The organism is Kribbella sp. NPDC048837, assembly GCF_055586945.1.
Genome location: NZ_JBVJHF010000002.1, coordinates 878,431 through 990,731, shown reverse-complemented (window position 1 = coordinate 990,731; position 112,301 = coordinate 878,431). Strand labels below are relative to the sequence as shown.

Sequence of the window (112,301 nt, the reverse complement as noted above, 5' to 3'; positions counted from 1 at the left end):
GCGCCAGGCAACCACCACCGAGCAACATCGACGCCGGACGTACACCGCAATCCGCAGGCAGAGCAGATACCAGGACGCGCAGCGGCGGCTGCCCTTCCGGCCGCCTCCGGCGGCGGGCGCGGATCCGCGACACGAGCTGGCGTGATCGGCGCCAGGTAACCGGCACCGGGTAACAACGCCGGTCTCCGCGCCCGACAGCACCCGCCAACCAGCGCGGCAACATCGTCGCCGCGCGGGCATCCGTGTCGCCCAGGCAGAGCAACTGCCGGCCACCCTTGGCGGCGGCAGTTCCTCCGGCCACCTTCGGCGGCGTGCGCGGATCCGGGGCACGAGTCACGGGAATCGGCGAGGGAACTGCCCGTCCATGCGGACCTATGCGACTCACCAAGCTGACCGCCAGGGCGTCGCTGTCCCGCCACTGAGCGGTGCGCGCGCAGGTGCCGCGCACTTGCTGAATGGCGCACGTCCGGATCGCGGGGCCACGCGGACCGCCCCGGCCCACGTCCTCGATGTCCGTGGTCCGCGGCATGTTCGGCGTGCTCAGCCGGACGACCTCGTCGTACGCGACTGCTTGGGTTGGCGTTCATGGTGGCGACAGGTGGTGTTCACCGCTTCCGACGAATGTCGCGATGGACGTCCGGTGGAGGGGAGAACGTACATGTCTCGTGGCACGTGGATGGTGGCGACCTCGGTGGTCGCGGTGTCGGCGCTGGCGGCTTCGGCGTTGTCGGCTTCGGCTGCATCGGCGAGAGGTGCGGCGCACGAAGGGCCGCGGGTGGTTGGGACGGCAACGCTGCCGGACATCCCGCTGGGCAAGTTCTCCAACGCGCTGCTGCCTGGCTCGGTCGCGAACGACCGGCGCGTCGACCTCGGCGGGATCGGGAGCGACATTTATCCGGCCGAGCGCCCGGGTGAGTTCTGGACCGTGACCGACCGCGGGCCGAATGGGCAGATCAAGGTCGACGGTGTGAACCGTCGTACGTTCCCGGTGCCCGGCTTCGACCCCGCGATCGTCAAGGTCAAGGTCGACGGGAAGACGCTGAAGGTCCTGCAGGCGATCCCGATCACCACGCGGCATGGCAAGCCGGTGACGGGGCTGTCCAACCAGGAGAGCCGCGACGAGATCCCGTACACGTACGACGCCTCCACCCAACTCCCGCTCAACCTGAACGGGCTCGACACCGAGGGCATCGTCAGGGCGCACGACGGGACGTTCTGGCTGGTTGATGAGTACAGCCCGTCGCTGGTGCACGTGTCCGGCCGGGGTAAGGTTCTGGCTCGGTACGTGCCGAAGGGGCTGGCGCTGACCGGTGCGGACTACCCGGTGATCGAGGCGCTCCCGTCGATCTTCCTGACGCGCAAGGGGAACCGCGGTTTCGAAGGTCTCGCTCAGCTGCCGGGTGGCGACCTGGTGCTGGCACTGCAGAGCCCGCTCCTCAACCCCAGCAAGAAGGTCGGCGAGGCGTCCCGCACCACCCGCCTGCTGCGCTTCTCGCCGCACCGCCGGAAGGTCACTGCTGAGTACGCCTACCAGTTCGACCCGGTCGGCGTTGTCGACCCTGGTGAGGACGACACCAGCGAACTCAAGATCTCGTCAATCGTTGCCACCGGCCCCGAAACGCTTCTGGTCCAGGAGCGCACGGACAACGCCGCTCGCCTGCACCGCGTCGTACTCCGTTCTTCGAACAACTTCCTCGGCACACCTTGGGACTCGACCGCCACCACGCCGTCCCTCGAGTCGCTGGCCGACCCGACGGCGGCCGGCGTACCGGTATTGGCGAAGAAGCTCTTCATCGACCTCAACACCGTCCCCGGCGCCCCGAAGAAGATCGAGGGCATTGCACTCCTCCCCCACAACACCCTCGTCGTCATCAACGACAACGACTTCGGCATGACCGACGGCCCCGCCGCGTTCGACGCCGCCGGCAACCTGGTCGACAGCAAGATCGAAACCACCCTGGTAACCATCCGCCTCCGCTAGCCAGGAGGAACCGGGCACCGACGATCAACAGCGTCACGACGGACGCCGCCCGGAACTGATGAGGCCGCCCCGGCCAACTCCGCGAGGTCGACCCCGGCGAAATCCGTGAGGTCGACCCCGGCGATCTGGCGGCTGGTCGACGGTCGGCCCGGCTGGACGGCGGTTCGCCAGCTGGTCGGCGGTGGGCTCGGCTAGGCGGCGGGTGGGCCAGCTGGTCCGGCGGTGGGCCGGGCTGGACGGCGGTTGGCCCGCTGGTCGGCGGTGGGCTCGGCTAGGCGGCGGGTGGGCCGGGCTGGTCGGCTGAGAGCCACCGCCACGCCCCGGCGTAACTCCCCGGCGCGGCGCCCCGGCGTAATTGCCTGGCGCGGCGACCCGGCGCGGCGCCCCGGACGGACACCTGCCACGGTGCTCGCAGACACCGGTGCACCTGACGGCTGAACACCCGCGCGTCGGCCGGCCAGCTTCATCTCAGTTGGTGCCGGTGACGTCCAGGATGAAGTGTTGGGCGGGGGTTAGGCGTTTGTAGGTTTCTACGCGGAGGTAGGTCTGTTGGTCGAGTTGCTGGGGCAGGTGGCGTAGGGCGAAGTAGGAGTGCATCGCGCGGCGGGGTTTGTCGGTGTGGTTCTGGGTGCCGCCGTGCCAGAGGTGGCTGTTGAAGATGACGACGGTGCCGGCTTTACCGGTGAGCTGGATCTGGTCGGGGTGGTCGGCGCCCGGGTTGGGCATCTCGTCGCCGGGCATGGTTCCGCGGCGGTGGGAGCCGGGGACGACGCGGGTGGCGCCGTTCTCGGGGGTGAAGTCGTCGAGGAGCCAAATCGAATTGCAGACCTCGTACGCGCCGGGGTCGACGGGGTGGCCGGAGTCGGCGTGCAGGGCCTGGTGGCCCTGACCCGGGAGGGCCGCGCGGCTGTTGAGGGACGAGAGTTTGAACTCGCCGAGGACGTGCTGCATCGCGGCCAGGACTCGTGGGTGGCTGAAGCACACCTCGAACCGCGGATCCTTGTTGACCAGGTCCGCTAGGCGGTCGGTCCCCTGCTCCTGATGCACCTCGAGACCGGCGCGGTCGCCCTCGGCCGCGGTGAGCTCGGCCAGCCGCTTGTTCAGCCTGGACACCTCCTCGGGCGTGAGGATTCCCTCGAGAGGCAGGTAGCCGTCGCGGTCGAGCTGGTCCTTCTCGGCTTGCGTGAGTACGTCGTCCGTCACGCCGAGGTCGCGAAGTGCGGTCGCCATGTCCATAAGCGCTCCTTTACAGGTTGCACGAATCGATGTCAGCATCGATCCGACCTGCCTGGAAGACAATGCAGAAGGCGACAGCGGTTATGCACAAATCGCTTCGACTGCTCGGCGCCGGCGTCCACACCGCCGGTCCGGGCAAGGACTATCCGTCGCACGCGCACACCTCATGGGAGCTCGTGTACTACGTACGCGGCCGGATCACGTGCCCGGTCGGTGACGAGACGTACGCCGCGACGCCGGGGACCGTGCTCCTCACCCCACCGCGGACATGGCACGCCGAGCTCAGCCGCACCGGGTACGTCAACCGCTTCCTGCAGGTCGATGCCTCGGCCAGCTGGCCCTGGCCACGCGTCTGCTTCGACGACGGCGAGCGGAGTCTCGGCCGGGTGTTCGACGCGCTCGTCCGCGAGAGCGCACAACCCGTCGAGGACGGCGATCGAATGTGCTCGCTGCTGCTCGGCGAACTGGACGTACTGCTGCGCCGAGCGGCCGCCGCGGCGCCGGTCACCGCGGCGGAACAACTGGTCGCGCAGGCAGAACGAATCTTCGAGGAACGCTTCGCCGCGGGGATCCGGATCGCCGAGGTCGCAGCCGAGCTCGGCATCTCGCCATCCGGCCTGCGGACGTACTTCGCGCGGCTCCGCGGCACCAGCCCGCGTACGGCGCTGCAGAACGTACGACTGCGCCACGCACTAGGCCATATCCGCAACTCCACGCTGCCACTCCAGGCGATCGCAGAACTGACCGGCTACGACTCAGTCAGCCACCTCAGCCGGCACGTCAAAGCCGCCACCGGCTCACCCCCAGGCGCCCTGCGCACCCCAGACTGAGTAGCCCAGAGGTTCAGGAGGTCTTCTCGGCGGACTGGTGGCGGAGTTGGTTGAGGATCACTGGGTCGAGTTTGCCGGGGACCAGGCGTTCCTCGAAGTTCTCTGTGCCGGCCCAGGTGTCGAGGGCCTCGGCCAGGCCGGCTCCGTCGTTGGTGGGGTAGCCGAGGGTTTCCAGGCTGGCGGCGACCTCCGCGGCCAGCGTTCCTGCCAGCGGGAGGAGGCTCTCCGGATCCGGCTTGCCGAAGTACAGCTCGTGGAGGTCGAGCAGGCGGGACAGTTCGTCGATCGGCGTACTGTGGTCGTCCACGCGGAGGTCGATGGCGATGTCGAGCACACCGCCGTACGCCGCCCCTTCGCGCCACACGCGGAGCGCCGCACTCTGGCGCCCGCGGCGGTCTCCACCAGCCTGGTCGCCCGCGGCCAGCGCCGCCAGCAGCCGCCGCTCGAACGGCACATCGGCGCGGTCCCTCCAAGTGGCGGCCATGGACGCCACCACCTGCGGACCGGCCAGGATGTTGCCCTGGATCGCGAACCCTTCACCAGCCTCGCCGCCGGCCCAGTCCAGGCAGGATGCACCCGTGAAGGTCGCGCCCCGCCCGTGGGCGTCGACCACGCCGAGCTGGCGGTGTTCGCGCTCGTCGTCGGGGTCTGTCAGTTGTGCCACCACCTGGTCGGCGGAGACATCGTCGGCGAGCAGATCGAGGCCGTCAGGCCCGAACGAGAGATTGGCCATCGCCTGGGTGGCGACCGCGCCGGCGCCGGCCCGTCCCCAGGGCACCACCGCGCCCACCGCCAGGAACTTCGATGCGACGGCGATCCCCCACGAACCGGAATCCGGATCGAACGCCACGATCGAGAACGTCATCGCACTCTCCAGCCTGCCGACATCGGGTCAGCGCAGCAGTGTAGATCCTCAATGGACGCAGAACAGAACCCCGCGCGCTGCTGATCTGGGCCGACCCTGGTGAGTCAGGACTCGCCGAGACCTGACGCGAGATCTGACACGAGCTCTGGCGCACCGATTCACCGCTGGCCCGGATTGCCGGGAGGATGTGGGCATGGACGAGGACGAGGAGTTCCCGGCTGAGCAGGCGCGACTTGCGGAGGCCGAGGCCGAGGCCATTCGGCAGGAGGCTCAGGACGCCGTCGCCGACCCGGCGGCGCAGGAGGAGTCGATCCGGCAGTCCAACCTGATCTACGGCGGGCTGGCGGCCGCCGGGCTGGTGGTGGTGCAACCGTTCCTGACCGACGACTCGCTCGACCTGTCGGCGACGATCTGCGTGATCGCGTTCGCCGTCTCGATACCGCTGCTCGCCGCGCTCCTGGTGCTGAACCGGCAGGAGGCGTTTCGCCGGCGGACGACCAGATCATGGTTCGTCGGGCTGGCCAAGGCGGTCGCCCAGGGCTCGGCGTTCGCCGGGATCACGGCGGCGTTCTGGCACATCTCCCTGGTGGCGGGGATCGTGTTCCTGGCCGCGGGGTGCTTCGCGGTCGGCGTGCACTCCTCGGGCTACGTGCAGTTGGAGTACGACTCGAAGTTCCGCAGAAGGTTCCGTTCCCGCACCTCGGAAGGTCAGCTTCCCACCGACGGGACGCCGTAGAGCACGAGGTTGTGGGTGTAGCGGTGGGCTGAGTGGTCGTACGCGCCGACGCAGGTCACCAGCGCCAACCGGGGCTTCGCGGCACCGCGGAACAGGTCCTTGGGCAAGTCTTCTTGCAGGTAGGTCCGGCGAGCCACGATCCGGTACCGATGAACGCGTCCGTCCCCGCCGGTCACCGTCACCTTGGCGCCGACCGGTACGTTCCACAGCGACGCGAACACCCCGCGCCCCTGGCGGGCCGTGTCCACGTGGCCGACGAGCAGTACGGTGCCACCGGCCGAGCCCGGCGCCGCACCCGTAGCCCACCAGCCCACGCTGGCCGTCGACTTCGGCACCTGCAGCTGGCCGTCGCCGCCGGTCCCGACCGGCACCACAGGCGCGGCCATGAACCCGGACACCGCCAGTCGGGTCGGCGGAATGGCGGCTTCCCGCTCCTCAGCCGAAGGAGCCGCCTTCGGAACCTCTCCGGCGTCACCGGGCGTCCCTCCGAACACCAGGGCGATCCCGATCACCGACGCCGCGACGCCGACGAGGCGTCGGCGCACCGGGGCCGTCTTGCCGGCGAGGAGGAGTACGCCGATGCCGACCAGGACCAGCCCTGTCCGCGAGCGGATCCGCTGCGCGTCCGCCATCTGCCCGCCGTCGCCGGTAGGCACCGTCGGAGTTTCGGTTCCGACGGTGCAGGAACCTCCCACCAGGTGCAGATGCATCTGGACCACGGTCTGCGCGCCTTGGGCCACGGACTTGACCGCAGGCTCGGTGCCTTTCGTGAGCTCGACCTCGGTCAGCGTCAGGTACTGCTGGTGCTGCTGCCGCTGCAACGCCAGCCAGGCGGCGTCGTACGCGGAGGTCCCGACTTTGGTCGCAAGGACTCTGAGCTGCTCTCGCTGCGCCAGCGAAGGGATGGTGACCAGCCCGATGCCGAGTTGGCTGGCGGCCTCGAGCTCCTGCGCGGCCAGCCTGCGATGGTCACTCTCCAGCTGGGCGCCCACGCGCCGTACGCACGAACTCCGGCCATGGACCTTCGCATCCGCCGCGGCCTGAATGATCGTCAGATTGATCTGGTGGGCAGTGTTCAGGTAGCTGACATCCTGTGGCGTCGGCGCCGCGTAGCTCGCCTGCGCCGTGCCCAGCACCCCCGCCACGACAAGCAGCAGGAACGCCGACAGACGGCCGATCGCCGCGTGCCGGGGAGCCGTCCCCTTGTCCTGTCGCCGAGGCACCTGACCTCCCACCGCTCGGACGCCGGCGCCCTGGTTCGGCGGAGGCCGACGCCTCGAGCAACATTCGTCGTACCGACGACATTAAGGACCGTTGCGCCGTACGACTAGTCCGTGATCAGGAGGCGGGCGGCGAGGACGAACAGTTGCCTGGTCACGTCGCCTGCTGCCGGATCCACGAACTGAGGCAGGAAGACCAGGTAGAACACGACGACCACGGCGGCAAGTCCGAGCGCCGTCGCGGTCGTGTGGACCAGCATCCCCGGCCCGGGGACCAGTTGAACGGCCAGCGCGGCGACGAGAAGGCCCCCGAACATCGCGTCAGGGCTTGCCGACTCGGTACCGCAGGTGGGTGGCGGCCCCGGCGACCGGCTTTCCCTCCGGGATCAGCTCGGCCTGGTCCCCCTCGAACAGCCGCGTGCCCGACCCCATCAGCCGGGGGACGAGATGGATCCACACCTCGTCGAGCAGACCCGCCCTGAGCAGATTCCGGGCGACGTCCGCACCGAGCACGATCACGTCCTTGTCCCCCGCCGCCGCCTTGGCCCGCCGGGTCGCGGCCTCCAGGCCGTCGAAGGCGAACGTCCCGCCGTTGTCGCCGAGGAGGTCCTCCCTGGTCCGGTGCGTGACCACGAAACTCGGTACGCCGGGCCACGGCGTACCGCCCCACGGGCGCAGACCGAGCTCGAACGTGTGCCGCCCGATGATCGTGGCCCCCACCGACGCGTCCAGCTCCCGCCGTACGTCGGTGTCGACCTCGCCGTCCGGTCCCTTCCCGGCAACCCAGTCGTGCAACTCCTCGCCGCCGTCTCCCATCGGCTCGTCCGGCCGCACGTTCGGTCCGGCCGAGAATCCGTCCAGGGAGATCGAGACATCCAGTACTACCTTGCTCATCGCGGGCGTCCTTTCGCGTCGATCGGACCGCTGTCCGGCCCTGTCGTCAGTGGTCGAAGCCGATGTCATCGACTCTGGCCGGGGCGCCGGTCGACGGCGATACTTTTAGCCTCAGCTAAATGTTCGGTGGAGGGGGCTCGGGTGATCGAGTGGCGGCTGCGACCCGAGGACGTGGCCCGGATCAGGTTCGCCTTCTCGCCACTGATGGAACTGGTGTTCAGCACGGTCACGCTGCGTTCGCCCGCCGAGCACGCGTTGCACCTGCCCTGGGTGCGTGCGACCCGGCCCTTGGTCGGCGAGCTCGATCTGTCCGAGGTGTTCGCGCTCGCGCCGGTCCGCGGGTTCATCGCCGACTTCATCTCGTTCACGCCGACCGAGCCCGAGCCCGACATCGCCGGGGAGTTCGACCGAATCCGGCGTACCGATCCGCAGCGAGTCCTCACCGATATCGCCGAAGAAGTGCCGAACATGCCCGCAGCGGTGGCGGAGCGGATCCGCGCGGACCCCGCAGCCGCCACCATCCGCATCGCCGGCGCGCTCCAGGCGTACTGGGAGATGGCGCTGGCCGAGCATTGGCCCCGCATTCTGCGGCTTCTCGAAGCCGACGTCCTGTGGCGGTCGCAACGACTGGCCACCGGCGGCCTGCAGGCGCTGTTCGACGATCTGCACGACACCGTCACCCTCGACGGGGACCGCCTGCTCGTCGAGGATCCCTTCGACTGGTCCGGCGAACTCTCGGGGACCGGGCTCACCCTCGTGCCGTACGCGATGGGCTGGCCGTGGGTACGCACGATGACCGGCCGGGTGAAGTCGGGTTTCCCTCGTGAGCGCTACCAGCCGATGATCGCCTACCCGGTCCGCGGCGTCGCCACCCTGTGGGAAACCAGTCCACCACCCCCACCCGACGCCCTCGCCGCCCTCATCGGCCGAACCCGCGCCGCCATTCTCACCACCCTCACCGAGCCCGCCACCACCACGACTCTGGCCCGCCGCCTGCGACTAACCCCAGGAGCCATCAGCCAACACCTGTCCATCCTCAACGCCAGCGGCCTGGTCACCCGCACCCGAGTCGCCGGCACAGTCCTCTATCGCAGAACTCCCCGAGCCGACACCCTCACTGAATAGTGCGGCGCTTGTTGACGCAGATGATGGTCAGCCAGGTCCAGGCCAGGGTGACGGCGAGGTCGAACGCGATGATGGTGGGACGGCTGCCGGCGCCGGCGCTGAGGCCAGCGAAGGCGGCGAAGAAGAGGATGCCGGTGGTGGTGGAGAAGCGGCTGAGGGCCCGGTTGCCGATGCTGCGGTAGTGGGCGGCGACGATCAGGCAGGCCGCGATCAGGCCGCTGAATCCGATGCCTCCGGCAACGAAGTGGCCCATGCCGCGAGTGCTGATCTCGGCGTAGTCGGCCGGCGTACCGACCGGGAAGCCTGCCGCGGGGTCGGCGGGGAAGGCGGCCGCGAGCAGCATGCCCACGCCGTACGCCGCGACCAGTCGAGGCGCCCAGGTCCGGCCGCGGCCGACGAGCGTACGACGTAGGCCGACGGCGGCCGCGATCGACAGGAGGCCGGCGACGATGAAGTTCGTGGCCTGGATCCAGCCGGGGCCACCGTTCGCGAGCAGGCTGGCCGGGTGGCGGGTGATGTCGAAACCGTCGCGGGTGAACGCCTGCCCGAGCCACACCGCGACGTACAGCGGCCCGGCGACCACGCCGGCGGTGAGCAGAGCACGAGTAGAGACGCCGGCGGCCGGGATCGTCACGTCATTGGTAGTCATGGTGCGGTCCTTCCAGGTAGCTGAGGTGTTCCGTCACCCCTGCGTCGATCACCCCCACCCAAAATCGACACCCTCGAACTAGCTCAGCCGCCGGCCATTGGGCTATGCCAGTTCGGATTTGAAGCCTTCGCGCCAGGTGGGGTGGCGGAGGGTCCAGCCGAGGGCTTGTTTGGCTTTGGTGTTGGAGAAGCCTCGGCCTTCGGTCATCACGGTTACCGCGACCTGTCCCGCGAGGGGCTTCGCCAGCCAGACGGGGACGTGCATCGGGCGCTTCGCGCCGGCAACTGAGGCCAGGTAGGGGAGCCACTCGGACGCCGGCGCCGGTTCGTCGTCGACGATGGCGAAGATGCCTGACGCGTCCTGCTCGACCGCGAGCACCGTCGCGCTCGCGGCGTCGTCCAGGTGGATCCACGAGCAGTGGCCGGCACCACTCCCGACCACCGGGAACTGCCGCTTCCGCACGGGCTCGACCAGGTCGTCCATCGCCCCCGGCCCGTAGAACCAGCCGTACCGCAGCACCGCCCCACCGGCCTTCACGACCACATCCTCGACGTGCCGCAGCGCGGCCATCCCAGGCTCTGCCGGCGTACCCGTCATCGGATCCACCGGATCCTGCTCGGTCTTGATCCAGTCGCCCGTACGAAGGCCGTTCCAAGCCCCGTATCCCTGCGCAACGAAGTTCGTCACACCGTACGCCGAGGCAGCCGCGAGCAAATGGTCCGTGCCCTCGGTCCGCAGCCGGTTGGTGCCCGCGAACCACCGATCCATGTGCTTCATATCGGGCTTGCCAGCGTGCCCCTCGGCAATCGCAGTCATCTGGTGCACGATCGCGTCCGGCCGAGCCTTGCCCACGGCCGCGTCGACCGACGCCGCATCGAGCCCGTCCATCACAACCGCCTGAGCGCCCAACTGCTCCACCAACCCCACCTTGGCCGAGCTGGTCGTCGACGCCGTCACCTGATGTCCCCGAGCCACCAACTGCGGCACCAGCCGCCGCCCCAGCACCCCGGTCCCACCAGCCACGAACACGCGCATAGCCATCACCTTTCCGATCTCGTCGTCATCACCCAGACACGCGGTACGGGCGCCGTGTGACATCGAGCCGGTATGGCGCAGGTCACGAAATCCCGTTGTCACAAGAAGCGCGCGGCCGGCATCTCGTGTTCGTTCACCGGAATCCCCTGTGGAAGGAACACCATGAGTTCAGCACTCGAAAACCTCCGCCGTGACTTCAGCGGCGACATCATCGAGCCCGGCGCGGCGGAGTACGAAGCGGCCAGCCGCTCGGTTCTGGCCTTCGGTACGCCGGCCTATGTACTGCGCCCCACGAACGTCGCCGACGTCCGGGCAGCGGTCGCCTTCGCCGCCGACATCGGTCTCCCGCTGGCCGTCCGCGGCGGCGGCCACGCCTTCCAAGGGTTCGGTACGAACGACGACGGCATCGTCATCGACCTCGGTCAACTAGCGGACATTCTGATTGTCGACAAAGAACGCCACCTCGTCCGGATCCGCGGCGGCGCCACCTGGGGACAGGTCACGGCCGCCCTCGGCCCGCACGGCCTGGCGATCTCGTCGGGTGACACCAGGAGCGTCGGCGTCGGCGGGCTGACGCTGTCCGGCGGCATCGGCTGGAAGGTCCGCAAGTACGGCCTGGCGCTGGACAACCTGGCCGCGGCGGAGCTGGTCACCGCCGACGGAGACGTCGTACGCGCGAGTGCCGAAGAGAACCCGGAGTTGTTCTGGGCGTTGCGCGGTGGTGGCGGCAACTTCGGGATCGTGACCGCGTTCGAGTTCGCGGCCCACCCGACGACGGACGTGTTCTTCGGCAAGGTCAGGTTCCCGGCGGCGGAGGCGGCGACCGTACTCCAGGGCTGGGCGGAGTACTTCCGGACCGCGCCCGAGGAGCTCACTTCGATCGCGGCCCTCGCCAACCCGTTCGCGGGCGGGCACGAGGCGCCGGTCGAGATCCACGTCGCGTACGACGGCGACGACGCCGTACTCGCGGCGCAGGCGATCGACCCTATCCGCAAGCTCGGCACGGTGATCGACGACGACATCGCGCTGAAGCCGTACGCCGACATCCTCGTGGACGGCGCGGTCCCGCCGCCCGGCATCCAGCTCGTCACCCGAAACGCCTTTGCGGACAAGGAATCCGTGCCCGACGTGCTGCGGATCCTGACCGAGATCGCGTCGTCGGAACGGTCGCCGGTCATCGCCATCCGCAGCATCGGCGGCGCGGTGTCACGAGTCGCCGACGACGCCACGGCGTACGCGCATCGCCAGGCGGAGTTGATGTTCGCGATCACCGCGATCGGGCCGGAGCCCGTGATCGCGGCCGGACGGCCGGGTCTGGACGCGATCTGGGCGAGGCTCGCGCCGCACGTCAACGGCGCGTACGCGAACTTCCTCTCCACGGCGACCGATGAGGATCTGGCGGCGATCTACCCGACCGAGACGTATCAGCGGCTCGCCGCGGTCAAGCGTCAGTACGACCCCGGCAACCTGTTCGCCGGCAACCACAACGTCCGGCCCGCGGCCTAGAACGGAGAACATTGTGAGCAAGGTTTGGTTCGTCACCGGTTCGTCGCGCGGCCTGGGGCGGAGCTTCGTCGAGGCCGCCCTCGCCCGCGGCGACCGGGTGGCCGCCACCGCCCGGAGCACCGCGGGCCTCGGGGATCTGATCGGCACATACGGCGACGCCGTACTGCCACTCGCGCTGGACGTGACCGACAAGGCCGCCGTCTTCGGCAGCGTGGAGCAGGCCAAGGAGTACTTCGGCCGGCTCGACGTGATCGTGAACAACGCGGGCTACGGCCTGTCCGGCGCGGTCGAGGAGCTGACCGAGCAAGATCTGCGCGACCAACTGGAGACGAACTTCTTCGGCCCGGTGTGGGTCGTCCAGGCCGCGCTCCCCCACCTGCGCGACCAGGGCGGCGGCCACATCATCCAGATCTCCTCGGTCGCCGGCCTCACCGGCTTCCCGACCGGTGGCGCCTACTGCGCGTCCAAGTGGGCCCTCGAAGGACTGAGCGAGGCTCTGGCCCAGGAGGTCGCCGGTTTCGGCGTCAAGGTCACCGTCGTCGAACCCGGCGGCTACGCGACCGAAGGCGCCACCGGCGCCGTCCTCTCCGGCCCCGACCCGCGGTACGACGAACTCCGCGAGATCTTCATGGCCTACGCCAAAACCCTCGACTACGGCGACCCAGCCGCCGCCGGCCGAGCCCTCCTGACCCTCGCCGACTCCGACAACCCACCCCTCCGAGTCTTCTTCGGCTCCCAGGGCTTCCCCATCGTCCACCAGGCCTACACCGACCGCCTCAAAACCTGGTCCGACTGGCAAGACCTAGCCTTGGAGGCCCACGGCCACTAACCCCCGGCCGGGTCGGTGATCCTGCCGACAGACGAGTGGGTGAGGTCAAGCGCTGCCATCCAACATCCACCACGGCGCCAGGCTGGTTGGCGTCAACGGATTGCCGGCGCTTGTCCTCATCCCTGACCACAGTTCACCCGCCCACCACGCCACCCCGTGACCCCCGATCCGCGGCCGCCGCCGGAGGTGGTGTCGTTTGGGCGGCGGCGGTGTCGTTTGGTTAGGCGGTTAGGTGTTTGGCGTAGGTGTCTGGGGACCAGCTGGCTGTGGTTTTGGTGGTGAGGTGGGCGCCTAGGCGGTCGTAGAAGCGGTAGCCGGCCTTGTTCTCCAGGCGGAGGCCCCAGCTGATGACCAGGCGGTCGGGGAGGGCGTGGCGGGCTAGTTCGAGCATGAGTTCGCGGCCGACGCCCGCGTCGCGGAAGGGTTCGCGGACGTAGAGGTCGTCGAGGGCGAGCTGGTCTCCGCCGACCCACAGGTACGGGCGGCGGAGGGACGAGACGTACCCCGCCGGCGTCCCGTCGATCTCGGCGACGAGGACGATCACGTCGTCCCGGCCGAGGAACCCTTGCCAGTCGTCGACAGTCGCCGTCACATACGCGAGCTGATCCTGGTACAACGCCAGCTCCTGCAGCATGGTCAGCACGACCTCGGCGTCCGAGGGCCGAGCGCGACGGATCTCAGTGGGCATGGACCGCTCCTGTCGAAGTCTTGAAGGTGGGTACGACGACCAACGCAAGGGCAGCCGCAAGAGCCCCAGTGATCGCCGCGAACGTGAACCCTCGAGTGAACCCAGTGCTCACCGTCCCGGCCAGACTGGCCGCCGCAACGCTGGACACCACAGCAACACCCAGCGACGCACCGAACTCATGGAACGTCGACAGCAGCCCGGACGCCAGCCCCGCCTCCCGGTAGTCGATCTGCGCGAACGTCGTCGTCGACGCGGCAACGAAGGCCGCACCGAGCCCGACGGTCCCGACAGTCATCCCGATGACGACCACGGCAGCGCCCTCCCAGATCGCGGGGAGAACCATCCCCACCGCGGCGATCACGAATCCGACCAACGCGACAGTACGAGCGCCGACGTGCCCCACGAGCTTCCCGGCCGTCTGAGCCCCGATGATCGCGGCCAGCGCGACCGGCAGGAACAACAGTCCGGTGCGTAGAGCGCCGTACCCCTTGAAGTGCTGCAGGTAGAACGACCCGAGGAAGAACGTCGAGATCATCAGCGCGGTCGCGACCAGGATCATGAAGATGCCTGCGGCAACGGGTCGGCGGGTCAGGATCCGCAGATCCATCAGCGGCGACCGAACGGTCCGCTGCACCAGCGCGAACACGCCGTACAGGGCAACCGCACCGACCAGCGTGCCGAGCGTCGCCACCGAGAGCCAGCCGCGGTCACCGGCGTTGATCAGCGCGTAGATCGCCGTACCGGTGCCGAGCGTGACCAGAAGAGCGCCCAGTACATCGAGCCGCCCCTGGCTCTCGGCCGGACGGTCGGCCGGCAGCATCCGGAGCAGGATCCCGAACACGATCAGGCCGATCGGCACGTTCACGTAGAACACCCATTGCCAGCCCGGACCGGCCGTCAGCAGACCACCGAGCAGTACGCCGATCGCCGAACCGCCGCCACCCATCGCGGACCAGATGCCGAGCGCCTTGTTCCGCTCGTCACCGTCGAAGGTCTTGGTCACCACCGACAGCGCGGCCGGGGACAGCATCGCGGCGCCGATGCCCTGCGCGACCCGACCGCCGAGCAGGAGCTCCGGACCGTTCGCCAACCCGGTCGCGAGCGAGGCCAACGTGAACACCATCAGGCCGGTCAGCACGACCCGACGGGAGCCGAACAGGTCGGCAGCCCGGCCGCCGAGCAGCATCAGGCCGCCGAACATCAGCGTGTACGCGCTGACCACCCAGGTCAGCGTCTCGCGCTGCAGCCCGAGGTCGGTCTCGATGTTCGGCAGCGCGATCGCCACCACGGTCACATCCAGGATCAGCATGAACTGCGCGACGGCGAGCAGCCCCAGCAGCCGCCACCGCTGAGGGTTTCGTTCTTCCATGATCGAATCCTTAAGTCGAACACTATTGTTCAGGTTATCTCAGCTACCATAACTCGTACAGCGGTGTTCGACAAGAGGAGTCATGGATGCCCGGAACGACCACCAAGGCCGGCAAAGCGGGCGGCAAACGGGCGGACGCGCAGCGCAACATCGCCGCGATCGTGGACGCGGCGACCGAGTGCCTGACCCGCGATCCAGCCGCGAGTACGAGCGAGATCGCGAAAGCAGCCGGCGTCGGACGGGTCACGCTCTACGGGCACTTCCCGTCCCGGGCCGACCTCGTCGACGCGGTCTTCGTGCACGCCATCGAGAGCGGTGAGGAGACGCTCGGTCAGGTCGATCTGAGCGGTGACCCGCGCGAGGCGCTGGCCCGGCTGATCGAGTCGAGCTGGCACCTGGTCGACCGGTACCGGTCACTCCTGATCGCGGCCCAGGACGCGCTCCCGCCCGGCCGTGTGCGGGAGCTGCACGCGGACCCGATGGCGCGGGTCGAGCGACTGCTCGAGCGCGGCCGGAAGGACAAGGTGTTCCGGACCGACCTGCCCACGTCGTGGCTGGTCAGCGTGATGCACAACGTGATGCACGGCGCGGCCGGCGAGATCCTCGGCGGCCGCCTCACCCCCGACAAGGCCGCCGGCTACATCACCGCGACTCTCCTGGCCGCTTTCACCCCACCGGGCGAGCCGGTGCGCTAGCGGCTACTCCAGCCAGATGGTTTCGAAGGTCGGGTTGGCGTGGATGTGCACGGCCTCGTAGCCACCGGGGCCGGTGCGGAACTTGTGCGGGGTGTCGGCGGGGACGACGAGGATCTGGCCGGCCTTGCCGACGATCTCCTCGGTGCCGACCGTGAACGTCGCCGTACCGCGCCGGATGATGAAGGTCTCGGCGTACGGATGCTTGTGGAGGCGTGGGCCGACGCCCTCCTGCGTGGTGGACTCGAGGATCAGCGAGACGCCCGCACCACCCGGGAGCTCGGTGTAGTTCTCGGTCCACTCCTCGCCGTCGTCCCGCCCGTCGGCCCGGTTGATCACCGCGGCGCCGGAGTTCGCGATCTCGGTCATGAGCACCCTCCCTCGGTCTGCCTGTCACGGTAGCCTCGCAAAGGGTCCTTTCACATTCCTTTCATTCGCCCGGCGATCGGGGCGAGCACGGCGACGACGACAGCGAGTACGGCGACGCTGCCGAGCGCGACCGGCAACGACCAGGCCGAGGACGCGGCCCCGACCGCGGGCGGACCGAGCAGGAATCCCAGGTAGGCGAGCGCGCACAATCGCAGGGAGGATTGCGCCCCAGGATCCCCGGAACAGTCCGAACGCACCGAACCCCGCAAGCATGCGCTCAAGCCTAGGAGCGCTTGCGGTCCAGGGGGTTGTGGTTCAGGGGCAGGCGCATGCCGAGGCGCCAGAGGAGGGCCGCGCGGGAGTTGGGGCGTTCGGTGGACTCGCGGCGCATCGCGGTCGCGAAGCAGGCGGGGAATCCGGCGCGCGGATACCTGTCGACGACCTCGCGGATCGTCCGCCGCGGCAGGTCGCCTGATCGAGTCCCGGCGACGTCGAGATGGGCGCCGGCCTGGAGGAGGCGGGCCTCGGGTCCGCCGCTGGGGTGGATGTTCATGTGGAGCGCGATCGCTGTGGCGACCTCGTCGGCGTACTGTGCCGCGCCGAGCCCGACGAGCGTCGTACGCGCGACTTCGCCGCCGTGAACCGCGAAACAGCCGGCCGACTCGTCCGGGCGGAAGCGGTCGGTCAGTGCGATGTCGTGCAGGAGGGACGCGAGGTAGAGGAGTTCGCCGTCCGGCGTGATGCCGTCGCGGGTGCCGAGCAGGTCGGCCCACAACCACGTCCGAAGGCAGTGGCCGAGGAGCGGTTGCGGGTACGACGAAGTGGTGAGCTCGAGCACGTCCCGGGTGAGCGGGGTGTCCGGCGGCTCGCGGTCGGTCAGGAGTACCGGCGTACGCGGGCCGTCCGTCAGGGTCGCGCGGATCAGGCTGGGCAGGCCGGTGAGTTGGGCCAGGACCGCCTGCCGCGCGAAGTGCAGTTTGGCGCGGCGATCGAGCTCGCCGGGTTTCATCCGACCTGTTCGACCGAGGCCGCGTGGCGTTCGGCGAGGTTGTGGTAGACGGCGGCGTTGTGGTCGACGAACAGCTTGGCGGTGCCTTCGAGCGGGACGATCTTCTTGGCCGGGCTGCCCATCGCGACCGACTCCGGCGGAATCACCGCGCCGGGCGTCACGGTCGACCCGGCGGCAACCAGCGCGCGCTTCCCGACCACGGCACCGTCGAGCACGATCGCGCCGTTCCCCACCAGCGCCTGCTCGCCGATCGTGCAGTCGTGCACCAGGCACTGATGGCCGACGGTCGCGTTCGGCCCGATCTCACACCCGTTGTGGCCGACGTGGATGACGGTGTTGTCCTGGATGTTCGCCCCGGCCCGGATCGTGATCGTGCCGAGGTCGGCCCGGATCACCGCGCCGTACCAGATCGACACCCCCGCCTCGACGACCACATCCCCCACCAACGTCGCAGTCGGCGCCACCCAAGCATCCGGATGCACCGAAGGACTCTTCCCCTCAAACGAAAACAACGGCATACCGGGCACCCTATTCGCGGACGCCCACCCCTCACCAACCCCACGCAGCCGGATCCGCTCACGTTCAGAGGCCCACCACCGACGATCCACGGGAGTTGATGAGTGGCACAGGTCCGCGACCGACGGCGGGCGCCAACCCCGGCCCCGCGGACGGGTGCCCTATTGGGTCCGCCTCACAACAGGTGCCCCGCCGGACAGCAGCCGCCGGATCCCCGGCCGCATGCGACGAAGGAGCACGCAAACGCGGGCGGCAGCCCGCAGAACGCCGGGCGGTAGCCCGGCTGGGCGCGAGCGGCAGCCCGCAAGGAAGCCTCGGGTGGGTGGGAGCGCGCGACGAAGGAGTGGCCGCGTAGCGCGCGTGGGGAGGACACGCGTGGGAAGGAACTACGTTCGCCAGTGGTAGCGGCGTTCGGGGCGGCCGGTGGTGCCGTAGCGGAGGGCTACGGAGGCTTGTCCCCGGGTGCAGAAGAATTCGAGGTAGCGGCGGGCGCTGACGCGGGAGATGCCGACCTTCTCGGCGCACTCGGCGGCGGACAGGTTGCGTTCGGCGGCGCGGAGGGCCGCGGCCACCAGGTCCGCGGTCTCCTGGCTCAGCCCCTTCGGCAACCGGCTCACAGCAGAAGACCCGGTCGGACCGAGCACGCGGTCGACGTCGGCCTGGCTGGTGACCTGATCGGGCACGCTCGCCCGCCGTCGCGCGTACTCCTGCAACCGCGAGCGCAGATCCTCGAACCCGAAGGGCTTCAGCAGATAATTCACGACTCCTTGCCGGACAGCACCCCGCACGGCGTCCGCCTCGCGCGCGGCCGTGATCACGAGGATGTCGCAGTCCGGCTGCTCGGCCCGCATCCGCGCGATCAGGTCCAGTCCGAACACATCCGGCAGGTAGAGATCGAGCAGCACCAGATCCGGTCGCAGGTCCCGGATCGCATCCAGCGCCTGCGACCCGGAGTTCGCCGTACCGACGACTTCGAACCCGTCGACCCGGTCGACGAACCCGCGGTGGATGCGCGCGACCATGAAGTCGTCGTCGACGACCAGGACCGTGATCATCGGGCTCCCTCGGGCAGGCGCTGGACGGACATCCGGGCGACGAACGCGGCGCCGCCGTCCTCGAGGTTGGTGACGGCGACCTCGCCGCCGCGCCGGCGGCAGACCAGGCGGGTCATCGCCAGCCCGATCCCGCGTTCGCCCTCGGCCGCGGCCTTGGTGGTGAACCCGTGCGCGAACACCTCCTGCGCGAGCTCGGGCGCGACGCCGGGACCGGAGTCGCGGACCACGATCTCGACGCTGGTAGCGTCCTGCCGCAGTTCGACCTCGACCCAGGCGGGCGACAGCGGCGTCCCGGACTGGGCGGCGGCGTCGATCGCGTTGTCGACGAGGTTGCCGACCACGGTCGCGACGTCGGCGGACAGCGACGGGTCGAGCCGGAGCAGCGTGGTGCGTTCGGACACCCGGAGCTCGACGCGGCGTTCGGCCGCGACCGAGGATTTCGCCATCAGCAGGGCGGCGACCGCGGTGTCGTGGACCCGCCGGGTCACGGTCAGGTCGAGCGACTCACGGTACCGATTCAGGGCGCCGACGTACGTGACGACCTCGTCGTACTCCCCGATCTGGATCAGCCCGGAGATCGTGTGCAACTGGTTCGCGAACTCGTGGGTCTGCGCCCGCAACAACTCCGTCGAACTCCGGAACGACCCCAGCTCCCGCTCGAGCTGCGCCAGCTCGGTCCGGTCCCGGAGCGTGGTCACGGATCCGAGCGACCGCCCGTCCTTCAGCACATCCATCCGGTTCATCACCAGCACCCGACCACGCCGTACGACGACCGCGTCGCGGGCCTCGTCCTCCCCGGCCAGCACCTCCCGCAGGCGGCCTTCGATCCCGAGCTCGCGCAGGCTCTTGCCGACCGCGTCCTCCGGCAGGTCGAGCAACCGCCGGCCGACGTCGTTCACCAGCGTCACCCGCAGATGCGGGTCCAAGGCAACAACTCCTTCCGCGAGCCCGTACAGCATCGCCTCGCGGTGCTCGGCCAGCCCGGCGATCTCCCGCGGCTCGAGCCCGAGCGTCTGCCGTTTGATCCGCCGGGCGAGCAGCCACGACCCGAGCAGCCCGAGTACGCACGCGATCCCGAGATAGATCGCCAGGTACGACGATGCGCCGCGAAGCCGCTGCCAGACCGACGGAGCCCGCTCGCCGACCATCACCGTGCCGATCTGGTTGCCGAGCGACCCGTTCGGCCGGTTGTTCCCGTCCGTGCCCTGGCTCAGCACCGGGACCTGCGAGACCAGCTCCTTCGCGCCGTCCACCCGCAGCTCGCCGGACCAGCCGCGCCCCTGCGCGACGCGCGGATCCCCGAGCGTGAGAGCGCTCCCGATCAGCGTCGGGTTGGTTGCCGCGATCACCCGTCCGCCGGCGTCGGCGACCGTGATCGAGGTGACGCCGGACTGGGCCAGGCTGGTCTGCAGCGAGGGGGCCAGCATCTCCGCGGGTGCCGGGTTCTGGATGCCGAACCGCAGCGCCGGGCTGCTGGAGAGCTGCTCGGCCAGCAGGGTCACCCGGCGGCCCTCGACCCGGTTGAAGGTGGCGGCGGACTGGGCGAGCGAGACCGCGGCGACGGCGACCAGCACCACCACCACGATCGCCAGCTGCAGCACCAGCAGCTGACCGGCCAGGGTCGGCCGCCTACCCAGTTTCAACGCCATGCCGCATGATCACCGGGTTGTGGGCCCGAGGGCCACCCTTCGCCCGCATTCCGCCGTGACCACAATGAACTCAACCTCCGCTGCGGCCACAACGCAGACGCCTCACCCGAGACAGGGCCACGATCGTCGCCACCTGAACCCCTGTCTCCGAAAGGACTCCGCCGATGAGGTCTAGGCCGATGCTCTTGGTCACCACGGCGATACTCGCCCTGGTCAGTGCGACCGCCTGCGGCGCGACCGCGGACAAGAAGGACGCCACCGGTACGGGCGACAGCGGCAAGCCGGCCACCGGCCTGCGGCTGATGGTGCCGAACACGGCCGGCGGCGGGTACGACACCACCGCCCGGGTCGCCGCGAAGGTGATGGACGACGCCAAGATCGCGACCGGCGTGCAGGTCTTCAACCTGCCCGGCGCCGGTGGCACGGTCGGCCTGCAGCGGACCGTGAACGAGAAGGGCAACGGCAAGCTCGCCCTGCAGATGGGCCTCGGCGTGGTCGGGGCGACGTACACCTCGAAGTCGAAGGCGACGCTGACCCAGACGACCCCGCTGGCCAAGCTGATCGAGGAGGCCGGGGCGATCGTCGTACCGAAGGACTCGCCGTACAAGACGATCGGCGACCTGGTCACGGCCTGGAAGGCGAACCCGAAGGGGCTCGCGGTCGGCGGCGGCTCGTCGCCCGGTGGCCCGGACCACCTGCTGCCGATGCAGCTCGCGCAGGCGGTCGGCATCAACCCGAAGGACGTCAACTTCGTCTCGTACGACGGCGGCGGCGAACTGCTGCCCGCGCTGCTCGGCAGCAAGATCGCCTTCGGGGCCAGCGGGTTCGGCGAGTTCCTGGACCAGGTGCAGAGTGGCCAGGTCCGGGTTCTCGCGGTGACCAGCGAGCAGCCGGTCGAGGCGCTGAAGGACGTGCCGACGCTGAAGTCGTCCGGGATCGACCTGGTCTTCACCAACTGGCGGGGGATCGTCGCGCCGCCGGAGATCAGCGCCGAGGACAAGAAGGTCTGGATCGACGCGCTGACCAAGATGCACGACTCGGCGGAGTGGAAGGCCGAGCTGACCAAGCACGGCTGGACCGACGCGTTCGTCACCGGTGACGAGTTCGGGACGTTCCTGACCGACCAGGACAAGGCGGTCGCGGACATCCTGACCAAGCTGGGGCTGGCGGCATGAGCGAGCGGAGCGAGCTCATCATCAAGCACAGCGCATCTCGCGTCTCATCCGCGCCCGGAGCGAAGCGAGGACGTGGATGAGCACCGCCGAGGCTCGGGTCGAGACTCGGCGGGATCGGGCGCAGTACGGCGTGTGTGCGTTCCTGGCGGTCGTCGGTGTTCTGGTGATCACCGACGCCGCCCGGCTCCGGCACATTGCCAACAGCAACGACCCGATCGGGCCGAAGCCGGTCCCGATCGTGCTCGGCGCGCTCCTGCTGCTGATCGCGATCCTGTACGCCCTCGACGTCGCCCGCGGTGGCACCGGAGAGGCCGAGGGCGGTGAGGACATCGACCCGACCTCACCGGTGGACTGGCGCACGGTGCTGCTGCTGATCGGCGCGTTCGTGGTCAACCTGGCGCTGATCGAGCCGCTGGGCTGGGTGATCAGCGGCGGCCTGCTGTTCTGGGGTTCGGCGTACGCACTCGGCAGCCGGCACCACATCCGTAATCTGTTCATCGCGGCCGCGCTGTCGTTGACGACGTTCTACGCGTTCGCGATCGGCCTCGGTGTGAATCTCCCGGCCGGCGTACTGCAAGGGATCTTGTGATGGACCTCCTGAACGGCTTCGCCGATGTCCTGACCCCACTCAACCTGCTCCTCGCCCTGCTGGGTGTCACCGTCGGTACGGCGGTCGGCGTCCTGCCCGGCATCGGCCCGGCGATGACGGTCGCGCTGCTGCTGCCGATCACCTACGGGCTGGAGCCCGTGCAGGCGTTCATCATGTTCGCCGGCATCTTCTACGGCGGCATGTACGGCGGCTCCACGACGTCGATCCTGCTCAACACACCAGGCGAATCGTCGTCGGTGGTGACGGCGATCGAGGGCAACAAGATGGCCCGGGCCGGCCGAGCCGCCCAGGCACTGGCGACCGCCGCGATCGGGTCCTTCGTGGCCGGCACGATCGGGACCCTGCTGCTGGTGCTGGTGGCGCCGCAGGTGGTGAAGTTCGCGATCAGCCTGGGCGCGCCGGACTACCTGGCGATCATGTTGCTCGCGTTCGCCGGCGCGACGTCCGTACTCGGCTCGTCCCGGATCCGCGGGTTCGCCGCGCTGCTGCTCGGGCTGGTGATCGGCCTGGTCGGGATCGACAAGGTCACCGGTCAGGAACGGCTCACCTTCGGCATCCCGCAGCTTGCCGACGGCATCGATGTCGTCGTGGTTGCCGTTGGCATCTTCGCGGTCGGCGAGGCGCTCTGGGTGGCCGCGCATCTGCGCCGCAACCCGGGCACGGTGATCCCGGTCGGCCGGCCGTGGATGGGGCGCTCGGACTGGCGTCGCTCGTGGAAACCGTGGCTGCGCGGGACGGCGTACGGGTTCCCGATCGGGGCGTTGCCGGCCGGCGGCGCGGAGATCCCGACGTTCCTCTCCTACGCGACGGAGAAGAAGCTCTCCAAGCACCCGGAGGAGTTCGGGCACGGCGCGATCGAGGGCGTCGCGGGGCCGGAGGCGGCCAACAATGCCTCGGCCGCAGGGACTTTGGTGCCGATGCTGGCCCTCGGGCTGCCGACCAACGCGACGGCGGCGGTGATGCTCGCGGCGTTCACGTCGTACGGGATCCAGCCCGGTCCGCTGCTGTTCCAGCGCGAGCCGAAGTTGGTCTGGGCGCTGATCGCCAGCCTGTTCATCGGCAACCTGATGCTGCTCCTGCTCAACCTGCCGCTCGCGCCGGCCTGGGCGAAGCTCCTGCAGATCCCTCGTCCGTACCTGTACGCCGGGATCATCTTCTTCGCCTCGATGGGCGCGTACGCCGTCAACGCGCAGCCGCTCGATCTCCTGCTGCTCCTGCTGCTGGGCCTGCTCGGGTTCGCGATGCGCCGGTTCGGCCTGCCGGTGCTGCCGCTGATCATCGGCGTCATCCTCGGCCCGATCGCCGAACGCCAGGCCCGGATGTCGCTGCAGCTGTCCAACGGCGACGCGTCCGGCCTGATCGGCGGTCCGGTCGCCTACGTCATCTACGCCGTGATCCTGGCCATGCTGGCCTGGCCGCTGGTGCGGAAATATATGACGAAAGATGTCGTACATAGCGTCGCACAGTAGAACGGTGACTACTCGACCCGAACGTGCCTGGCTCGGTGTCGTGTCGGCGGAACACGCCCGGCGCGCCTCCGACGGCGGCTTCATCCAGCTCAACCACGGCAAGCGGTACGGCGTCGCCCGGCTCCGGGCCGGCGACGGGTTCGCGATCTACTCCCCGACCGACCGGCTCGGCGAGAAGGCACCGCTCCGGGCGTTCACCGCGCTCGGAGTGGTCGCCGACGCCGAGCCCTACCAGGCCGAGCCGATGTCGATGGGTGCCCACGGCATCGTTCGACCGTGGCGGCGCCGGGTCGAGTTCGACGCCGTACAGCCGGTTCCGCTCGCCGAGATCACCGCCGAACTGGAGCTGACCCGGCAGCCCAACTGGGGTTATCAGCTCCGCCGGGGGCTGGTGTCACTGAGTGCCCAAGATTTCCTGCTGCTGCGAACCGCGATGGCTCAGCGCTGACGATAGCCGTCCAGGAACGTCGCGATCCGGGTGACCGCTTCGTGCAACTGGTCCTTGTGCGGGAGCGTGACGATGCGGACGTGGTCCGGCTCCGGCCAGTTGAAGCCGGTGCCCTGGACGATCATGATCTTCTCGGCGCGGAGCAGGTCCAGCACGAACTGCCGGTCGTCGGTAATGCCGAAGACTTTCGGGTCGAGCCGCGGGAACACGTACAGCGCGCCCTTCGGCTTCACGCACGTCACCCCGGGGATCTGGGTCAGCAGGTCGTACGCCGTGTCGCGCTGAGCCATCAGCCGCCCGCCGGGCAGGACGAGATCCTTGATCGACTGGCGGCCGCCGAGCGCGGTGGCGACGGCGTGCTGCGCGGGCATGTTGGCGCACAACCGCATGTTCGACAGGATCGTCAGGCCTTCGAGATAGCTGGCCGCCTGATGCTTGGGACCGCTGACCGCGAGCCAGCCACAGCGGTAGCCGGCCACCCGGTACGCCTTGGACAGTCCGTTGAAGGTGAGCGTGAGTACGTCGGGGGCCAGTGAGGCGAGCGGGGTGTGCACGGCGTCGTCGTACAGGATCTTGTCGTAGATCTCGTCGGCGTAGATCAGCAGACCGTGCCGGCGGGCGATGTCGACCAGCGTCACCAGCAGGTCGTGGTCGTACACGGCGCCGGTCGGGTTGTTGGGGTTGATGACCACCAGCGCCTTGGTGCGATCGGTGATCTTCGCTTCGATATCGGCCGGGTCGGGCATCCAGTCGGACTGCTCGTCACAGCGGTAGTGCACCGGCGTACCCCCGGCGAGCGCGACGGCCGCGGTCCACAGCGGGTAGTCGGGCGCCGGGATCAGGACCTCGTCGCCGTCCTCGAGCAGCGCCTGCACGGCCATCTGGATCAGCTCGGAGACGCCGTTGCCGATGTAGATGTCGTCGATGTCGAGGTGCACGCCCGCGGGCTGGTAGTGCTGCACGATCGCCCGCCGCGCCGCCGGGAGGCCCTTCGCATCACCGTAACCGTGCGCGTCGGCGAGATTACGCACGATGTCCTCGAGGATCTCCGGCGGACACTCGAACCCGAACGGCGCCGGGTTGCCCGTGTTCAGCTTGAGGATCCGATGCCCCGCCGCCTCCAGCCGCTGCGCCTCCTCCAGCACCGGCCCCCGGATCTCGTAACAAACATTCGCAAGCTTCGAAGACTGCATCACCGACATGCCCGAAACCCTAACCTCGCAGGCTCACCCGTGCGCTTCGAGGACCGGCAGGTAGACCTCGTCGACGATCCCGGCGAGCCCCTGCGCGGTAGGTTCGGGCCATGGCGGCTGCTGGGGATGAGATCTCGGTGGAGGTTGCGCGGCGGATCGCGCTGACTGCGCAGGGGTTCGGGGAGCCGCGGCCGCGGCGGGCCGACGTACGGCAGGTGCGGAAGGCGATCGGGGCGGCGGGGGTGTTGCAGCTGGATTCGGTGAATGTGTTGTGCCGGTCGCACTACCTGCCGGTGTACGCACGGGTCGGGGACTACGCGCGGACGACGCTCGACCGGATGAGCTGGGGTGATGGGCGGGAGCTGTTCGAGTACTTCTGGGGACACAAGGCGGCCCTGCTGCCGTTGAGCTACTACCCGTTGCTGCGCTGGCGGATGCGGGCGGCGGAGCAGCAGGTCTGGGACCAGGAGCTCAGTCCGGACGTGACCGCGCCGTGGTCGGTCGTCGCGGGGATGCGGCGGCTGAGCGCCGAGAAACCCGGGTACGTCGACCAGGTGCTCGAGATGATCGCCGACCAGGGTCCGCTCACGGCGGGCGAGGCGAGTCCGGACGGCGTACGGCGGAAGCGGACCGATCCGGACCCGGATCCGAGCACCGGGCGGATGTGGAACTGGCAGGACGCGAAGATCGCGATCGAGTACCTGTTCTGTGCGGGCCGCGTGATGATCGCGGGACGCCGGAACTTCGAGCGGGTGTACGACCTCACCGAGCGCGTCCTGCCGCCCGACGTACTGTCCGCACCTGAGCTACCCGCCGACGAGGCCCGCCGCGAGCTGGTCCGCATCGCCGCTCGCGGTCTGGGCGTCGCCACCGCCCGCGAGCTCTGCGGCGCCGGCCAGGGCCACTTCTCGTTGCCCACAGCAACCGCCCGCCAGGTGATCGCCGAACTGGGCGAGGCCGGCGACCTCATCCCCGTCCGCGTCGAAGGCGTCTCCCAGCAGAGCTACCGCTGGCACGAGGCCAAGGACCGCCCCGTCGACGCCCGCACGCTCCTCTCCCCCTTCGACCCCCTGATCTGGAACCGCGACCGGACCCACCACCTGTTCGACTTCTTCTACCGCATCAGCATCTACACCCCCGCCCCGCAACGCATCCACGGCTACTACGTCCTCCCCTTCCTCCTCGGCGACCGCCTGGTAGCCCGAGTAGACCTCAAGTCCAACCGCCAATCCGCCACCCTCGAAGTCCCCACCCTCACCCCCGAACCCGACACCCCCGACTTCACCCAACCGCTAGCCACCGAACTCCAACTCCTAGCCGGTTGGCTCGGCCTCAACCACATCCAGATCACCGCCACAGGCCCAGCCGCGAAGGCACTCGTCAAGCAACTGACCTGATCTGGCGGACGAGGAGGCCGGCCAGGGCGGTGACGGCGGCGGCGAGGAGGTAGAGGACGGGGTAGCCGCCGGCGTGTTTGACGATGGGGGCGGCGATGGCGGGGGCGAGGACCTGGGGGAGGGAATTGGCGATGTTGATGACGCCGAGGTCCTTGGCGCGGTCGCGGGCGCTGGGGAGGACTTCGGTGAGCAGGGCGAAGTCGACGGACAGGTAGACGCCGAAGCCGGTGCCGAGGACGATCGCGCCGAGGACGGCGCCGGGCCAGGTCGGCCAGAGGGCGAGGATGACGCCGGCGACGGCCATCACCAGGCCGGAGCAGGTGACGAAGATCTTCCGCCGCGCGCTCCGGTCCGACCACCGGCCGAAGCCGATCGCGGTGCCCAGCACGCACACGCTGTAGATCGCGGTCAGGATCAGTACGCCGGTGTCCGCGTCCGCGATCCCGACCTCGTCCTGCAGGTAGTAGAAGAGGTACAGCGTGCCGAGCGCGTTCCCGACGTTGAACAGGAACCGTGTCAGCCACGCCCACCCGAAGTCCGGATACCGCCGCGGACTGATCCAGAACCCCCGCAGGAACGCCCGCACCACCAACGGAGGCGGCGGCGTCACCAGCGGAGCGTCGTGACTCCGCAGCAGATACGGTACGACGGACAGCAGCAGGAACCCGGCACACGCGACGTACCCGAGTCCGATGCCACCGGCAACAGTCGCCAGCGCGGTGCCGACCAGCGCACCCAGCACCTGCGAGATCGCGACCCATCCACCGACGACTCCACGCTGGTCGACCGGGACCCGGTCCGGCACCGTCGCCGTGATCGCGGCCAGCAACGCGTTGCCGAACAGCTGCATCAGACACCAGCCGACGATCATCAACGCGACCGCGCTCGCGCCGGCCAGGATCAGCAGCCCGACCGCGCCACCGACCGCGCCCGCCAGCACCCAGGGCGCCCGGCGTCCGCGCCGGGACGTGGTCCGGTCCGAGATCGCCCCGAACGCCGGGTTCGCGACCACCGAGACCGCCGCGCCGACACCCGTGACCAGACCGTAGATGAACTCCTTGTTGCCGGGGGCCACCGCCTCGGACTGTTTCGCGAGCACCACCTGGATCGGTCCGAGCCAGGCGGCGAACACCCCGACGTTCGCCAGTACGACGGCCGCGGTCCAGCCCGCGCGGACCCGGACCGTCGGCTCGGCGAACGCGGCCGGCACCACGCCCGGCTCGGGGATCATCCGCGGCTCTGCGCGATCAGGCCACGGAACCAGTGGTACGACGCTTTCGGCGTCCGCTCGAGCGTGCCGAAGTCGACGTGCACCAACCCGAACCGCTGCGAGTACCCGGCAGCCCACTCGAAGTTGTCCAGCAACGACCACTGGAAGTACCCGCGGACGTCGATGCCGTCATCCATCGCCGAACGCAACGACCGCAGATACCCGTCCAGGTAGTCGATCCGCCGCTGATCGGACACCACCCCATCGACCGGTTCGTCGTTGATCGCGCACCCGTTCTCGGTGATGTAGATCGGTGGCAGCCGATCGCCGTACCGATCCTTGAAGATGCGCAGGATCTCGCCGAAGGCGTCCGGCACCACCGGCCAACCGAAGTCAGTGGTCGGGAAGCCGGCGAGCTGACGGGGTTCAAAAGGTAGACCGGGAGGCAGCTGGATGCCGTCAGTCGCGGCGGTGTCGGCCTGGCCGGTGGCGGCGCCGACCGAGACCGGCGCGTAGTGGTTGATGCCGAAGAAGTCGAGCGGTGCCGAGATGATCGCCAGGTCGTCCTCGACGGGGCCGGGCATCGCGGCCTCGAAACCCGACGGATAGCTGCCGAGCAGCACAGGATCAGCGAACAACCAGTTGATCAGGTTGTCGTAGAGCGCGGCCGCTTCCTTGTCCTCCACGCTGTCGCTGGCCGGCCAGGTCGGCGCGTGGTTCGACGCGATACCAATGGATCCTGCCCCACCCGCCCGGAGAGCCTGAACCGCCCGGCCGTGGGCGAGCAGTTGGTGGTGCGCAACCGGCAGGGCATCGAAGAGCAACTGCTTTCCCGGAGCGTGCGCGCCGAGGGAGTAGCCCATCAACGTCAGGACCATCGGCTCGTTGATCGTGATCCACAGCGGCACGCGGTCGGCGAAGCGGGCGGCGAGCAACGAGGCGTAGTCCGCGAAGCGGTCCGCAATGGAGCGATCCAGCCACCCGCCCGCATCTTCGAGCGGCTGCGGGGTGTCCCAGTGGTACAGCGTCGGCGCCGGCTGGATCCCGGCGCCGAGCAGCGTGTCGATCAACCGGTCGTAGAAATCCAGGCCGGCCGCGTTCCCCGGCCCGGTCCCCGACGGCTGGATCCGCGGCCAGGAGAACGAGAACCGGTAGGTGTCCACTCCCAGCTCACGCATCAGCGCGACGTCCTCGGCGTACCGGTGGTAGTGGTCGCACGCGACCGCGCCGGTGTCGCCGTTCAGGATCCGGCCCGGCTCGCCGCAGAACGTGTCCCAGGTGGAGGGGCCGCGGCCGCCCTCGGCCACGGCGCCCTCGATCTGGTACGCCGACGTCGAGACCCCCCACCGGAACCCGGGCGGAAACGAGAGCTCAGCTGTCATGCGCATCATCCTCATCGGGTTTGGAATCCTGGACCAGCGGCGGCTCGACCTTCCGGACGATCACGGCCGTGCCGTACGCCGCCACCTCGCTCATCGTCTGCGCGATCTCGTTGCAGTCGAACCGCATCGCGAGGATCGCGTTGGCGCCCATCTGCTGCGCCATCTGGCACATCCGCATCACCGCGACGTGCCGTGACTCGGCCAGCATCTGGGTGTACTCCGGCACCTCACCGCCACCCAGCGAGCGGAAACTCGCGGTGAAGTTCGACCCGAAGTCGCGGCTCCGCACGGTCAGCCCGAAGACCTCGCCGAACACCTTCTCCGCCGTGTACCCGGGCAGGTCGTTCATCGTCGACACGAGCACCGGGTACGGCGAACCCTGCGGAGCGACATGCGGCGCGTAGCCCGGCGGCGGGCCCTGCTGGTACCCCTGCGGCGGCGCGTAGCCCGGCGGCGGACCCTGCTGGTAGCCCTGCTGCGGCGGGTACGGCTGGTTCGGGTTCGGAGGATAGTTCTGCGTCATGCCCTAATCATTGCCTCAGGACTTCGAGTTCGTAGAGGGAGTACCCGTACGACGTAGCCCGGGCAGTCCCCGTGACCCGCACATACCGGGCCGCGACGGCCCCGAACCGGACCACATCCTCGCCCCCGTCGCCGGTCGTCGTCGCGAACACCTGTTGCCAGTTCGTCCCGTCCCGCGAGACCTCCACGCGGTACGCCTTCCCGTACGCCGCCTCCCACCGCAGCACCACCCGCCGGATCGTCTGCTCGTTGCCGAGGTCAACCTTCAGCCACTGCGGATCGGACCAGTCGCTGGCCCACCGGGTGTCCAGCTTCCCGTCGACCGCCTGGGCCGGCGGCGAGTTGTACCAGCCCCGCTCGTAGCTGCTCGCGGTCGCCGTCTTCCCCACCGCGAGGTTGCTGACGTCGTCGCCCCGCCGCGCCGGGAACTCGACCACCTGCTGGTACGTCGGCCGGTTGACCCAGGCGATCCGGTCCTGCGTGATCCCGCCCATCGGCTGGTGCGCGATCTGGTCCGCGCAGAACTGGTTGCCTGCCGCACAGTCCGCGGTCGCCGGGTACGTCGTCGCCGCCGGCACTTTGGTTGCCGCCAGCAAAGAGTCGGTGAGGATCGACCGGCACGCGGCCAGCGCGCCACCGCCGCAGAACGTGACCGGCTGCGGCGTCTGCACCGGATCCCCGAGCACCTTGCGCAGGTCGCGCTGGACGAAACCCCACCACCCGCTCTGGAACGCGGAGCCCTGCGCACTCGGCCGCTCGTCGATCTTCAGGTTCGCCACCAGAGCGGCGTACAGGTCGGGACCGAGGTCCTTGAACTCGGCGGGGACCAGCAGCGGCCACCAGGCGTCGAGGATGCGGATCGCGTCAGCATGGTCGTACGTCGTCGACGACGCGTTCGGCGTCTTCCGGTGGCCACCGGCCTGCTGCCAGGCGGTCAGCTGGGCCACGGCGTCGGCGGCGGCCGGGTCCGTGATCGGCGCACTCTTCAGCACCCGGAGCAGGTACGGCAGCACCTGGTCGGCCCGGAGGTCGACCGTGGCCGCGTCCTCCATCGCCTCGACCAGCTTGCCACGGGTGAACTTCTGCCCGCTGCTGATGACCGCCTTGATCCGGTCGTCGAGCGGCTGACTGCGATAGACAGAGTTGTAGCCGAACTGGCCGTCCGACGCGGAGAATCCGGGCGCCTGCTTGTTGTTCCAGCTGGTGAGGTAGTCCTGGTTGACTACCTGCGGGTGTTGTGCGGGCGGCGTGTAGGTGGCCCGGTTGGTGTCGGTGTTCCAGCCCTGCCACTCGTACGAGCTCCAGGTCGGCAGGTTCGGGTCGGCGCCGGCCGCCCGGACCGGGTTGTCACCGGAGTTGAAGTACGCGATCGACGACTTGTCCGTGTAGAACCAGTTGAACGTGTAGCCGATGTTGGCGGCCGCCTTCTGGAAGTCCGCCGCCGAGTGGATCTTGTCGGGGTCGTTGAACTGCATGAACCCGAGCGCGGACCCGGCCTCGTTCCCGTACGTCGACCGGTTCTTGGTGAACAGCACCGGCTTGCCGCCGACCGTGCCGCGATGCGTGACGATCCCGTACTTGGTGCGCAGGGCAACCAGCGTGTACGACCCGGCCGGCTCGGACGAGCCGAGGCTGGCGTACCACTCGTTGTGCCGCTCGAGCCGCTCGATCGGGACACACTGGCCGCGGAACTCGTAGTACTGCGAGTTCTTCGTCGGCGTCCCGCCGCCCGGCTCGCACAGCGGTACGGCGAAGGTGTCGGTGATGTCCTGCCCGGCCGAGGTCGCGCTCCACGAGTAGTCGGGGCCGCGGCCGATCAAGGTGTAGAAGTTGAGCCCGGCGAAGGCGATCCCGCGCGAGCTGACGCCGGGTCCTTGGAGCTCTTGACGCATCAGCAGTTGGGGAGCGAAGTACCCGGTCTGCGGACCGTAGACGGCGACCGGGTTGCCGCTGACGGTGTGTGCGCCGGAGACGAGCAGCGCGTTCGACATGCCCTTCTTGCCGAAGCCCTCGGGGAACAGACCGTCGTCGAAGATCCCGCGCAGCCCTTCCGAGCCCTTCGGCGCAGGTTTCGCGGCGGCCTTCGCGTTGACGGTCTGGTTGATGACCTCGGGCTCGGGTGTGACCGATCCACGGTCCGGCAACGCGCGGCCGGCCGGGTTCGGACCGGTCGTGCCGTACGGGAACGTCGTGCCGTTGTGCACCGTCGTACTGGCTTCCGGGTCGTTCTGCGAGCGGAACGACTCCCACACCTTGGTGCCCTGGGCAACGCCGTACTTCGCCTGGGCCTCGAGCAACGCCAATGCCGACTGGACCTCCTGGCCGCCGCCGGTGCCGAAGATGCCGGCGACCACAGCCGCCGTGGCGACCACGTCGGTCACCTTCCACGGTTGTGTCGGCCAGTCCAGACCGAGAGCGACGTACTCACCGGGATAGGCGATGCCGACGGTGTTGATGTAGTTGTTGACGCCATCCACCCAGGCCTGGATGTCCTGCTGCATCTTCACGCCGTCGGCGCCGTACAACTCGTCGGCGTCGTCGTACTGCCGCTGCAGATCGGCCTCCGTGTACGGCGCGGTCCGCCAGAACTCCTGCTCGAACGCACGATTGGCCGGCGCACCGCCCGCGAACGGGGTCAGCCGGCCACGCCCGAGGTGCCGGAACACGTCCATCACGAACAGCCGGTCCTGCGCTCCGGCGTACCCGGCGCCGAACATGACGCCCTGCCGGGTGGTGCCGGTGATGTGCGGGATGCCGCGCGACTTGTCCCGCACGATCGTCACGTCCGCGCGCGGGTGGATCGTGCTCGCGACGTCGGCCGCCTTCACCCCGAACGACGAGTCGTCGTAGTACGGCGCGAGGCCGTCGTCGGTGATGCCCTGGGAGCTCCAGACCAGGTCCTGGTACGGCTTCACGGTGTCGCTGAAGTGCGCCGGTCTGATCCCGAACGCCTTGAAAGCAAGGAGATCCGTGAAGGTCGCGTTGCCGTTCTGCCCGGGCGGCAGGATGTCCCGGCACTGCCCGACGCAGTAGTCGGCCGGCGTCGCGAGTGCCGCTTGCGGCGCTGCCTGGGTGGGTGCCGGCAGGGCGGCCAGTAGGGCGGTGACGGCAACGGCGGCGAGGGTGGTCCGAAGGCGGGATCGGGGTGCGGGGCGGGGCACGGATTCCTCCCTTGGTCGGGTGAAAATGAGAATGACTCACCAGTAGCTTCGGGTCAAGACTTCGGATCGGCCCAGGTACTGTCCAAGTACTGACAGTGACTACTACTGTGAGCAGCACCATGAGCATCCATGAGCGTTACCGGTTGAGTGTGGTGATCAACGCCAGGGGGACGTCTACCCCGCTGGGGGTGTCCCGCAGTTCCGACGGGGTGGCGGCGGCTGTCGCACAGGCACTACCCGAGTTCTTCGTGATGGACGAGCTGGGCGATCGCGCCAGCGAGGCCATCGCCCAAGTGACCGGCGCGCAGGCGGGCGCCGTCGTGCACTGCACCGCGGCCGGGATCACCCTCGCCGTCGCGGCCACCATGACCGGCGGCGACCCGCGCCGGATCGCGGCGTTGCCGGACGCAACGGACATGCACCACCGGGTCGTGATGCCGGCCTGCCACGTGGTCGACTACGGCCACTCCAACCTGCAGGGCATCCGGCTGGCCGGCGCCCGGGTCGACCTGGCCGGCGACGAAACCCGTTGTGGTGTTGACGATCTGGAGGAGGAGCTCGACGGCCCGGACGTCAGTTGCCTCTTCCTCGTATCCTCCCGGCTGACGCAGGGCGAGCCGCTCGACCTCGTCGCCGCCGTACGGGCCGCGCACCGCCGCGGGGTCCCGGCGATCATCGACGCCGCCGCCCAGTTCCCGCGGATCGCGGACCTGGTGGCGACCGGCGCGGACCTGGTGCTGGTCAGCGGGCAGAAGTACCTCGGCTCCCCCACCGCCGGCCTGATCGCGGGCTCCTGGCCGCTGGTCCAGGCCGTCCGCGCGCAGGAGAAGGGCATCGGCCGGGTGATGAAGCCGACCAAGGAGGCGATCATCGGCGTCATCGCGGCCCTGGAGGAGTGGCAGGCCTTCGACCGGATGAAGTGGGAGGCCGACGAGCTGTCCAAGGTGGTCGCGTTCGCCGCCGCGGCCGAGCGCATCCCCGAGGTCTCGGCCGAGGTGGTCCCGGATCCGACCGGCTTGCAGGTGTCGCGCGTACTGCTGAAGGTTCCGGACGCGAAGCGCGTCGCCACCGAGCTCGAAGCCGGGTCGCCGCCGATCTACGTGATGACCGACCGGGTCGCCGACGACGAACTGATGCTCGAGCTCGTCCCGCTGGACGCGGACGAGATCGCCACCGTCGTGGCCAGGCTCTGGGCGGTCCTTACCTAAGCGAAAGGCCCGGTTTCCCTTGTTTTGCGGGAAACCGGGCCTTCGCGTTACTCAGTGCTGGTAGGACTTCCGGTCGGTACGACGGGGTCCGTTGCTGCCGCGGTTGCCGGGACGGCTGCTGCCGTACCGCTTGCCGCCGCCCTTGTTGAAGCGCTGCGGCTTCGGAGCCGGCAGCTTCACCGGGTACCCGGACGGCTTGGTGCCGCCGGTCAGCTCGGTGACGAGCTCGTCACCCGGACGGGCACGAACCGGCTCGGCCTTGACGCCGGCGGTCTCGGCCATCCGCATCATCCCGCGCCGCTGGTGCGGCAGAACGAGCGTGACGACGGCGCCCTTGCCACCGGCCCGCGCCGTACGACCGGCGCGGTGCAGGTAGTCCTTGTGCTCGGCCGGCGGGTCGGCCTGAACCACCAGGCCGACGTCGTCGACGTGGATGCCACGGGCGGCGACATCCGTTGCCACGAGCACCGGCACGGAACCGTCCTTGAACTGGTCCAGCGTCCGGTTGCGGACACCCTGGGTCAGACCGCCGTGCAGCGCCGCGGCCATCACGCCACGGTCGCGCAGCTGGGTGGCGATGCGGTCCGCGCCCAGCTTGGTGCGGACGAACACGATGGTCCGGCCGTCCCGGCTGGCGAGCTCGGCGGTGAGGCTCTGCTTGTGGCCCGGCTCGATCACCAGCAGGTGGTGCTCCATCGTGCTCACCGAGGCCTGGCCGGACTCGGTCGAGTGCTGCACCGGGTCCTTCAGGTAGGTCCTCACGATCTTGTCGACGTCGTTGTCCAGCGTCGCCGAGAACAGCAGTCGCTGACCCTCCGGCGGCGTCATGTCCAGCAGCGTGGTGACGGCCGGCATGAAGCCCATGTCGCACATGTGGTCGGCCTCGTCGAGGACCGCGATCTCCACGGCACCCAGGTCGGCCGCGCCCTGCTCGCACAGGTCGATCAACCGGCCGGGGGTGGCGATCAGCAGGTCGACGCCGCGGCGCAGCGACTCGATCTGCTTCGGGTACGGCAGGCCGCCGGCGATCAGCTTGAGCGACACGTTCATCACGTGCGCCAGCGGCTCGAGCGCGTCGTGCACCTGCATCGCGAGCTCACGCGTCGGGACCAGGACCACGCCCCGCGGACGGCGGGACTCGGTGTGGCCGCCGGCCAGCCGCATCAGCGTCGGCAGGCCGAAGCCCAGGGTCTTGCCGGAACCGGTCTGACCGCGGCCGAGGACGTCCCGGCCGGCCAGCGCGTCCGGGATGGTCGCCGCCTGGATCGGGAACGGGGTGGTGATCCCGTCCCGCGCCAGCCGCTGCACCAGCCGCGGCGCCAGCCCGAGGGCGGCGAACTGGTTGTCCTCAGCAACAGTCCCCAGGTCCACCGGCTCGTCCCGCCGGGTCTCCTGGGACGACGGCCGCTCGCGGCGCTCGTACTGCTTGTCGTCCCGGTTGAAGCGCGGACGCTCCTCCCGCTCGAACCGCGGGCGGTCGTCCCGACGGAACGACGGCCGGTCGCCCCGGTCGTCACGCTTGTACTGCGGCCGGTCGCCCCGGTCGTCGCGGTTGTACTGCGGCCGGTCGCCCCGGTCGTCGCGGTTGTACTGCGGGCGGTCGTCCCGACGGAACTGCGGCCGGTCCCCGCGGTCGTCACGGTTGAACTGCGGCCGGTCGCCACGGTCGTCACGGTTGTACTGCGGGCGGTCGTCGCGACGGAACGACGGGCGGTCGCCACGGTCATCGCGGCGGTCGGTCCGGTCGTAGCCGCGGTCGGTGCGGTCGTCGCGGTTGTACTGGGGGCGGTCGTCGCGGCGGGGCTGGTTCGTGCGCTCGGCGCGGTAGCCCTTCACCGGAGGCTTGGTGCGGGAGCCACGGTCGGAGTACTGGCTGGGGCCGCCGCGGCGCTCACCGCGGGCGGCGTCGTTGCGGACCTCACCGGTCGGCGCGGTCGACTCGGCGGCCATCCGCTCGCCGTACGACTGGGTCTGGAACTTCTTGTGCCGCGGCTTCTTGACCCGGCCGTCGGCCTGCTCGCCGCCGGAGTCGGGGTGGTCCTGGTGGTGCTGGGTCACGAATCTCTCTCTCAACGTCACGGACGATTGGCCGGATCGCAGCCGCACGCGAGCGCCGGTCATGAAAATGACCGGACGGAACGTGCTGAGCAGGAGACGGGCATCGACCTGCGGGTGCTATCGCGTTGCACCCATGTCGCCGGGGAACTTCAGCCGGATGCTGAAACCGACGGGTCGGAGCGCCTGGGAAAAACTCTGGTGACGCGACGCGCGCACCGACGCCGAAAAGTATACCCGACCGGGCGGCCGCTCCTGACCACTCGGCCGGCGGGCAGACCAGTTGCCCGACTGGTGTGCCCGGGCACCCGTGTCCAGCAGTTAAAGTTAGCTTGAGTTTCTGGTCCCCCGGCCTAGGGTGGCGGTATGGGAGAGGAGAACGTCCCCAGCAAGGAGCATTGGCTCTCGATCGGGGAGATCGCACATCGGTCCGGGGTGGCGGCATCGGCGTTGCGGTTCTACGAGGACCAGGGTCTGATCGACTCGCGGCGGACGGCCGGGAACCAGCGGCAGTACCAGCGCAGCACGTTGCGGCGGATCGCGTTCGTCCAGGCGGCCCAGCGGGTCGGCCTCGCGCTCGCCGAGATCAAGAACGCGCTCGACTCGCTGCCCGACGACCGGACACCGACCCGCGCGGACTGGAGCCGGTTGTCGAAGACGTGGCGAAGCCGGCTCGACGAGCGGATCTCCGAACTCGAGCGACTCCGCGACGACCTCGACAGCTGCATCGGCTGCGGCTGCCTCAGCCTCCAGCGCTGCAACCTCTACAACAAAGCCGACCGCCTGGCCGACCGAGGCCCCGGCGCCCGCCTCCTCAACGTAGGCATCCCCGGCGAGTAGCCCCCACCTGGTCATATCTGTGTGGTTATGGCAGGCATAGAACCGCCCGTGGGGTTCGCGGGTTATCCCCTGGGTTTTGGGTGATCCGGTGCGGAAGAGGCGGACTCTTGGCAGAGTCCGGAGGTAGCGAACGGTGATCCGCCCGTCGCTATCCGCCACCGATCCGGAGTGAGGCCCTCCATGTCGCATCGCCGTATCCTGAGTTCGCTCGCGGGGCTTGCCGCCGCGGCCCTGGCCGTTCCCGCGTTCGCCGCCGCGTCCCCCACCGCCTCGGCACCGGCCACCGACTCGTCCGTCTCGACCGCCGCCACGCGTGCGGCGTACATCGGTTCCCCGCAGGACGAGGCCGCCACCAAGGCGTTCTACGACGCCGTGATGAAGTCCGCCCGCGCGAAGCTGGCGCAGCAGGCCAAGTCCGGCCGGAAGGCCGCCGCCGTCACCGTGACGTACGCCGTCGACGCGCCGAGCTTCCAGTCCCAGATCAACTCGAGCACCCAGATCTGGAACTCCTCGGTCAGCAACGTCCGCCTGGTCGAGGGCAGCAACTACGACTTCTACTACACCGAGGGCAACGACCCGCGCGGCTCGTACGCGTCCACCGACGGCCATGGCAGCGGGTACATCTTCCTCGACTACGCCCAAGCGCAGCAGTACGACCCGACCCGGATCACCGCCCACGAGACCGGCCACGTGCTCGGCCTACCGGACCACTACTCCGGCCCCTGCTCCGAGCTGATGTCCGGCGGCGGCCCCGGCCCGTCCTGCACCAACCCGTACCCGGACGCCACCGAGCGCTCCAAGGTGAACGCCCTCTGGGCCAACGGCAAGACCAGCCTGCCGTCGGCGGCCTTCCACCTCTCCAAGTAACCCCCAGGCCTCCGGCCCGGTACCCGCCCGGCAGGGGACGGGTTTCCGGGCCGGAGCTCGTACTCTGACCGCATGCGGAGACGGCTGGGGATCTGGGGCGGCGCGGCAGTCTGCTGTGCGGGCCTCACCAGCTGCACCGTCCCACCGGGCGGAGTCGTCGGCGTGACAGTGGACGCTCGGGGCGCGGCGGTGATCGTGATCCAGATGTGCGAGGGGCACATCGACGGCGCGACGCTGTACCGGGATGACAAGACGTTCGGCAAGTGGGAGGTCAGCTCCCCGGTGACCGGGTTCTCGCAGTTCGCCCTGGACACGGGCGGCAACGGCTGGACCGTGGTCGGGGAGCTCGAGGGACGGGACCCGGAGCAGCAGTACACGATCTACGGGTGGTCGATCGACAACAGCTGGTCGGCGACCCACCTCGACTTCAGTGACCGGGACCTGTCCGGCCTGAAGCCCGGCACCGTGCTCGTGCCGGAGCGCGAGCAGGAGGGAAACAGGTCCGAGTCCCTCGAGGACTTCAAGACGAAGACCTGCGAAGACTGGAGCTAGCGCGCCGGCCCGGTGGAGCCCCGTACGACGAGTTCCGGGCGGAAGAGGAACTCGGTGTGGGGGGTGGCGTGGCCGCGGACTTCTTCCAGGAGGGACTGGACGGCCGCCAGGGCCATGGACTGGACCGGCTGGCGGATCGTGGTCATGGGCGGGTCGGTGAACTCCATCATCGGGGCGTCGTCGTAGCCGACCACGGACACGTCGCCGGGGACGGAGAAGCCGCGCTGCCGGGCCGCGCGGATCACGCCGAGCGCCATCATGTCGGAGCCGCAGATGACCGCGCTGACCTGTGCGTCGAGCAATTGCTGGGCCGCCGCGGCGCCACCCTCGACGCCGAACATGCTGAGCGCGACCAGCGGGTCCAGCTCCTCGTCGGACACCCCGAGCTGCGCCTTCATCGAGATCCGGTACCCGGCCAGCTTGCGCTGCACCACGATGAACCGCTCCGGCCCGGACGCGAACCCGATCCGGCGGTGGCCGAGGGCAACCAAGTGCGAGACCGCCAGCTCCATCGCGGCGTACTCGTCCGACGACACGAACGGCGCCTCCACCTCGGGCAGCCAGCCGTTCACGAACACCACCGGCAACCGGCGCTCCACCAGCGCCTGGTACCGGGCGTGGTCGGCTCCGGTGTCCGCGTGCAGGCCGGAGACGAAGATGATCCCGGAGACGCCGCGCTCGAGCAGCATCTCGACGTACTCCTCCTCCGTCGCGCCCGACGGGGACTGTGTGCAGAGCACCGGCGTGAAGCCGCGCTGCGACAGCGCCGACTCGATCACCTGGGCGAAGGCCGGGAAGATCGGGTTGATCAGCTCCGGCATCACCAGCCCGATCAGCCCCGCGGACCGCCGCCGCAACCGTGTCGGCCGTTCGAACCCGAGTACGTCGAGCGCCGTCAGGACGGACTGTTTGGTGTCGTCGGCCACCCCCGGCTTGCCGTTCAATACCCGCGAGACCGTCGCCTCACTGACCCCCGCCTTGGCCGCGATGTCCGCCAGCCGCGCTCTGCTGCTCACGCCCGGCACTGTACCCAGCGGACCGTTGACTTTGCAGCAAGATCCTGCAAGAACTTGCAGGCTGCGTGGATCTGTCCACAACGTGAACAGTACGGACACATCACACGCCGTACACCTTGTCAGGACGAGCGGGGCGGGCGAGGATGACTGCACCCCCGCCCGGGGGCCTTTACTCGGATCGTCCGGCACGTTCCTGCCGGTGAAGGAAGGTAATCGTCATGGCCACTGTGTCTTTCAAGTCGGCAACCCGGATCTACCCCGGTGGTGACACCCCCGCCGTCGACAAGCTCAACCTCGAGATCGAGGACGGCGAGTTCATGGTTCTCGTCGGCCCGTCGGGCTGCGGCAAGTCGACCTCGCTCCGGATGCTCGCCGGCCTCGAAGAGGTCAACGAGGGTTCCATCTACATCGGCGACCGCGACGTCACGCACCGTCCGCCGAAGGAGCGGGACATCGCGATGGTGTTCCAGAACTACGCGCTCTACCCGCACATGTCGGTCGCGGACAACATGGGCTTCGCCCTGAAGATGCAGGGTGTCTCCAAGGAGGACCGCGCCAAGCGGGTCATGGAGGCGGCCAAGCTGCTGGGCCTGGAGGAGTACCTCGAGCGCAAGCCGAAGGCGCTGTCCGGTGGTCAGCGTCAGCGTGTCGCCATGGGTCGCGCGATCGTGCGTAACCCGCAGGTCTTCCTGATGGACGAGCCGCTGTCGAACCTCGACGCCAAGCTGCGCGTGCAGACGCGTACCCAGATCGCCGAGCTGCAGCAGCGTCTCGGTGTCACCACGGTCTACGTCACGCACGACCAGGTCGAGGCCATGACGATGGGCGACCGGGTCGCCGTACTGAAGGACGGCCTGCTGCAGCAGGTCGACACCCCGCTGAACCTGTACGACCACCCGAAGAACAAGTTCGTCGCGGGCTTCATCGGTTCGCCGGCGATGAACCTGCTGACCGCGGACATCACCGAGGGCGGCGCGAAGCTGGGCGACTACGTCGTCCCGCTCGAGCGCAGCCTGCTGGCCAAGGCCGGCAGCGACAAGACGCTGACCCTGGGCGTCCGGCCGGAGGCCTTCAAGGTCGCCGACCAGGGCCTGCCGGTGCACGTCGCCGTGGTCGAGGAGCTCGGTGCCGACGCGTACCTGTACGGCACCGCCGAGCACAACAACGAGCACCAGCAGATCGTCGCCCGGATCGACGCCCGGATGCCGGTCGAGAAGGGTTCGACCATCCACCTGGCGGCGCTGCCGGACAAGCTGCACCTGTTCTCCACCTCCACCGAAGAGCGGCTGACCGCCTGATTCGGCAGTAGCAGTCCTACCGGCCCCGGGTGGTTCGTCCGCCCGGGGCCGGTCTGTCGTTCAGCCGGTCCGCGGGATCCATGTTGCTCTGCTTGAGCAGGTAGTGCGGGCGCTTCTTGGTCTCGTAGTAGATCCGGCCGATGTACTCGCCGATCACCCCGAGCATGACCATCTGCAGGCCGCCGAGGCCGGTGATCGCCGCGATCAGCGTGACGTAGCCCGGCATCTCCACGCCGTGCAGGACCGCGACCGCGATCACCCAGACGGCGTACCCGGCGGCGACCGCGGTGAGCAGCAGGCCGACCCAGATCGCCAGCCGCAGCGGCCGGTTGTTGAACGACAGCAGCCCGTCCAGCCCGTACTCCAGCAGCCGCCGGAACGTCCACCGGCTCTTGCGATCCGGCTGCTTCACGTTCTCGTACTCGAACAGGATCGACTCGAACCCGATCCAGGCGAACAGCCCCTTGGAGAACCGGTTGTACTCACCCAGCTCCAGCAGACCGTCCACCGCCCGCCGCGACAGCAGCCGGAAGTCGCCGACCCCGTCGACCAGTTCGACGTCGGCCCAGCGGTTGATCAGCCAGTAGTACGTCCGCGCGAACAGCGTCCGGGTGGCCGGGTCGCCGGTCCGGGACCGGCGGGCGATCACCTGGTCGAAGCCGCGCTCGTACTGCTCGAGCATCCGGCCGATCAGCTCCGGCGGGTGCTGCAGGTCGGCGTCCATGATCACCACCGCGTCGCCGCCGGCGTACCGCAGGCCGGCCAGCATCGCGGCCTCCTTGCCGAAGTTCCGGCTGAACGAGAGATAGCGGACCGAGTCGTCGGTGGCCGCCAACCCCACGAGGGCGTCGAGCGTCCCATCAGTGCTGCCGTCGTCGACGTACACGATCTCGTACGGCCGGCCGGTGGCGGCCAACTCACGGCTGAGCGCCTCGTGGAACCGGGAGACCACCTCGACCTCGTTGTAACAGGGCACCACTAGGCTCAGGCGCATCGTTGTGCTCATACGCACCATCCAGGGCGGGCAGAGAGGCGGACAGTGACTTCGGACGACAGCGCGGTACGACGGCGCCCGGCAGCGCTCCCCGCGCTCGTGGCCGGCGTGCTGGTGGCGGCGGTGTTCACCGCCTCCGGAATCATCCGCGGTACCTTTCCCTTCGGTTCACTGTCCCGCAGTACCAACGATCTTGGCACGCAGTACATCCCCTTCTTCGCCCATCTGTGGGACATCCTGCACGGTCAGGCCCAGGGCGACCTGTTGTTCAACTGGCAGAGCGCGTTCGGTGTCGGCTTCCTGGCCGACTACGGAGTCGTCCTCGGCAGTCCATTGTCTCTGCTGGTGGGTCTCTTCCCGCGCGACCAGATCGATCTGGCCGTCTACGTCATCACCGTCCTCAAACTCGCACTGGCCGCCGCGGCGATGGCGGTCCTCCTGGTCAAGATGCATCCGGGCCCCCGGTGGGTCGCGGCGATGCTCGGTGTGTCGTACGGCGTCTGCGGCTGGGCGATCGACGACGGCGCGTACGTACCGATGTGGCTGGACGGCCTGATCGCGCTGCCGATGTTCTTCCTGGTGGCCGAGTGGTCACTGCGCCGGACCAACCGGCTGCTCAGTGTGCTGGTGGTCGCGGTCTTCTGGCTGTCCAACTTCTACACCGCCTACATGGCAACGATCGCGGCCGGCATCTACCTGCTCGCGCGGGTGCTGACCAGTGACCTGAGCTGGCTGTCGCGGCTGCGCGCGGTACTGCGGCACGGGATCTCGTTCGCGCTGGGCATGGCCCTGGTCGCGCCCGTCCTGCTCCCGATCCTGACCGCCAACGACGCCGCGACGCCGTCGCCGACGGGTGTCTTCCAGCCGTCGCCGATCGACCTGTTCCTGTCGCGCCTGCTCCCGCTGTCGGAGGGCGTCGGCCGGACCGCCAGTCTGTACGTCGGGACCGTCGCGCTCCTGCTCGCGTGTGTGATGCCGTTCAACCGCTTCGTGCCCTGGCGGACCAAGCTGGTCTGGGTGGTGACGACCGTCCTGCTCACCTGGTCGTTCCGCTGGGCGCCGACACAGGAGATGTGGCACGGCTTCGACACCCCGAACGGCAGCCAGTACCGCGAGGCGTTCGTGCTGTGTGGCGTCATCGTCGTGCTCGCCTGGATCGCGGTCGCGTATCGCCTGCCCGGGCCGATCGCGTTGCTGTGCGGCAGCGTCCTGCTGGCCGTGATCGCCTGGATGTCCGACGGCAGCCCGCTGCTGACCCAGCATGCGCTGACCGTGCTGATCGCCTCCGGAGCCGTGACCCTGGTTGTGTTCGGCACTATCTGGGTGTTGCGCCGGTTCATCCCGGTCCGGCGGACCAAGTGGCCGGTGGCGGCCGCGTTCGCGATTCTGCTGGCGGTCGTCGCGGTGGAGACCACGTGGACCGCGGTGATCACCGACGAGCAGCGGTCGAAGGTGCTCGGCGCGTCGGCGGCGGCCTGGGACGAGGCACAGACCCAACGGCGCGACGCGATCCTGGACGCCGGTGACTGGCCGAACTTCCGGGCCGACCCCGGGACGTCGGTGACGCCGAACGATCCGCTGCTGCTCGGCGGGCAGGGCGCCGGCCTCTACAGCAGCCTGCTGCCGTACTCGCTCAACCAGACACTGACCGGTCTCGGCTTCGGCTGGTCCGGCTACGGCCGCGCGTCGCACGACCTCGACAACCCGGTCACCGACGCGATCTTCTCGATCGGCGCCAAGATGCACCTGGGGCGGGGCGGCCCGATCATCACCCGGTCCACCGTCCCGCCGCTCGTCACGGTCCGCCGGCGGCTCGGAGCCACCGCCGCCTCGAACGCGTACGTCGCGCAGGAGCGGCTGCTCGGGACCCCGGTGTACGAAGTCCCGGAGTACAAGGGCACCAGGTTCGCCACCGGTGACGTGAAGCTGGTCGCCCAGTGCACACCGGGTACGACGGCCTTCCTCTACCTTCCCCGGGTGGGCGGGCGGGCCCGGCTCGCCGACGGTCGGTGGCGCGAGCTGTCCGCGACCCGCCGGCCGGGGATCAACACGAGCAGCGCGATGATCCAGCTGGGCGCCGTGCCGAAGTCCGGGATCGTGCTGATCGAGATCAACTTCGGCGAGGATCCGCAGGGCATCGCTCCGACCGGCGCGGTCGGTTGCCTCGATCAACAAGCATTGGCGAAGGCCGTGCGCAGACTGCGGGCGAGCGGCGCCACAGCCGTGGACGCCGGCGGTCACTCGATCCGCGCCTCGCTGCCAGCGGGCAGCACGGGGTACGCCGTCGTCGCCGTACCGAAGCTGGACGGGTGGAAGTGCTCGGCCGGGGACGGGAAGGCCCAGACCCCGCGGGATTACGGGGGCCTGGTCGCCGTACCCCTGACCGGGACCGCCGATCGGATCGCCTGCACCTTCACGCCGCCGGGGCTGCGCCGCGGTCTGGCGATCGGCGGGGCCGCCGCCGTGATCACGCTCGGGATCGTGCTGCTCGGATGGCGGCGGCGACGCGTCAGGAGTTGATGTCGCGGCGGTGGAACACCCCGGCGCCGAGCAGCACGAGGGCCACAAGCAGGATCGTGAGGTACCAGGCGCCGTGCTCGAACGACAGCGTCTTCTCGATGCTCTCGCACAGGTAGCTGCCGTCGCCGCCGGTCCTGCACTGGTTCAGGTAGTACGTCGCGTCGTGCCGGACGAACGCGTCGAAGTTCAGCTTGATCAGCCACGGCTGCGCCTGGTTCAGGAAGCCGCCGAAGACCCCCTCGATCAGGACCAGGTACCCCATCACCACCCCGATCGCGGCTGCCGTGTGCCGCAGCAGCAGCCCGACGATGCCGCCGATCACGGCCCCCAAAGCCGTCATCAGCACGGCCCGGCCCCCGGTGGCGACCAGATCACCCCACACCTTGCCGGTCGTGGTGGTCGTGTCGCCGAGCTGGTCGACGATCAGGTACGTACCGAGCATCAGGATCGCGAGTACGCCGGCCCCGACCGGAACGAACCCGATGCCCGCCGCGAGTAGTTTGCTGCCGTAGACCCGGAGCCGGCGCGGTTCGAACGTCAGCCAGTTGCCGATGGCACCGGTACTGAACTCGGCCCCGACGAAACTCGCCCCGATCAGGAACGCCGCGAAGACGAGCAGGTACGACGATCCGAGCAGCAGCTCCGGCATCAACTGGGCGAACACCGTCGGTGGTTTGCCGAAGTCCTCCAGCTTCGGCTCCGGGTAGGCGCACATGTCCTCGAGCTTCGGCTTCGGATCCGGCTGGTTCTGCCAGTCCGCCTCGCACATCTGCTTGTTCTCGGCGGCGTGCTCGACCCAGTCCTTGTGCGCGAACTCGTACTGCCGCTGCGCACCGGCCTGGTCCAGCGCGGACTGCGGCCGCGCGTCGAGCCAGGTGGCGAACAGCAGGAACGCGGTGATCAGCAGCACCCCGGCCACGCCGATCACGGTCAGCCGGCGGGCCGTCAGCCGGCGCAGCTCGACTCCGGTCAGACGGAGCATCACAACCCCTCGCCTTCGGTCAGCTCGAGGAACACCGACTCGAGGTCGGCCCGGACCGGGACCAGCTCGGACACGTACAGCTCCTGGTGGGCGAGGCGGCGGGTCACGTCGGCGGGGTGCTCGGCGCCGTCGACGAGCAGGTAGTTGCCGTCGGCCCGGACCGTCATCCCGGCCGCGGTCAGGACCCGGGTCGCGGCCTCGTGGTTGTCCACGGCCACCTTGACGGTGGTCGCCGTACCGCCGCCGATCACCTCGGCGACCGTGCCGGAGGCGAGCAGACGGCCGTGGCCGATGATCGAGACGGTGTCGGCGACCTGCTCGACCTCGGCCAGGATGTGACTGCTGACCAGCACGGTCTTGCCCTGGTCGCCGAGCGCCCGCATGGTCTCGCGGATCTCCCGGATGCCGGCCGGGTCGAGGCCGTTCGTCGGCTCGTCGAAGATCAGCAGGTCCGGCTCCTTGAGCAGCGTGGCCGCGATCGCCAGCCGCTGCTTCATGCCGAGCGAGTACGTGCGGAACCGGTCCTTGCCGCGGTCCCCGAGCGACGTCCGCTCCAGGACCTCACCCACGCGCGTCCGTGGTGCGCCGATCGCCTCGGCCAGCAGCTCGAGGTTCATCCGGCCGGTGAAGGCCGGGAAGAACTTCGGCGACTCGACGATCGCGCCGACCCGGCCGACGACCTCCGGCAGCTGCGCCGGCACCGGCTTGCCGAACACCGCCATCGTCCCGGCGTCGGCCCGGATCAGCCCGAGCAGCATCCGGATCGATGTGGTCTTGCCGGACCCGTTCGGGCCCAGGAAGCCGTGGACTCCCCCGGCCGGCACCTCGAGGTCGAGCCCCTGGACCGCCACCACCTTGCGGCCCCGGCGGGTCCGGTACGTCTTGCGCAGTCCGCGCGTACTGATCGCCGCCTCCGGCATCCGCGCCCCCTCTCGTCGGTGAGCAGACGCACAGAGTGACAGGTTTGTTGGCGCGGCGCATGTCCCGGAAGTCTGGTCCAATATTGAACGGATACTGTCAACCGAAGGAGTTGGTCGTGAACGCTCGACCCCCGCTGCCCCCGTTCACCGAGGAGACGGCGATCCAGAAGGTGCGCGCCGCGGAGAACGCCTGGAACAAGCAGGACCCGGAGGCCGTCTCGCTCGCCTACACCCCGGACACCTACTGGCGGAACCGGGACGTCTTCGTCAACGGCCGGGCCGAGGTGGTCGCGTTCCTGACCCAGAAGTGGGCCCGCGAGCTGGACTACCGCCTGATCAAGGAACTGTGGGCGTACACCGGCAACCGGATCGCCGTCCGGTTCGTGTACGAGTGCCACGACGCGGCCGGCCAGTGGTTCCGCTGCCACGGCAACGAGAACTGGGAGTTCGACGAGAACGGGCTGATGCGGGTCCGGCGGGCCAGCATCAACGACCAGGCGATCGCGGAGTCCGACCGGCTGTTCCACTGGGCGGCCCCCGGCCCGCGTCCGGACGACCACCCGGGGCTCACCGACCTCGGTCTCTGACCCCGCTCGACAAGTACCCCCTACGGGTATTGGCGCAGGACTTGCGCTGGATACCCATAGGGGGTACTTTCGTGTCGTCGACATACCCCCGAGGGGTAGCCAGAGGAGCGAGAGATGACCGACGCCGAAGCCCATGTCCACGGGTACACCGCCGAGAAGACCAGCCACCTGAAGCGGCTGCGGCGGATCGAGGGCCAGATCCGCGGCTTGCAGCGGATGGTCGAGGAGGACAAGTACTGCATCGACATCCTGACCCAGGTGTCGGCCGCCACCAAGGCACTGCAGTCGTTCTCGCTCGAGCTGCTCGACGAGCACCTCTCACACTGCGTGGTCGAGGCCGCGCAGAAGGGTGGCGCCGAGGCCGAGGAGAAGGTCCGCGAGGCCTCTGACGCGATCGCCCGCCTGGTTCGCAGCTGACAACACCCATCCCCCACCGCCGCCGAAGGCGGCGTGTTCTTCAGGAGCCCGATATGAACACCACTTACTCCGTCGCCGGCATGACCTGCGGTCACTGCACCGCCGCCGTCACCGAGGAGCTGAGCAAGCTCCCCGGCGTGCAGCAGGTCAGCATCGACCTGAACGCCGGCGGCACCTCCGCGGTGCACGTGACGAGTGAGTCCGCTCTCGACGAGGCCGCCGTCCGCGAGGCCGTCGACGAGGCGGGCTACGAACTGGCCGCGTCATGAGCCGGGCCGCCGCGTTCCGGCTCGGTGCGTTCGCCGGTGCGCTCGCGCTCGCCTTCGGGGCGGCGTTCGCGATCGGCTCCGCCGTCGATCCGATCGCGGCGGCCGGCACCGCCACCGCCCCTGCGCATGGAGAGGAGATGGGCTCGATGGATCACGCCGCCGCCGGGCAGCTCCCCGGGCTGGCCGTCTCCGACGCCGGCTACACGTTCTCGCCCGCAACGACGTTCTTCACGTCCGGCGGCAAGACCCAGCTGCGCTTCACGATCCACGGACCCGACGGCAAGCCGGTCACGCAGTACACGAAGACCCATGAGAAGGACCTGCACCTGATCGTGGTCCGGCGTGACCTGTCCGGCTTCCACCACGTGCATCCGACGATGGACGCGACCGGGACGTGGAGCATCCCGTTCACCTTCACCGCGGGCGGGACCTGGCGGCTGTACGCCGACTTCCAGCCGGCCGGCCTGGACCGCAACCTCACGCTCGGCACCGACGTGAACGTCTCGGGCCTCTACATCCCGGTCCCCCTGGCCGAGCCGGCGAGCAGCTACAGCGCCGACGGGTACGACGTCACGCTCCAAGGCGCCCCGGCCGCGGGAAAGGAATCCGAGCTGACCTTCCGGGTCAGCCGCGGCGGCAAACCGGTCACCGACCTGCAGCCCTACCTCGGCGCCTTCGGGCACCTGGTCTCGCTGCGCGGCGGCGACCTCGCCTACCTGCACAACCACCCCGCCCAGCACGCGGAGCCCGGGATGAAGGGCGGCCCGGCGATCACCTTCGGGACCACCTTCCCCACCGCGGGGACGTACAGCCTGTTCCTGGACTTCCAGCACGCGGGTGCGGTGCACACCGCCGAGTTCACCGTCCAGGTGAGCACCGACGGGACCGCGATCGTCCCGCCGACCGCAGTTCCCATGCCCAGTGAGACGACACCCCACGGCCACGGAGAGGAGACCCACGAATGAGCGAGTCCGTCGAGCTCATCATCGGTGGTATGACGTGCGCCTCGTGTGCCGCCCGCGTGGAGAAGAAGCTCAACCGGATGGACGGCGTCACGGCCACCGTCAACTACGCCACCGAGAAGGCGAAGGTGACCTACCCCGCCGGCGTCAGCACCGACGACCTCGTGGCCACGGTTGAGAAGACCGGCTACACCGCCACCCTGCCGGCACCTGTTGTTGCCGAGGACAACGGCAGTGAACCCGACGAGCTGAAGCCGCTGCGGGAGCGGCTGATCGCGAGCATCGTGCTGACCGTGCCGGTGGTCGCGTTCGGGATGATCCCGGCGCTGCAGTTCGACTTCTGGCAGTGGGCGTCGCTGACGCTCGCCTTCCCGGTGGTGACGTGGGCGGCCTGGCCGTTCCACAAGGCCGCCTGGACGAACCTGCGGCACGGGGCCACGACGATGGACACCCTGATCTCGCTGGGCGTGGTCAGCTCGTTCCTGTGGTCGCTGTACGCGTTGTTCCTCGGTAGCGCGGGTGAGCCCGGGATGAAGATGCCGTTCACGCTGATCCCGTCCCGCGGCACCGGCGCCGAGGAGATCTATCTCGAGGTCGCGACCGCCGTGACCACGTTCATCCTGGCCGGGCGCTACTTCGAGGCCCGCGCCAAGCGCCGGTCCGGGGCCGCGTTGCACGCTCTGCTGGAGCTGGGCGCGAAGGACGTCGCCGTACTGCGGAACGGGTCGGAGACCCGGATCCCGGCGGACCAGCTGGTCGTGGGTGACGAGTTCGTGGTCCGGCCGGGCGAGAAGGTCGCGACCGACGGAGTGATCGTGACCGGCAGCAGCGCGGTCGACGCGTCGATGCTGACCGGCGAGTCCGTGCCGGTCGAGGTCGGTCCGGGCGACGCGGTCGTCGGTGCGACGGTGAACGCCGGAGGGCGGCTGGTCGTCCGGGCGACCCGGGTCGGCGCGGACACGCAGCTGGCACAGATGGCCCGGCTGGTCGAGGACGCGCAGAACGGCAAGGCCGAGGTGCAGCGGCTCGCGGACAAGGTGTCCGGCTTCTTCGTGCCGATCGTGATCGGGCTGGCTCTGGCCACGCTCGGCTTCTGGCTCGGGAACGGCTCACCGGTCGAGGTCGCGTTCACCGCGGCAGTCGCCGTACTGATCATTGCTTGCCCTTGTGCACTCGGGCTGGCCACGCCGACCGCGCTGATGGTCGGGACCGGTCGGGGTGCTCAGCTGGGCATCCTGATCAAGGGGCCGGAGGTGCTCGAGTCAACGCGCCGGGTCGACACCGTCGTACTCGACAAGACGGGCACCGTGACCACGGGCCGGATGGAGCTGGTCGACGTACTGCTGGCTCCGGGGCAGGAGCGTGCCGACGTGCTGCGGTTGGCCGGGGCGCTGGAGCACTCCAGTGAGCACCCGATCGCGCAGGCCATCGCTCGCGGCGCCGCATCCGAGGTCGGCACGCTCCCCGAGGTCGAGGACTTCGGGAACGTCGAAGGCCTTGGTGTGCAGGGCATCGTCGACGGTCACGCCGTACTGGTCGGGCGGACGCGGCTGCTGGAGGAGTGGAGCCAGCACCTGCCGGACGACCTCGCGCATGCGAAGGAGCACGCCGAGGCCGAGGGCAGCACGGCGGTCGCCGTCGGCTGGGACGGGATGGCACGGGCGGTGCTGGTGGTCGCGGACACGGTCAAACCCACGTCCTCGCAGGCGATCGCCCAGTTGAAGGCGCTCGGTCTGCGACCGGTCCTGCTGACCGGTGACAACGAGGCGGTGGCGTCGAAGGTGGCCGCCGAGGTCGGCATCGACGAGGTGATCGCCGAGGTTCTGCCGGCCGGCAAGGTCGACGCGGTGAAGAAGCTGCAGGACGAGGGCCGTGTGGTCGCGATGGTCGGTGACGGCGTCAACGACGCGGCCGCCCTCGCCCAGGCCGACCTCGGCCTGAGCATGGGCACCGGCACCGACGTGGCGATCGAGGCCAGCGACCTCACCCTGGTCCGCGGCGACCTCCGGGCCACGGCCGATGCCATCCGGCTGTCCCGCCGTACGCTGCGAACCATCAAGGGCAACCTCTTCTGGGCCTTCGCCTACAACGTGGCCGCCCTGCCGCTGGCCGCGGCCGGCCTGCTCAACCCGATGCTCGCCGGGGCTGCGATGGCGTTCAGCTCGGTCTTCGTCGTCTCGAACAGTCTGCGGTTGCGGCGGTTCCGTCCGCTCACCTGATCCACGCGGTGCTGTCACTGGCCAGCTTCCCGTCGTCCAACGGGATGCTGGCCAGCAGCAGTTCCTGGTGCGGCGGGAGGTCGATCGGCTCGGAGGTCAGGTTCGTGACCGAGATCAGGCTCTCGCGACTGAACGCGAGCACTCCGGGCTGTGTGTCGAGCCAGGTGAGCGTTCCGTCACCCAGGTACCGGCGGCGCAGGTGGAGTCCGGTGCGGTAGAGCGTGAGCATCGAGTTCTGGTCGTCCTGCTGGGACTCCGCGGTGAGGTTCTTCCAGTCGGCCGGCTGCGGCAACCAGGGCATGCCGGTGCCGAACCCGAACGGCGGCTCCTTGCCGGACCACGGTAGGGGCACCCGGCAACCATCGCGGCCACGGTCGGTGCCACCGGAGCGGGTGAAGATCGGGTCCTGGAGCAGCTCGTCGGGGAGATCCTCGACTTCCGGGAGGCCGAGCTCCTCGCCCTGGTAGACGTACAGGCCGCCGGGCAGTGCCATCGCGAGCAGGGCCGCGGCGCGGGCGCGCCGTTCGCCGAGGACGAGGTCGGTCCGCATGCCGTGCTTGCGATCCTGGTGCGAGAACGACGTGTCCGGCCGGCCGTACTTCGTCACCGGGCGGGTGACGTCGTGGTTCGACAGCACCCAGGTCGGTGGCGCGCCGATCGGGACGTGGGTCGTCAGCGTCAGGTCGATCGAGGCCTTCAGTTCGCCGGCCTCCCACGGGCGGGACAGGAAGTCGAAGTTGAACGCGGTCTGCATCTCGTCGGGCCGCAGGTACAGGGCGAACCGTTCCTGGTCCGGCATCCACATCTCGCCGACCAGGAACCGGCCGGCGTACTCGTCGGTGATCCGCCGCCAGCCCCGGTACACGTCGTGCACCTCGTCATGGTCGGTGTACGACTCCTCGACGCTGTCCAGGTCCTTGAACAGGACGGCGGCACTGTCGATCCGGATCCCGTCGACGCCGCGGTCCAGCCAGAACCGCAGGATCGCGTGGAACTCCTCGACCACCTCGGGGTTGCGCCAGTTGAAGTCCGGCTGCTCGGGCGCGAACAGGTGCAGGTACCACTCGCCGTCCTCGACCTGCGTCCAGGCGGGACCGTTGAAGATCGACTGCCAGTCGTTCGGCGGCCGGTCGTCCCTGCCCTGCTGGAAGAGGAAGCGATCGCGCTCGGGTGATCCGGGGCCGGCCCGGAGTGCCTCGACGAACCAGTCCTGCTGGTCGGAGCCGTGGTTGGGCACGATGTCGATGATCGTGCGGATGTTGAGTGCGTGCGCCTCCGCGATGTACGCCTCGGCCTCGGCCAGGGTGCCGAACGCCGGGTCGATCGCGCGGTAGTCGGCGACGTCGTACCCGCCGTCGGCCATCGGGGACGGGTACCACGGGTTCAGCCAGATCGCGTCCACGCCGAGGTCGGCCAGGTACGGCAACTTCTCGCGAAGCCCGGCCAGATCGCCGATCCCGTCCCCGTTGCCGTCGGCGAAACTCCGCAGGTACACCTGGTAGATCGCGGCTCCACGCCACCACTCGTCCGCCATCATTCTCCTTAACCCTTGAGGCTTCCGGCCGTGAGACCGGCCATGATGCTGCGCTGGAACACGAAGAACACCAGGATCGTCGGCAGGCTCGCGATCACCAGGGAGGCGATCAGCACGTTCTGCGGCATCTGCGCGGACAGCGACGCGATGCCGACGCTGATCGACATCTTGTCCGTCTCCGGCAGCACCAGCAGCGGCCAGACGAAGTCCTTCCACACCGTCACCACGGACAGGATCGACACCACGCCGAGGATCGGCCGCGACACCGGCAGGACGATCGACCAGAGGATCCTGCCTGGCGAGGCCCCGTCGATCTCGGCCGCCTCCAGCAGCTCTCGCGGGATCGAGTCGAAGAACCGCTTGAGCAGGAAGACGAAGAACCCGTTCGCCGCCGCCGGCAACCAGATCGCCCACGGGGTGTTCAGCAGGTCGAGGTGGAAGATCGGCAGATCCTTCGCGACCAGGTACGTCGGCAGCAGCAGGACCATCGGCGGGATCATCAGCGTCGCCAGCATCGCGCCGAGGATCAGCTTGCCGAAGAACGGGCGGAGCTTGGACAACGCGTACGCCGCGGTCACGTCGACGGCGAGGGTGAACAGCCACGCGCCACCGGCGTACAGGGCCGTGTTCTTCAGGAAGACGCCCAGCTGTAGTTGCTCCCAGGCTTCTTTGTAGACGCCGAAGTCGTAGTCCTTCGGGAAGAAGCTCGGCGGGATCTGGGCCAGCTCGTCGGGTGACTTCAGGGCGCCGGTCACCATCCAGTACAGCGGGAACACGAAGGCTGCCGTGAATCCGATGACCACGAGGATCAGCGTCGTCCAGTAGATCAGCCGGCCCATCGGAGTCCGGAGCGCGAGTGGTGAGACGAGTGTTCTCATCGGGCGTCCTCCTCACGCGAGACGCGCAGGTAGATCGTCGAGAACACCAGCAGCACGATCATCAGCATCAGGCCGAGTGCGCTGCCTCCGCCGAAGTCGCCGAAGTTGAAGGCGTACTGGTACATCAGGTAGGCGACCGTGACGGTCGCGTTCTCCGGGCCGCCGCCGGTCAGCAGGTACGGCTCGATGAACACCTGCATGGTCGCGACGACCTGCAGGAGCAGCATCACCAGCAGGATCAGCTTGGTCTGCGGGATCGTCACGTGCCAGACCCTCTTCAGCAGGCCCGCTCCGTCGAGCTCGGCGGACTCGTACAGGTCACCGGGGATGCTCTGGAGTGCCGCGAGGTAGATCAGCGTGCCGGTGCCGAGGTTCATCCAGGTCGACACGAGCACGAGGCTGACGAGCGCCGTACTCGTGGAGTCCAGCCAGCTCAGCGGCGGAAGGTGGAAGACGTCGAGCACCTGGTTGAACAGGCCCGCGCCCGGGTCGTAGAACCACTTGAACAACAGCACGGCGACCGCCGGCGGGAGCATCACCGGCAGGTAGACGACAAACCGCAGGTACGCCTTCGCGTGCCTGAGCTCATTGAGTACGACGGCCAGCACGAACGGCACCGCGTACCCGATCACCAGCGCCAGCCCGCTGAACACGGCCGTGTTCAACCACGCCGACCTGAACGCCGGATCCTCGATCACCGTCCGGAAGTTCTCGAACCCGACCCACGTCCCCGGATCCACGAAGTTGTTCTGCTGAAAACTCAGCACCACTTCCCGAACCATCGGATACCAGGAGAACAACGCGAAACAGATCAACGCCCCACACAAGAACCCGTAGGCGGTGAGGTTCCGCCCCACCGCCCGCCGCAGCGCGCCGTGGCCGTCTGGTGATTGCGGATCCGTCGTCCCCACGGTGCGGGGACGACGGACCTGCTCCTCGGTCACCGTCATTTAGGTGTTCTTCGCCAGGATCTTGTTGGCCTTGCCCTCTGCGTCGCTGAGGAGTTTGTCGATGTCGGCGTCCTTGCGGGTGAGGACCGCGGACATCGCGACGTCGAGGACGGCGTACAGCTCCTGCGCCTTCGGGGGTTCGAGCTTGTTGGTGATGGTGGACTGGGCGGCGACGTACGGCGCGAAGTGGTCCACCGGCACCGTGGCGTACTGCTTGCGCAGGGCAACGATCTCCTGGCCCGGCGCGGAGTCGCCGTACAGGTCCGGGATCGGCAGCCCGACCGGCCGGCCCTGCTCCTTGGACCGCGCGTAGTTGAACTGCCCCTCACCCGGCGTCAGCTCGTGGAACTCCAGCCAGAGCAGACCCGCCTTGATCTTCTCCGGCGTCGCCTTCGGGTTGAACATGTAGCCGTCGCCGCCACTCAGCGACGCCTTCCCCTCCGACTCCGGTACGGCGGTCACGCCGTAGTCGTCGAACTTGCCCTGGAAGTCGTTGTTCACCGACTGCACCACATCCGGCGCGCCGATCATCATCCCGAGCTTGCCGGAACCCATCATCCGCATCAGGTCCTCCCACTGGAGGAGCTGCTTGCTGCCCATCGAGTTGTCGTCCCAGCGCATCTTCTTCAGGTTCTCCAGCACCGCTTTACCCTCGGGGCTGTTGAACGCCGCGGTCTTGCCGTCGTCGCTGACCATCGAGCCACCGCGGGCGTACAGCGACGCCGCGAAGTGCCAGCCGCCGGTGTTGCCGGCCGAGTACTCGCCATAGCCGACGTACCCCGGGCCGAGCGCCGCGATCTTCTTCGCCGCCTCCTGCACCTCGGACCAGGTCTTCGGCGGGCTGTCCGGGTTCAGGCCGGCCTGGGTGAACAGCTTGCGGTTGTAGACCAGGCCCATGTTGTAGTTGTTCCGCGGCAGGCCGTACGTCTTGTCGCCGTCCTTGAACACGCCCATCACGTCGGCGCGCACGTCCTTGACCGCCTTGACGGTGCCGACGTACTGGCTGATGTCCGCGGCCTGCTTGGCTTTGATGATCTTCTGGACGTCGGTGTAGTAGACGTAGAAGACGTCCTCCTGGGTACCGCCGGCCAGCTTCGCCTGGAAGGTGTCCGGGTTGATGCAGGGGAACGCGTCCTTGCTCTGGATGGTGATGTTCGGGTGCAGCTTCTGGAAAGCCGCCACGTCCGCATCCCAGGCCGTGCGTTCCTTCGGGTTGCTCTTCGGCGGCTGGCAGCCGACCGTGATCGTCACCGGCCCGTCGGCCGAGCCCTCGGCGGCCGGTTTCTGCTCCTCCCCCGATCCACAGGACGCGGCCACCAGCCCGAGTCCTACCGCCAACACCAGGCTGAGCCCGCGGCGCGTTGTCCTCATCGATCCACCCTCTCCCTCGATCTTGCGCACACCGTAGGCAACTCGACACAGGGGCGCAATAGTTGGATCTGAGATTGCAAAATCGTGACTTTGGATGGGAAGGTCCTCGTACGCACGGCAGCCAACAGCGAACCGCCGACCGGCGGACCGGTCGGCGGCTGTGGATCGAGAGGGGTGAGTGGGTGCGCGGCGTGGACCGGGTCCAGTGGACGGGGGCCAGTGGGACCCGGTCTAGATGCGGGCGCGGGCGGTGGAGGCGCGGACCACCAGCTCAGGCTCGAAGAGGAGCTCGTCGGCGGGGACGGCGGCGCGCTCGATCAGTGCGACCAGCATGTCCACGGCGGCCCGGCCCATCGCGTCGATGGGCTGGCGGACGGTGGTCAGCGGCGGGTCGGTGCAGTTCATCATCGCGGAGTCGTCGTACCCGATCACCGAGACCTCGTCGGGGACGGTCAGGCCGGCCCGGCGGACCGCGCGGATGGCGCCGAGCGCGAGGATGTCGCTGGCGCAGACGATGCCGGTGACGCCCTTGTTGACCAGCCGGGTCGCGGCCGCGTGCCCGCCCTCGAGCGAGAACATCGTGTGCTCGACCAGGTCCGGATCCGCCTCCTCCGAGGCGAGGAACGCGTCCAGCTTCCGCCGCGACGGGATGTGGTCGCGCGGCCCGAGCACCATCCCGATCCGGCGGTGGCCGAGCGCGCGCAGATGCCCGATCGCCATCTCGGCGGCGACGACATCGTCCGACGACACCTGCGGAAAACCGAGGTGGTCGACGGCCGCGTTGACCAGCACGGTCGGCAGCTTCCGCTCCTGGATCAGCTCGTAGTGCTGGTGTGGCGCGTCGGCCTGCGCGTAGAACCCGCCGGCGAACACCACCCCGGACACCTGCTGCTGCAGGAGCAGGTCGACGTAGTCGGCCTCGGACACCCCGCCGACCGTCCGGGTGCAGAGCAAGGACGTGAAACCTTGCTGCGCCAGCGCGCCGCCGACGACCTCGGCGAACGCGGGGAAGATCGGGTTCTGCAACTCCGGCAGCACCAGCCCGACCAGCCGGGCGCGATCACCGCGCAGCTGCGTGGGACGCTCGTACCCGAGCACGTCGAGCGCGGTCAGCACCGCCTCGCGGGTCGCCTCGGACACCCCGGGCTTGCCGTTCAGCACCCGGCTGACCGTGGCCTCACTGACCCCGACCTTCTTGGCCACCTCAGCAAGTCGTCGCGTCATGACGCAAACTCTACGCCTGTTCACGCAAGTTCTTGCAAGCACTTGCGTCCGGGGTTCGGAGTCCGGATCCGCTGCCTGAGAGGTCAGCTTGCTGACAGACTGGGGTCCGTGCCCCGATTCGTCGCCACCCGCCCGGACACCGGTCTGCTGTCGCTTCCGTGGGATGTGCCGCTGGAGGACTGGCCCGAGGACCAGCTGGTCGCGCTGCCGCGCGGTATCTCGCGGCACGTGGTCCGGTTCGTCCGGGTCAACGGCACCGTGTACGCGATCAAGGAGGTGCTCGAGCATCTCGCCATGCACGAGTACCGGCTGCTGCGCGACCTGGAGCGGCTGGAGTCGCCCTCGGTCGAGCCGGTCGGCGTGATCACCGACCGGGTGGATCGCAACGGCGAGCCGATCGACTCGATCCTGATCACCAAGCACCTGCAGTTCTCGCTGCCGTACCGCGCACTGTTCTCCAGCACGCTCCGGCCGGACACGGTCAACCGGCTGATCGACGCCCTGGTCGCGCTGATCGTGCGGCTGCATCTGCTCGGGTTCTTCTGGGGCGACTGCTCGCTGTCCAACACCTTGTTCCGCCGGGATGCCGGCGCCTTCGCGGCGTACCTGGTCGATGCCGAGACCGGCGAGCTGCACCAGGACATCTCCGACGGGCAGCGCGCGCACGACCTCTACACCGCGGAGATCAACCTGTTCGGCGAGCTGCTCGACCTGCAGGAAGGCGGCCTGCTCGACCCGGACATCGACCCGCAGGAGACCGTCCAGTCCATCAACGACCGGTACGACGCCCTGTGGGCCGAGCTGACCGCGCCCGAGGAGTTCGCCACCGACGAGATGCACCGGCTGGACTCGCGGATCCGGCGGCTGAACGAGCTCGGCTTCGACGTCGCCGAGATCGACATCATCACCGACTGGGACGGCAGCCAGGTCCGGATCCAGCCGAAGGTCGTGGACGCCGGGCACCACTCCCGCCGGCTGCTCCGGCTGACCGGCCTGGACGTCGAGGAGAACCAGGCCCGCCGGCTGCTCAACGACCTGGACTCGTTCGCCGCCGCCACCGACCAGCAGAACGAGGACGAGGAGATCGTCGCCCACCAGTGGCTGACCGAGGTCTTCGAACCCGTCGTCCGCACGGTCCCGCGCGACCTGAAGCGCAAGCTCGAGCCGGCCGAGGTGTTCCACGAGGTGCTCGAGCACCGCTGGTTCCTGTCCGAGCAGGCCGGCCACGAGATCGACACGATGGAGGCCGCGCGGTCGTACGTCGAGGACGTGCTGAGAGAGAAGCCGGACGAGAAGCTCGCCCTCCCGACGCCGGCGATTCCCGAGGCCGACTGAGGTTTGCAACGTCCGGCCTCCCGCCAGCGTGGATAAGGGTGGGAGGTACCGGATGGAGACGCCCGACTTCGACGAGTGGGTCGCGCAACGGGGCGCCGCGTTGTTGCGGTTCGCCTATCTGCTGACGCGTGACCACACGCGCGCCGAGGAGGCCGTGCAGGACGCGCTGATGGCCGCGTACCCACGGTGGACCCGGATCTGTCGCGCTCACGATCCCGAGGCGTACGTCCGCCGGTCGATCGTGAACGCCGACATCTCCCGCTGGCGCAGGTTCTTCCGCCGGGAGACACCGACCGCGGATCCCGCCGAACCGCCCTCCGGCCCGGATCACGCCGAGAGGCAGGCGGAGCACGACGCGGTCTGGACGCTGTGCGCGACGTTGCCGACCAAGCAGCGGGCCGCCGTTGTCCTCCGCTACTACGAGGACCTGCCCGACGCCGAGATCGCCGTGATCCTCGACTGCTCTCCCGCCACCGTCCGCTCGCAGATCCACCGGGCGCTGGCCACCCTGCGCACGACGTTGACCACGGCCGAGGAGGCCACCTGACATGGACGCAACCGAGGACCTGATCGCGGCGAGCCTGTCGAAGCACGCGGCCGACGCACCATCGGACGAACACCTGCTGTCCACCGTCCACCATCGCCTGCACCGCCGCCGGGTCGGCCGCGCCGTCGGAGCCGTCGTACTGGCCTGCGCCGCGGTCGCGACCGCGATCACCGCAACCCACTCCCTCACCACCGAGCTCCGGACCGACCCGCCGGTCGCTCGCCCGGGCGCACCCGATCCTGGCTGGCGCTGGGAGTCGTACAAGACCGCGCAAGTCCAGGTCCCCGCGTCCTGGACGCAGTACATCTCCGGCGCGGCACCCTGTACGACGTTCGCCAACACGGCCCTCCCCACGATCGGACGGTTCAACGACTGGCTCGGGAAGTACGGCCACACGTGTGAGGACGCCGTACTCCCGCTGGATCGACGAGCGCCGTACGTCTGGTTCAACGACGTCCAGGCCCCCGGGATCAAGCAGTACGACGCGGGCTGGACCGAGGAGACCCGTCTCGTCGCCGGCACGAAGATCAGCGTGCTGACCAAGGACGACGCGCTCCGCCGCCGCATCCTCGACTCGGCGCTCCCGATCACCGGCACCGACTACTACGGCTGCTCACCGACGGACGCCGGCCCGCACGGCACGGGCCTGAACTCGAAGGACCGGATCACCTCGGCCAACATCTGTGAGTACTGGCACGGCTCGCTGATCGCCGGCTCCCAGCTCGCCGCCCAGTCCGCCACCGCGTTCGCGCAGCGAGTCAACTCCTCACCGGAAGGTCCGCCACCAGCCCGCGCCGAGGGCTGCGGCAACACCGACCAGCGCACGTTCGTCGTCACGCTGCACGGCCGCGACAAGTCCTACCCAGTCTGGATCACTGCCGACTACTGCGCCGAAGACCACTCCTTCCCCACCGACGACGGCACCACCCAACGCCGCGCCGACGCCGCCACCCTCGGCCTCATCCAGCAGGGCGTCCACCACCCCAACCAACCCAGCGACCTCTTCGACCCAGTGCGCCCCCTCACTCCATCACCCCGCTGACTCATTTGATGCCGGAGGTGGAGAAGCCGCTGACGAAGCGGCGTTGCATGAACATGAAGAGGACGAGGACGGGGAGGACGTACATCACGGCGCCGGCGGCGACGAGGTTGTTCATGGGGAGGCCTTTGTCGTTGACGTAGCCGGTGGCCATGGCGACGGCGAGGGTGGTGCTGTCCTGGCTGAGGAACATGGCCGGGCCGACGAAGTCGCCCCACGCGCCGGTGAAGGAGAGGATCACGCTGGCCGCGATCACCGGCCAGGACTGCGGCAGGAAGATCCGCCAGAAGATCCCGACGTACCCGCAGCCGTCGATGATCGCGGCCTCCTCCATCTCCCGCGGGATGCCGGCGAAGAACTGCCGGAACAGGAAGATCAGGAACGCGCTGCCGCCGAGCCCCCACGCCACCCACGGCCAGTACGTGTTGACCATGTGCAGCTTCGCGAAGATCAGGTACGTCGGAACGAGCGTGACGATCCCCGGCAGCATCATCGTGGCCAGCAGCACGACGAACAACTGCTTCTTCCCGGGCGCGGTCAACCGCGCGAACCCGAACCCGACCCAGGCCGAGCTCAGCGTGGTCAGCGTCGTGGTGATGAATGCGATGGTCAGCGAGTTCCGCGTCGCGCCGAGGAAGTTCACCTGGCTGATCGCGTCGGTGAAGTTCGCGAACCGCGGCGCGGACGGCCACCAGGTCGGCGGGAACGACGCCATCTCGGCCGGCGACTTCAGCGAGGTCGACACCAGCCAGAGGATCGGGCTGAGCATCACCAGGACGACGGCCAGCAGCACGATGTACAGCGCCCAGCGGTTCGTCCGGGTCATCGCTTGCCCTCCGGCTCGACGGTGTAGAAGACGGTCCGCGCGCTGACCTTGATGATCACCAGCGTGACGAGCAGGATCACCGCGAACAGCAGCCACAACATCGCCGAGGCGTACCCGAAGCGGGAGGCACTGAAGTACTGCGCGAACACGTGAATCATGTAGAGATAGTTGCCCTGTGGAACCGTGCCGGCCCCACTCAGCGACCCGGACGACAGCAGCAGCGGCGCGAACGACTGCAGCGACCCGATCACCCCGGTGATCACCTGGAACAGGATCACCGGTGACAGCAACGGCACGGTGATCCGGCTGAACGACTGCCAGTACGACGCTCCGTCCACCTGGGCCGCCTCCAGCAACTCCCGCGGAATGTCCTGCAACCCGGCGAGCGAGATGATCATCGCCCCGCCGCACCCCCACAACACCAGCGCGTACAGGACGTACCGCACGTTCGGATCCACCAGCCACGTGATCGGATTCGCCCCGAGCCCACTCAGTACGCCGTTCGCCGCGCCGGCGTCCCGGTCGAAGATCAGCCGGAACGTCAGCGCCGCCCCGACCGGCGGGACCACGGCCGGCAGGTAGATCAGCGCCCGGAACAGCCCTCGCCCTTTGATCGGCTGGTTCAGAATCACCGCCAGCAGGAGCCCGGCGAAGATCGAGAGCGGCACCGTCACCAGTGCGAACAGTCCGGTCTTGCCCAGCGAGCTCAGCGTCAGCGGGTCGTGGAAGATGTCCACGTAGTTCTGGAAGCCGACGAAGTGGGTCCGCGGCGACAGCCCGTCGGAGTCGGTCAGGCTGAGCCAGAACGCGTAGCCCAGCGGGAACACGGTCAGCGCGACGAACCCGATGATCCACGGCGCGACGAACAGGTAGAACGTCCGCGCCTTGCGCAGACTCGGCGGCTTGTTCCGGCCCCCGTCCGCGCGAACCACAGGGGCTTCGGCGGCGGGACGTCGTACCTCGGTCAGTGCCGAGCTCACCGCAACCGCTTCTTTCCATCGGTGAGTTGGGCGTTGATCTGGGTGTTCACGGTGTCGGCGAACTGGGCCGGCGACATCGTCCCCTTGATTGCCTTGGGCAACTCCCGGCCGATCACGCCGTCGATCGCGTCCAACCGCACGTACGGCGTGAACGTCATGACCGAGAAGTACTTCTGCTCGGCCATCTGGACCTGGTACGCCTCCTTTTGGAACGGCTGGGTCTGTGGCATCAGCTTCTGCAGCGACTTCAACGGCGGGATGCCCCATCCGCCCGCCGCCCGCGCCTTGGCGGGGTCGCCGGCCAGGAACCACTCCATCACCGCCCAGGCGGCGTCCTTGTTCTTGCCGGCCTTCGGCATCCACAGGCCGGTCGCGCCGTAGCAGGGGCTGATCCGCGCCCCGGTGCCGAACTGTGGCGCCGGCAACAGGTGGGCGAGTTTCGCGTTCTTCGGATCGGTGCCGAACAGGCCGCCGAACCAGTAGCCATCGGTCGCGACCGCCATCCGACCTGCCTGGAATGTCGGGCCGTCCCACCCGTTCGGATCGGGGTTGAGCACGGTCGGGCCGATCCCGGCCTTGGCATAGTCGAGATACCAGGTGATCGCGCGCAGGGCTTCCGGACTGGTCAGGTCGACCGAGGCGAGGTCGTCGGCGAGCACCTTTCCACCAGCCGACGCAGTCATCCCACAGAGCGTGATGAACACGCTCAGACCGTTCGCGTTCAGGCCATAGGCACTGACCTTGGCACCCTGCCGCTTCGTCAGACGTTTGCCGAGGTCGAGCAGTTCGTCGAACGACAGCGGCTCGGCCGAGGTCGGATGCGGCACCTTCGCGGCGTCGAACAGCGCCGAGTTGTACCAGAGCATCGCGTCCTGCGAGTAGTCCTTCGCGAACCCGTACCGCGGGCCCGAGCCCTGCTTCTGCCCGTCGAACCGCCACAGGTCGTTCACCGGGTCGATGTCGTCGGCCTTGATCAGCGTGCTCTTTGCGAAGTACGGATCGAGGTCCTCGGCGACCTCCCGGGCGGCGAGGTACGCCGTGTCCGTCGCACCCATGCCCCGGACGACATCGGGCGGGTTGCCGCTGGCCAGCATCGCGGTCAGCTTGGTCAGGTCGTACTCGACCGTCTTCACGGTGATGCCGAGCGCCTGTCCGGCCGCCTTCGCTTCCTTCGGGCCGAACTCGCCCGACTGCGACATCACGGTCACCGAGCCCTTGGCGGCCGAGCCCGAGACCGAGGCCACGGCGGCCGGGGTGTTGGTGGAGGACGCGGGCGAGCAACCGACCGCGAGCGCACCGCCGGCGGCCGCGCCGCTCAGCGCCAGGAATCGGCGGCGGGAGAGCCCTAGGTTCGTAGTGGTCATGGCCAACCTCTCAGTCTGATGTTTCTGGATCGAAGAGCCGGCAGACCGGACCGGAGGAGGGCCCGGCCCGGTCTGCCAGCACTTCGCTGTCGTCCTCGGGGCGATAGCCGAGCTCGTGCCGCGCCGAGGTGGTGTCCCACTGGTTCCGGGTATTCGCGGAGACGCCGAAGTGCACGCCGTACCGCTCGCCGGCCTGCAGTGCTGCGAGCACCAGCCGGCCGGCGTCGTCGTCGGACAGCCATTGCCCGAGGTAGCGCCGTTCGCTCGGCGGCCAGCCGGTGAGGCCGAGCCGCAGACAGGTGACGGACGCGCCGGTGCGTTCCGCGTGTGTCCGGCCCAGCGCCTCCAGCACGACCTTTCCGAGCCCGTACGGACAGCACGGCCGTGGGTCGAGCCGTGGATCGACCGGCCAATAGGCAGGCCGGTTGTACTCACCGAGCGCGTGCAGCGAGCTCGCCAGCACCAGCTTCGGTACGGCGCGGGCCGCGGCCGCCTCGAGGACGACCTGGGTCGTCCGCACGTTGGCGGCGTACACGCTGTCCCAGGTCTGCCAGGGACTGCTGTTCCCGGCGAGATGCAGGACGGCGTCCGCTCCCGTGAACACCCGGTACGTCGCCTCGGGATCACTGACGTCCGCCTGGACCACGTCGTCGGCGGGCGCTCGATCGACCAGCCGGAGCCGGTAGTGCTTGCGCAGCCACGGCAGCAGCACCGTGGCGACGCGCCCCAGCCCGCCGGTGATCACCACCAGCGGTGCGTCGTTCCGCACAGCGTCCATGTCGTCATCCAGGTCGCCGGGCCCGGGACCGATGCCCGAACTGTGGGCGAAATTGTTCGAGTACTTCCCGGTCTGTGTCAAGAGTGTGAACACACCATGTCAGTTTTATTGACGACGGGACGGCGTTCCGTCGATACTCGTCCACGTGGCTGCGAAGGACACCGGATCTCTGCGAGCGCTGCGGCGCACCAACTCCGAACGGATGCTGTCGGCCCTGATGGAGCACGGGGCGCTGCACCGGGCCGAGCTGGCGCGGATCTGCGGCGTGTCCCGGACGACCGTGTCCACGATCGTGGCCGACCTGATCACCGGCGGCGTCGTGATCGAGGTGGTCGGCGACCAGGTGGCGCAGGCCGGGATCGACGCCTCCGAGGTCGACGGCCGGGCCCGCGGTTTCCTGCGCGCCAACCCGGCCTCCGGCACGGCGGCCGGGCTGGACTTCACCCTCGAACGTGTCTGGTGCCATCTCACCGACCTCTCCGGCCGGACGCTCGCCAGTGAGGGCGTGACCGAGGCCCGCGACACCCCCTGGCAGGAGCGACTCACCGCCGGACTCGCGCTCCTCGACGACCTGCTCGGCCGGGCCGGACTCGATCGGGACCGTCTGGTCGGGGTCGCGATCGGCGTCCCCGGGCCGCTCGACCTGCAGACCGGCGTGATCGGGCCTTCGTTGCCCGGCCAGGCGTGGGCGGGGGTGAACGTCGCGGCCGAGTTCCGCCGGCATCTCGACGTACCGGTGCTGGTGGACAACAACACCCGCCTCGAAGCGGTCGCGGAGTTCACCTGGGGCGCGGGCCGGGGCATGCGGGACGTGTTGTATCTCGGCCTGTCCACCGGCATCGGCTCCGGAATGCTTGTCGACGGCAACCTTCATCACGGCGGCGCGCGTGGTGGTGGCGGCGAGATCGGCCACCTGTCGGCGGACTCGACCGGCGCGCTCTGCCCGTGCGGGAACCGCGGCTGCCTGGTGCAGTTCGCGTCGCTCCCCGCCGTGCTCAGGGCTCTCGCGCCGGTGCTCGGCGCGGACGCCGGCCTGGATGACCTGCTCGCGGCCGCCGCGGCGGGTCAGCCCGACACCGTGCGGGTGCTCCGCGAGGCCGGGGAGCTGACCGGGCGGGTGCTGGCGAACATCTGCAACCTGCTCAACCCCGAGCGGATCATCATCGGCGGTGAGCTGGCCCGCGCCGGCGACCTGGTGCTGGAGCCGATCCGCGCCACCCTGCGCCGGACCGCGATGGCCCTCACCCGCGACGCCGACGTGGTCGCCGCGGAGCTCGACCTCGGCGCCCGCGCCGGCGCGTCCGGCGCCGCCGCCCTGGTGCTACGACAGACCGACCAGCTGGTCACCGCCTTGCTGACCAGCACCGACCTCCGAGCGAACGAGGCAATGTGAAGATCGTCGGATACGAGACGTTCCTGGTGGCGCCGCGCTGGCAGTTCCTGCGGATCGACACCGACGAAGGCATCAGCGGCTGGGGTGAGCCGATCGTCGAGGGCCGCGCGGAGGCGGTCCAGGGCGCGGTCGCGGCGTTGATGGAGTATCTCGTCGGCACCGATCCGCTCCGGATCGAGGACCACTGGCAGACCATGGCCAAGGGCGGTTTCTACCGCGGCGGTCCGGTGCTGTCGAGCGCTCTGGCCGGTATCGACCAGGCCCTGTGGGACATCAAGGGCCGCTACCACGAGACACCCGTGCACGAGCTGCTCGGCGGTCCGGTCCGGGAGCGGGTGCGCATCTACACCTGGGTCCACGGCCGCGACAACGCCCAGCTGGTCGACGAGGCGCAGGCCAAGGTGGCCAAGGGATTCACGGCCCTCAAGCTCAACCTCTCCGAGGCGCTGCCGCCGATCCCGTCGCCCGCTCAGCTCCGGGCCGCGGTGAGCCGGGTCGAGTCGTTGCGTGCCGCGCTCGGCGACGATGTCGACATCGCCCTCGATTTCCACGGCCGGTTCAGTACGGCGGCCACCCGGCAGATCCTGCCCTTGCTCGAGCCGCTGCTGCCGATGTTCATCGAGGAGCCGGTGCTGCCCGAGTTCGCCCGGGACCTGCGCCGGATCACCGAGTCGACCAGCATCCCGATCGCGACCGGCGAGCGGCTCTTCTCCCGCTGGGACTTCCGCGACGTGCTCACGACCGGTATCGCGGTCGCGCAGCCGGACATCTCGCACGCGGGCGGCATCTCCGAGGTCCGGCGGATCGCCGCCATGGCCGAGGCGTACGACGTGTCCGTCGCACCGCACTGCCCGCTGGGCCCGATCACGCTGGCGGCCAGTCTCCAGGTCGACCTGGCCATCCCGAACTTCCTCATCCAGGAGCAGAGCCTCGGCATCGAGTACGGCGGTGGCAACGCGCTGCTCGACTACCTGGTCGACCCGCAGGTGTTCTCGTTCGTCGACGGCCACATCGAGCGGCCGACCGGTCCCGGGCTGGGCATCGAGGTCAACGAGGAGGTCGTCCGCGCGGCCGCCGCGGAAGGGCACAGCTGGCGGTCACCGGTGCTGCGGCACGCCGACGGTTCCTTCGCCGAATGGTGACGGCGCAGACCCCGCCGATGGGGTGGAACAGCTGGGACTGCTTCGGGACGACGGTCACCGAGGCGGAGGTGCTCGCGAACGCACAGGTGATGCACGACCGGCTGCTGCCCTTCGGCTGGGACACGGTCGTCGTCGACATCGCGTGGTACGACCCGACCGCTCGATCGCACGGCTACAACGAGAACGCGCCGATCGTCCTGGACGAGTACGGGCGTCAGCTGCCGGCGCCGCTCCGGTTCCCCTCAGCCGCGGGCGGCGCCGGCTTCGGGCCACTCGCCACGAAGGTGCACGAGCTCGGGCTCAAGTTCGGGTTGCACATCATGCGCGGCATCCCACGGCGGGCGATCGAGCTCGACCTGCCGGTGTTCGGCACCCAGTGGACGGCGCGGGAGATCGCGGACCCCGAGCACGTCTGCCCGTGGAACCCGGACAACTTAGGGCTGAACCACGACCACCCCGGCGCGCAGGCGTACTACGACGCCCAGGTGGCGCAGTTCGCCGCGTGGGGCGTGGATTTCATCAAGGCCGACGACATGCTGGCGCCGTACCACGATCGCGAGATCGCGGCGTACGCGCGGGCGATCGAGCGCAGCGGCCGGGACATCGTGCTGTCGCTGTCGCCGGGCACGCACCTGTCGACCCATCACCTCGAGCATCTGCGGGCCAACGCCCAGCTGTGGCGGGTCTCGGACGACCTGTGGGATCGATGGGAGGACGTGCACGCGCAGTTCGCCCGGATGGCGCGATGGGCGCCGTTCCAGCAGCCCGGCGGCTGGGCGGACGCGGACATGCTCCCCCTCGGCCACATCGGCATCCGCGCCGAACGCGGCGACGACCGCACGAGCCGACTGACCCCGGACGAGCAGCGCACGTTGCTGACGCTGTGGGTGATGGCCCGCTCGCCCCTGATGATGGGCGGCGACCTGCCCACCACGGACGACGAAACCCTTGCCCTACTGGCGAATCCCGCCCTCGCCGAGGTGCTGCAGTCACACGACGGCCGCGAGATCATCCGCGAGCCCCTCGACGACGGCGAGCTGATCGTGTGGACAGCCCGCTCGGAGGACCGCAGCTACGCAGCCATCTTCTGGACTGGTGCTTCCCCTCGGAAGGTGTCCATCCCGCTGAAGTCGCTTGCCGCATTCGGCCCAGCGCACGACCTGTGGGACGGGACAACCCATCCCACCACCGAGCATCTCGAGTCGGAGGTCCCGCCGCACGGTGTGCGGTGGTTCCGGCTTACCTAGGTGGCATGCGGAGGGCGCCGTCGAGGCGGATGACTTCGCCGTTGAGGAGTTGGTTGTCGAGGATGTGGCGGACCAGGGCGGCGTACTCCGTGGGCCGGCCGAGGCGGGACGGGTGCGGGACCTGCTGCTCGAGGACGGCGCGGGTCTCTTCCGGGAGGCCGGCGAGCATCGGGGTCTCCATCGTGCCGGGCGCGATGGTGACGACGCGGATCCCCTTGTCCGCAAGGTCTCTGGCCGCGGTCAGCGTGAGGCCGACGATGCCGCCCTTGCTGGCCGCGTACGCCGCCTGCCCGACCTGACCGTCGTACGCTGCGATCGACGCGGTCATCACCACGACGCCGCGGTCACCGTCCTCGCCGGGCTCGGAAGCGATCATCCGCTCGGCGGCCAGCCGGAGCACGTTGAAGGTGCCGATCAGGTTGACCTCGATCACCTGCCGGAAGGTTGCCAACGGCAACGGGCCCTTGCGGCCGACGACCCGGCCCGGGGTCGCGATGCCGGCGCAGGTGACGACGACCCGCAGCGTGCCGAGCTCGGCGGCCGCGTCCAGCGCCGCGGCGACGGCAGTCTCGTCGGTGACATCGGCCGGGGCGAACACGACCCGGTCGCCCAGCTCGTCCGCGACCGCCTTGCCCGCAGAGGACGGCAGGTCGACGATCACGACCCCCAGTCCGTCGGCGGCGAGCCGGCGGACCGTCGCCTCTCCGAGCCCGGATCCACCACCGGTGACCAGAGCGACGCCGGACGGGCCAAACTTCATGAAGCGCTCCTGAGTAGGTCGCGGCTGATGACGAGCCGCTGGATCTGGTTCGTTCCTTCGAAGATCTGGGTCACCTTGGCCTCCCGCATGTAGCGCTCGGCCGGGAACTCGCGGGTGTAACCGTACCCACCGAGCACCTGGACCGCGTCGGTGGTGACCTTCATCGCGGCGTCCGTACAGATCAGCTTGGCGATCGCCGCCTGCTGGGTGAACGGCCGGCCGAGGTCGCGCCGGCGGGCGGCCTGCAGGTACGTCGCCCGGGCCGACTCGACCGCGGCGGCCATGTCGGCGAGCAGGAACTGGACGCCCTGGAAGTCCGCGATCGGCTGCCCGAACTGCTGCCGCTGCTTCGCGTACGACGCGGCCACGTCGAGCGCGGCCTGGGCCAGTCCGGTCGCGCACGCGGCGATCCCGAGCCGGCCGGAGTCCAGCGCGGACAGCGCGATCCGCATGCCCTGCCCTTCGGCGCCGATCAGGTTCGCGGCCGGGATCCGGACGTCGTCGTAGTTGACCAGCGTGGTGGTCGATCCGGTCAGGCCCATCTTCCGCTCGGGCGCGCCGAAGCTGAGCCCGCCGGCCGACGCCGGCACGTGGAAGGCGGAGATGCCGTGCTTCGGGTCGTCCGAGGTCCGCGCGAAGGTGGTGTAGAAGTCGGCGTGCGAGCCGTGGCTGATCCACGCCTTGGTCCCGCGCAGCACGTACTCGTCGCCGTCGCGGACCGCCCGCGTGGTCATCCCGCTGATGTCGGAACCGGCCTGCGGCTCGGACAGCGCGTACGCACCGAGCAGCTCGCCGCCGACCATGTCGGGCAGCAGCCGGGCGCGCTGCTCCTCGGAACCGAAGGTGGCCAGCGCGTAGCTGGTCATCGTGTGCACGGAGATCCCGACGCCCACCGACATCCAGGCGGCGGCGATCTCCTCGAGCATCTGCAGATACACCTCGTACGGCTGCTCGGCGCCGCCGTACTGCTCCGGGTAGGGCAGGCCGAGCAGGCCGGCCTTGCCCAGCGTGCGGAACGCGTCCCGCGGGAAGGTCTCGCTCTCCTCGGCCTTGGCGGCATGCGGCGCGAGCTCGTGCTCGCACAGGTCGCGGACGAGAGCGAGCAGGTCAGTGGATTCCTCGGTCGGCAGGAGACGATCGACAGCCATCAGGCACCCCTCTCAACGGCTGACGAAATGATACTAGGAATGATACTGAAGCACATAATCCAGTATCGTTCTATGCTGTCTCGATATGACAACAGTCGTACCGGGGCGCCGAACCCGCAGGCAGTCCGAGCTGCTCGACCGGCTCTTGGTCCTGTTCCTCGAACAGGGCTTCAGCCGGTTCACCCTGGACGACCTGGCCGCCGAGCTGCGCTGCAGCAAGACGACCCTGTACGCACTCGCGCCGAGCAAGGAGCAGCTCGCCGTCGAGGTGGTGAAGCACTACTTCAAGAATGCCACCGCCCAGGTGGAGTCAGCGGTCGCCCGGCAGACCCGGCACGACCGGCGGATCGCGGCGTACCTGAACGCGGTCGCGGACGCGCTCCGGCCGGCCAGCCGGACCTTCCTGGACGACGTGGCCACGTTCGCCCCGGCCCGGTCGGTGTACGAGCGGAACACCCGGATCGCGGCCGAGCGGGTCCGGACGCTGATCGAGGACGGCATCAACAACAAGATGTTCCGCGAGGTCGACATCGCGTTCGCGGCCGAGATGATCGCGCACACCATGCAGGCGATCCAGCGCGGTGACATCGCCCGCCGCACCGGCCTGAACGACGCCGAGGCCTACCGCGAGCTCGCCTCCTTCGTGCTCCATTCGCTCCGGCTGGACTGACCTTGTAGCGTCGTCGGATGGAGCTCAGGTTAGGGCCGTTGCTGCGGTACGTCGACGAGACGCGGGCGACCGTCTGGGTGGAGACCAGCGCCCCCGCCGAGGTCGAGGTTCTCGGCCACCGGGCGCGGACCTGGTCGGTGCACGGCCATCACTACGCGCTGGTCCGGATCGAGGGGCTCGCGGCGAACAGCATCACGCCGTACGAGGTGAAGCTGGACGGCACCACGGTCTGGCCGCCGGAGGACAACACTTTCGGCCCCAGCGTGATCCGGACCCCGCGCGCGGACGGCACGTTCCGGTTGACGTTCGGGTCGTGCCGGCGGTCGGCACCGTTCGACCAGCAGGGCTTCAAGGAGTTCGGTCCGGACGCCCTGGTCGCGCTGGCCGCGCGGATGGCGGCCGGAGACGACGAGCTGCCCGACGCCGTGCTGCTGCTCGGTGACCAGGTGTACGCCGACGACCCGTCCGACGCCGTCCTGCGGCGACTGCACGACAAGCACGGCGGCCGGCAGGGATCCGAGGTGGCCGACGAGATCGGAAACTTCGAGGAGTACACCTGGCTGTACGACGACTCCTGGGCGACGCCGGCGGTGCGGTGGCTGTTCTCGACCGTCCCGTTGTGCATGCTGCTCGACGACCACGACCTGCGGGACGACTGGAACACCTCGATGACCTGGCGGCGCTGGGTGACCGCGCAGCCGTGGTGGCGCGACCGGGTCGTCGGCGCCTACGCGTCGTACTGGGTCTATCAGCACCTCGGCAACCTGTCGCCCGAGCAGCTCGACCGGGATTCGACGTACCGCGCGATGCTGTCGATCGAGGACGACGACGAGCGGACGGCGTACCTGGACAGCGTCGCCTGGACCGCGGATGAGGACCCGGCGTCGGCCCGGTGGAGTTTCTACCGCGACTTCGGCGACAGATCCCACGGGTTCCGGCTGGTCGCGGTCGACTCGCGGTGCTCGCGGCATCTCGAGCCGGACGAGCGGGCGATGGTCGACGCCCACGAGTGGGAGTGGGTACGACGGCACACCGCCGGGGCCACGCGCCCGATCCGCCATCTGCTGCTGGCCTCGACCTTGCCGTTCCTGCTCGCGCCCGGACTGCATCACCTGGAGGGGTGGGACGAGGCGGTCTCGTCCGGCGCATGGGGACCGCGCAGCGCCCGGATCGGCGAGAAGATCCGGCAAGGGATGGATCTGGAGCACTGGGCGTCGTTCCGGCAGTCGTTCGACGACGTGACGACTTTGCTGGCCGACCTGGTCAGTGGCGAGGATCCGCCGGCGTCGATCCTGATGCTGTCCGGCGATGTGCACTGCAGCTACCTCGCCGAGGCCCGGCTGACCGGCGTACCGCATCCGGTGACGGCGATCCGGCAGTTGACCATGTCGCCGTTCCGGAATCCGGTGCCGCGGCACATCCGCTGGGCGAACCACCTGCTCGGCACCCGCTGGATGACAGGGCTGCTGCACAAGGTCGCCCGGATGGCCGGGGTCCGGGATGTGGCCGCCGTGTGGCGGCTCACCCACGGGCCGTGGTTCGGCAACGGGGCGATGACGGTGACGCTGTCCGGCGAGGACTGGACGGTCGACGTCGACCACGCGGAGTTGCGTGGTGACCGGCAAGTACTCGAGCGGACGTTGACCTATGGACGCCTAGACTCCTCAAACGATCAATTGACGTCCTGAGGACGCCACTCCGCGCATCAGAGCCGCACGCCCCGGAAGGCTGATGATATGAAAGGTTCCACTCTTCGACGCACCGCGGCGGTGGTCGCCGCGACCGCGCTGACCTTGGTCGCGACGATGCCGGCCAAGGCCGATCCGGTGAAGCCGCCCCGGCTGTCCGCCAAGGCGATCACGTCCGCGCTGAACGAGCAGGTGAACACCCCCGGCACCGCCTGGATGACCAAGCCGGACGGCACGGTCGTGGTGTCCTACGACTCCACCGTGACCGGCAGCAAGCTGACGGCGCTGACCAGCGTGACCAAGCGGCTCGGCGAGGGCATCACGCTCGAGAAGCTGCCCGGCAAGCTGACGAAGTACATCAGCGGCGGCATGGCGACGTACGGCGGCGACGTGAAGTGCTCGGTGGGCTTCAACGTCCAGCGGCGTGGGAAGTACTACTTCCTCACCGCCGGGCACTGCGGCAACGAGGCCACCCGGTGGTACCAGGACGCCAACCACGCCGTCTTCACCGGCGCGCTGCACCACTCCAGCTACCCGTGGAACGACTACGCACTGGTGGTCTACCGCACCGACATCAAGACCAAGCCGCCGGGCGGCAGCGTGTACCTCTACAACGGGCACTCGCAGGACATCACCACGGCGATGAACCCGGGCATCGGGCAGTACGTCTACCGCAGCGGCTCCACCAGCGGCCTGCACAGCGGCCGGGTCACCGGGCTGAACGCGACGGTGAACTACGGCGACGGCCGGGTGGCCGGCCTGATCCGTACGAGCGTGTGCGCGGAGCCGGGCGACTCGGGCGGGCCGCTGTTCTACCGGCAGTGGGCGTTCGGGCTGACCTCGGGCGGCTCCGGCGACTGCACCTCGGGCGGCGTCACCTACTTCCAGCCGGTCGTCGAGGCCCTCAACGCGTACGGCGTCTCCGTCTACTGAGCGCAGGATTACCCTTACGCTCCGGATTCACCTGAATACTCAGGGAGAGAGTGGGTACGAGGGGACACGGTTGAAGTCAAGGACGCACCCGCCCCGAGCGCGTCCTCATCGTGAGGAGGCTGAAACCGTGACATTTTCGCCCATTCGCCGTACCACCGCGATCCTGGCCGCCGCCGGGCTCGCTGCCGCCGGACTCCTGGCCACCCAGGCCTCGGCCGCGCCGATCACCCCGTCGACGCTGTCGGCGTCCGCCATCACCGCGACCCTGAACAAGGACGCGGCCATCCCCGGCACCGCGTGGCAGACGAACCCGGACGGCCGGATCATCGTGTCCTACGACGACACCGTCAGCGGCGCCAAGCTGGCGGCACTGACCGGCGTGACCAAGCAGTTCGGCAGCCGGGTCACGCTGGAGAAGATCTCCGGCAAGCTGACCAAGTACATCGCCGGCGGTGACGCCATCTACGGCGGGCAGTACCGCTGCTCGCTCGGCTTCAACGTCCGCAGTGGCAGCACGTACTACTTCCTGACCGCGGGCCACTGCGGCAACATCGCGTCCAGCTGGTACGCGAACTCGAGCAAGACCACGCTGCTCGGCACGGTCGCCGGGTCGAGCTTCCCGGGTAACGACTACGCGATCGTGAGGTACAGCACGTCGTACACCAACCACCCCGGCACGGTGGACCTGTACAACGGCTCCTCGCAGGACATCACGTCCGCCGGCAACGCCAGCGTCGGCCAGGCGGTCAAGCGCAGCGGTAGTACGACCGGTGTGCACAGCGGCACGGTCACCGGCGTCAACGCGACGGTGAACTACGCCGAGGGCCAGGTCTCCGGCCTGATCCGCACCAATGTCTGCGCCGAGGGTGGCGACTCCGGCGGTGCCCTGTTCGCGGGCAGTGTGGCCCTCGGCCTCACCTCCGGCGGCTCCGGCAACTGCTCCTCCGGTGGCACCACCTACTTCCAGCCCGTCACCGAAGCACTCTCCCGCTACGGCGTCAGCGTCTACTGACACCGGACGCGAAACGGCGCCCCGGACCACCTGGTCCGGGGCGCCGTCCTGTTGCGTCTTCAGCCCGCGCGGCGGCGGGAGATCTCGTACAGCGTCACGCCGGTGGCGATACCGGCGTTGAGGGACTCGGTGGCGCTGGTCATCGGAATCGAGACGATCAGGTCGCAGTTCTCCCGGACCAGGCGGGCCAGGCCCTTGCCCTCCGAGCCGACGACGAGGACGACCGGCTCGGTGGCGGCTTCCAGTTCGGGGAGCTCCACCGCGCCATCCATGTCCAGGCCGATCACGAGCAGGCCGGCATCCTTGTAGGACTTGAGCGCGCGGTTGAGGTTGGTGACCCGGGCCACCGGGATCCGGGCCGCCGCACCGGCCGACGTCTTCCACGCCGACGCCGACATGGCCGCCGCCCGACGCTCCGGCACGACGACGCCGTGCGCACCGAACGCCGCCGCGGACCGGGTGATCGCCCCCAGGTTGCGCGGGTCCGTCACGCCGTCGAGCGCGACGATCAGCGGCACCTCGCCCGCGTCGTACGCCCGGGCGAGCAGGTCGTCGGGATGCGCGTACTCGTACGGCGGTATCTGGATCGCGACGCCCTGGTGCGCACCACCGGCCGTGACCCGGTCGAGCTCCGTCCGCGGCACCTCGAGCACCGAGACGCCGTGCTCGACCGCGAGCAGCGTGGCCTCCCGCAGCCGGGCGTCCCGTTCGGTGCCTTCGGCAACATGCAGCGCGGCCGCCGGGACGCCGGCCCGGAGCGCCTCGACCACCGGGTTGCGCCCGTACACCCACTCGGTGCCGGTGTCGGCGGACTTGCGCGCCGGACGGCCGCGCTCGCGCTCCTTCGCGCGCTCCTGCGCCTTCGCCCGCTTGTGCGCGGGGTGCTTGACCCGGTCCACCGCCTTCGGCGTCGGGCCCTTGCCCTCCAGACCGCGGCGGACCCGGCCACCGGATCCGGCGGTCGGGTTCCCCCGCGGCTTCTTGCGGATGGCACCCTTGCGCTGGCTACTTCCCGGCACGTCAGCTTCCTTCGTCGGTGGTTGTCGGTGCCGCGAGCGACCAGCGCGGCCCCTGGGGGGTGTCCTCGACGACGACGCCGAGCGCCTTCAGCCGGTCGCGGATCGCGTCCGACGCGGCGTAGTCCTTGCGCTCGCGGGCGGCCTGCCGCTGCTCGAGCAGCGCCTTCACCAGCCCGTCCACGACCTCGGTGAGCTCGTCACCGGCCGCAGCCCGCGAGGCCCACGGCTCGGCCAGCGGGTCCAGCCCGAGCACGCCGAGCATCCCGCGCACGGAGGCCAGCGCCTCGCGCAGCGCGGCCGAGTCCCCGTCGGCGACCAGCTTGTTCCCGTCGCGGACGGTGTTGTGCAGTACGGCGACCGCCGCCGGCGTGCCGAGGTCGTCGTCCATCGCGGTGACGAAGTCCGCCGGCAGCTCCTCCGACGGCTCGACTCCACCGGTCACCTCGTTGGCCCGGGTGACGAAACCCTCGATCCGCTGGAAGCTCGTCGACGCCTCGTCCAGCGCGCCGTCCGAGAACTCCACCACGGACCGGTAGTGCGACTGGACCAGGTAGTACCGCAGCTCGATCGGCCGCACCCGCTGGACCACATTGCGCACGATCGCGCCGTTGCCCATCGACTTGGACATCTTCTCGCCGGCCGTGGTGACCAGCGCGCTGTGCATCCAGAACCGGGCGAACTTCTGCCCGACCGCGGTCGACTGGGCCAGCTCGTTCTCGTGGTGCGGGAAGCGCAGGTCCAGCCCGCCGCCGTGGATGTCGAACTCGTCGCCGAGGTACTTGCCCGCCATCGCGGAGCACTCCAGGTGCCAGCCCGGGCGGCCGCGGCCCCACGGCGTCGGCCAGGAGGCCGTCCGCGGCGTGTCCTCGGTGTAGCCCTTCCAGAGCGCGAAGTCGCGCGGGTCCCGCTTGCCGCGCGGGTCCGCGTCCTCGGCGGCCTCCATGTCCTCGATCTTCTGGTGCGAGAGGGCGCCGTACGCCGGCCAGGACTTCACGTCGAAGTAGACGTCGCCGGAGCCGTCCGGAGCCACGTACGCGTGGCCGCGCTCGATCAGCTCGCCGATCATCTCCAGCATCTCGGGGATGTGGCCGGTGGCGCGCGGCTCGTACGTCGGCGGGCGGCAGCCGAGCACGTCGTACGCCCAGTGCAGCTCACGCTCGAACTCGTAGGCGTGCGCCCACCACGGGACGTCCCGCTCGGCCGACTTGGCCAGGATCTTGTCGTCGATGTCGGTCACGTTCGCGATCACGGTGACCCGGTAGCCCGAGCGCTCGAACCAGCGCCGCAGGACGTCGAAGACGACCTCCTTGTAGATGTGCCCGACGTGCGGGGCACCCTGCACCGTCAGCCCACAGTGGTAGATCCCGACCTGGCCCGGGTGGACCGGTACGAAATCCCTCACTGCTGCTGTCGCGGTGTCGTACAAGCGAAGTGTCACCGGTCAAGGGTAACGGGAACTGACACCCCCTCTTGACAAAATATCCACAGCGCCGCTCACCCAGGAGGACTTCCTTGTCGAACCAAGGCCCGTACGGACCACCACCGGGGCAGTACCAGGGGCCTCCGCCCCCGCAGTACGGGCCCCCGCCGGGCGGTCCGCAGTACTGGGGTCCTCCGCAAGGTCCGCCGATGGGTCCGCCGCCGGGTCCGGGCTTCGGCTGGGGATCGAACGGGTTCCCGCCGCCGCCCAAGAAGAAGGGCAAGGCCGCCTGGGTGGTCATCCCGGTCGTGGTGATCGGCCTCGCCGTCGTCGGGTTCGGCGTGCTCAGCGCGGTGCTGAAGCACAACAGCGACAACGACTACACCCAGCCGGAGCCGACGTACTCCGCCACCGAGGAGCCGACGGAGGAACCGACCTCGGTCCCGGTCACCACCAACGCTCCGACCGCGCCCGCCACCACCCGGACGACGCAGCCGCAGCCGACGAAGACCACGCCGCCCCCGCCGTCGGACTCCGACGTCGTCACGAAGAACCGGTTCTACAAGACCGGCGTGCAGAAGACGGTGAACTGCCGGGAGTCGGGCGCCCGCGCCAACAGCGCCACCAACGCGCGCAAGTACTACAACGCCGTACTCGCGTGTCTGGTCAAGGCCTGGCCGCGGCAGGTCACGCTGGCCGGGGCACGGTTCGTGCCACCACAACTGGTCGCCTTCTCCGGAACGGCCCAGTCCCCGTGTGGCGGGAACTCACCGAGCTCCTTCTACTGCTCGACGAACCGGACCATCTACATGGACACGAACAGTGACCTGCGCTGGTACCAGATGTACCTCAGCTACAACAACCGGACGCAGGCGATGGCCTGGCTGCGGGCCGAGATGACGGACACGGTCGCCCACGAGTTCGGGCACCACATCCAGAACATGACCGGCATCCTCGAGGCGACGTACGACCTGCGGTACGAGTTCAGCGGGGACAAGTCGCTGGAGATGAGCCGGCGGCTGGAGATCCAGGCGACCTGTTTCGGCAACGTGTTCATGGGCGCGAACAAGAGCAGCTACGGGATGACCGGGCTGCTGAAGTCGCAGCTGGACTACCTGCACTCCCATCAGGGCGACGAGTACATGACCCAGCGGGACCACGGCAGCCGGGCGATCATCCCGCGCTGGGCGAACGCCGGTTTCGTCACCCGGAACCCGGGCTCGTGCAACACCTACACGGCCTCCCCCAAGTACGTGCGGTAAATAGTCACCATTCGACTGAGATTGAATGGTTGATTCTTACCAATCGCGGGTAAGCCTCTGCCGAGCGCTCTGTTCCGCCCCTCATCGCTCTGTGGAGGTCCACCGTGAAGTCCGCCCTTTTCACGGGTGCCGCCGTCACTCTTGGCCTGCTTCTGGCCTCGATCGGCTCCGCCCAAGCCAGCACCACCTCGCCCGCAGCGCACACGCCGACGCCCCAGGCCCGTCAGCACGGCATCGCCAAGGCCGGCGACGCGTACATGGGCTGGCTGTCGAACACCACGACCAGCGCTGCTCCGGCAGTGATGGCCCCCGCCGCATCGGTCGAAGGCATCGACGTCTCCAGCCACCAGGGCAACGTCAACTGGGCCTCGCAGTGGAGTGCCGGCAAGCGGTTCGCCTACGTGAAGGCGAGCGAAGGCAACTACTACACGAACCCGTACTTCGCCCAGCAGTACAACGGTTCCTACAACGTCGGCATGATCCGCGGCGCCTACCACTTCGCCACCCCGAACGACTCCAGCGGCGCCAACCAGGCCAACTACTTCGTCGACCACGGCGGCGGCTGGTCCCGGGACGGCAGGACCCTGCCGGGTTCGCTCGACATCGAGTACAACCCGTACGGCGCGACCTGCTACGGACTGAGCCAGTCCGCGATGGTCAACTGGATCCGCGACTTCCTCACCACCTACAAGGCCCGCACCACCCGCGACGCGGTGATCTACACCAACCTCGACTGGTGGAGCCAGTGCACCGGCAACAGCACCGCGTTCAACGCCACCAACCCGCTCTGGGTGGCCCGCTACGCCTCGGCGCCGGGGACCCTGCCGGGCGGCTGGCCGTTCTACACCATCTGGCAGTACAGCTCGACCCCGATCGACCAGGACCGCTTCAACGGCGACCAGTCCCGATTGGTTGCCCTCGCCAACGGATGACGCGGGGGTAATTGGGTTGCGGCGTCTCGTAGTCTCGATCGGTGAGCTTTTCGCTGCCGATCGAGACGGACCGCCTGACCCTGCGCCGCTACCTGGACACCGACTACGACGACCTGCTCCGGCTGCAGTCCAACCCTGACGTCGCCAGATTCCTGCTGCACGACGCCAGGACGCCCGAGCAGGTCCGCGAAGCCCTCGCCGGCCGGCTGGCCGACGTACCGATGGACACCGACGGACAAGCGCTCACCGTCGCCGTGATCCGGCGGGACACCGGTCAGCACGTCGGCGAGGTCACGCTGTTCATGAACAGTGTCGAGCACCGGACCGGGGAGCTCGGCTACGTCTTCCACCCGGAGTCCGCCGGCCACGGTTTCGCCACCGAGGCGGCGGTCGAACTGCTGCGGCTCGGGTTCGAGGAGCTCGGCCTGCACCGGATCATCGCCCGGCTGGACGCCCGCAACACGGGCTCGATGAAGCTGCTCGAGCGACTCGGCCTGCGCCAGGAGGCGCACTTCGTGCGGAACGAGTTCCTGAAGGGCGAGTGGACCGACGAACTGGTCTACGCGATGCTCGCCGACGAGTGGATCAAACGCTCGTAACTATTTGACCTGTCATACGCGCCGACGCGGCACGCGTTAACGCGACAGTGGCGGTCGGCGGGTCTACCGTCGACACCATGACCACCGCCCGTTCCGTCACCGCCCTGATTCTCGGTGTGGTCGTGCTGAGCGCCGGCTCCCTGCCGACCGAGGCCGTCAAAGTAGCCCCACCGCGTCAGATCGCCTACCACACGTGGACGTCGACCAGCGACTTCCTCAGCGGTGCCCTCTCCGGCACCACCGTCACCGACGGCGCCCTCACGTTCGGCACGTCGACCGGCACGACGTCGTACGTCGATCCGTTCGGGGACGGCACCGCCAAGAGCTACGAGCAGACCAGTTGGGTCTCGCCAAGCGTCAGCACCGGCTTCGGGCTGACCGAGCTCGTCGCCTCCTGGAACGCGACCACGCCACCCGGCACCTGGGTCGAGATCTCCCTGGCCGGTACGACGGACGCCGGCACGGCCACCAAGTGGTACGTGCTCGGCCGCTGGTCCGGTAGTGACGACACCGCCGCCGGTGACATCCACCGCACCTCGGTCCCGAGCCAGGGTGACGCGAACGGATCCGTTGCCGTCGACACCTTCGTCGCCGCGAACGGGCACTGGCTGGATCGCTGGCAGCTCAAGGTCAACCTGTACCGGTTGAGTGGTACGACGCAGTCGCCGCTGATCCGGTCCGTCGGCGCGATGGCGTCCCGGCTGCCCGACGACAAGAAGGTTGCCGCGAGCCCCCTCGGCGGTGCGGAGGGCATCGTCCTCGACGTACCGACGTACTCGCAGGAGACGCATCTCGGGCACTATCCGCAGTGGGACGGCGGTGGCGAGGCGTGGTGCTCGGCGACCTCGACCGCGATGGTGCTCGACTACTACGGCGCCGGCCCGACTCCGGCCGAGACCGCGTGGGTGGATCCGTCCGACCCCGACCCGCAGGTCGACCACTCGGCCCGGTCGGTCTTCGACTACTCCTACGACGGCGCCGGGAACTGGCCGTTCAACACGGCGTACGCCGGGTCCCGCGGCGTGGACGGGTTCATCACCCGGCTGCGGTCGCTGACCGAGGCGGAGCAGTTCATCAAGGCCGGGATCCCGCTGGTCGCGTCACTGTCGTTCAAGAAGGGCGACCTGCCCGGCGCCGGCTACGGGACCAACGGGCACCTGATGGTGATCGTCGGGTTCGACCAGGCCGGGAACGTCGTCGTGAACGATCCGGCGTCCCACTTGATCCCGAGCAACGGAGAGGTCCGTACGACGTACGACCGGGCCGCGTTCGAGAACGCCTGGGTCCCACACTCCGGTGGACTCGTCTACGTCATCCACCCGGAGGGCATGCCGCTGCCTGCGCCTGCTGATCCGCAGCACAACTGGTAGAGCAGCCTCAGCGGGCGAAGAGTGCACCCGTGAGGTTGGTGGTGAGGTTGCGCAGCGAGTCCGGCAGGTACTGCAGGTGCCAGCCACGCGGGCCGCGGTACCAGGGGAAACCCTCGTCCTCCTCGTCCGGGGTGCTGTCCGTCGCTACCAGTGCGTCGATCCAGCGCTCCGATCCGCCGAGCACGACGGCGTACGGGAGAGCGCGGGAGCAGAGCTCGGCGTGCTGGTCGGTCGGCAGCTCGCTGACGTCCATCTCGAGCAGCTCACCGCGGATCGCGGCGACCTGGCCGAGCACGCGGCCGGCGGCCGGCGCCTTGGCCGGCATGTAGCGGCCGACCACGATCAGGCCGACGCCGACCAGGGTGACCGCGAGACCGAGCAGACCCCAGGTCGAGAACAGCGCGAGGAGGACGGTGAGGACGACGCCCACCACGGTGGTGGCGATGCCGATCGTCGCCCAGAGCGAACGGGTGCGGTCCGGGCGCTCGTTGAACCAGCCGCGCTTGACCACTCCGTCGTACAGGGCGTCCTGGACCTGGGCGAGGTTCGCCCGCACCTGGCGGCCGAGCTCGGAGACCAGCACCGAGTCCGAGTCGCCGAAGATCGCGCGGATCAGGACGTTCTCGTAGCGGTGCAGCTCCTCCGACGGCGCGTTCGCGACCCGGCGCAGCTCCCAGTCCGGTCGCGCGTACTCGGTCTGGTGCTCCAGCTCGACGATCGTCAGGTGCCCGCGGACGGCCAGGTCGATGATCGTCGCGGTGACGTCGACCGGGTCGATCCGCTCGTCGATCAGCGTGCCCACCTCGCCGGGCCGCAGGTCGGACGGCGGCGTGAAGTCGATCCGGGTGTCGGTGCCGAGGCTGAACAGCGACGCCGGTACGACGCGGCGCGGGTCGACCCGGTCCCGGCCGCGGACCCGGTACAGCACGAGCAGCCCGATCACACCGAGCAGCAGAACAGCCAGTGCGGTGAGCAGTTGGGCGGTGTCGGTGGAGAAGGCGCGCTTGAACGTCTTGCGGTACTCGACGATCGAGTTCGCGGCGATCTCGCCCTCGGGGAAGCCGATCGTCATCCGGACCGTGTTACCCGGCGGCAAGCCCTGCTGCTGGAACGTCGGCCCGGTCGTCTCACCGATCTGCGCCAGCGTGCACGGGGTGTTGCTGTCGATCGCCCCGGCGAAGCAGGAGACGTGCGAGACCTCGGGGGTGCTGAAGATGATGTTGGCCTGCTGGACGGTCAGGTTGATCCCGGTCAGCGGGGCGAACCGGACCTCGGTGCCGTTCAGCGTCTTCGCGACCGCGCCCTTCACCGTGTAGGTGAAGTTCAGCTCGGTGGTGCCGCTGACGTCCGCGACCGCCACCGAGGTGACGTCGCCGTCGGTCTTCACCTCGGACTGCTTGTCCTGGCCGCCGGCCTTGACCTGCAGGTCCGAGATCTCCTGGACGTGGTCGACGTCGTCGGGCTGGTGGTCGCGGGTGACGATGAACCGGGTGAAGGTCCCGGTCACGTCGCTCAGCTTCCAGGTCTCGGAGACCCTCAGCAGACCGTCACGCTCGACCCGGATCTGGCTGTCGAAGTTGGTCACCACCGGGTCGGCGGCAGCACCCGCGCCGGCCGCGGCGGCCGGGACAGCAGTCAGGCCGAGCAGGCCGAGGGCACACAGGGACAGCCCGAGGAGTCGTGAACGCATTGCCCAATCACACCGTAAAGAGAGGTCAGGTTGACACGGGCACGATAGCCCCTGGCGGGTGTCAGGGATCCAGTGGGGACCGGGGCACGGTCAAGTTCGGTTGAGCCCGGGCGCGGACGGCGTCTTCGGTGTGTCAGGCAACCAACGGGATCCGGGCGGGAGCACCGCCTCGAAGGCCCGGTCGACCCGGATACTGGTCTATCGCGGGCCGACTGGCCGGGGTGGCTAGCCTGGTGGGTCCCTGATCACGCAAAGTATGTCCGGGGAGTGTGCGGTTGTCCGGGGGGAGGAACCGACCGGGCGCGGCGTCGGCACCCCGAACAGCGCCTGATGCACCACGTTGACGGCTACACCCAGCAAGGTCGTGAGGAGTATCGATGTCGGACAACTGGAACCCACCCGCGGGGAGCGAACCGGCTGACGGTGAGCAGCCGGCCGGCCCGCCGGAGCGTGGTCCAGGGGAAGGCCAGTCGGCCACGTGGTGGACCGGGGAGACCGAGGCCAAGCGGGAGTTCCAGGACCCGGCCGCTTCCGCCGGCGAGCGCCCGCGGAACAACTGGTTCGGTGAGGGCTGGGCCAACCGCCGCCCGGAGAACCCCGACCAGCCGTCGACGTGGCAGACCACCCCGGAACAGTCCCACCCGACACAGCAACAGAACCGCCCACCACAGCAGTCCGGTCCGACGCAGTCCGGCCCGACCCAGCCCGGTCCAGGGCAGTCCGGTCCGGCACAGCCCGGTCCGGCACAGTCCGGTCCGGCACAGTCCGGTCCGCAGCAGTCGAGGGCGCCGCAGTCAGGCCGAGCACAAACCGGTCCGGGTCAGTCCGGTGTCGGCCAGCCCTGGCCGGCACAGTCTGGTCCGGCGCAGTCCGGTCCGGCGCAGTCCGGTCCGGCGCAGTCCGGTCCGGCGCAGTCTGGTTCCCGCCAGGCCGGTCCGGGGCAGCAGTCCGGGCCGGGGCAGCAGGGGCCGGGGCAGTCCGGGCGGCCGCCGCAGTTCCCCATCGGGCAGTCGCAGTCGAGTGCCTGGCAGTCGGACCCGTCCCAGTCCGCGCCGCCGCCGCAGCAGACCGGCCCGCGCTCAGAGGACTCGTACCTGTGGGGCTCCCCCAACCAGGCACCCCAGCAGCCGGCCTCCCCCTGGAGCAACGCCCTCCCGCCGAACCAGCCACAACCGCAACAGCGCGGCGCCCGCCACGCAGCGTCCGGCGGCCAGCTCGGTCCCATGGGTCAGCGAGTGCAACAGGCCCCGACCTGGCAGTACCCACCGATCCCGATCCCCCAGCCACCCGGCGGCGGCCGTCGCCGCAAGCCGAAGAAGACCTCCCGCAGTCTCCTGATCGGCCTCGTCGTACTCGCCGTCCTGGTCGTCGGCACCGGCATCACCCTGCTCGTCCGCACCACCGGCAACGACGACCCGCAGGCCCAGAACTCTCCCTCGGCCCCGCAATCGCAGAGCCCGTCCGAGACGCCGTCGGAGTCAGCGTCGCCGACCCCGACCAGGCCACCCGGCCCGACGGTCGACGAGGTCGTGAAGGCCAGCAAGCTCTACACCGTCGGCCCGGTCGCCGCGTCGAAGTGCGTGGAGCCGCCGTTCGCGCCGGCCAACCTCACCGCCGCCCGCGCCTACTACGCCCGCCTGCTGCCGTGCCTGAACCGCACCTGGTGGCTGGCGATGAAGAAGGCCGGTCTGCCGTTCCGCGTGCCGAAGGCGGTCGTGTACGTCGGCAACCTGTCCTCACCGTGTGGCATCCAGCGCAGCGTGCGAGCGGCGTACTGCGCTGCGAACGAGACCATCTACCTTCCCTACTCGGTGGACAACGCGTACTACCGGTCCAACCCGATGTACGCGCGCGCGATCATGCTGAACACGTTCGCGCACGAGTACGGCCACCACGTGCAGTGGCTGAGCGGCATCCTCGCCTCCTCGGTGGCCCGGCAGCAGAAGATGACGCCGAACCAGAAACTGCAGGAGAGCCGGCGCCGTGAACTGCAGGCGACCTGCCTCGGGGCTGTCTACCTGGGCGCGAACGCGGCGTACACGCCGATGCGTGGCCCGCTGCTGACCAACTGGTCGTTCCTGATCGCCCATACCGGCGACGACTACGCCCGGCCGCGCGTCCACGACCACGGCAACCGGGTGAGCAACTACCAGTGGGCGCTCGCCGGCTTCAACACCAAGCAGCCCAACTCCTGCAACACGTTCACCGCCGAGGACATCCGCGTGTCCTGACGCCCGTCAGAAGAGGCGGCGCGCTGTCGTCAGCGTGCCGCCGAACGCGGTGACGAAGTTGCTGAGCGACTCACCGATGTCGGAGAGGTGCCAGTTCTCCGGACCGGAGTACCAGCCGATGCCGGCGTCCGGGTCGTCGTCGTCATCGGTCGCGGCGATCTCCAGCGCCCACTTCTCGGTCAGCCCGAGGACAGCGGCGTACGGAAGGCAGCGGGACGCGAACTCGAGGCGGTGGCTCTGCGGCAGGTTCGCCGACGTCTCGTCGACCAGCTACCGCTGCAGGCCGGCCACTCGGCCCAATACGGCAGCTCCACGCGCAGTGCGAGCCGGTGCGACCTGGCCGACCAGCGCGAGCACCAGTCCGGCCGCCATCACCGCGAAGCCGACCAGGCCGAACTTGCTCACAATCGCGAGTACGACGGTCAGTACGACGCCCGCACCGAGCAACACCACGCCCGCAGTCGTCCAGCGGTTCCGGACGGCGTCCGGACGGGTGGCGAACCAGCCCTGCGTGACCACATCGGCGTACAACTGCTCGCGGACGAGGTTGAGCCGCGGCCGCAGCGACGGACCGAGGTTGGACACGACTACGGCGTCGCCGTCGGCGAAGACCGCGTCCAGTAGAGCCTTCTCGTACGGCAGCAACTCCGGACCGCCCTGGTGCAGCCGGCGCAGCTCCCAGTCCAGCTTGCCGAAGTGCGTCTCCCGCGGCAGCTCCACGATCGTCAGGTAGTTGCGGACAGCAAGGTCCAGCAGTGTGGCGGTGATGTCGACGACATCGGCCGTCTCGTCCACGACCGTGCCGACCTGGCCCGGCCGGATCCCATCAGGTGCGGCGAACTGCGGTCCGTCGGCACTGTCGAGCACCGGACGCTCCGGCGCGCCCTCGCCGACCTTGGCGGCGTCACGGCCGCGGAGGAACCACAGCGCCACGGCACCGAGCAGTCCGATGCCGAACACGATCACCGCCAGGCCGATCGTGCTGGAGTCCGCGGTGAACGCACGGCCGAGTGTCCAGCGGGTCTCGAACTGCGCGTTCGGCTGCACGGTCGCCTCATCACTCAGCCCGGTCAAGAAGGTCACCCGGCCACCTGCGGGTACGCCGTTCTGCTCGATCTGCAACGCGGCCGACTCGGCCAGCTGCGACGACGTACACGGCATGCTCGAGCCGATCCGGCCTGCGAAACACGTCACCCAGGTGGCGAACGGGACAGTGACGGTCAGCTCGGCCTTCGGGATCGACACACCGAAGCCCTGCACAACCGGCCAGCTCACCTCGCGACCCTCGGTGGAGTCGGCCACCACGTTGTCGACGGTGTAGCTGTAGACGATCTTCGACTGGCCGGAGACGTCGACGGTCAGCTTGCGGCCGTCGTCCGTACTCTCGTTCTTCAAGCCCTGGGCCGGTTGGCCGTTCACTGTGGCCGACACGTCGCTCAGTCCGTACGTGCGGTCCCGCTCGGCGTCGGACCGGACCCGGGTGGCCAGCGTCCGGCTGAACGTCGTACCGCCGGCGGTCAGGTCGACCGTCTCCTTGACCTGCAGCTTGCCGTCCTTGGTGAGCGTCGCCTCGGCGGAGTACGCCGTGACCTGGTCGTCGGCGGCCTGGGCCGGCAGCGTGCCCAAGGCAACTATCGGGGCGGTCAGGGACATCAGCAGGGCGGCCGGCAGGAGGCGGCGCTTCAGTGACATGGGTCGAGGGTAGTCTCGTGCCGGTTCGTGCAGCGAACCCAACCAGCGGAGGAGGCCCGACCCTGTGAGCAGTCCGTACGGCTACGGTGGCCGGCCCGGTCCGCCTCCCGGTGTACTGCCACCACCGCAGTCCGCGCCGTGGCCGCCGCAGGGCCCGCCGCCCGGTCAGTACGGTCAGCCTGGGCAGTACGGTCCGCCGCAGCAGGCGCCGTACCAGCAGTACCCGCCGCAGTCGTATTACTACGGCCGTCCGGGTCAGTTCAACGGGTTCCAACCACCGCGGCGCCGGGGCGGAGCGGTCCGGGTCATCGTGCTCGCGTTCGTGCTGCTGATGTTCCTCGCGGTGTCCGTAGCTGTGCTCGGCTCACTGCTGGGCAAGGGTTCCGACAACACGGCCCAGCCCGGGGTGTCCGGTCCGTCGATCGTGCCGACGCCGACCAGCAATCCGCAGAAGGGTACGGCGGAGGACTATCTGCTCAACGCCGACATCTACCGCACCGGACCGCTGGCCGAACAGAACTGCGCCGCCGCGAACCTGGGCGACGGCAGCCTGGCTGCGCAGAAGGTGTATTACCAGAAGCTCTTCACCTGCTTGAACAACGCATGGCGACCGATCTTCAAGGAACTCGGCCAGGACAAGCCGGACCCGGGTCTGGTCGTGTTCGACAAGCCGGTGACGACGCCGTGCGGCCGGTTCGAGCCGCTGTCCGGTCGGGTCCTCGCGTTCTACTGCTACGGCAACCAGGTGATGTACACCGACGTCAAGCAGATGAACCGGGCCTTCGGACCGCAGCATGACCTGGCGTACTTGATGACGATCGCCCACGAGTACGGCCACCACGTGCAGGGGGTCAGCGGACTGTTCTACGCCCGCGCTGTCTACCTCCAGGACCACCCCGACCAGCAACTGGAAAGCTCACGCCGTAACGAGCTGCAGGCCTCCTGCTTCGGCGGCGTCTTCAGCAAGGCAGTCGAGAAGTCGTACCCCCTCACCAACCGCCTGGCCGAGTTCAAAGAACAGTCCAGCAACAGCTTCGGCGAATCCGCGGACACCCCCGAAGACGAACGTACCCACGGCCTGGCCACCAGCCAGGGCTTCTGGATCCAGAACGGCTTCAACATAGGCGCGAACAAAGCCTGCAACACCTTCGCCGTCTCGGCCGACCTGGCGAAGTAGCACTAGCCAGCGCCGAACCAGGTGGTGAGGGCTTCTTCGAGGAAAGGTTCGTTGGTGTTTGCGGTCCAGGCGATGTAGGCGTCCGGGCGCAGCAGGAGGGCGTCGGCAGGGCGGTCCTCGGTTTTGGCGGTGTGGATGTCGACGCGGTGCGCCCACGGGCGGGCGGTCTCGCGGAGGTCCGCGCGGTCGGCGAGGTCGAGGAGGACGGGGCGCGCGGTGCGCATGAGCTCCGCGACGCTGGTTGTCCCCTGGTCGGTCAGCAACGTGAGGTCGGGTACGAACGTGCCGATCAAAGGATCGTCCCCCGGCAGCGGGTAGCGGATGTCGGTGCCCGCGATCATGGCTCCGATCCGACGCGCCGGCTGCTCGTCGGTCAGCAGCTCCTCGAATACTTCCCGCAGTGCGTCAGCCGCCGGGTCGAGTCCGCGCCGCAGCGCGACCTGGGCCTGCGTGTGCCGCAGCGTGCGCGCACCGGCCAGATGGCGCTCGGCGTGATAGGTGTCCAGCAAACCTGCCGGCGCCCACCCGTTGACGGCCGCGGCCAGCTTCCACGCCAGGTTGACCGCGTCAAGCGTCCCCGCACTGATCGCGACACCGGTGGAAGGAAACAGATGGGCCGCATCGCCGGCCACGAAGATCCGCCCCTTGCCGTACTCCTCCGCCTGCCGAGCGTGAAAGGTAAACCGCGACAGCCGTCGTGGCTCACCCAGCGGCAACTCCGCCCCGAGCACACGCCGGATGCTCCCCTGCAGTTCCTCCACCGTCATCGGTACGTCGTCGTCGTAGTCGGTGAGCTCGTCCTCGGTGGTGAAGACCGACGCCTCCCCGTCGGGCATCACCGCGAACGCGAACACCCCTCGCTCCGTCCGGGTGAACCCCGCCGGGACCCGCCCGAGCCCAGCGACCTCCAGATCGCCGTTGCCGTGCACAGTCACCTCGTCCGACAACGTCACCATGGCCAGCCGGTTGACCTCTGGATACGAGGTGCCGGGGAACGCGATGCCGGCCAGCTCCCGGATCCGGCTACGCGGCCCGTCGCAACCCACGAGGTAGCGGGCAGTCACCTGGTACGCCCCTCCGGTGCCCGCACGTCCGCGGTCACCATCGCCTCGTCCTGCTCCACCGCGACCACTTCATGTCCGCGACGGACCTCGGCCCCCAGCTCGACGGCACGTTCCTCGAGCACGCGCTCGAGCCGCGCCTGCGGGATCGGCAGCGCGTGCAGTGGCGAATCCGCCAGCCGGCTGAGATCCACATGCACACCGCCGAACGGGAAGCGCGGCGCCGGGATCGGGGCCGTGAGGGCCGCGGTGACCTTCTCCAACTGACCCCGGTAGTGCAGCAGGTCCAGGATCTGTCCGCCGAGACCGCTGGCCTTCGGGGTCTCCCGATACTGCAGCCGGCGTTCGAGGACGACCGCTCGTACGCCGCCCAGCCGCAACTCACCGGCGAGCATCAGCCCGGTCGGCCCGGCGCCCACGATGATCACGTCGGCATCCATCACTCGCACGTCACAAACCCCTCAGTCGTGGTGGTTTCCAGCCTCGGCGGGTGATTCTCCGCCCTCCACGGGGCCTTGCGGCAAGTCCCCCGGTACGCTATAAATTAGGCACGGCAGGGAGTTCGACTCCTGCCGTTTTTTGTTGCCCACTGCAACAGCGCAGCGCCGCCGGCGCCCCCGAACCGATCAACTGGGCCGCCCTCCGCGACGCCTGGCTGAGCGTCGCCCACGGACCGGCCCAAGGCGGACGAACGACCGTACTCCTCGCCGGCCATCGCCCGCTGGGTGCGCCGAACCAGGTCTCCAGCAATCGGTTGATTGCCGAGTCGGAACGAGCGCTTTGCCGGGGATTCACCGGGGCGGCGTAATATTCGGCCGTGACGTTGCGACGCGGGGACCTGGCGCCACCCGCGCGGACGCTGGTGGATGTGTTGCAGGAGACGGCGACTCGGTACGCCGATGAGCCTGCGCTCGACGACGGCAGCGTCAGCCTCAGTTATCGCGAATTGCTGATCCAAACCACCAAGTTCGCCGGCCGTCTCACCGGCGCGGGCATCGGTCCCGGCGACCGGGTCGGCGTGCGGATCTCGTCCGGCCACAACGATCTGTACGTCGCCATCCTCGGGACCCTGCAGGCCGGAGCGGCGTACGTGCCGGTCGACGCGGACGACCCGGACGAGCGCGCCGAGCTCGTGTTCGGCGAGGCGGATGTCGCGGCTACCGTCGGCGACGACCTGGCGCTCACCGTCACCCGCCCGCAGCCCGCGCCCATCCTCGACAACGACAACGCCGACGGCTACTACGACTACCCCTACAGCGCCCGGATGGACTCCTCCGGTGCGACGGACGCACGGAGAGTCCAGGCCGGACCGGAGCCCACCGACGACGCATGGATCATCTTCACCTCGGGCTCGACCGGCGTACCGAAGGGTGTCGCGGTCACGCACCGATCAGCGGCCGCGTTCGTGGACGCGGAGGCGCGGCTGTTCCTGCAGCCGGAGCCGATCGGCCCGGACGACCGGGTGCTCGCCGGCTTGTCGGTCGCGTTCGATGCCTCCTGTGAGGAGATGTGGCTCGCCTGGCGACACGGCGCGTGCCTGGTTCCGGCGCCGCGGTCGCTGGTCCGGACCGGTATGGACCTCGGGCCCTGGTTGGTTGCCCAAGGCATCACTATTGTCTCGACCGTACCGACACTGGCGGCGCTCTGGCCGGCCGATGCGCTCGACCAGGTCCGGCTGCTGATCTTCGGCGGTGAGGCCTGCCCGCCGGAGCTGGCCGAACGGCTCGCGGTCGACGGCCGCGAGGTGTGGAACACCTACGGCCCGACCGAGGCCACGGTCGTCGCCTGCGGCGCCCAGCTGACCGGCGAAGGCCCGGTCCGGATCGGATTGCCCTTGGACGGCTGGGATCTCGCCGTCGTAGATGCCGAGGGCAACGAAGTGCGGCCGGGCGAGATCGGCGAGCTGATCATCGGCGGTGTCGGTCTGGCCCGGTACCTCGACCCGGCCAAGGACGCCGAGAAGTTCGCACCGATGCCGTCACTCGGCTGGGAGCGCGCGTACCGCAGCGGCGACCTGGTCCGGTACGAAGAAGCCGGCTTGCTCTTCCAGGGCCGGGCCGACGAGCAGGTCAAGCTCGGCGGCCGCCGGATCGAGCTGGGCGAGGTCGACGCGGCACTCCAGGCACTGCCACAGATCTCCGGTGCCGCAGCCGCCGTCCGCACCAGCGCGGCCGGTAACCAGCTGCTGGTCGGGTACGTCGTACCCGAAGACCCTGCCGCGTTCGACCAGGCCAAGGCGACCACGAGACTGCGAGAGGAACTGCCCGCGGCGCTCGTGCCCCTGCTGGCCGTCGTCGACACGCTGCCGACCAGGACGTCCGGCAAGGTCGACCGGAACGCACTGCCCTGGCCGCTGCCCGGGATGGACACCGAAGGCCCGGCGGCCGACCTCAGCGGGACGGCCGGCTGGCTGGCGGAGCGGTGGACGAAGATCCTCGGCGCGAAGGTCACCGGCCCGGACAACGACTTCTTCCTGCACGGCGGTGGCAGCCTGGCCGCCGCGCAACTGGTGTCTGCGCTGCGCGAGCGCTACCCGGATGTGACTGTCGGCGACATCTACGAGTACCCCCGCCTCGGCGCCCTCGCGGAACGGCTCGACGAATCACAACCGGTGGCGTACGAGCCGATCGAGATCCGCGAGATCAGACCGACGCCGAAGAGCACGCAACTCCTGCAGACCGCGCTCACCCTGATCCTGCAAACGGTCGTCGGCGTTCGCTGGCTGGTCTACCTGTTCACGCTGAACAACCTGCTCGCCGAGCTCGCCGGACCGCTGCCCTGGGCCAGGACGGTCTCATGGTGGTGGATCCTGGCGGGCTGGTTGATCCTGATCACCCCGGCCGGCCGGATGGGGATCGCCGTCGTCGGTGCCCGGATCCTGCTCAGGAACCTCAAACCAGGCACCTACCCCCGCGGCGGCACCGAGCACGTCCGGCTGTGGGCCGCCGAGAACCTGTCCGATGCCGCCGGCGCGGCCAACCTGGCCGGCGCTCCCTGGATCGCCTACTACGCCCGCGCCCTCGGCGCGAAGGTCGGCCGCGGCGTCGACCTGCACACCCTGCCGCCGGTGACCGGCATGCTCACGATGGGCCGCGGCGCCTCGATCGAGCCCGAGGTCGACCTGGCCGGCTACTGGATCGACGGCGACCAACTGCATGTCGGTCCGGTGACCATCGGCGCCGAGGCCGTGGTCGGCTCCCGGAGCACGCTGCTCCCCGGCACCGAGATCGGCCGGAACGCCGAGATCATGGCCGGCTCGGCCGTCTCCGGCAGGGTCCCCGCGAACGAGCGCTGGTCCGGTTCCCCGGCCAGCCGCATCGGCCGGGCCCGGCACCCCTGGCCCGACCACCGGCCGGCCCGCGCTCCCTGGTGGGTGCTCGCGTACGGCGTTCAGTCCGCGATCATGTCGTTGATCCCGGTGGCCGCGGCCGCCGCGGCCCTCGTCGTACTCGGCAACGCGATCCAGGGCACCGAGACACTCCAAGCAGCGGCACTCCAAGCGCTGGCCGCGATCCCGCTGATGACGCTCGTCGGTTTCGTGACGATCGCCGTACTGACGCTCATCGGTGTCCGGCTGCTCGGACTCGGGATCAAGCCGGGCCACTACCCGGTCCGGAGCCGCATCGGGTGGCAGGTGTGGGCCACCGAGCGGCTGCTCGACGCAGCACGGACGCTGTTGTTCCCGCTGTACGCGAGCCTGCTCACGCCGTGGTGGCTGCGGGCGCTCGGCGCGAAGGTCGGCCGTGACGTCGAGGCGTCCACAGTCCTCCTGCTTCCGAAGATGACCACGGTCGGCGAGGGCGCGTTCCTGGCCGACGACACGATGATCGCGTCGTACGAGCTGGGTGGCGGCTGGCTGCACGTGGCCGGGGCGAAGGTCGGCAAGCGCGCGTTCCTCGGCAACTCGGGGATGACCGCGCCGGGCCGATCGGTGCCGAAGAACGGCCTGGTCGCGGTGCTGTCCGCGGCGCCGAAGAAGTCCAAGGCGGGGACGTCGTGGCTCGGTTCGCCACCGGTGAAGCTCCGGCGGCAGGCGATCGAGGGTGATCAGAGCCGGACCTTCAACCCGCCGTTCAAGCTGAAGATCGCCCGGGCGCTGGTCGAGCTGTGCCGCTTCGTCCCGATGATGTGCACGGTGCTGATCGCCCTGGGCGTGCTGTTCGCGCTGCAAGCCCTCGACATCTGGATCGGTCCCTGGTGGACCCTGCTGCTGTCCGGCGCGGTGATCCTGGCCGCCGGCGCGGTCGCGGGTGGCATCGCCACGGTCGCCAAGTGGCTGATCGTCGGCCGGACGCGCGCGGTCGAGTACCCGCTGTGGAGTTCGTTCGTCTGGCGCAACGAGGTCGTCGACAGCTTCGTCGAGCTGGTCGCGGCGCCGTGGTTCGCGGACGCCGCCGCCGGTACGCCGGTGCTCAACCTCTGGCTGCGGTCCCTCGGGGCCAAGATCGGCAAGGGTGTCTGGTGCGAGACGTACTGGTTGCCCGAGGCCGATCTGGTCACCCTCGGCGACGGCGCCACGGTGAATCGCGGTTGCGTGCTGCAGACGCACCTTTTTCATGATCGAGTTCTCTCCATGAGCACAGTCACCTTCGGATCCGGAGCAACCCTCGGGCCGCACGGCATCGTCCTGCCCGCCGCGAGTGTCGGAGCAGGGGCTACCATCGGCCCGGTGTCTCTCGTGATGCGTGGTGAAGGTGTGCCGGCCGGGACGCGCTGGGCTGGGAACCCGATCGCCCCCTGGCAAGGCTGATGGTTGCCCCCTTTAAAGGACGGCAGAACAACGGGCTGCCCGGAGCGCCGACCGCCGAGGACCGGTATGTGCCCACCCATGGCAACGGCGGCTACCAGGTCGAGTCGTACGAGCTGGACCTGGACTACCGGGTCAACAGCAACCGGCTGACCGGCAAGGCGACGATCACGGCGTTCGCCACCCAGGCGCTGTCCCGCCTGAGCTTCGACCTGGCCGGCCTCCGGGTGTCGAAGGTGTCGGTCAACGGCCGCCGCCCGCAGCGCTACGTCCACCGCTCCGGCAAGCTGCACGTGACGCCCGCCGCGTCGATCATGGACGGCGCCGAGTTCACCGTCGAGATCCAGTACGGCGGCAACCCGAAGCCCGAGGACAGCCCGTGGGGCGAGCTCGGCTGGGAGGAACTCACCGAGGGCGTGATCGTCGCCAGCCAGCCGAGTGGCGCGGCGACCTGGTTCCCGTGCAACGACCACCCCGGCGACAAGGCGCACTACCGGATCACGGTCACCACCGATTCGCCGTACCAGGTGGTCGCGAACGGGCGGCTGGTGTCGCGCCGGGTGAAGGCCAGCCGGACCACGTGGGTGTTCGACCAGGCCGCGCCGATGGCGACGTACCTGGCGACGGTGCAGATCGGCCGGTACGACACGGTCGAGCTGGCCGCGTCGCCGGTGACGACCCGGGGCGTGCTGCCGGCCGGGCAGATCCGCGAGTTCAAGGTGGACTTCGGGCGGCAGCAGGACATGATGAAGCTGTTCTGCCGGCTGTTCGGGCCCTATCCGTTCGGCAGCTACACGGTCGTGGTCACGGACGACGACCTGGAGATTCCCCTCGAGGCGCAGGCCATCTCGGTGTTCGGCAGCAACCATGTCGACGGCCGTCGTACGTCGGAACGCCTGGTCGCGCACGAGCTGGCGCACCAGTGGTTCGGCAACAGCCTGACGCCGTCGAGCTGGCAACACATCTGGCTGAACGAAGGATTCGCCTGCTACGCCGAGTGGTTGTGGTCGGAGGAGTCCCGCGGCCTCGCCGCCGACCAGCAGGTGGCCAAGGCATACGCCCGGTTGAAGAGCCTCCCGCAGAACCTGATGCTCTCGGACCCCGGCCCGGAGCTGATGTTCGACGACCGCCTCTACAAGCGCGGTGCGATCACCTTGCACGCCCTGCGCAGGCATCTGGGCGACGAGGCCTTCTTCGACCTGCTCCGCGCCTGGACCAGGACCTACCGCCACGGCTCGGTCACCACCGCCGACTTCATCGCCCTGGCCTCCACCTTCACCCCGGACGAGGAAGCCCTCCGCCACCTGTTCGCCGCCTGGCTCGACTCCTACGAACTGCCGCCGCTTCCCCGCCGGCGCTAACCCAGCGCTCGCGCCACTTCGGCGGCGGCTTTGACGAAGCGCTCGGTGAGTGGGGTCCGGGTCGACCAGGCGGCGCCGGTCCACCAGGAGGCGGCCCGGCCGGGGAGCGGGATCAGGCGGAGCTCGGGTGGCGCGATGCGTTCGGCGGACTGGGGTACGACGGATGGCCCGGCGCCGGCCGCGGTCAGGGCCAGCACGGTCTGCAGGTCGCCGGCTTCCTGAAGTACTTGCGGGTGGCAACCGAGTTCGGCGTACAGGGTGTTGATCTGGGCGTTGAGGCCGGGGCCGCGGGCGGGCGTGAGGCGGACGAGCGGGCGGGCGTCGAGCCAGCTGACCAGGTCGCGGGGCACGTTCGCGGCGGCCGGTACGGCGAGGGTGAGCCGGTCACGTCGTAACCGAAGGTGTTCGAGGCCGGCCGGGGCCGGCAGCCGAACGAACCCGATCTGGAGGCTCCCGGCCAGCAGCCGCTCGCACTGGGCCACCGACGACAGGTCCTCGAGTGAGATCGTGACGCCGGGCCAACGGCTGCGGAAAAGCGCCACGGCCCGGGGCGCGAGCTCGATCCCGGACAGGCCGAACCCGATCGCCAGCGAACCCTCGGCCCCGGCCGCGACCTGAGCGGCACGCCGATCGAAGGCCTCGGATCGGTCCAGCAACTCCAGAGCGTCAGGAAGTAGCAGTGCACCGGCCGGGGTCAACCGGGCACCATGCCGGCCCCGGGTGAACAGCACCGAACCGACCCGACGCTCCAGCACCTGGATCTGCTTGGTCAGCGCCGGCTGACTGGTCGACAGTTCCTCGGCCGCGGCCCCGAAGTTCCGCAGCCTGGCGACCGTGACGAACGCTCGGAGCAAACGGAGATCCATAACCCCAGGATATGGAATCGCCCCGAATGGCTATTGGACGTCATACGTGGTCTGGCGTTTCGATGGTGGCATGACAGCCTTCCGCACCGCCGTGATCCAGTTCGAACCGACTCCCGATCAGCCGGAGACCAATCTCGCCACGGTCGAACGGCTGGCCCGGCAGGCGGTCGGCGACGGCGCCCGGCTGGTCGTGTTCCCCGAGCTGTGTCTGCTCGGCTACTGGCACCTCCGCCGCCATCCCGTCGAGCGGCTGCGGGAGCTGGCCGAGCCGGCCGACGGGCCGCTGGTCAGCCGGGTCCTCGCCCTGGCCGAGGAACTCGACGCCGGCCTCGGGGTCGGTTTCCTGGAAGATGCTGACGGCAAGCTCTTCAACTCGTACGCCGTCTGCCTGCCGGGCGGCGTGGTCCACGTCCACCGGAAACTCCATGCGTTCGAGCACGAGGCGATCGCGAGCGGATCGTCGTACACGGTGTTCGACACGCCCTGGGGGTTCCGGGCCGGGGTGCTGATCTGCTGGGACAACAACCTGGTCGAGAACGTCCGGATCACCGCGTTGCTCGGAGCAACCGTCCTGATCGCGCCGCACCAGACTGGCGGGACGAGCTCACGCAGCCCACATGGGATGAAGCCGATCCCGCAGGAGATCTGGGACCGGCGCCACCAGGACCCGGAAGCTCTCCGCGCCGCGTTCGACGGGCCGAGCGGGCGGGGCTGGCTGATGCGGTGGCTGCCGGCGCGGGCGCACGACAACGGGCTGTTCCTGCTGTTCAGCAACGGGGTCGGCCAGGACGATGACGAGATCCGCACCGGCAACGCGATGATCCTGGATCCGTACGGCCGGATCGTCGCCGAGACCCCGGTGCCCGACGAGGCCGTCGTGGTCGCCGACCTGGATCTCGGGCTGGTGCCGTTGGCAACTGGGCGGCGGTGGATGCGCGGGCGGCGACCCGAGCTCTACGGCCTGCTGACCCAGGTCATGGGTGACGAGCTGGACCCGAGAGCAGCGCGATTCTCGACGGATCCCGTCAGTAGATGAGTGCGGTGGCGATCGCCGCGATGCCTTCGCCGCGACCGGTGAAGCCCAGTCCGTCGGTGGTCGCCGCGCTGACCGACACCTCGGCATCGCAGGCGGCACTGAGCACCTTCTCCGCCTCCTCGCGGCGGGCGCCGATCCGCGGCCGGTTGCAGACGATCTGGACCGAGACGTTGCCGATCTCGAATCCCGCGGCCCGGACCCGCCGGGCCGCCTCGGCCACCAGCGCGACTCCGGCGGCGCCTGCCCACTCGGGCTCAGCGGTGCCGAAGTTCGAACCGAGGTCGCCCAAGCGAGCCGCGGTCAGCAAGGCCGTGCAGATCGCGTGCGCGGCCGCGTCGCCGTCGGAGTGACCCGAGAGCCCGGAAGTCTCGTCCGGCCAGTGCAGGCCGGCCAGCCACATCGGCCGGCCTTCCTCCAGCGGGTGGACGTCGATACCGTTCCCGACCCGGGGGATCTTCACGTGAGCCGCCTCTCCGCGAGCAGAGCCTCCGCCAGCAACAGGTCCTGCGGCCGCGTCACCTTGAACGCGTCCGGCGACCCCTCAACCGTCGTCACGGTGATCCCGAGCCGCTCACACAGCATCGCATCGTCGGTGGCCCCGACTACGTCGACGGCATGCGCGCGGCGCAGGACGGCGGGCTCGAACCCCTGCGGTGTCTGGACGGCGACCAGCGTCGACCGATCCGGTGTGTCGAGGACCTCTCCGGTCGGCGCGACCCGCTTGATCGTGTCCGTCACCGGCACCACCGGTACGACGGCCTGCGCGCCGGCACGCACGGCCGCGACGACCCGCTCGATCACGTCGGCCGGGACGAAGGCCCGCGCCGCGTCGTGCACGAGGATGCAGTCGATCCCGTCGACCGGGACCAGCTCCAGCGCCGCGCGCACCGAGTCGGGCCGCTCGGCGCCGCCCGGGACCACGCGCAGCTGCGCGTCACCGGCGTACGGCTCGAGCTCCTTGGCGACTGCTTCCTCGGTGCCCGGCGGGACGGCGATGACAAAACAGACGAGGTCGGCGGCGGTCGCTGCCCTCAGTCCACGGATTGCGTGGACCAGCAGCGATTCGCCACCGACCTCTCGAAATGCCTTCGGTGTCTCACCGCCCAGCCGCAGGCCCAGCCCGGCCGCGGGGATCACGACCGCGCTGCTCATGCGGGAACTCGGCTAGGAAGCGAGAACCTCGTCGAGGATGGCTTCCGCCTTGTCCTCGTTGGTGTGTTCGGCCAGGGCCAGCTCGGAGACCAGGATCTGGCGAGCCTTCGCCAGCATCCGCTTCTCACCGGCGGACAGACCACGGTCACGCTCTCGGCGCCACAGGTCGCGCACGACCTCCGCCACCTTCATCACGTCACCGGAGTGCAGCTTCTCCAGGTTCGCCTTGTACCGACGCGACCAGTTGGTCGGCTCCTCCGTGTGCGGAGCTCGCAGCACGTCGAAGACGCGCTCCAGGCCGGCCTGATCCACGACGTCACGCACGCCGACGAGATCGAGGTTGCACGCGGGGACCCGGACGACCAGGTCGTTCTGAGCGACGATCCTCAAGACCAGATAGGTCTTGTCCTCACCTTTGATCTGACGGGTCTCGATGTCCTCGATGACGGCCGCACCATGGTTGGGGTAAACAACCGTCTCGCCGACTGTGAAAGTCATATGTCACGTGCCCCTTTCCGAGTCCTATCCTACCACGCGGTCGGTGGTCCGGTCGGGGCGTTTGCGCTGGTCAGAGCCCACATCTCGCCTTGACAAACGCTCTCAGCCGTGCCTCGTGCACGCGCGAAACGTTGCCCACGACACCACTGCGGCAGCTCCTCCGGCCCCCGTCACAGGCATCCCGCCGTCGGTTCCCGGAGCGGCGAACGCTACGCTTTGGTGCGCCGGAGGCGGCTGCCTGACGGCCTTGAACAGCTTGCACGAGAGGGATCCCAGTGCCGATCACGTTGTCCTCGCGGTTCGCCCGGCGTACCGTGCTGGCGGGTGCCGCCGCCACTCTCAGTATCGCGCTGGCGGCGTGCAGCGCGAGCTTCAATGCCCCGACCCTGCAGCCGTACCAGGCCGCCGAGGGCACGAACGCGGACTCGGGCTCGATCAAGGTCCGCAACATGCTGGTGCTGGCCGACGCGGACGGCAAGGGCGTGCTGCACACGGTCATCGTCAACGACGGGACCGAGGACGAGACCTTGGTCAAGATCACCCAGGCCCCGCCCGGGACGCGGGACGGCCAGGCCGGCAGCGACCAGCCGGGCGTCGTCACGTTCAGCGAGCTCAAGCAGCCCCTGGACCTGAAGGCCGGTACGGCGACCCTGCTGCCGCCGGACCCCAGCACGGAGGCCGAGAGCGGCGAGGACAGCGGCGACCCGATCGCGGTCACCGGCGGCAAGCCGGGCCAGGTGGTCAACGTGACCATCACCTTCGGCAAGGCCGCGCCGATCACCACCTACATCCCGGTGCTGCCCGACGACCACTACTCCCCGGAGCCGGCCGCGGAGTAGTCCACCGGCAACGCCGAACGGACCGCCCCGGCGCGGGACGGCCCGTTCTTCGTGGCCCGGCGAGCCTGTGGCCGAGGCTCGCCGTACCAGCTCAGCCCTTGGCCTGAGCCGCCTTGCTCAGGCCCGGGAGGATCTTGTCCAGGACCCAGGGGACGCTGAGCACGCTGACGGCGCTCATCCCGGAGATCACCTGCTGGTCCTGCATCGCGTACGCGCCACCGCGCTTGACCGCGCCGAGCGACGAGTAGACCGGGTCGGACAGGAACTTCTGGGTCCCGATCCCGTCGACGTACGCGACCAGCACGTCGGCGTCGACGTCGGAGATCTTCTCCTTGCTGATAGTGAGAGCGAACTCCTTCTTGGTATTCGTCTTCTCCAGGGCCTCGACGCCCGGCGCGTTCTTGAAGCCCATCTCGTTCAGGATCTGCACGCGCGGGTCGCCCGGCATGTAGACGTAGTTGTCCGGCCCGAACGAGCCGACCGTGATCGTCTTGTCCTTGAACTCGGGGTGATCGGCCGCGACCTGCTTGATCTTGTCCCCGATCCCGGCGATCAGCTTCTCCGCGTCGGCCTTCTTGCCGAGCGCCTCACCGACCAGCAGGGTCTGGTCCTGCCAGGTGGTCTGCCACGGCGCCCCCGGGTACGCGACCGTCGGCGCGATCCCGCTCAGGGTCTTGTACGTCGCCTCGTCGAACCCCTCGTACGGCGCCAGGATCACGTCCGGCTTCAGCGCCGCGATCTTCTCGAACGGGTACTTGTCACCGGTGTCGAGCAACGTCGTCTTCGCTGAGTCGAACTTGTCGGCGTCCCACGCGGTGACGCCGGCGGCGGTCGGCCCGTAGGTGACCTTCGGCATCCCGACCGGCGTCTCACCGAGGGCGTAGACCACGTCCTGGGCGTTCCAGCCGAGCGTGACGATCCGCTCCGGCTTCTTGGTGATGGTGGTCTCGCCGAAGGTGTTCTTCAGCGTGACCGGGAACCCGGCGGACGCCGTACCGCCCGACTCGGCGGCCTTGTCGTCGCCGTCGCTGCCGCACGCGGCGAGCGTGGTCGCGACCAGTACGGCGGTGACCGCCGCGCCGATCACCCGGGTACGGGACCAGGACATGATGACTCTCCTTAGACCGACTGCCTCAACTAAGGAGAGCCTAAGCTAACCCCACAGGCCCTGGCGACCTGCGGGGGGTGTGACTCAGGACTCGAACTTGTACCCGAGCCCGCGCACCGTGACCAGGTGCGCCGGATTCGACGGGTCCTTCTCCAGCTTCGAGCGCAGCCGCTTGACGTGCACGTCCAGGGTCTTGGTGTCGCCCACGTAGTCGGCGCCCCAGATCCGGTCGATGAGCTGCCCGCGGGTGAGCACCCGGCCGGTGTTGCGCAGCAGCATCTCGAGCAGCTCGAACTCCTTCAGCGGGAGCCGGATCTCGGTCCCGGACACGGTCACCACGTGCCGCTCCACGTCCATCCGGACCGGCCCGGCCTCGAGGGTGTCGGGCAGCAGCTCCACGTCCTGGCCGCGGCGCAGCACGGCGCGGACCCGGGCCAGCAGCTCGCGCGGGCTGTACGGCTTGGTGACATAGTCGTCCGCACCGAGCTCGAGGCCGACGACCTTGTCGACCTCGGTGTCCTTGGCGCTGACGATGATCACCGGGACATTGCCCCGGCTGCGCAGCGCCCGGCAGACCTCGGTGCCGGAGAGACCCGGCAGCATCAGGTCGAGCAGGACGATGTCCGCGCCGGCCCGGTCGTACTCGTCCAGCGCGTCCGGTCCGGTCTCCGCGACGGCGACCTCGAACCCTTCCTTGCGCAGCACGTACGACAACGCGTCGCTGTAGCTCTCTTCGTCTTCGACGACCAGCACTCGGGTCACGAAGCTGTCTCCTTTGCGATCTGACCTGACGGGGTAGGCGTCAGGGGAACGGCCGGCTCCTCCTGGCTGGGGGAATCGGTCTGGCCCGGCGCGGGTTCGAGCCGCAGCGGGAGTCTCACGGTGAAGGTGGAACCCTGGCCCTCGACGCTCCAGACGCGGACGTCGCCGCCGTGGATGGAGGCGATGTGCTTGACCATCGAGAGGCCGAGGCCGGTGCCGCCGGTCTCGCGGCTGCGGGCCCGGTCGACCCGGTAGAAGCGCTCGAAGATGCGTTCGAGGTCGCTGCTCGGGATGCCCACGCCCTGGTCGCTGACGGTGACCTCGACCAGGTCGCCGATCGGGTGCGCGGCGACCGCGACCCGGGTGCCGTCGGGGCTGTAGTTGACCGCGTTCTCGACCAGGTTGCCGATCGCGATGGACAGCTGGTCCACGCTGCCCATCACCTCCAGGTCCGGCTCGGTCTTGACCACGATCTTGATGTCGCGGTCCTCGGCGTCCACCCGGCAGCGGTCCACCGCGCTCTCGACGACCGCGTTGATGTCGACCGGGCCCGGGTCCTCCAGCGGGTCGTCGCCCTGCAGCCGGGACAGCTCGATGATCTCCTTGACCAGCCGGCTCAGCCGGGACGCCTCGACCCGCATCCGGTCCGAGAACCGCTGCACCGCCTCGGGATCGTCGGACGCCTCCGAGACCGCGTCGGCGAGCAGGATCAGCGCGCCGACCGGGGTCTTCAGCTCGTGGCTGACGTTGACGGTGAAGTCCCGCCGGATCGCGTCCAGCCGGCGCTCGCGGGTCCGGTCCTCGACCAGGACCAGCACCAGCTGGCTGCCCAGCGGCGCCACCCGGGCGCTCACGTACTGCGTCGCGCCGAGCCGGCCGCGGACGATCTCCAACTCCTGCTGCCGGATCTCGCCGTCGCGCCGGACCGCGCGGACCATGGTCAGGATGTCGTCGACCACCAGCCGCTCACCCCGGACGATGCCGAGCACATGGGCCGGCGCGCTGGCCTGGAGCACCTGGTCCTCCGGACCCATCACCACCGCGGACGAACGCAGTACCGACAAGACGGTGGCGACACCGTTGGGCACAATAGGGTCGGGAGATTCGGGGATCTTGCGCTGGGACCGCTCGGACAGCATCATCGCGCCGAGTGAAAGCAGAGCCAGGGCCGCGCCGATGACGCCGCCCAGCACCGCAGCCAGCGTGGGGTCCACGGCAACGATGCTACGCGGGCAACCAGCAGGGAAAGACCGAATGAGCACCGGATGACCGGGACGCGACACAACTGTTCATCAGGCGTTCACCACTCGTCGCCGTCCGGCAACCTCGACGGCATACGGTCACCGGTGGGCGGGTGCTTGCCGCTCCGCCCGCCGTGGCACCGGACACCAAAGATCGGAAACGAACACGATGCGTGACACTTACCACGAGCAGCTCGACGACATCCTCGCCGAGCTGGAACGGATGACACGGACGGTGTCCACCGCCGTACGCCGCTCGACCGCCGCCCTGCTGGAAGCCGACATCCGCAAGGCCGAGGACGTCATCGCGGCCGACATCCAGCTGGACGCCGCCGGTGAAGGCGTCGAGGAGAAGGTGTTCGAGCTGATGGCGCGGCAGTCGCCGGTCGCCAACGAGCTGCGGATGCTGGTCGCCGCGTTGCGGATGGTCGCCGACCTGGAGCGGATGGGCGACCTGGCCGCGCACGTCTCGAAGATCGCCCGGATGCGCTACCCGGCCCCGGCGATCCCGGCCGAGCTGCACGACGTGATCGAGGAGATGGGCACCGTCGCCGGCAAGATGGTCGACGCCGCCGGTGACGTGATCAAGACCCGCGACGTCGAGGCGGCCGGCAAGCTCGAGGCCACCGACGACCAGATGGACAAGCTGCGCACCAACCAGTTCCGGCTGATGATGGACGACGCCTGGCCGCACGGCGTCGAGGTCGCCGTCGACATCGCGCTCCTCGGCCGCTACTACGAGCGCATCTCCGACCATGCCGTCTCCATGGCCCGCCGCGTCGTCTACCTGGTCACCGGCGAACTCCCCGTCGCCGTCGGCGGCACCGCAGCCGGCTCCGGCGCCGGCGCCTCCACCCCCAACCCGAACGGCAACTGAACCCAGCCACCACCGAAAGGCGCCCCCGGCAACAATTGCCGCGGGCGCCTTTCTCATCCCCGCAACGTGCAGCGCGGACCGGGTCTCCTTGCTCAAGCCACTTGGTGCCCGCCGACGGCCCCCGCACCACCCAGCCAACCGCAGTACGAGGGACATCCTCTCGCATGGTGGTCATCCCCGCGGTGCTGCTGGATGGCAGGGTCCGTGGGCGGACTGGGGGCTTGAACAGGAAACCGGCCCCAGCGACAAGGAATGACCTGTCGCAGCCCACCAGGTCCCGTCACAGGTCCCGACACTCGCTCCGCTCGTCGGATAGCTTCCCTGACATGGACGAATCTGTGACCGACCGGCTGATCAACACCGACCTGTCATCAATGAACGGCGTTGAGCTGCTCGCACATCTCGACGAGGTGGAACAGCACATGAGAAATCTCCAGAGAACCAAGCTCGCTCTCCTGGAGGACAATCCTCAGCTCGTGGCTCAGCGTCCCGAACTGCGTGCCCTGCTCGAGCAGCTCCGCGGCCTGAGCCTTGAAGATGTCGAGGGCACGTGAAGTGCCGTCGGCGCCTCCACCCGACCCGAACAGCAACTGAATCCAGCAACAAATAGCCCCGGCAACACCTGGCTGCCGGGACTCTTCTTTCCGGTGACCCTTCACACGAGGGGACATCCGCCCGTGTGGTCGGTTCTCTGCTGGTGTACGACGGGGAGAACCGGCAACTCGTGGGGATATCCCCTCGCGTTGCCGAGGCTTCTGGTTATGGACCGGGCGGCCGCGGAGGCTTCAGCACCTGGCGCGGCGCTCTTGTTCACCGAGCCAGGCAACCCGGGCGCTCGGCGCCGGTTGCGGCGACGCGTGAGGACGATCTGCCGCCCCGGCGGAGCCGGCAGTAAGGCTGCCGCGCCGGAGGCGTGTCCTTTGCGCGCGGTGCCGAGCGGTCCGTCAGCGCCTGGCTGGGCGCCCTAGCCGAGCCAGCTCACCGGGGTGCTCGGCGCCAGTGCACCGACTCGTGACCACGGTCCGCGCCTCCGGCGGAGCCGGCAACAAAGCAGTCGCGCCGGAGGCGTGTCCTTGCGTGTGCCGGTCCGTCGGGGACGTCGGGTTAGCGGCCCTGGTTTTTGACGGCTTCTATGGCTTCTTTGGCGGCGGCTGGGTCGAGGTACTCGCCGCCGGGGGTGATGGGGTGGAAGTCGTCGTCGAGTTCGTAGTAGAGCGGGATGCCGGTGGGGATGTTCAGGCCGACAATGGTCTGCTCGTCGAGGTTGTCCAAGTGCTTGACCAGGGCGCGGAGCGAGTTGCCGTGGGCGGTGACGAGGACGGTCTTGCCGTCGCGCAGGTCCGGCACGATCGCGTCGTACCAGTAGGGCAGCATCCGCTCGACGACGTCCTTCAGGCACTCGGTCGCGGGCAGCAGCTCGGACGGGAGTCCGGCGTACCGCGCGTCGCCGGCCTGGTCGTACTCCGAGCCGCGCTCGATGGCCGGCGGCGGGGTGTCGTACGAGCGCCGGAACAGCATGAACTGCTCCTCGCCGAGCTCCTCCAGGGTCTGCTTCTTGTCCTTGCCCTGCAGGCCGCCGTAGTGCCGCTCGTTCAGGCGCCAGGACCGCCGTACGTCGATCCACTGGCGGTCGGCCACCTCGAGCGCGATGTTCGCGGTGCGGATCGCCCGCCGCAGCACCGAGGTGTGCAGCACGTCGGGGAGCAGGTTGCGGTCGCGCAGCAGTTCACCGCCGCGCTGGGCTTCCTCGACACCCCCGGCGTTCAGGTCGACGTCGACCCACCCGGTGAAGAGGTTCTTGGCGTTCCAGTCGCTCGTGCCGTGGCGGAGCAGGATCAGGCGATAGGTCATGCCTCGGAGTCTATCGAGGCTCCAACCAGCCCTTGAAAGCGTCCAGGTTTCGAGTCGATTCGCCGCGGGAGACCCGCCACTCGTACTCCTTGCGGATCGACGACGCGAACCCGAGCTCGAGGATCGTGTTGAACGACGAGTCGGCGTACTCCAGCACCGCGCCGAGCAGCCGGTCGACCTCGGTCGGCGTGATCGCGTGCAGCGGGACCCGCCCGTCCAGGTGGATGTCGCCCATATGGTCGACGGCGAACGCGACGCCGTACATCTTCAGGTTCCGCTCCAGCAGCCAGCGGTAGACGGCCTCGTGGTTCTCGTCCGGGTGCCGGGCCACGAACGCGTGCACCTGGACCGCCTGGACCCCGACCGTCAGCGACACCGTGGTCTTCAGCTTCCGCTCGCCCGGCAGGTCCGCGGTGAAGACGCCCGGCTCGCTCTCGGTGAAGTCGAGCTCGTTCTCGGTCAGGACCTGGCGGATCACGTCCGCCGCCGACACTCTCACCCAGCCACCTCCGCGGCGAGCTCCGCCGCCATCGTTTCCGCCGCGGTCCGGTACGCCGCCAGCGTCCTGCGGGCGGTCAGCTCCCAGCCGAACCCCTGCGCGTGCTTGACCGCCGCCCGGCTCATGCTCTCGCGAGTCTGCGGATCCGTCGCGATCCGGCCCAGCGCGTCGGCGAAGTCGTCCACCCGGTGCCCGCGGACCAGCAGCCCGGTCTGCCCGTCGACGACCGCCGTACTCAGGCCGCCGACGGCCGCCGCGACCACAGGCGTACCGCAGGCCTGCGCCTCCAGGGCGACCAGCCCGAAGGACTCCGAGTACGACGGGACGCACACGACGGAAGCGGATCGGTACCACTGCGCCAGCCCGGCGCGCTCCATCGGCTTCACGAACCGAGTGACGTCGTCGACCCCGAGCGTCCGGGCCAGCTCCGCGTGCGACTCCGGATGCTCCATCCCGTTGCCGGACGGACCGCCGATGATCGCGACGACCAGCCGGTCCCGCAGCGACGGGTCCCGCTCGAGCATCCGCGCGGCCGCCCGGATCAGCAGATCGGGCGCCTTCAACGGCTGGATCCGCCCGACGAACGCGAGTACGACGGCGTCGGCCGGCAACCCGAGCTCGTGCCGCGCCGCGGCCGGGTCGCCGGGGCTGAACACGTCCAGATCCACGCCAGGGTTGACCACGCCGACCTTCCCGGGCTGAGCGCCGTACAGGTTGATGAGCTCCTGCGCTTCGTCGTCGGTGTTGGCCAGCAGACGGTCCGCGGCCTCGACGACCTGCTCCTCACCGAGCAGCCGCGCGGGCGGCTCGGGTACGTCGTCCTCGGCCAGGCTGGCGTTCTTCACCTTGGCCATCGTGTGCATGGTGTGGACCAGCGGGACGGCCCACCGGTCGCGGGCGAGCAGTCCGACCTGCCCGGACAACCAGTAGTGCGAGTGGATCACGTCGTACCAGCCGGGCTCGTGGATCGCCTCGGCCCGCAGGACCGCGCGGGCGAACGTGCACAGCTGGGCCGGGAGCTCGTTCTTGGTGAGTCCTTCGTAGGGCCCGGCCGCGACGTTGCGGACTGTCACGCCCGGCATCAGCTCGACCCTCGCGGGGAGCGCCGACGCGGTCGCGCGCGTGAACACGTCGACCTCGATCCCGAGGTCGGCAAGCCGCTTGGACAGCTCGACCACATAGACGTTCATGCCGCCGGCGTCCCCGGTGCCCGGCTGGTCCAGCGGCGAGGTGTGCAGGCTGATCATCGCGACCCGCCGCGGCGGACGGTCAGCGGACGGTTCGGTCACGTGGTCAGCGTAACTCCGGCGATCGCCCCGGGAATCGGGACTTCTCCCTATCCGCCGGTCAGCCTGAGGGGTGCCGGCGAGATAGACGCCGACCGGACGGGCGAGGGTCGTGATGTCGCTGGTCGGGTCTCCGTCGACGAGCAGCAGGTCGGCGTCGGCGCCCGGCCGGATGCGGCCCTTCCGGGCACCGAGGCCGAGGGCTTCGGCGGCGGTCGAGGTCGCGGCGGTGAGGGCTGCGATCGGTGGGATCCCCGCCTGCACATACTCGGCCAGCGTGGACGGCAGCAGGCCGTGCGGTTTCGCCGGCCCGATCCCACCGTCGGACCCGGCGACCAGTCGGGCTCCCCCGTCGTACAAACGGCATACGGCCTGCTGCAGCGCCGCTTCGCTGATCCCGGCCCGCGCGACCGCCTCCAGGATCTCCGGCGGTACGACGACCGACGGGTCGGATCCGAGTGTTCCGCAGACGGCAATCCCTGCGGTGGCGAGTCCGTCGAGCAACTCCTCGTCGATCGCGACCCCCGCGGGAGTCAGGCAAGTGCAGTGTTCGATCCCGTCGACGCCGGCCTCCAAGGCTTGGCGTACGGCCGTGACCGCATGGGCGTGCGCGGTGATCGGGAGGCCGAGCGTGTGTGCCTCGGACACGGCGGTCGCCAGCTCGGGTGCGGTGAACTGGGGGTTCATCGCGTCGGAGCCGGGTGTCATGGGTCCGCCGCTGGCCATGATCTTGATGACGTCGGCGCCTTTCTCGGCACGTCGTCGTACTGCTGCCCGGATCTGCTCGGGGCCTGCCACCTCACCGCCCAGCCACCAGCAATGCCCACCGACACTCGTGAGTGGTGCGCCGGCGCCGACCACCGTCGGCAGGCCGAGCGTCGCGCGGGTGCGCCAGTCCAGGACGGCGTCGTTGATGTCGCCGAGGTCGCGGACCGTGGTGACGCCGGCGGTCAGGTGGATCCGCAACGACTGCTCGATCGTGCTCGACAGCGTCTCTTCCGTGGCTCCGCGCAGCCGGTCGAGGGCGCCCGGACCGGCGTCGGCGGTGAGGTGAACGTGCGCGTCGATCAGTCCGGGCAGGATCGTGCCGTCCGGTACCTCGTGGATCGGCCACTCCGACGGAGCCTCACGAGTGGTGCCGGTGACCTTGCCGTCGTCCACCAGTACGACGTTGTCGCCGAGAAGCCGTTCGCCGTCGAAGATCCGGCCGCCGCGCACCGCGATCCTGCTCATGGATCGCAGTCTCTCTCAGGGTGGGTCTACCACCACCCGGGCTGGGGGATTCGCCCCACTGCGATCCGCGGCGCGCGCCGAAAGCATGGATCACATGCGCACAGTCCTCGAAGAAGCCAAGTCCTGGCACCGTCCACTGATGCTGATGGTGCTCGCCATGGCCGGTCTCACCCTGGCGGCCGGCGTCGGACTCGTGACCGACCACCGGGAGATCCTCAACGAGTCCGTGTGGCTCAAGCCGTTCAAGTTCGGCATCGCGTTCGTCCTGTACGGCGCGACGCTCGCGTGGCTGCTCTCCAAGCTGCGCAAGGCGCGACGCTTGGGCTGGTGGACGGGGACGGTGTTCGCGATCACCGGGATCGTCGACGTCGGGTTCATCGCCGTACAGGCCGCGCGCGGGACCTTCAGCCACTTCAACGCCAACGGCGACACGTTCAACCAGGTCGGGCAGCAGGTGTTCATGTCCGGCGTCCTCGGCCTGTTCGGCGCCAGCCTGGTGATCGCGATCATGCTGCAGTTCCAGCGCGTCGGCGACGCACCGCTGAACCGGGCCATCCGGATCGGGCTCGGCCTGGCCGTGACCGGGATGGCGATCGCCTTCTACCTGGTCGGATCGAACGGTGCCCGGGAGCAGGTCACGGACGCGTACGGTCGTCCGGTCACACTGTCCGGCAGCCACGGGATCGGTGTCGAGGCCGGCGGGCCCGGTATGCCGTTGACCAACTGGAGCACGGTCGGTGGTGATCTGCGCATCCCGCACTTCGTCGGGCTGCACGCGATCCACTTCCTGCTGATCACAGTCCTGGTGCTGCATCTCCTCGCTCGCCGGGTCGCGTGGCTGCGGCCCGAGCGCGTCCGGGCGCGGCTCGTCGGCGTGGCAGCGCTCGGCTACAGCGGCGTGATGGTCACCGTGACGGTTCAGGCGTTCCGCGGCCAGGCTCTGATCCACCCCGACGGACAGACGCTAGGTCTGCTGGCGGGCTTCGCGGCAGTCACCCTTACGGCGCTGGCCGCCGTGGTGGCGTCCGCACGCCGGACCGTCCCAGCTATCCCAGCCGATCGGTTTGAGAGACTTGGGGTATGACTTCCGAGCGTCCTCTTGCTGTGGTTACCGGAGCGAGCAGTGGGATCGGGGCCGCGTCGGCGCGGTATCTGGCCCGTGAAGGCTTCGAGGTGATCTGTGCGGCTCGCCGGCTGGACCGGATCGAGGCGCTGGCCAAGGAGATCGACGGGCGCGCGGTGCAGTGCGACGTGACGTCGGCCGAGGACGTCGCCGCACTGACCGCGGCCGTCGGTGACCAGTTGGCCTTGCTGGTGAACAACGCCGGTGGCGCGTTCGGGTTCGAGCCGGTCGCCGAGGCGGACCTGGACGCCTGGCGGCGGATGTACGAGGTGAACGTGATCGGCGTCGCGGCCGTCACCAAGTCGTTGCTCCCGGCCCTCATCGCCGGCCGGGGCACGATCATCGTGATGGGCTCGACCGCCGGTCAGGTCGCGTACGAGGGTGGCGGCGGGTACGTCGCCGCGAAGCACGCCGCCAAGGCGATCGTCGACACCCTCCGGCTCGAGCTCTTCGACCAGCCGGTCCGGGTCTGCGAGATCGCCCCCGGCATGGTCCGCAGCGAGGGCTTCGCGCTGACCCGCTTCGACGGCGACCAGGCCAAGGCCGACGCCGTGTACGCCGGCGTCGCCGAACCCCTCACCGCCGACGACATCGCCGACATCGTCGCCTGGGTCGCCACGCGCCCGGCCCACGTCAACATCGACCGCCTCACCGTCCGCCCCCGGGCCCAGGCCGCCCAGCACAAGGTCCACCGCGTCACCTGACCGGCGTCACCTGGTCGGCGTCACCTGACCGGCGTCACCTGGTCGGCGTCACCTGACCGGCGTCACCTGGTCGGCGGCACCTGGTCGGCGGCACGTGAGCGGGCTCACGGCAGGGGTGCTTGCAATTGCAAGCAGCTGCTAGCACACTGGATGCATGGCCAGGTTGAGTGATCGTGCGGCTGGGGCGGTGGGCTCCCTCGGGGAGTACCTCGCCGAGCAGCGGCGGCATGCGCAGTTGTCGTTGCGGCAGCTGTCGGACCTGGCCGGGGTGTCGAACCCGTATCTGAGCCAGATCGAGCGCGGCCTGCGGAAACCGTCGGCCGAGGTGCTGCAGCAGCTCGCGAAGGCGTTGCGGATCTCCGCGGAGACTCTGTACGTACGGGCCGGCATCCTCGATCCGGACGACAGCTCGGAGGGCTCACGGCCCGCGGGCGTGGTCGACGCCGTCCTGCTCGACCCCGCACTGAACGAGCGGCAGAAGCGCGTCCTGCTGGACGTCTACGCGTCGTTCGTCCGTGAGAACACGTCTCCCGACGAGCACACCACCAAGTAATCACTTCCTGCTGAAATAACCCGAGGAGAAGCCTGATGGCTACCCGTACGCCTGTTACCCCGTTCTACGCGATCGCCGGCGCCGGCGACCTCGCGGTCGAGAAGTTCCGCGCCGTCGGCGAGGACGTCACCGCCCGGTTCGCCAAGCTGGACCAGCAGACCCTGCAGGCCGAGCTGACCAAGGCCCAGGCCGAGTTCACCAAGCGCTTCGAGGCGATCGTCGCCGACGCGAAGACCACCCCGGCCAAGCTGCGCGAGCTGCCGAAGACCGCCCAGGCCGGTTTCACCACCGTCCTCGGTCAGGCCGAGGAGACCTACGAGGACCTGGCCGGCCGCGGCAAGGAGCTGGTCGAGCGGATCCGCCACCAGAAGGCCACCGAGGACCTGGTCGCCGGCGCGAAGACCACGGTGAGCAAGGCCAAGGCGACTCGCACCACTGCCAAGAAGACCGCCGAGACCGCGACCCGCAACGTCAAGGCGACCGCCACCAGCGCCCGCAAGACGGCGAAGTCGGCCGCCAAGGCCGCGACCTCCGCCGCCGACAAGGTCGGCGACTGACGGTAACGAACAGCCCTTTCTGGGTGAATCCGATGGCCGGGCGGCGCTCAGCAGATGAGGCCGCCCGGTTAGTCGGTTAGGCTCGTAGTCATGGTCCCACTCGCCACGTTCCCGAACCTCTTTCCAGGGTTCGCAGGTCCGCTCGAGATCATCTGGTGGGTGCTGCTCGGCCTCAAGCTGGTTGCGCTGATCGACGCGGCGTTCCGGCCGCGGGCAGTGTTCGTCGCGGCGGACAAGCTGACCAAACCCGGCTGGGTGCTGATCCTGGTCGTGTTCACGCTGAGTCAGCTCTTCCAGGGCTGGCTGAGCTTCTTCGGCCTGATCGGCATCGTCGCCGCGGCCGTCTACCTGGTCGACGCCCGCCCGGCCCTGCGGGCCGCCGCCGGTCGCGGCCGGGGTGGCTGGGGCATCCGCCGCCGCCGGGGTCCGCGTCCGCTCTGACGCACCGGGCCGACGGCGTACGACGTACTACGAGCGGTAGACGATCACCTTGTCGCCGACGTGGACCTCGTCGAACAGCACCTTGATCTTGCCGAGGTCCCGGACGTTCACGCAGCCGTGCGAGGCGCCGTTGTAACCGCGGGCCGCGAAGTCTGACGAGTAGTGCACCGCCTGGCCGCCGCTGAAGAACATCGCGAACGGCATGGCCGAGTCGTACAGCTTCGACACGTGGTTCCGGCTCTTCCAGCCGACCGTGAAGCTGCCTTCGCGGGTCGCCGTCTTCACCGCGCCGAACCGCACGTCCAGCTGCATCTTCACCACGCCGTCGACGACGTACCGCAGCTTGCGGGTGCTCTTGTCGATGCACAGCACCGCACCGGTCGCGCAGCGCGCGTCGAGCTTCTTGCCGTTCACCACCGGCGCCGGCGGGTAGAGCTCGGCCTGGGTCGGCTCGTGGGTGACCGCGGCCAGCTTGTTCAACGTGTTCTGGTCGACGTACCCGAGCTGCGGAATGCCCTTGGACTGCTGGAACTTCTTCACCGCGGACCGGGTCATCGTCCCGTACTCGTTGTCCAGGTAGCGCTTCTCCAGCAGCTTCAGCTGGACCAGGCGAGCCTCGACCTTGCGGACGTTCGTCCCGGTGGAGCCGTTCTTCCACAGCGCCTTCGGGTAAATGGGCAGCTCACCGCTGACCTCGAACGGCACGGTCTTGAGATCGGTCGACGCGGCCGTGGCGCTCGTTCCGGAACTGAGAAGTGCAGCAATGCCGGCGCCGGCGACCAGTCCGGTCACCATCTTGCGAATGATCAGCCCACGCATCGAACACCCCTCTGCACGACCCGTCCCTACACTTGTGGGACGTCCTCACCGGTCTTTTGGTTGGCTCAGCGTACCGGAGGAGCTGCGCATGGAGATCGTTCTCAGCACCGCGGACATCACCACGGTCCCGGCCGACGCCATCGTGAACGCGGCCCATCACGCCCTCCGCGGCGGTGGTGGCGTGGACGGCGCGATCCATCGCGCCGGCGGCCCGGAGATCCTTGCGGAGCTGATCGAACGCTATCCGAACGGCACTCCGACGGGTACGGCGGTGTGGACGACGGCCGGCGCCCTCCCGGCGTCGTACGTGATCCACGTGGTCGGCCCGAACTACACCGCCGGCCAACGGGATCCGGCCCTGCTCGAGTCCTGCTACCGCAACGCGTTGCGGATCGCGGACGAGCTCGACGTCAGAACCCTGACCCTGCCCGCGGTTTCGGCCGGGATCTACGGCTGGCCGGCCCGCTCAGCAGCGGAGGTCGCCGTACGGACCGTTCTCCGTACGGCGACCTCCGTCGAGCGTTCGACCTTCTGCCTGGTGGAACCCCGGATCTACCAGGCTTTCCGCCGGATGCTGGATCAGCCGTTGTAGACGACGACCTTGTCGCCGACCTTGATGCGGGCGAAGATCCAGGCGATCTTCTTCTTGTCCCGGATGTTCACGCAGCCGTGCGAGGCGCCGTTGTATCCCCGAGCCTTGAAGTCCGAGGAGTAGTGCACCGCCTGGCCGCCGCTGAAGAACATCGCGTACGGCATCGGGGACTTGTACAGCGACGACACGTGGTTCTTCGACTTGCGGTACACCTTGAAGACGCCGTTGCGGGTCGGCGTCTTGCGCGCGCCGAAGCGGGCGTCGGCGACCTGGATCGGCTTGCCGTTCACGACGTACACCAGCTTGCGGGTCTTCTTGTTGATGCAGAGGACCCGGCCCTTCGTCAGACACCGCTGGT

Annotated in this window: 104 protein-coding genes and 1 pseudogene; 51 read left to right on the top strand and 54 right to left on the bottom strand. The window is 69.2% G+C overall.

Annotation, left to right across the window (positions count from 1 at the left end; translation table 11 throughout):
• Window positions 1–658 precede the first annotated feature (658 nt).
• On the top strand, window positions 659–1,981 hold the full coding sequence (locus ACZ6O0_RS12700; RefSeq protein ID WP_465764986.1) for an esterase-like activity of phytase family protein: 1,323 nt from the start codon (window positions 659–661) through the stop codon (window positions 1,979–1,981).
• A 468-nt stretch (window positions 1,982–2,449) separates the two neighbouring features.
• Here ACZ6O0_RS12700 and ACZ6O0_RS12695 read toward each other — a convergent pair whose 3' ends face one another.
• Window positions 2,450–3,211, bottom strand: a complete 762-nt coding sequence (locus ACZ6O0_RS12695; protein ID WP_465764985.1) for a phytanoyl-CoA dioxygenase family protein — start codon at window positions 3,209–3,211, stop codon at window positions 2,450–2,452.
• 89 nt (window positions 3,212–3,300) lie between these two features.
• On the opposite strand from ACZ6O0_RS12695, the gene ACZ6O0_RS12690 reads away from it, so the two are divergent.
• Window positions 3,301–4,047, top strand: a complete 747-nt coding sequence (locus ACZ6O0_RS12690; protein WP_465764984.1) for a helix-turn-helix domain-containing protein — start codon at window positions 3,301–3,303, stop codon at window positions 4,045–4,047.
• A 13-nt stretch (window positions 4,048–4,060) separates the two neighbouring features.
• Here ACZ6O0_RS12690 and ACZ6O0_RS12685 read toward each other — a convergent pair whose 3' ends face one another.
• A complete protein-coding gene (locus ACZ6O0_RS12685; RefSeq protein ID WP_465764983.1) occupies window positions 4,061–4,912 on the bottom strand; it encodes a DUF1028 domain-containing protein in 852 nt (283 codons plus the stop codon).
• 193 nt (window positions 4,913–5,105) lie between these two features.
• Between ACZ6O0_RS12685 and ACZ6O0_RS12680 the strand changes: the two genes are divergently transcribed.
• Window positions 5,106–5,648: a hypothetical protein gene (locus ACZ6O0_RS12680; protein WP_465764982.1), complete on the top strand. Its 543-nt coding sequence runs from the start codon at window positions 5,106–5,108 to the stop codon at window positions 5,646–5,648.
• Here ACZ6O0_RS12680 and ACZ6O0_RS12675 read toward each other — a convergent pair.
• The 3 genes from ACZ6O0_RS12675 to ACZ6O0_RS12665 form a co-directional block, all read right to left on the bottom strand.
• On the bottom strand, window positions 5,621–6,871 hold the full coding sequence (locus ACZ6O0_RS12675; RefSeq protein WP_465764981.1) for a DUF4142 domain-containing protein: 1,251 nt from the start codon (window positions 6,869–6,871) through the stop codon (window positions 5,621–5,623). The two genes, ACZ6O0_RS12680 and ACZ6O0_RS12675, sit on opposite strands and share 28 nt — an antisense overlap.
• Window positions 6,872–6,975: 104 nt before the next feature.
• A complete protein-coding gene (locus tag ACZ6O0_RS12670; protein ID WP_465764980.1) occupies window positions 6,976–7,185 on the bottom strand; it encodes a hypothetical protein in 210 nt (69 codons plus the stop codon).
• Window positions 7,186–7,189: 4 nt separating this feature from the next.
• Complete coding sequence (locus ACZ6O0_RS12665) at window positions 7,190–7,762, bottom strand: dihydrofolate reductase family protein (protein ID WP_465764979.1); 573 nt, start codon at window positions 7,760–7,762, stop codon at window positions 7,190–7,192.
• A 141-nt stretch (window positions 7,763–7,903) separates the two neighbouring features.
• Here ACZ6O0_RS12665 and ACZ6O0_RS12660 point away from each other — a divergent pair, with 141 nt between their 5' ends.
• Window positions 7,904–8,887, top strand: a complete 984-nt coding sequence (locus ACZ6O0_RS12660; protein WP_465764978.1) for a DUF5937 family protein — start codon at window positions 7,904–7,906, stop codon at window positions 8,885–8,887.
• Here the strand turns inward: ACZ6O0_RS12660 and ACZ6O0_RS12655 are convergent.
• Together ACZ6O0_RS12655 and ACZ6O0_RS12650 are read right to left on the bottom strand one after the other, a co-directional pair.
• Window positions 8,877–9,536: a DUF998 domain-containing protein gene (locus ACZ6O0_RS12655; protein ID WP_465764977.1), complete on the bottom strand. Its 660-nt coding sequence runs from the start codon at window positions 9,534–9,536 to the stop codon at window positions 8,877–8,879. The genes ACZ6O0_RS12660 and ACZ6O0_RS12655 overlap by 11 nt on opposite strands.
• A 102-nt stretch (window positions 9,537–9,638) precedes the next feature.
• The gene (locus ACZ6O0_RS12650; RefSeq protein ID WP_465764976.1) at window positions 9,639–10,571 is read right to left on the bottom strand and encodes an NAD-dependent epimerase/dehydratase family protein; all 933 of its coding nucleotides are present in this window, start codon (window positions 10,569–10,571) and stop codon (window positions 9,639–9,641) included.
• Between the two features lie 162 nt (window positions 10,572–10,733).
• On the opposite strand from ACZ6O0_RS12650, the gene ACZ6O0_RS12645 reads away from it, so the two are divergent.
• Together ACZ6O0_RS12645 and ACZ6O0_RS12640 are read left to right on the top strand one after the other, a co-directional pair.
• Window positions 10,734–12,077 (top strand): FAD-binding oxidoreductase, encoded by a 1,344-nt coding sequence (locus ACZ6O0_RS12645; protein ID WP_465764975.1) that lies wholly within the window; start codon window positions 10,734–10,736, stop codon window positions 12,075–12,077.
• Window positions 12,078–12,090: 13 nt separating this feature from the next.
• Entirely contained in the window at window positions 12,091–12,906 is an 816-nt protein-coding gene (locus tag ACZ6O0_RS12640) for an SDR family NAD(P)-dependent oxidoreductase (protein WP_465764974.1), read from the top strand.
• A gap of 220 nt (window positions 12,907–13,126) precedes the next feature.
• Here the strand turns inward: ACZ6O0_RS12640 and ACZ6O0_RS12635 are convergent, their stop codons facing one another.
• Window positions 13,127–13,594: a GNAT family N-acetyltransferase gene (locus ACZ6O0_RS12635; protein WP_465764973.1), complete on the bottom strand. Its 468-nt coding sequence runs from the start codon at window positions 13,592–13,594 to the stop codon at window positions 13,127–13,129.
• Window positions 13,584–14,963: an MFS transporter gene (locus ACZ6O0_RS12630; protein WP_465764972.1), complete on the bottom strand. Its 1,380-nt coding sequence runs from the start codon at window positions 14,961–14,963 to the stop codon at window positions 13,584–13,586. The genes ACZ6O0_RS12635 and ACZ6O0_RS12630 overlap by 11 nt, the downstream gene beginning before the upstream one ends.
• 86 nt (window positions 14,964–15,049) lie before the next feature.
• Here ACZ6O0_RS12630 and ACZ6O0_RS12625 point away from each other — a divergent pair, with 86 nt between their 5' ends.
• A complete protein-coding gene (locus ACZ6O0_RS12625) occupies window positions 15,050–15,658 on the top strand; it encodes a TetR/AcrR family transcriptional regulator (protein ID WP_465764971.1) in 609 nt (202 codons plus the stop codon).
• A gap of 3 nt (window positions 15,659–15,661) precedes the next feature.
• On the opposite strand, the gene ACZ6O0_RS12620 is transcribed toward ACZ6O0_RS12625, so the two are convergent.
• From ACZ6O0_RS12620 to ACZ6O0_RS12595, 6 genes are all read right to left on the bottom strand, one after another.
• Entirely contained in the window at window positions 15,662–16,024 is a 363-nt protein-coding gene (locus tag ACZ6O0_RS12620; RefSeq protein ID WP_465693063.1) for a cupin domain-containing protein, read from the bottom strand.
• A gap of 50 nt (window positions 16,025–16,074) precedes the next feature.
• Window positions 16,075–16,233, bottom strand: a complete 159-nt coding sequence (locus ACZ6O0_RS12615) for a hypothetical protein (RefSeq protein ID WP_465764970.1) — start codon at window positions 16,231–16,233, stop codon at window positions 16,075–16,077.
• Between the two features lie 74 nt (window positions 16,234–16,307).
• Window positions 16,308–17,033 (bottom strand): HD domain-containing protein, encoded by a 726-nt coding sequence (locus ACZ6O0_RS12610; RefSeq protein ID WP_465764969.1) that lies wholly within the window; start codon window positions 17,031–17,033, stop codon window positions 16,308–16,310.
• Window positions 17,030–17,551 carry a gamma carbonic anhydrase family protein gene (locus ACZ6O0_RS12605; protein ID WP_465764968.1) on the bottom strand — a complete coding sequence of 174 codons (522 nt, stop codon included), beginning with the start codon at window positions 17,549–17,551 and terminating at the stop codon, window positions 17,030–17,032. The genes ACZ6O0_RS12610 and ACZ6O0_RS12605 overlap by 4 nt, the downstream gene beginning before the upstream one ends.
• Window positions 17,552–17,935: 384 nt before the next feature.
• On the bottom strand, window positions 17,936–18,604 hold the full coding sequence (locus ACZ6O0_RS12600; RefSeq protein ID WP_465764967.1) for a response regulator: 669 nt from the start codon (window positions 18,602–18,604) through the stop codon (window positions 17,936–17,938).
• On the bottom strand, window positions 18,601–20,253 hold the full coding sequence (locus tag ACZ6O0_RS12595; protein ID WP_465764966.1) for a sensor histidine kinase: 1,653 nt from the start codon (window positions 20,251–20,253) through the stop codon (window positions 18,601–18,603). The genes ACZ6O0_RS12600 and ACZ6O0_RS12595 overlap by 4 nt, the downstream gene beginning before the upstream one ends.
• 179 nt (window positions 20,254–20,432) lie before the next feature.
• Between ACZ6O0_RS12595 and ACZ6O0_RS12590 the strand changes: the two genes are divergently transcribed.
• From ACZ6O0_RS12590 to ACZ6O0_RS12575, 4 genes are all read left to right on the top strand, one after another.
• The gene (locus ACZ6O0_RS12590; protein WP_465764965.1) at window positions 20,433–21,428 is read left to right on the top strand and encodes a Bug family tripartite tricarboxylate transporter substrate binding protein; all 996 of its coding nucleotides are present in this window, start codon (window positions 20,433–20,435) and stop codon (window positions 21,426–21,428) included.
• Between the two features lie 76 nt (window positions 21,429–21,504).
• On the top strand, window positions 21,505–22,017 hold the full coding sequence (locus ACZ6O0_RS12585) for a tripartite tricarboxylate transporter TctB family protein (RefSeq protein WP_465764964.1): 513 nt from the start codon (window positions 21,505–21,507) through the stop codon (window positions 22,015–22,017).
• Entirely contained in the window at window positions 22,017–23,507 is a 1,491-nt protein-coding gene (locus tag ACZ6O0_RS12580; protein ID WP_465764963.1) for a tripartite tricarboxylate transporter permease, read from the top strand. Before ACZ6O0_RS12585 ends, ACZ6O0_RS12580 begins: the two co-directional genes overlap by 1 nt.
• A gap of 4 nt (window positions 23,508–23,511) precedes the next feature.
• Entirely contained in the window at window positions 23,512–23,955 is a 444-nt protein-coding gene (locus tag ACZ6O0_RS12575) for an EVE domain-containing protein (protein WP_465764962.1), read from the top strand.
• Here ACZ6O0_RS12575 and ACZ6O0_RS12570 read toward each other — a convergent pair.
• Window positions 23,946–25,157: a pyridoxal phosphate-dependent aminotransferase gene (locus ACZ6O0_RS12570; RefSeq protein WP_465764961.1), complete on the bottom strand. Its 1,212-nt coding sequence runs from the start codon at window positions 25,155–25,157 to the stop codon at window positions 23,946–23,948. The two genes, ACZ6O0_RS12575 and ACZ6O0_RS12570, sit on opposite strands and share 10 nt — an antisense overlap.
• Before the next feature lie 101 nt (window positions 25,158–25,258).
• Here ACZ6O0_RS12570 and ACZ6O0_RS12565 point away from each other — a divergent pair, with 101 nt between their 5' ends.
• Window positions 25,259–26,545 carry a winged helix-turn-helix domain-containing protein gene (locus tag ACZ6O0_RS12565; protein ID WP_465764960.1) on the top strand — a complete coding sequence of 429 codons (1,287 nt, stop codon included), beginning with the start codon at window positions 25,259–25,261 and terminating at the stop codon, window positions 26,543–26,545.
• On the opposite strand, the gene ACZ6O0_RS12560 is transcribed toward ACZ6O0_RS12565, so the two are convergent.
• Genes ACZ6O0_RS12560 through ACZ6O0_RS12545 form a run of 4 tightly spaced genes read right to left on the bottom strand, consistent with a single transcriptional unit; the run spans window position 26,529 to window position 32,820 of the window.
• A complete protein-coding gene (locus ACZ6O0_RS12560; RefSeq protein ID WP_465764959.1) occupies window positions 26,529–27,776 on the bottom strand; it encodes an MFS transporter in 1,248 nt (415 codons plus the stop codon). The genes ACZ6O0_RS12565 and ACZ6O0_RS12560 overlap by 17 nt on opposite strands.
• A complete protein-coding gene (locus ACZ6O0_RS12555; protein WP_465764958.1) occupies window positions 27,773–29,137 on the bottom strand; it encodes a GH1 family beta-glucosidase in 1,365 nt (454 codons plus the stop codon). Before ACZ6O0_RS12555 ends, ACZ6O0_RS12560 begins: the two co-directional genes overlap by 4 nt.
• Entirely contained in the window at window positions 29,127–29,660 is a 534-nt protein-coding gene (locus tag ACZ6O0_RS12550; protein WP_465764957.1) for a YbjQ family protein, read from the bottom strand. Before ACZ6O0_RS12550 ends, ACZ6O0_RS12555 begins: the two co-directional genes overlap by 11 nt.
• Window positions 29,661–29,667: 7 nt before the next feature.
• The gene (locus tag ACZ6O0_RS12545) at window positions 29,668–32,820 is read right to left on the bottom strand and encodes a penicillin acylase family protein (protein ID WP_465764956.1); all 3,153 of its coding nucleotides are present in this window, start codon (window positions 32,818–32,820) and stop codon (window positions 29,668–29,670) included.
• Between the two features lie 119 nt (window positions 32,821–32,939).
• Between ACZ6O0_RS12545 and ACZ6O0_RS12540 the strand changes: the two genes are divergently transcribed.
• The gene (locus tag ACZ6O0_RS12540) at window positions 32,940–34,028 is read left to right on the top strand and encodes an aminotransferase class V-fold PLP-dependent enzyme (protein WP_465764955.1); all 1,089 of its coding nucleotides are present in this window, start codon (window positions 32,940–32,942) and stop codon (window positions 34,026–34,028) included.
• A 51-nt stretch (window positions 34,029–34,079) separates the two neighbouring features.
• Here the strand turns inward: ACZ6O0_RS12540 and ACZ6O0_RS12535 are convergent, their stop codons facing one another.
• Complete coding sequence (locus ACZ6O0_RS12535) at window positions 34,080–36,086, bottom strand: DEAD/DEAH box helicase (protein ID WP_465764954.1); 2,007 nt, start codon at window positions 36,084–36,086, stop codon at window positions 34,080–34,082.
• Between the two features lie 363 nt (window positions 36,087–36,449).
• Here ACZ6O0_RS12535 and soxR point away from each other — a divergent pair, with 363 nt between their 5' ends.
• The 3 genes from soxR to ACZ6O0_RS12520 all read left to right on the top strand — a co-directional run bounded on the left by soxR (window position 36,450) and on the right by ACZ6O0_RS12520 (window position 38,342).
• Window positions 36,450–36,923: a redox-sensitive transcriptional activator SoxR gene (gene soxR / locus ACZ6O0_RS12530; protein WP_465764953.1), complete on the top strand. Its 474-nt coding sequence runs from the start codon at window positions 36,450–36,452 to the stop codon at window positions 36,921–36,923.
• Between the two features lie 180 nt (window positions 36,924–37,103).
• Window positions 37,104–37,790 (top strand): snapalysin, encoded by a 687-nt coding sequence (snpA, locus tag ACZ6O0_RS12525; protein ID WP_465764952.1) that lies wholly within the window; start codon window positions 37,104–37,106, stop codon window positions 37,788–37,790.
• 72 nt (window positions 37,791–37,862) lie between these two features.
• Complete coding sequence (locus ACZ6O0_RS12520) at window positions 37,863–38,342, top strand: hypothetical protein (protein WP_465764951.1); 480 nt, start codon at window positions 37,863–37,865, stop codon at window positions 38,340–38,342.
• On the opposite strand, the gene ACZ6O0_RS12515 is transcribed toward ACZ6O0_RS12520, so the two are convergent.
• Window positions 38,339–39,358, bottom strand: a complete 1,020-nt coding sequence (locus ACZ6O0_RS12515) for a LacI family DNA-binding transcriptional regulator (RefSeq protein WP_465764950.1) — start codon at window positions 39,356–39,358, stop codon at window positions 38,339–38,341. The genes ACZ6O0_RS12520 and ACZ6O0_RS12515 overlap by 4 nt on opposite strands.
• 218 nt (window positions 39,359–39,576) lie before the next feature.
• Between ACZ6O0_RS12515 and ACZ6O0_RS12510 the strand changes: the two genes are divergently transcribed.
• Window positions 39,577–40,656, top strand: a complete 1,080-nt coding sequence (locus tag ACZ6O0_RS12510; protein ID WP_465764949.1) for an ABC transporter ATP-binding protein — start codon at window positions 39,577–39,579, stop codon at window positions 40,654–40,656.
• A 16-nt stretch (window positions 40,657–40,672) separates the two neighbouring features.
• Here the strand turns inward: ACZ6O0_RS12510 and ACZ6O0_RS12505 are convergent, their stop codons facing one another.
• The gene (locus ACZ6O0_RS12505; RefSeq protein WP_465764948.1) at window positions 40,673–41,650 is read right to left on the bottom strand and encodes a glycosyltransferase family 2 protein; all 978 of its coding nucleotides are present in this window, start codon (window positions 41,648–41,650) and stop codon (window positions 40,673–40,675) included.
• Window positions 41,651–41,695: 45 nt separating this feature from the next.
• Between ACZ6O0_RS12505 and ACZ6O0_RS12500 the strand changes: the two genes are divergently transcribed.
• Entirely contained in the window at window positions 41,696–44,170 is a 2,475-nt protein-coding gene (locus ACZ6O0_RS12500) for a YfhO family protein (RefSeq protein WP_465764947.1), read from the top strand.
• Here the strand turns inward: ACZ6O0_RS12500 and ACZ6O0_RS12495 are convergent.
• Both ACZ6O0_RS12495 and ACZ6O0_RS12490 read right to left on the bottom strand, forming a co-directional pair.
• A complete protein-coding gene (locus ACZ6O0_RS12495; RefSeq protein WP_465764946.1) occupies window positions 44,160–45,152 on the bottom strand; it encodes an ABC transporter permease subunit in 993 nt (330 codons plus the stop codon). The two genes, ACZ6O0_RS12500 and ACZ6O0_RS12495, sit on opposite strands and share 11 nt — an antisense overlap.
• Entirely contained in the window at window positions 45,152–46,072 is a 921-nt protein-coding gene (locus ACZ6O0_RS12490; protein WP_465764945.1) for an ABC transporter ATP-binding protein, read from the bottom strand. The genes ACZ6O0_RS12495 and ACZ6O0_RS12490 overlap by 1 nt, the downstream gene beginning before the upstream one ends.
• Window positions 46,073–46,188: 116 nt before the next feature.
• Between ACZ6O0_RS12490 and ACZ6O0_RS12485 the strand changes: the two genes are divergently transcribed.
• The 5 genes from ACZ6O0_RS12485 (at window position 46,189) to ACZ6O0_RS12465 (ending at window position 50,526) form a co-directional block, all read left to right on the top strand.
• Window positions 46,189–46,659 (top strand): nuclear transport factor 2 family protein, encoded by a 471-nt coding sequence (locus ACZ6O0_RS12485; protein ID WP_465764944.1) that lies wholly within the window; start codon window positions 46,189–46,191, stop codon window positions 46,657–46,659.
• A 114-nt stretch (window positions 46,660–46,773) separates the two neighbouring features.
• Window positions 46,774–47,076 carry a metal-sensitive transcriptional regulator gene (locus ACZ6O0_RS12480; protein WP_465764943.1) on the top strand — a complete coding sequence of 101 codons (303 nt, stop codon included), beginning with the start codon at window positions 46,774–46,776 and terminating at the stop codon, window positions 47,074–47,076.
• Window positions 47,077–47,129: 53 nt separating this feature from the next.
• Window positions 47,130–47,345 carry a heavy-metal-associated domain-containing protein gene (locus ACZ6O0_RS12475; RefSeq protein ID WP_465764942.1) on the top strand — a complete coding sequence of 72 codons (216 nt, stop codon included), beginning with the start codon at window positions 47,130–47,132 and terminating at the stop codon, window positions 47,343–47,345.
• A complete protein-coding gene (locus ACZ6O0_RS12470; protein WP_465764941.1) occupies window positions 47,342–48,310 on the top strand; it encodes a hypothetical protein in 969 nt (322 codons plus the stop codon). Before ACZ6O0_RS12475 ends, ACZ6O0_RS12470 begins: the two co-directional genes overlap by 4 nt.
• Window positions 48,307–50,526 carry a heavy metal translocating P-type ATPase gene (locus ACZ6O0_RS12465; protein ID WP_465764940.1) on the top strand — a complete coding sequence of 740 codons (2,220 nt, stop codon included), beginning with the start codon at window positions 48,307–48,309 and terminating at the stop codon, window positions 50,524–50,526. The genes ACZ6O0_RS12470 and ACZ6O0_RS12465 overlap by 4 nt, the downstream gene beginning before the upstream one ends.
• On the opposite strand, the gene ACZ6O0_RS12460 is transcribed toward ACZ6O0_RS12465, so the two are convergent.
• The 5 genes from ACZ6O0_RS12460 to ACZ6O0_RS12440 all read right to left on the bottom strand — a co-directional run bounded on the left by ACZ6O0_RS12460 (window position 50,519) and on the right by ACZ6O0_RS12440 (window position 56,483).
• The gene (locus ACZ6O0_RS12460; RefSeq protein WP_465764939.1) at window positions 50,519–52,060 is read right to left on the bottom strand and encodes a glycoside hydrolase family 13 protein; all 1,542 of its coding nucleotides are present in this window, start codon (window positions 52,058–52,060) and stop codon (window positions 50,519–50,521) included. The two genes, ACZ6O0_RS12465 and ACZ6O0_RS12460, sit on opposite strands and share 8 nt — an antisense overlap.
• 8 nt (window positions 52,061–52,068) lie before the next feature.
• Entirely contained in the window at window positions 52,069–52,938 is an 870-nt protein-coding gene (locus ACZ6O0_RS12455; protein ID WP_465764938.1) for a carbohydrate ABC transporter permease, read from the bottom strand.
• A complete protein-coding gene (locus tag ACZ6O0_RS12450) occupies window positions 52,935–53,888 on the bottom strand; it encodes a carbohydrate ABC transporter permease (RefSeq protein WP_465764937.1) in 954 nt (317 codons plus the stop codon). The genes ACZ6O0_RS12455 and ACZ6O0_RS12450 overlap by 4 nt, the downstream gene beginning before the upstream one ends.
• Entirely contained in the window at window positions 53,889–55,259 is a 1,371-nt protein-coding gene (locus tag ACZ6O0_RS12445; RefSeq protein ID WP_465764936.1) for an ABC transporter substrate-binding protein, read from the bottom strand.
• Between the two features lie 231 nt (window positions 55,260–55,490).
• Window positions 55,491–56,483: a LacI family DNA-binding transcriptional regulator gene (locus ACZ6O0_RS12440; RefSeq protein WP_465764935.1), complete on the bottom strand. Its 993-nt coding sequence runs from the start codon at window positions 56,481–56,483 to the stop codon at window positions 55,491–55,493.
• A gap of 108 nt (window positions 56,484–56,591) precedes the next feature.
• Between ACZ6O0_RS12440 and ACZ6O0_RS12435 the strand changes: the two genes are divergently transcribed.
• The 3 genes from ACZ6O0_RS12435 to ACZ6O0_RS12425 are packed head-to-tail and all read left to right on the top strand — an operon-like array spanning window position 56,592 to window position 59,407.
• Window positions 56,592–57,818, top strand: a complete 1,227-nt coding sequence (locus ACZ6O0_RS12435; protein WP_465764934.1) for a DUF4032 domain-containing protein — start codon at window positions 56,592–56,594, stop codon at window positions 57,816–57,818.
• Between the two features lie 52 nt (window positions 57,819–57,870).
• The gene (locus ACZ6O0_RS12430; RefSeq protein ID WP_465764933.1) at window positions 57,871–58,365 is read left to right on the top strand and encodes a SigE family RNA polymerase sigma factor; all 495 of its coding nucleotides are present in this window, start codon (window positions 57,871–57,873) and stop codon (window positions 58,363–58,365) included.
• Window position 58,366: 1 nt separating this feature from the next.
• Window positions 58,367–59,407 (top strand): hypothetical protein, encoded by a 1,041-nt coding sequence (locus tag ACZ6O0_RS12425; RefSeq protein WP_465764932.1) that lies wholly within the window; start codon window positions 58,367–58,369, stop codon window positions 59,405–59,407.
• Window position 59,408: 1 nt separating this feature from the next.
• Here ACZ6O0_RS12425 and ACZ6O0_RS12420 read toward each other — a convergent pair whose 3' ends face one another.
• From ACZ6O0_RS12420 to ACZ6O0_RS12405, 4 genes are read right to left on the bottom strand one after another with little or no spacing between them, the layout of a single operon-like run.
• Window positions 59,409–60,230 carry a carbohydrate ABC transporter permease gene (locus tag ACZ6O0_RS12420; protein ID WP_465764931.1) on the bottom strand — a complete coding sequence of 274 codons (822 nt, stop codon included), beginning with the start codon at window positions 60,228–60,230 and terminating at the stop codon, window positions 59,409–59,411.
• On the bottom strand, window positions 60,227–61,210 hold the full coding sequence (locus tag ACZ6O0_RS12415; protein ID WP_465764930.1) for a carbohydrate ABC transporter permease: 984 nt from the start codon (window positions 61,208–61,210) through the stop codon (window positions 60,227–60,229). Before ACZ6O0_RS12415 ends, ACZ6O0_RS12420 begins: the two co-directional genes overlap by 4 nt.
• Entirely contained in the window at window positions 61,207–62,574 is a 1,368-nt protein-coding gene (locus ACZ6O0_RS12410; protein WP_465764929.1) for an extracellular solute-binding protein, read from the bottom strand. Before ACZ6O0_RS12410 ends, ACZ6O0_RS12415 begins: the two co-directional genes overlap by 4 nt.
• Window positions 62,575–62,584: 10 nt before the next feature.
• Window positions 62,585–63,352 carry an NAD-dependent epimerase/dehydratase family protein gene (locus ACZ6O0_RS12405; protein ID WP_465764928.1) on the bottom strand — a complete coding sequence of 256 codons (768 nt, stop codon included), beginning with the start codon at window positions 63,350–63,352 and terminating at the stop codon, window positions 62,585–62,587.
• A 145-nt stretch (window positions 63,353–63,497) separates the two neighbouring features.
• On the opposite strand from ACZ6O0_RS12405, the gene ACZ6O0_RS12400 reads away from it, so the two are divergent.
• The 3 genes from ACZ6O0_RS12400 to ACZ6O0_RS12390 are packed head-to-tail and all read left to right on the top strand — an operon-like array spanning window position 63,498 to window position 67,134.
• A complete protein-coding gene (locus ACZ6O0_RS12400; protein ID WP_465764927.1) occupies window positions 63,498–64,745 on the top strand; it encodes an ROK family protein in 1,248 nt (415 codons plus the stop codon).
• Window positions 64,742–65,887 carry a galactonate dehydratase gene (dgoD, locus tag ACZ6O0_RS12395; protein WP_465764926.1) on the top strand — a complete coding sequence of 382 codons (1,146 nt, stop codon included), beginning with the start codon at window positions 64,742–64,744 and terminating at the stop codon, window positions 65,885–65,887. Before ACZ6O0_RS12400 ends, dgoD begins: the two co-directional genes overlap by 4 nt.
• Window positions 65,881–67,134: a glycoside hydrolase family 27 protein gene (locus ACZ6O0_RS12390; RefSeq protein ID WP_465764925.1), complete on the top strand. Its 1,254-nt coding sequence runs from the start codon at window positions 65,881–65,883 to the stop codon at window positions 67,132–67,134. The genes dgoD and ACZ6O0_RS12390 overlap by 7 nt, the downstream gene beginning before the upstream one ends.
• Here ACZ6O0_RS12390 and ACZ6O0_RS12385 read toward each other — a convergent pair.
• A complete protein-coding gene (locus tag ACZ6O0_RS12385; protein WP_465764924.1) occupies window positions 67,127–67,894 on the bottom strand; it encodes an SDR family NAD(P)-dependent oxidoreductase in 768 nt (255 codons plus the stop codon). The genes ACZ6O0_RS12390 and ACZ6O0_RS12385 overlap by 8 nt on opposite strands.
• Window positions 67,891–69,042 carry an acyl-CoA dehydrogenase family protein gene (locus ACZ6O0_RS12380; RefSeq protein ID WP_465764923.1) on the bottom strand — a complete coding sequence of 384 codons (1,152 nt, stop codon included), beginning with the start codon at window positions 69,040–69,042 and terminating at the stop codon, window positions 67,891–67,893. The genes ACZ6O0_RS12385 and ACZ6O0_RS12380 overlap by 4 nt, the downstream gene beginning before the upstream one ends.
• A gap of 85 nt (window positions 69,043–69,127) precedes the next feature.
• Here ACZ6O0_RS12380 and ACZ6O0_RS12375 point away from each other — a divergent pair, with 85 nt between their 5' ends.
• The 4 genes from ACZ6O0_RS12375 (at window position 69,128) to ACZ6O0_RS12360 (ending at window position 73,345) form a co-directional block, all read left to right on the top strand.
• Window positions 69,128–69,712 (top strand): TetR/AcrR family transcriptional regulator, encoded by a 585-nt coding sequence (locus tag ACZ6O0_RS12375; RefSeq protein WP_465764922.1) that lies wholly within the window; start codon window positions 69,128–69,130, stop codon window positions 69,710–69,712.
• Window positions 69,713–69,729: 17 nt separating this feature from the next.
• Entirely contained in the window at window positions 69,730–71,400 is a 1,671-nt protein-coding gene (locus ACZ6O0_RS12370; protein WP_465764921.1) for a DUF7800 domain-containing protein, read from the top strand.
• Between the two features lie 48 nt (window positions 71,401–71,448).
• The gene (locus tag ACZ6O0_RS12365; RefSeq protein WP_465764920.1) at window positions 71,449–72,333 is read left to right on the top strand and encodes a S1 family peptidase; all 885 of its coding nucleotides are present in this window, start codon (window positions 71,449–71,451) and stop codon (window positions 72,331–72,333) included.
• A gap of 127 nt (window positions 72,334–72,460) precedes the next feature.
• Complete coding sequence (locus ACZ6O0_RS12360) at window positions 72,461–73,345, top strand: S1 family peptidase (RefSeq protein WP_465764919.1); 885 nt, start codon at window positions 72,461–72,463, stop codon at window positions 73,343–73,345.
• A 59-nt stretch (window positions 73,346–73,404) separates the two neighbouring features.
• On the opposite strand, the gene rlmB is transcribed toward ACZ6O0_RS12360, so the two are convergent.
• Window positions 73,405–74,364 carry a 23S rRNA (guanosine(2251)-2'-O)-methyltransferase RlmB gene (gene rlmB, locus ACZ6O0_RS12355; protein WP_465764918.1) on the bottom strand — a complete coding sequence of 320 codons (960 nt, stop codon included), beginning with the start codon at window positions 74,362–74,364 and terminating at the stop codon, window positions 73,405–73,407.
• Between the two features lies 1 nt (window position 74,365).
• A complete protein-coding gene (gene cysS / locus ACZ6O0_RS12350) occupies window positions 74,366–75,802 on the bottom strand; it encodes a cysteine--tRNA ligase (protein WP_465764917.1) in 1,437 nt (478 codons plus the stop codon).
• Window positions 75,803–75,993: 191 nt separating this feature from the next.
• Here cysS and ACZ6O0_RS12345 point away from each other — a divergent pair, with 191 nt between their 5' ends.
• From ACZ6O0_RS12345 to ACZ6O0_RS12330, 4 genes are all read left to right on the top strand, one after another.
• The gene (locus tag ACZ6O0_RS12345; protein WP_465764916.1) at window positions 75,994–77,046 is read left to right on the top strand and encodes a neutral zinc metallopeptidase; all 1,053 of its coding nucleotides are present in this window, start codon (window positions 75,994–75,996) and stop codon (window positions 77,044–77,046) included.
• A 104-nt stretch (window positions 77,047–77,150) separates the two neighbouring features.
• Window positions 77,151–77,978, top strand: coding sequence for a lysozyme (locus ACZ6O0_RS12340; protein ID WP_465764915.1), 828 nt, complete (start codon window positions 77,151–77,153; stop codon window positions 77,976–77,978).
• Between the two features lie 41 nt (window positions 77,979–78,019).
• Complete coding sequence (locus ACZ6O0_RS12335; protein ID WP_465764914.1) at window positions 78,020–78,577, top strand: GNAT family N-acetyltransferase; 558 nt, start codon at window positions 78,020–78,022, stop codon at window positions 78,575–78,577.
• A 77-nt stretch (window positions 78,578–78,654) separates the two neighbouring features.
• Window positions 78,655–79,947 carry a peptidase C39 family protein gene (locus ACZ6O0_RS12330; RefSeq protein ID WP_465764913.1) on the top strand — a complete coding sequence of 431 codons (1,293 nt, stop codon included), beginning with the start codon at window positions 78,655–78,657 and terminating at the stop codon, window positions 79,945–79,947.
• Between the two features lie 7 nt (window positions 79,948–79,954).
• Here ACZ6O0_RS12330 and ACZ6O0_RS12325 read toward each other — a convergent pair whose 3' ends face one another.
• Window positions 79,955–81,637 carry a DUF2207 family protein gene (locus tag ACZ6O0_RS12325; RefSeq protein WP_465764912.1) on the bottom strand — a complete coding sequence of 561 codons (1,683 nt, stop codon included), beginning with the start codon at window positions 81,635–81,637 and terminating at the stop codon, window positions 79,955–79,957.
• Window positions 81,638–82,014: 377 nt separating this feature from the next.
• On the opposite strand from ACZ6O0_RS12325, the gene ACZ6O0_RS12320 reads away from it, so the two are divergent.
• On the top strand, window positions 82,015–83,868 hold the full coding sequence (locus ACZ6O0_RS12320) for a neutral zinc metallopeptidase (protein WP_465764911.1): 1,854 nt from the start codon (window positions 82,015–82,017) through the stop codon (window positions 83,866–83,868).
• Between the two features lie 270 nt (window positions 83,869–84,138).
• Here ACZ6O0_RS12320 and ACZ6O0_RS12315 read toward each other — a convergent pair whose 3' ends face one another.
• Window positions 84,139–85,560, bottom strand: a complete 1,422-nt coding sequence (locus tag ACZ6O0_RS12315; RefSeq protein ID WP_465764910.1) for a DUF2207 domain-containing protein — start codon at window positions 85,558–85,560, stop codon at window positions 84,139–84,141.
• A 64-nt stretch (window positions 85,561–85,624) separates the two neighbouring features.
• Here ACZ6O0_RS12315 and ACZ6O0_RS12310 point away from each other — a divergent pair, with 64 nt between their 5' ends.
• Window positions 85,625–86,737 carry a neutral zinc metallopeptidase gene (locus ACZ6O0_RS12310; RefSeq protein ID WP_465764909.1) on the top strand — a complete coding sequence of 371 codons (1,113 nt, stop codon included), beginning with the start codon at window positions 85,625–85,627 and terminating at the stop codon, window positions 86,735–86,737.
• Between the two features lie 2 nt (window positions 86,738–86,739).
• On the opposite strand, the gene ACZ6O0_RS12305 is transcribed toward ACZ6O0_RS12310, so the two are convergent.
• Entirely contained in the window at window positions 86,740–87,078 is a 339-nt protein-coding gene (locus tag ACZ6O0_RS12305; RefSeq protein ID WP_465765595.1) for an aromatic-ring hydroxylase C-terminal domain-containing protein, read from the bottom strand.
• Window positions 87,079–87,252: 174 nt separating this feature from the next.
• Window positions 87,253–88,193, bottom strand: a pseudogene (locus tag ACZ6O0_RS12300) (FAD-dependent monooxygenase); the annotation flags it as partial.
• Between the two features lie 422 nt (window positions 88,194–88,615).
• On the opposite strand from ACZ6O0_RS12300, the gene ACZ6O0_RS12295 reads away from it, so the two are divergent.
• Together ACZ6O0_RS12295 and ACZ6O0_RS12290 are read left to right on the top strand one after the other, a co-directional pair.
• Entirely contained in the window at window positions 88,616–92,548 is a 3,933-nt protein-coding gene (locus ACZ6O0_RS12295; RefSeq protein ID WP_465764908.1) for a Pls/PosA family non-ribosomal peptide synthetase, read from the top strand.
• Entirely contained in the window at window positions 92,548–93,906 is a 1,359-nt protein-coding gene (locus ACZ6O0_RS12290; RefSeq protein ID WP_465764907.1) for a M1 family metallopeptidase, read from the top strand. The genes ACZ6O0_RS12295 and ACZ6O0_RS12290 overlap by 1 nt, the downstream gene beginning before the upstream one ends.
• Here the strand turns inward: ACZ6O0_RS12290 and ACZ6O0_RS12285 are convergent.
• The gene (locus ACZ6O0_RS12285) at window positions 93,903–94,772 is read right to left on the bottom strand and encodes a LysR family transcriptional regulator (protein ID WP_465764906.1); all 870 of its coding nucleotides are present in this window, start codon (window positions 94,770–94,772) and stop codon (window positions 93,903–93,905) included. The two genes, ACZ6O0_RS12290 and ACZ6O0_RS12285, sit on opposite strands and share 4 nt — an antisense overlap.
• A gap of 70 nt (window positions 94,773–94,842) precedes the next feature.
• Between ACZ6O0_RS12285 and ACZ6O0_RS12280 the strand changes: the two genes are divergently transcribed.
• Window positions 94,843–95,808 carry a nitrilase family protein gene (locus ACZ6O0_RS12280; RefSeq protein ID WP_465764905.1) on the top strand — a complete coding sequence of 322 codons (966 nt, stop codon included), beginning with the start codon at window positions 94,843–94,845 and terminating at the stop codon, window positions 95,806–95,808.
• Here ACZ6O0_RS12280 and ispF read toward each other — a convergent pair.
• The 3 genes from ispF to ACZ6O0_RS12265 are packed head-to-tail and all read right to left on the bottom strand — an operon-like array spanning window position 95,798 to window position 97,458.
• On the bottom strand, window positions 95,798–96,208 hold the full coding sequence (gene ispF, locus ACZ6O0_RS12275) for a 2-C-methyl-D-erythritol 2,4-cyclodiphosphate synthase (RefSeq protein WP_465765594.1): 411 nt from the start codon (window positions 96,206–96,208) through the stop codon (window positions 95,798–95,800). The two genes, ACZ6O0_RS12280 and ispF, sit on opposite strands and share 11 nt — an antisense overlap.
• A gap of 56 nt (window positions 96,209–96,264) precedes the next feature.
• The gene (gene ispD, locus ACZ6O0_RS12270; protein WP_465764904.1) at window positions 96,265–96,960 is read right to left on the bottom strand and encodes a 2-C-methyl-D-erythritol 4-phosphate cytidylyltransferase; all 696 of its coding nucleotides are present in this window, start codon (window positions 96,958–96,960) and stop codon (window positions 96,265–96,267) included.
• 12 nt (window positions 96,961–96,972) lie between these two features.
• Entirely contained in the window at window positions 96,973–97,458 is a 486-nt protein-coding gene (locus ACZ6O0_RS12265; protein WP_012918679.1) for a CarD family transcriptional regulator, read from the bottom strand.
• A gap of 275 nt (window positions 97,459–97,733) precedes the next feature.
• On the opposite strand from ACZ6O0_RS12265, the gene ACZ6O0_RS12260 reads away from it, so the two are divergent.
• On the top strand, window positions 97,734–98,297 hold the full coding sequence (locus ACZ6O0_RS12260) for a hypothetical protein (RefSeq protein ID WP_465764903.1): 564 nt from the start codon (window positions 97,734–97,736) through the stop codon (window positions 98,295–98,297).
• Between the two features lie 91 nt (window positions 98,298–98,388).
• Here the strand turns inward: ACZ6O0_RS12260 and ACZ6O0_RS12255 are convergent, their stop codons facing one another.
• From ACZ6O0_RS12255 to ACZ6O0_RS12245, 3 genes are all read right to left on the bottom strand, one after another.
• Window positions 98,389–99,405 carry an iron-siderophore ABC transporter substrate-binding protein gene (locus tag ACZ6O0_RS12255; protein WP_465764902.1) on the bottom strand — a complete coding sequence of 339 codons (1,017 nt, stop codon included), beginning with the start codon at window positions 99,403–99,405 and terminating at the stop codon, window positions 98,389–98,391.
• 84 nt (window positions 99,406–99,489) lie between these two features.
• Complete coding sequence (locus tag ACZ6O0_RS12250) at window positions 99,490–100,167, bottom strand: response regulator transcription factor (protein WP_130383318.1); 678 nt, start codon at window positions 100,165–100,167, stop codon at window positions 99,490–99,492.
• Window positions 100,164–101,381, bottom strand: a complete 1,218-nt coding sequence (locus ACZ6O0_RS12245; protein WP_465764901.1) for a sensor histidine kinase — start codon at window positions 101,379–101,381, stop codon at window positions 100,164–100,166. The genes ACZ6O0_RS12250 and ACZ6O0_RS12245 overlap by 4 nt, the downstream gene beginning before the upstream one ends.
• 196 nt (window positions 101,382–101,577) lie before the next feature.
• Here ACZ6O0_RS12245 and phoU point away from each other — a divergent pair, with 196 nt between their 5' ends.
• Complete coding sequence (phoU, locus tag ACZ6O0_RS12240) at window positions 101,578–102,285, top strand: phosphate signaling complex protein PhoU (protein WP_465764900.1); 708 nt, start codon at window positions 101,578–101,580, stop codon at window positions 102,283–102,285.
• Between the two features lie 326 nt (window positions 102,286–102,611).
• Window positions 102,612–102,839: a hypothetical protein gene (locus ACZ6O0_RS12235; RefSeq protein WP_465764899.1), complete on the top strand. Its 228-nt coding sequence runs from the start codon at window positions 102,612–102,614 to the stop codon at window positions 102,837–102,839.
• 550 nt (window positions 102,840–103,389) lie between these two features.
• Here the strand turns inward: ACZ6O0_RS12235 and ACZ6O0_RS12230 are convergent.
• From ACZ6O0_RS12230 to mshA, 3 genes are read right to left on the bottom strand one after another with little or no spacing between them, the layout of a single operon-like run.
• The gene (locus tag ACZ6O0_RS12230) at window positions 103,390–104,136 is read right to left on the bottom strand and encodes a phosphoglyceromutase (RefSeq protein WP_465764898.1); all 747 of its coding nucleotides are present in this window, start codon (window positions 104,134–104,136) and stop codon (window positions 103,390–103,392) included.
• A 10-nt stretch (window positions 104,137–104,146) separates the two neighbouring features.
• Window positions 104,147–104,635 (bottom strand): type III secretion system chaperone family protein, encoded by a 489-nt coding sequence (locus ACZ6O0_RS12225; RefSeq protein ID WP_465764897.1) that lies wholly within the window; start codon window positions 104,633–104,635, stop codon window positions 104,147–104,149.
• Window positions 104,632–107,154 carry a D-inositol-3-phosphate glycosyltransferase gene (gene mshA, locus ACZ6O0_RS12220; RefSeq protein ID WP_465764896.1) on the bottom strand — a complete coding sequence of 841 codons (2,523 nt, stop codon included), beginning with the start codon at window positions 107,152–107,154 and terminating at the stop codon, window positions 104,632–104,634. The genes ACZ6O0_RS12225 and mshA overlap by 4 nt, the downstream gene beginning before the upstream one ends.
• A 94-nt stretch (window positions 107,155–107,248) precedes the next feature.
• Between mshA and ACZ6O0_RS12215 the strand changes: the two genes are divergently transcribed.
• The 5 genes from ACZ6O0_RS12215 (at window position 107,249) to ACZ6O0_RS12195 (ending at window position 110,532) form a co-directional block, all read left to right on the top strand.
• Window positions 107,249–108,238 (top strand): hypothetical protein, encoded by a 990-nt coding sequence (locus tag ACZ6O0_RS12215; RefSeq protein WP_465764895.1) that lies wholly within the window; start codon window positions 107,249–107,251, stop codon window positions 108,236–108,238.
• Window positions 108,235–108,981, top strand: coding sequence for an SDR family NAD(P)-dependent oxidoreductase (locus ACZ6O0_RS12210; protein ID WP_465764894.1), 747 nt, complete (start codon window positions 108,235–108,237; stop codon window positions 108,979–108,981). The genes ACZ6O0_RS12215 and ACZ6O0_RS12210 overlap by 4 nt, the downstream gene beginning before the upstream one ends.
• A 154-nt stretch (window positions 108,982–109,135) precedes the next feature.
• Window positions 109,136–109,534, top strand: coding sequence for a helix-turn-helix domain-containing protein (locus tag ACZ6O0_RS12205; protein ID WP_465764893.1), 399 nt, complete (start codon window positions 109,136–109,138; stop codon window positions 109,532–109,534).
• Window positions 109,535–109,569: 35 nt separating this feature from the next.
• The gene (locus ACZ6O0_RS12200; RefSeq protein WP_465764892.1) at window positions 109,570–110,091 is read left to right on the top strand and encodes a hypothetical protein; all 522 of its coding nucleotides are present in this window, start codon (window positions 109,570–109,572) and stop codon (window positions 110,089–110,091) included.
• Between the two features lie 90 nt (window positions 110,092–110,181).
• Entirely contained in the window at window positions 110,182–110,532 is a 351-nt protein-coding gene (locus ACZ6O0_RS12195; RefSeq protein ID WP_465764891.1) for a DUF2516 family protein, read from the top strand.
• Window positions 110,533–110,559: 27 nt separating this feature from the next.
• Here the strand turns inward: ACZ6O0_RS12195 and ACZ6O0_RS12190 are convergent, their stop codons facing one another.
• On the bottom strand, window positions 110,560–111,351 hold the full coding sequence (locus ACZ6O0_RS12190) for a L,D-transpeptidase family protein (protein WP_465764890.1): 792 nt from the start codon (window positions 111,349–111,351) through the stop codon (window positions 110,560–110,562).
• A gap of 88 nt (window positions 111,352–111,439) precedes the next feature.
• Here ACZ6O0_RS12190 and ACZ6O0_RS12185 point away from each other — a divergent pair, with 88 nt between their 5' ends.
• On the top strand, window positions 111,440–111,943 hold the full coding sequence (locus tag ACZ6O0_RS12185) for an O-acetyl-ADP-ribose deacetylase (protein WP_465764889.1): 504 nt from the start codon (window positions 111,440–111,442) through the stop codon (window positions 111,941–111,943).
• Here ACZ6O0_RS12185 and ACZ6O0_RS12180 read toward each other — a convergent pair.
• Window positions 111,931–112,301, bottom strand: a 371-nt coding sequence (locus ACZ6O0_RS12180) for a L,D-transpeptidase (protein WP_465764888.1), incomplete at its 5' end; no start/stop codon positions are given. The genes ACZ6O0_RS12185 and ACZ6O0_RS12180 overlap by 13 nt on opposite strands.

Coding starts and splice junctions, on each gene's coding strand:
- ACZ6O0_RS12700 (WP_465764986.1), top strand. CDS start 659: ATGTCTCGTGGCACGTGGATGGTGGCGACCTCGGTGGTCGCGGTGTCG.
- ACZ6O0_RS12695 (WP_465764985.1), bottom strand. CDS start 3,211: ATGGCGACCGCACTTCGCGACCTCGGCGTGACGGACGACGTACTCACG.
- ACZ6O0_RS12690 (WP_465764984.1), top strand. CDS start 3,301: ATGCACAAATCGCTTCGACTGCTCGGCGCCGGCGTCCACACCGCCGGT.
- ACZ6O0_RS12685 (WP_465764983.1), bottom strand. CDS start 4,912: ATGACGTTCTCGATCGTGGCGTTCGATCCGGATTCCGGTTCGTGGGGG.
- ACZ6O0_RS12680 (WP_465764982.1), top strand. CDS start 5,106: ATGGACGAGGACGAGGAGTTCCCGGCTGAGCAGGCGCGACTTGCGGAG.
- ACZ6O0_RS12670 (WP_465764980.1), bottom strand. CDS start 7,185: ATGTTCGGGGGCCTTCTCGTCGCCGCGCTGGCCGTTCAACTGGTCCCC.
- ACZ6O0_RS12665 (WP_465764979.1), bottom strand. CDS start 7,762: ATGAGCAAGGTAGTACTGGATGTCTCGATCTCCCTGGACGGATTCTCG.
- ACZ6O0_RS12655 (WP_465764977.1), bottom strand. CDS start 9,536: ATGACTACCAATGACGTGACGATCCCGGCCGCCGGCGTCTCTACTCGT.
- ACZ6O0_RS12650 (WP_465764976.1), bottom strand. CDS start 10,571: ATGCGCGTGTTCGTGGCTGGTGGGACCGGGGTGCTGGGGCGGCGGCTG.
- ACZ6O0_RS12645 (WP_465764975.1), top strand. CDS start 10,734: ATGAGTTCAGCACTCGAAAACCTCCGCCGTGACTTCAGCGGCGACATC.
- ACZ6O0_RS12635 (WP_465764973.1), bottom strand. CDS start 13,594: ATGCCCACTGAGATCCGTCGCGCTCGGCCCTCGGACGCCGAGGTCGTG.
- ACZ6O0_RS12630 (WP_465764972.1), bottom strand. CDS start 14,963: ATGGAAGAACGAAACCCTCAGCGGTGGCGGCTGCTGGGGCTGCTCGCC.
- ACZ6O0_RS12625 (WP_465764971.1), top strand. CDS start 15,050: ATGCCCGGAACGACCACCAAGGCCGGCAAAGCGGGCGGCAAACGGGCG.
- ACZ6O0_RS12620 (WP_465693063.1), bottom strand. CDS start 16,024: ATGACCGAGATCGCGAACTCCGGCGCCGCGGTGATCAACCGGGCCGAC.
- ACZ6O0_RS12610 (WP_465764969.1), bottom strand. CDS start 17,033: ATGAAACCCGGCGAGCTCGATCGCCGCGCCAAACTGCACTTCGCGCGG.
- ACZ6O0_RS12605 (WP_465764968.1), bottom strand. CDS start 17,551: ATGCCGTTGTTTTCGTTTGAGGGGAAGAGTCCTTCGGTGCATCCGGAT.
- ACZ6O0_RS12600 (WP_465764967.1), bottom strand. CDS start 18,604: ATGATCACGGTCCTGGTCGTCGACGACGACTTCATGGTCGCGCGCATC.
- ACZ6O0_RS12595 (WP_465764966.1), bottom strand. CDS start 20,253: ATGGCGTTGAAACTGGGTAGGCGGCCGACCCTGGCCGGTCAGCTGCTG.
- ACZ6O0_RS12590 (WP_465764965.1), top strand. CDS start 20,433: ATGCTCTTGGTCACCACGGCGATACTCGCCCTGGTCAGTGCGACCGCC.
- ACZ6O0_RS12585 (WP_465764964.1), top strand. CDS start 21,505: ATGAGCACCGCCGAGGCTCGGGTCGAGACTCGGCGGGATCGGGCGCAG.
- ACZ6O0_RS12580 (WP_465764963.1), top strand. CDS start 22,017: ATGGACCTCCTGAACGGCTTCGCCGATGTCCTGACCCCACTCAACCTG.
- ACZ6O0_RS12570 (WP_465764961.1), bottom strand. CDS start 25,157: ATGTCGGTGATGCAGTCTTCGAAGCTTGCGAATGTTTGTTACGAGATC.
- ACZ6O0_RS12565 (WP_465764960.1), top strand. CDS start 25,259: ATGGCGGCTGCTGGGGATGAGATCTCGGTGGAGGTTGCGCGGCGGATC.
- ACZ6O0_RS12560 (WP_465764959.1), bottom strand. CDS start 27,776: ATGATCCCCGAGCCGGGCGTGGTGCCGGCCGCGTTCGCCGAGCCGACG.
- ACZ6O0_RS12555 (WP_465764958.1), bottom strand. CDS start 29,137: ATGACAGCTGAGCTCTCGTTTCCGCCCGGGTTCCGGTGGGGGGTCTCG.
- ACZ6O0_RS12550 (WP_465764957.1), bottom strand. CDS start 29,660: ATGACGCAGAACTATCCTCCGAACCCGAACCAGCCGTACCCGCCGCAG.
- ACZ6O0_RS12540 (WP_465764955.1), top strand. CDS start 32,940: ATGAGCATCCATGAGCGTTACCGGTTGAGTGTGGTGATCAACGCCAGG.
- soxR (WP_465764953.1), top strand. CDS start 36,450: ATGGGAGAGGAGAACGTCCCCAGCAAGGAGCATTGGCTCTCGATCGGG.
- snpA (WP_465764952.1), top strand. CDS start 37,104: ATGTCGCATCGCCGTATCCTGAGTTCGCTCGCGGGGCTTGCCGCCGCG.
- ACZ6O0_RS12520 (WP_465764951.1), top strand. CDS start 37,863: ATGCGGAGACGGCTGGGGATCTGGGGCGGCGCGGCAGTCTGCTGTGCG.
- ACZ6O0_RS12510 (WP_465764949.1), top strand. CDS start 39,577: ATGGCCACTGTGTCTTTCAAGTCGGCAACCCGGATCTACCCCGGTGGT.
- ACZ6O0_RS12505 (WP_465764948.1), bottom strand. CDS start 41,650: ATGCGCCTGAGCCTAGTGGTGCCCTGTTACAACGAGGTCGAGGTGGTC.
- ACZ6O0_RS12495 (WP_465764946.1), bottom strand. CDS start 45,152: ATGCTCCGTCTGACCGGAGTCGAGCTGCGCCGGCTGACGGCCCGCCGG.
- ACZ6O0_RS12490 (WP_465764945.1), bottom strand. CDS start 46,072: ATGCCGGAGGCGGCGATCAGTACGCGCGGACTGCGCAAGACGTACCGG.
- ACZ6O0_RS12480 (WP_465764943.1), top strand. CDS start 46,774: ATGACCGACGCCGAAGCCCATGTCCACGGGTACACCGCCGAGAAGACC.
- ACZ6O0_RS12475 (WP_465764942.1), top strand. CDS start 47,130: ATGAACACCACTTACTCCGTCGCCGGCATGACCTGCGGTCACTGCACC.
- ACZ6O0_RS12470 (WP_465764941.1), top strand. CDS start 47,342: ATGAGCCGGGCCGCCGCGTTCCGGCTCGGTGCGTTCGCCGGTGCGCTC.
- ACZ6O0_RS12465 (WP_465764940.1), top strand. CDS start 48,307: ATGAGCGAGTCCGTCGAGCTCATCATCGGTGGTATGACGTGCGCCTCG.
- ACZ6O0_RS12460 (WP_465764939.1), bottom strand. CDS start 52,060: ATGGCGGACGAGTGGTGGCGTGGAGCCGCGATCTACCAGGTGTACCTG.
- ACZ6O0_RS12455 (WP_465764938.1), bottom strand. CDS start 52,938: ATGAGAACACTCGTCTCACCACTCGCGCTCCGGACTCCGATGGGCCGG.
- ACZ6O0_RS12450 (WP_465764937.1), bottom strand. CDS start 53,888: ATGACGGTGACCGAGGAGCAGGTCCGTCGTCCCCGCACCGTGGGGACG.
- ACZ6O0_RS12445 (WP_465764936.1), bottom strand. CDS start 55,259: ATGAGGACAACGCGCCGCGGGCTCAGCCTGGTGTTGGCGGTAGGACTC.
- ACZ6O0_RS12440 (WP_465764935.1), bottom strand. CDS start 56,483: ATGACGCGACGACTTGCTGAGGTGGCCAAGAAGGTCGGGGTCAGTGAG.
- ACZ6O0_RS12430 (WP_465764933.1), top strand. CDS start 57,871: ATGGAGACGCCCGACTTCGACGAGTGGGTCGCGCAACGGGGCGCCGCG.
- ACZ6O0_RS12425 (WP_465764932.1), top strand. CDS start 58,367: ATGGACGCAACCGAGGACCTGATCGCGGCGAGCCTGTCGAAGCACGCG.
- ACZ6O0_RS12420 (WP_465764931.1), bottom strand. CDS start 60,230: ATGACCCGGACGAACCGCTGGGCGCTGTACATCGTGCTGCTGGCCGTC.
- ACZ6O0_RS12410 (WP_465764929.1), bottom strand. CDS start 62,574: ATGACCACTACGAACCTAGGGCTCTCCCGCCGCCGATTCCTGGCGCTG.
- ACZ6O0_RS12405 (WP_465764928.1), bottom strand. CDS start 63,352: ATGGACGCTGTGCGGAACGACGCACCGCTGGTGGTGATCACCGGCGGG.
- ACZ6O0_RS12390 (WP_465764925.1), top strand. CDS start 65,881: ATGGTGACGGCGCAGACCCCGCCGATGGGGTGGAACAGCTGGGACTGC.
- ACZ6O0_RS12385 (WP_465764924.1), bottom strand. CDS start 67,894: ATGAAGTTTGGCCCGTCCGGCGTCGCTCTGGTCACCGGTGGTGGATCC.
- ACZ6O0_RS12380 (WP_465764923.1), bottom strand. CDS start 69,042: ATGGCTGTCGATCGTCTCCTGCCGACCGAGGAATCCACTGACCTGCTC.
- ACZ6O0_RS12375 (WP_465764922.1), top strand. CDS start 69,128: ATGACAACAGTCGTACCGGGGCGCCGAACCCGCAGGCAGTCCGAGCTG.
- ACZ6O0_RS12370 (WP_465764921.1), top strand. CDS start 69,730: ATGGAGCTCAGGTTAGGGCCGTTGCTGCGGTACGTCGACGAGACGCGG.
- ACZ6O0_RS12365 (WP_465764920.1), top strand. CDS start 71,449: ATGAAAGGTTCCACTCTTCGACGCACCGCGGCGGTGGTCGCCGCGACC.
- ACZ6O0_RS12345 (WP_465764916.1), top strand. CDS start 75,994: ATGGGTCCGCCGCCGGGTCCGGGCTTCGGCTGGGGATCGAACGGGTTC.
- ACZ6O0_RS12330 (WP_465764913.1), top strand. CDS start 78,655: ATGACCACCGCCCGTTCCGTCACCGCCCTGATTCTCGGTGTGGTCGTG.
- ACZ6O0_RS12325 (WP_465764912.1), bottom strand. CDS start 81,637: ATGCGTTCACGACTCCTCGGGCTGTCCCTGTGTGCCCTCGGCCTGCTC.
- ACZ6O0_RS12320 (WP_465764911.1), top strand. CDS start 82,015: ATGTCGGACAACTGGAACCCACCCGCGGGGAGCGAACCGGCTGACGGT.
- ACZ6O0_RS12315 (WP_465764910.1), bottom strand. CDS start 85,560: ATGTCACTGAAGCGCCGCCTCCTGCCGGCCGCCCTGCTGATGTCCCTG.
- ACZ6O0_RS12305 (WP_465765595.1), bottom strand. CDS start 87,078: ATGATCGCGGGCACCGACATCCGCTACCCGCTGCCGGGGGACGATCCT.
- ACZ6O0_RS12290 (WP_465764907.1), top strand. CDS start 92,548: ATGGTTGCCCCCTTTAAAGGACGGCAGAACAACGGGCTGCCCGGAGCG.
- ACZ6O0_RS12285 (WP_465764906.1), bottom strand. CDS start 94,772: ATGGATCTCCGTTTGCTCCGAGCGTTCGTCACGGTCGCCAGGCTGCGG.
- ACZ6O0_RS12280 (WP_465764905.1), top strand. CDS start 94,843: ATGACAGCCTTCCGCACCGCCGTGATCCAGTTCGAACCGACTCCCGAT.
- ispF (WP_465765594.1), bottom strand. CDS start 96,208: ATGTGGCTGGCCGGCCTGCACTGGCCGGACGAGACTTCCGGGCTCTCG.
- ispD (WP_465764904.1), bottom strand. CDS start 96,960: ATGAGCAGCGCGGTCGTGATCCCCGCGGCCGGGCTGGGCCTGCGGCTG.
- ACZ6O0_RS12265 (WP_012918679.1), bottom strand. CDS start 97,458: ATGACTTTCACAGTCGGCGAGACGGTTGTTTACCCCAACCATGGTGCG.
- ACZ6O0_RS12255 (WP_465764902.1), bottom strand. CDS start 99,405: ATGTCCTGGTCCCGTACCCGGGTGATCGGCGCGGCGGTCACCGCCGTA.
- phoU (WP_465764900.1), top strand. CDS start 101,578: ATGCGTGACACTTACCACGAGCAGCTCGACGACATCCTCGCCGAGCTG.
- ACZ6O0_RS12235 (WP_465764899.1), top strand. CDS start 102,612: ATGGACGAATCTGTGACCGACCGGCTGATCAACACCGACCTGTCATCA.
- ACZ6O0_RS12230 (WP_465764898.1), bottom strand. CDS start 104,136: ATGACCTATCGCCTGATCCTGCTCCGCCACGGCACGAGCGACTGGAAC.
- mshA (WP_465764896.1), bottom strand. CDS start 107,154: ATGAGCAGGATCGCGGTGCGCGGCGGCCGGATCTTCGACGGCGAACGG.
- ACZ6O0_RS12215 (WP_465764895.1), top strand. CDS start 107,249: ATGCGCACAGTCCTCGAAGAAGCCAAGTCCTGGCACCGTCCACTGATG.
- ACZ6O0_RS12210 (WP_465764894.1), top strand. CDS start 108,235: ATGACTTCCGAGCGTCCTCTTGCTGTGGTTACCGGAGCGAGCAGTGGG.
- ACZ6O0_RS12205 (WP_465764893.1), top strand. CDS start 109,136: ATGGCCAGGTTGAGTGATCGTGCGGCTGGGGCGGTGGGCTCCCTCGGG.
- ACZ6O0_RS12200 (WP_465764892.1), top strand. CDS start 109,570: ATGGCTACCCGTACGCCTGTTACCCCGTTCTACGCGATCGCCGGCGCC.
- ACZ6O0_RS12195 (WP_465764891.1), top strand. CDS start 110,182: ATGGTCCCACTCGCCACGTTCCCGAACCTCTTTCCAGGGTTCGCAGGT.
- ACZ6O0_RS12190 (WP_465764890.1), bottom strand. CDS start 111,351: ATGCGTGGGCTGATCATTCGCAAGATGGTGACCGGACTGGTCGCCGGC.
- ACZ6O0_RS12185 (WP_465764889.1), top strand. CDS start 111,440: ATGGAGATCGTTCTCAGCACCGCGGACATCACCACGGTCCCGGCCGAC.